General features: G+C 61.0%; 99 protein-coding genes, 4 tRNA genes and 2 pseudogenes (2 of these 105 running past the window's edge). 57 read left to right on the top strand and 48 right to left on the bottom strand.

Going from position 1 to position 114,585, the window contains the following annotated elements; genetic code table 11:
- Nucleotides 1-667, top strand: the 3' portion of a protein-coding gene (locus QRN46_RS07005; RefSeq protein WP_285354436.1) for a diaminopimelate epimerase. 326 nt of this gene lie to the left of the window's left edge; only the last 667 of its 993 coding nucleotides appear in the window; its start codon lies off the left edge, out of view; it ends in the stop codon at nt 665-667.
- Nucleotides 668-815: 148 nt separating this feature from the next.
- Here QRN46_RS07005 and QRN46_RS07000 read toward each other — a convergent pair whose 3' ends face one another.
- The 6 genes and pseudogenes from QRN46_RS07000 to QRN46_RS06975 all read right to left on the bottom strand — a co-directional run bounded on the left by QRN46_RS07000 (nt 816) and on the right by QRN46_RS06975 (nt 6,364).
- Nucleotides 816-1,472, bottom strand: coding sequence for a carboxymuconolactone decarboxylase family protein (locus QRN46_RS07000; RefSeq protein WP_221614339.1), 657 nt, complete (start codon nt 1,470-1,472; stop codon nt 816-818).
- Nucleotides 1,473-1,585: 113 nt separating this feature from the next.
- On the bottom strand, nt 1,586-2,821 hold the full coding sequence (gene codA / locus QRN46_RS06995; RefSeq protein ID WP_127798933.1) for a cytosine deaminase: 1,236 nt from the start codon (nt 2,819-2,821) through the stop codon (nt 1,586-1,588).
- Nucleotides 2,822-2,834: 13 nt separating this feature from the next.
- On the bottom strand, nt 2,835-4,106 hold the full coding sequence (gene codB / locus QRN46_RS06990; RefSeq protein WP_074689162.1) for a cytosine permease: 1,272 nt from the start codon (nt 4,104-4,106) through the stop codon (nt 2,835-2,837).
- A 175-nt stretch (nt 4,107-4,281) separates the two neighbouring features.
- Nucleotides 4,282-4,674 (bottom strand): annotated as a pseudogene (locus tag QRN46_RS06985) (alpha/beta fold hydrolase); the annotation flags it as partial.
- A 167-nt stretch (nt 4,675-4,841) separates the two neighbouring features.
- On the bottom strand, nt 4,842-5,198 hold the full coding sequence (gene queD / locus QRN46_RS06980) for a 6-carboxytetrahydropterin synthase QueD (protein WP_007955941.1): 357 nt from the start codon (nt 5,196-5,198) through the stop codon (nt 4,842-4,844).
- Between the two features lie 86 nt (nt 5,199-5,284).
- Nucleotides 5,285-6,364: a patatin-like phospholipase family protein gene (locus QRN46_RS06975; RefSeq protein ID WP_221614340.1), complete on the bottom strand. Its 1,080-nt coding sequence runs from the start codon at nt 6,362-6,364 to the stop codon at nt 5,285-5,287.
- A 146-nt stretch (nt 6,365-6,510) separates the two neighbouring features.
- Here QRN46_RS06975 and QRN46_RS06970 point away from each other — a divergent pair, with 146 nt between their 5' ends.
- From QRN46_RS06970 to QRN46_RS06955, 4 genes are read left to right on the top strand one after another with little or no spacing between them, the layout of a single operon-like run.
- The gene (locus QRN46_RS06970) at nt 6,511-6,819 is read left to right on the top strand and encodes a PepSY domain-containing protein (protein ID WP_201819980.1); all 309 of its coding nucleotides are present in this window, start codon (nt 6,511-6,513) and stop codon (nt 6,817-6,819) included.
- Nucleotides 6,819-7,130 carry a PepSY domain-containing protein gene (locus QRN46_RS06965; RefSeq protein WP_011335106.1) on the top strand — a complete coding sequence of 104 codons (312 nt, stop codon included), beginning with the start codon at nt 6,819-6,821 and terminating at the stop codon, nt 7,128-7,130. The genes QRN46_RS06970 and QRN46_RS06965 overlap by 1 nt, the downstream gene beginning before the upstream one ends.
- A gap of 3 nt (nt 7,131-7,133) precedes the next feature.
- Nucleotides 7,134-7,802: a response regulator transcription factor gene (locus QRN46_RS06960; protein ID WP_011335105.1), complete on the top strand. Its 669-nt coding sequence runs from the start codon at nt 7,134-7,136 to the stop codon at nt 7,800-7,802.
- Nucleotides 7,799-9,112: a sensor histidine kinase gene (locus QRN46_RS06955; protein WP_011335104.1), complete on the top strand. Its 1,314-nt coding sequence runs from the start codon at nt 7,799-7,801 to the stop codon at nt 9,110-9,112. Before QRN46_RS06960 ends, QRN46_RS06955 begins: the two co-directional genes overlap by 4 nt.
- A gap of 66 nt (nt 9,113-9,178) precedes the next feature.
- Here the strand turns inward: QRN46_RS06955 and QRN46_RS29100 are convergent, their stop codons facing one another.
- Both QRN46_RS29100 and QRN46_RS29095 read right to left on the bottom strand, forming a co-directional pair.
- The gene (locus QRN46_RS29100) at nt 9,179-9,934 is read right to left on the bottom strand and encodes a methyl-accepting chemotaxis protein (protein ID WP_443200799.1); all 756 of its coding nucleotides are present in this window, start codon (nt 9,932-9,934) and stop codon (nt 9,179-9,181) included.
- 102 nt (nt 9,935-10,036) lie between these two features.
- Nucleotides 10,037-10,183 (bottom strand): annotated as a pseudogene (locus tag QRN46_RS29095) (HAMP domain-containing protein); the annotation flags it as partial.
- 1,457 nt (nt 10,184-11,640) lie between these two features.
- On the opposite strand from QRN46_RS29095, the gene QRN46_RS06945 reads away from it, so the two are divergent.
- On the top strand, nt 11,641-12,957 hold the full coding sequence (locus QRN46_RS06945) for a Na+/H+ antiporter family protein (protein WP_011335102.1): 1,317 nt from the start codon (nt 11,641-11,643) through the stop codon (nt 12,955-12,957).
- A gap of 132 nt (nt 12,958-13,089) precedes the next feature.
- Nucleotides 13,090-14,772 carry a methyl-accepting chemotaxis protein CtpM gene (gene ctpM, locus QRN46_RS06940; protein WP_064380901.1) on the top strand — a complete coding sequence of 561 codons (1,683 nt, stop codon included), beginning with the start codon at nt 13,090-13,092 and terminating at the stop codon, nt 14,770-14,772.
- Nucleotides 14,773-14,972: 200 nt separating this feature from the next.
- Here the strand turns inward: ctpM and QRN46_RS06935 are convergent, their stop codons facing one another.
- On the bottom strand, nt 14,973-15,908 hold the full coding sequence (locus QRN46_RS06935; protein WP_285354434.1) for a LysR family transcriptional regulator: 936 nt from the start codon (nt 15,906-15,908) through the stop codon (nt 14,973-14,975).
- Nucleotides 15,909-16,019: 111 nt separating this feature from the next.
- Between QRN46_RS06935 and QRN46_RS06930 the strand changes: the two genes are divergently transcribed.
- The 3 genes from QRN46_RS06930 (at nt 16,020) to QRN46_RS06920 (ending at nt 17,585) form a co-directional block, all read left to right on the top strand.
- Nucleotides 16,020-16,508, top strand: a complete 489-nt coding sequence (locus tag QRN46_RS06930; protein WP_221614342.1) for a DMT family transporter — start codon at nt 16,020-16,022, stop codon at nt 16,506-16,508.
- Nucleotides 16,509-16,511: 3 nt separating this feature from the next.
- Entirely contained in the window at nt 16,512-16,967 is a 456-nt protein-coding gene (locus tag QRN46_RS06925; RefSeq protein ID WP_011335098.1) for a DMT family transporter, read from the top strand.
- Between the two features lie 450 nt (nt 16,968-17,417).
- Nucleotides 17,418-17,585: a metallothionein gene (locus tag QRN46_RS06920; RefSeq protein ID WP_011335097.1), complete on the top strand. Its 168-nt coding sequence runs from the start codon at nt 17,418-17,420 to the stop codon at nt 17,583-17,585.
- Between the two features lie 24 nt (nt 17,586-17,609).
- On the opposite strand, the gene QRN46_RS06915 is transcribed toward QRN46_RS06920, so the two are convergent.
- Together QRN46_RS06915 and QRN46_RS06910 are read right to left on the bottom strand one after the other, a co-directional pair.
- A complete protein-coding gene (locus tag QRN46_RS06915; protein ID WP_011335096.1) occupies nt 17,610-17,882 on the bottom strand; it encodes a hypothetical protein in 273 nt (90 codons plus the stop codon).
- A 37-nt stretch (nt 17,883-17,919) separates the two neighbouring features.
- Entirely contained in the window at nt 17,920-18,147 is a 228-nt protein-coding gene (locus QRN46_RS06910) for a DUF6555 family protein (protein WP_011335095.1), read from the bottom strand.
- A gap of 137 nt (nt 18,148-18,284) precedes the next feature.
- Here QRN46_RS06910 and QRN46_RS06905 point away from each other — a divergent pair, with 137 nt between their 5' ends.
- The 3 genes from QRN46_RS06905 to QRN46_RS06895 all read left to right on the top strand — a co-directional run bounded on the left by QRN46_RS06905 (nt 18,285) and on the right by QRN46_RS06895 (nt 20,324).
- Nucleotides 18,285-19,073 (top strand): AraC family transcriptional regulator, encoded by a 789-nt coding sequence (locus QRN46_RS06905; RefSeq protein ID WP_011335094.1) that lies wholly within the window; start codon nt 18,285-18,287, stop codon nt 19,071-19,073.
- 89 nt (nt 19,074-19,162) lie between these two features.
- On the top strand, nt 19,163-19,336 hold the full coding sequence (locus tag QRN46_RS06900; RefSeq protein WP_007958996.1) for a DUF1427 family protein: 174 nt from the start codon (nt 19,163-19,165) through the stop codon (nt 19,334-19,336).
- 31 nt (nt 19,337-19,367) lie between these two features.
- Nucleotides 19,368-20,324 carry a quinone oxidoreductase family protein gene (locus QRN46_RS06895; protein ID WP_285354433.1) on the top strand — a complete coding sequence of 319 codons (957 nt, stop codon included), beginning with the start codon at nt 19,368-19,370 and terminating at the stop codon, nt 20,322-20,324.
- A gap of 66 nt (nt 20,325-20,390) precedes the next feature.
- Here the strand turns inward: QRN46_RS06895 and QRN46_RS06890 are convergent, their stop codons facing one another.
- Nucleotides 20,391-21,413 (bottom strand): purine-nucleoside phosphorylase, encoded by a 1,023-nt coding sequence (locus QRN46_RS06890; protein ID WP_285354432.1) that lies wholly within the window; start codon nt 21,411-21,413, stop codon nt 20,391-20,393.
- A gap of 14 nt (nt 21,414-21,427) precedes the next feature.
- Nucleotides 21,428-22,387, bottom strand: coding sequence for a nucleoside-specific channel-forming protein Tsx (locus QRN46_RS06885; protein WP_285354431.1), 960 nt, complete (start codon nt 22,385-22,387; stop codon nt 21,428-21,430).
- A gap of 406 nt (nt 22,388-22,793) precedes the next feature.
- On the opposite strand from QRN46_RS06885, the gene QRN46_RS06880 reads away from it, so the two are divergent.
- The 3 genes from QRN46_RS06880 (at nt 22,794) to mnmH (ending at nt 35,551) form a co-directional block, all read left to right on the top strand.
- Complete coding sequence (locus tag QRN46_RS06880; protein WP_285354430.1) at nt 22,794-33,314, top strand: autotransporter-associated beta strand repeat-containing protein; 10,521 nt, start codon at nt 22,794-22,796, stop codon at nt 33,312-33,314.
- A 99-nt stretch (nt 33,315-33,413) separates the two neighbouring features.
- A complete protein-coding gene (selD, locus tag QRN46_RS06875; RefSeq protein WP_011335088.1) occupies nt 33,414-34,448 on the top strand; it encodes a selenide, water dikinase SelD in 1,035 nt (344 codons plus the stop codon).
- Nucleotides 34,448-35,551: a tRNA 2-selenouridine(34) synthase MnmH gene (mnmH, locus tag QRN46_RS06870; RefSeq protein WP_011335087.1), complete on the top strand. Its 1,104-nt coding sequence runs from the start codon at nt 34,448-34,450 to the stop codon at nt 35,549-35,551. The genes selD and mnmH overlap by 1 nt, the downstream gene beginning before the upstream one ends.
- Before the next feature lie 27 nt (nt 35,552-35,578).
- Here the strand turns inward: mnmH and QRN46_RS06865 are convergent, their stop codons facing one another.
- Nucleotides 35,579-36,253 carry a hypothetical protein gene (locus QRN46_RS06865; RefSeq protein ID WP_011335086.1) on the bottom strand — a complete coding sequence of 225 codons (675 nt, stop codon included), beginning with the start codon at nt 36,251-36,253 and terminating at the stop codon, nt 35,579-35,581.
- Between the two features lie 296 nt (nt 36,254-36,549).
- On the opposite strand from QRN46_RS06865, the gene QRN46_RS06860 reads away from it, so the two are divergent.
- Complete coding sequence (locus tag QRN46_RS06860) at nt 36,550-37,248, top strand: glutathione S-transferase family protein (protein ID WP_039770231.1); 699 nt, start codon at nt 36,550-36,552, stop codon at nt 37,246-37,248.
- A gap of 142 nt (nt 37,249-37,390) precedes the next feature.
- Entirely contained in the window at nt 37,391-38,365 is a 975-nt protein-coding gene (hemB, locus tag QRN46_RS06855) for a porphobilinogen synthase (protein WP_011335084.1), read from the top strand.
- 4 nt (nt 38,366-38,369) lie between these two features.
- Here the strand turns inward: hemB and QRN46_RS06850 are convergent, their stop codons facing one another.
- Nucleotides 38,370-39,905 (bottom strand): FAD-dependent oxidoreductase, encoded by a 1,536-nt coding sequence (locus tag QRN46_RS06850; protein ID WP_285354429.1) that lies wholly within the window; start codon nt 39,903-39,905, stop codon nt 38,370-38,372.
- A 192-nt stretch (nt 39,906-40,097) separates the two neighbouring features.
- On the opposite strand from QRN46_RS06850, the gene QRN46_RS06845 reads away from it, so the two are divergent.
- Complete coding sequence (locus QRN46_RS06845; RefSeq protein WP_285354428.1) at nt 40,098-41,186, top strand: DUF1615 domain-containing protein; 1,089 nt, start codon at nt 40,098-40,100, stop codon at nt 41,184-41,186.
- Nucleotides 41,187-41,264: 78 nt separating this feature from the next.
- Here the strand turns inward: QRN46_RS06845 and QRN46_RS06840 are convergent, their stop codons facing one another.
- From QRN46_RS06840 to QRN46_RS06785, 12 genes are all read right to left on the bottom strand, one after another.
- A complete protein-coding gene (locus QRN46_RS06840; protein WP_074689113.1) occupies nt 41,265-41,666 on the bottom strand; it encodes a phage infection protein in 402 nt (133 codons plus the stop codon).
- Between the two features lie 112 nt (nt 41,667-41,778).
- Complete coding sequence (locus tag QRN46_RS06835; protein WP_285354427.1) at nt 41,779-42,474, bottom strand: anti-sigma factor; 696 nt, start codon at nt 42,472-42,474, stop codon at nt 41,779-41,781.
- The gene (locus QRN46_RS06830) at nt 42,471-43,004 is read right to left on the bottom strand and encodes a sigma-70 family RNA polymerase sigma factor (protein WP_041475357.1); all 534 of its coding nucleotides are present in this window, start codon (nt 43,002-43,004) and stop codon (nt 42,471-42,473) included. The genes QRN46_RS06835 and QRN46_RS06830 overlap by 4 nt, the downstream gene beginning before the upstream one ends.
- A gap of 42 nt (nt 43,005-43,046) precedes the next feature.
- Nucleotides 43,047-43,568 carry a DUF3455 domain-containing protein gene (locus QRN46_RS06825; RefSeq protein WP_011335078.1) on the bottom strand — a complete coding sequence of 174 codons (522 nt, stop codon included), beginning with the start codon at nt 43,566-43,568 and terminating at the stop codon, nt 43,047-43,049.
- 148 nt (nt 43,569-43,716) lie between these two features.
- Nucleotides 43,717-45,330 carry an ABC transporter ATP-binding protein gene (locus tag QRN46_RS06820; protein ID WP_285354426.1) on the bottom strand — a complete coding sequence of 538 codons (1,614 nt, stop codon included), beginning with the start codon at nt 45,328-45,330 and terminating at the stop codon, nt 43,717-43,719.
- Nucleotides 45,331-45,344: 14 nt separating this feature from the next.
- Nucleotides 45,345-46,367, bottom strand: a complete 1,023-nt coding sequence (locus tag QRN46_RS06815) for an ABC transporter permease (RefSeq protein WP_011335076.1) — start codon at nt 46,365-46,367, stop codon at nt 45,345-45,347.
- Nucleotides 46,367-47,431, bottom strand: a complete 1,065-nt coding sequence (locus QRN46_RS06810; protein WP_011335075.1) for a microcin C ABC transporter permease YejB — start codon at nt 47,429-47,431, stop codon at nt 46,367-46,369. Before QRN46_RS06810 ends, QRN46_RS06815 begins: the two co-directional genes overlap by 1 nt.
- A gap of 1 nt (nt 47,432) precedes the next feature.
- Nucleotides 47,433-49,304: an extracellular solute-binding protein gene (locus QRN46_RS06805; RefSeq protein WP_285354425.1), complete on the bottom strand. Its 1,872-nt coding sequence runs from the start codon at nt 49,302-49,304 to the stop codon at nt 47,433-47,435.
- 110 nt (nt 49,305-49,414) lie between these two features.
- The gene (locus QRN46_RS06800) at nt 49,415-52,120 is read right to left on the bottom strand and encodes a TonB-dependent receptor (RefSeq protein WP_285354424.1); all 2,706 of its coding nucleotides are present in this window, start codon (nt 52,118-52,120) and stop codon (nt 49,415-49,417) included.
- 208 nt (nt 52,121-52,328) lie between these two features.
- Complete coding sequence (locus QRN46_RS06795) at nt 52,329-52,730, bottom strand: ExbD/TolR family protein (protein ID WP_011335072.1); 402 nt, start codon at nt 52,728-52,730, stop codon at nt 52,329-52,331.
- Nucleotides 52,730-53,434, bottom strand: a complete 705-nt coding sequence (locus QRN46_RS06790) for a MotA/TolQ/ExbB proton channel family protein (RefSeq protein ID WP_285354423.1) — start codon at nt 53,432-53,434, stop codon at nt 52,730-52,732. The genes QRN46_RS06795 and QRN46_RS06790 overlap by 1 nt, the downstream gene beginning before the upstream one ends.
- 49 nt (nt 53,435-53,483) lie before the next feature.
- On the bottom strand, nt 53,484-54,302 hold the full coding sequence (locus tag QRN46_RS06785; protein ID WP_011335070.1) for a TonB family protein: 819 nt from the start codon (nt 54,300-54,302) through the stop codon (nt 53,484-53,486).
- A gap of 1,066 nt (nt 54,303-55,368) precedes the next feature.
- Between QRN46_RS06785 and QRN46_RS06780 the strand changes: the two genes are divergently transcribed.
- Nucleotides 55,369-55,992: a glutathione S-transferase N-terminal domain-containing protein gene (locus QRN46_RS06780; protein WP_011335069.1), complete on the top strand. Its 624-nt coding sequence runs from the start codon at nt 55,369-55,371 to the stop codon at nt 55,990-55,992.
- Here QRN46_RS06780 and QRN46_RS06775 read toward each other — a convergent pair whose 3' ends face one another.
- Entirely contained in the window at nt 55,993-56,433 is a 441-nt protein-coding gene (locus QRN46_RS06775) for a CBS domain-containing protein (RefSeq protein ID WP_011335068.1), read from the bottom strand. It lies immediately after the preceding gene.
- Between the two features lie 189 nt (nt 56,434-56,622).
- Between QRN46_RS06775 and QRN46_RS06770 the strand changes: the two genes are divergently transcribed.
- Nucleotides 56,623-58,983, top strand: a complete 2,361-nt coding sequence (locus QRN46_RS06770; protein ID WP_181457895.1) for a DNA polymerase II — start codon at nt 56,623-56,625, stop codon at nt 58,981-58,983.
- On the opposite strand, the gene QRN46_RS06765 is transcribed toward QRN46_RS06770, so the two are convergent.
- Together QRN46_RS06765 and QRN46_RS06760 are read right to left on the bottom strand one after the other, a co-directional pair.
- A complete protein-coding gene (locus QRN46_RS06765; protein ID WP_011335066.1) occupies nt 58,948-59,418 on the bottom strand; it encodes a DUF1810 domain-containing protein in 471 nt (156 codons plus the stop codon). The two genes, QRN46_RS06770 and QRN46_RS06765, sit on opposite strands and share 36 nt — an antisense overlap.
- 29 nt (nt 59,419-59,447) lie before the next feature.
- A complete protein-coding gene (locus QRN46_RS06760) occupies nt 59,448-60,269 on the bottom strand; it encodes an aldo/keto reductase (protein ID WP_011335065.1) in 822 nt (273 codons plus the stop codon).
- Between the two features lie 381 nt (nt 60,270-60,650).
- Here QRN46_RS06760 and QRN46_RS06755 point away from each other — a divergent pair, with 381 nt between their 5' ends.
- The 7 genes from QRN46_RS06755 to QRN46_RS06725 all read left to right on the top strand — a co-directional run bounded on the left by QRN46_RS06755 (nt 60,651) and on the right by QRN46_RS06725 (nt 71,253).
- Nucleotides 60,651-63,557, top strand: coding sequence for a type VI secretion system Vgr family protein (locus tag QRN46_RS06755; RefSeq protein WP_285354422.1), 2,907 nt, complete (start codon nt 60,651-60,653; stop codon nt 63,555-63,557).
- A complete protein-coding gene (locus QRN46_RS06750; RefSeq protein WP_285354421.1) occupies nt 63,554-68,206 on the top strand; it encodes an RHS repeat-associated core domain-containing protein in 4,653 nt (1,550 codons plus the stop codon). Before QRN46_RS06755 ends, QRN46_RS06750 begins: the two co-directional genes overlap by 4 nt.
- A 1-nt stretch (nt 68,207) precedes the next feature.
- The gene (locus tag QRN46_RS06745; RefSeq protein WP_169431047.1) at nt 68,208-68,834 is read left to right on the top strand and encodes a hypothetical protein; all 627 of its coding nucleotides are present in this window, start codon (nt 68,208-68,210) and stop codon (nt 68,832-68,834) included.
- Between the two features lie 225 nt (nt 68,835-69,059).
- Nucleotides 69,060-69,461: a hypothetical protein gene (locus QRN46_RS06740; protein ID WP_285354420.1), complete on the top strand. Its 402-nt coding sequence runs from the start codon at nt 69,060-69,062 to the stop codon at nt 69,459-69,461.
- A 215-nt stretch (nt 69,462-69,676) separates the two neighbouring features.
- Complete coding sequence (locus QRN46_RS06735; protein WP_201820022.1) at nt 69,677-70,216, top strand: hypothetical protein; 540 nt, start codon at nt 69,677-69,679, stop codon at nt 70,214-70,216.
- A gap of 379 nt (nt 70,217-70,595) precedes the next feature.
- The gene (locus QRN46_RS06730) at nt 70,596-70,922 is read left to right on the top strand and encodes a hypothetical protein (protein ID WP_201820025.1); all 327 of its coding nucleotides are present in this window, start codon (nt 70,596-70,598) and stop codon (nt 70,920-70,922) included.
- A gap of 67 nt (nt 70,923-70,989) precedes the next feature.
- Nucleotides 70,990-71,253, top strand: a complete 264-nt coding sequence (locus tag QRN46_RS06725; protein ID WP_102900435.1) for a PAAR domain-containing protein — start codon at nt 70,990-70,992, stop codon at nt 71,251-71,253.
- 161 nt (nt 71,254-71,414) lie between these two features.
- Here the strand turns inward: QRN46_RS06725 and QRN46_RS06720 are convergent, their stop codons facing one another.
- Complete coding sequence (locus QRN46_RS06720) at nt 71,415-72,563, bottom strand: aldose epimerase family protein (RefSeq protein WP_201820028.1); 1,149 nt, start codon at nt 72,561-72,563, stop codon at nt 71,415-71,417.
- 247 nt (nt 72,564-72,810) lie between these two features.
- On the opposite strand from QRN46_RS06720, the gene QRN46_RS06715 reads away from it, so the two are divergent.
- Both QRN46_RS06715 and QRN46_RS06710 read left to right on the top strand, forming a co-directional pair.
- Entirely contained in the window at nt 72,811-73,560 is a 750-nt protein-coding gene (locus tag QRN46_RS06715; RefSeq protein ID WP_011335063.1) for a hypothetical protein, read from the top strand.
- Nucleotides 73,561-73,656: 96 nt separating this feature from the next.
- Nucleotides 73,657-74,442, top strand: coding sequence for a sulfite exporter TauE/SafE family protein (locus tag QRN46_RS06710; protein WP_011335062.1), 786 nt, complete (start codon nt 73,657-73,659; stop codon nt 74,440-74,442).
- Here the strand turns inward: QRN46_RS06710 and QRN46_RS06705 are convergent.
- Nucleotides 74,424-74,900 (bottom strand): GNAT family N-acetyltransferase, encoded by a 477-nt coding sequence (locus tag QRN46_RS06705; protein ID WP_011335061.1) that lies wholly within the window; start codon nt 74,898-74,900, stop codon nt 74,424-74,426. The genes QRN46_RS06710 and QRN46_RS06705 overlap by 19 nt on opposite strands.
- 210 nt (nt 74,901-75,110) lie before the next feature.
- Here QRN46_RS06705 and QRN46_RS06700 point away from each other — a divergent pair, with 210 nt between their 5' ends.
- Nucleotides 75,111-75,677, top strand: a complete 567-nt coding sequence (locus tag QRN46_RS06700) for a DUF4174 domain-containing protein (RefSeq protein WP_201820113.1) — start codon at nt 75,111-75,113, stop codon at nt 75,675-75,677.
- A 72-nt stretch (nt 75,678-75,749) separates the two neighbouring features.
- On the opposite strand, the gene ampC is transcribed toward QRN46_RS06700, so the two are convergent.
- Nucleotides 75,750-76,916: a class C beta-lactamase gene (gene ampC, locus QRN46_RS06695; RefSeq protein ID WP_285354419.1), complete on the bottom strand. Its 1,167-nt coding sequence runs from the start codon at nt 76,914-76,916 to the stop codon at nt 75,750-75,752.
- Nucleotides 76,917-77,076: 160 nt separating this feature from the next.
- Here ampC and QRN46_RS06690 point away from each other — a divergent pair, with 160 nt between their 5' ends.
- Entirely contained in the window at nt 77,077-77,952 is an 876-nt protein-coding gene (locus tag QRN46_RS06690; protein WP_011335055.1) for a LysR family transcriptional regulator, read from the top strand.
- On the opposite strand, the gene gudD is transcribed toward QRN46_RS06690, so the two are convergent.
- Entirely contained in the window at nt 77,949-79,292 is a 1,344-nt protein-coding gene (gene gudD / locus QRN46_RS06685; protein ID WP_011335054.1) for a glucarate dehydratase, read from the bottom strand. The genes QRN46_RS06690 and gudD overlap by 4 nt on opposite strands.
- Nucleotides 79,293-79,306: 14 nt before the next feature.
- Nucleotides 79,307-80,653, bottom strand: a complete 1,347-nt coding sequence (locus QRN46_RS06680) for an MFS transporter (protein ID WP_011335053.1) — start codon at nt 80,651-80,653, stop codon at nt 79,307-79,309.
- A 364-nt stretch (nt 80,654-81,017) separates the two neighbouring features.
- On the opposite strand from QRN46_RS06680, the gene QRN46_RS06675 reads away from it, so the two are divergent.
- On the top strand, nt 81,018-81,731 hold the full coding sequence (locus tag QRN46_RS06675) for a FadR/GntR family transcriptional regulator (RefSeq protein ID WP_285354418.1): 714 nt from the start codon (nt 81,018-81,020) through the stop codon (nt 81,729-81,731).
- 25 nt (nt 81,732-81,756) lie between these two features.
- On the opposite strand, the gene trhP is transcribed toward QRN46_RS06675, so the two are convergent.
- Nucleotides 81,757-83,085 (bottom strand): prephenate-dependent tRNA uridine(34) hydroxylase TrhP, encoded by a 1,329-nt coding sequence (trhP, locus tag QRN46_RS06670; protein ID WP_285354417.1) that lies wholly within the window; start codon nt 83,083-83,085, stop codon nt 81,757-81,759.
- 156 nt (nt 83,086-83,241) lie between these two features.
- On the opposite strand from trhP, the gene QRN46_RS06665 reads away from it, so the two are divergent.
- Complete coding sequence (locus QRN46_RS06665; protein WP_201820037.1) at nt 83,242-84,303, top strand: AI-2E family transporter; 1,062 nt, start codon at nt 83,242-83,244, stop codon at nt 84,301-84,303.
- Here the strand turns inward: QRN46_RS06665 and QRN46_RS06660 are convergent.
- The 3 genes from QRN46_RS06660 to QRN46_RS06650 all read right to left on the bottom strand — a co-directional run bounded on the left by QRN46_RS06660 (nt 84,300) and on the right by QRN46_RS06650 (nt 85,388).
- Entirely contained in the window at nt 84,300-84,482 is a 183-nt protein-coding gene (locus QRN46_RS06660) for a hypothetical protein (protein WP_064380832.1), read from the bottom strand. The two genes, QRN46_RS06665 and QRN46_RS06660, sit on opposite strands and share 4 nt — an antisense overlap.
- Before the next feature lie 102 nt (nt 84,483-84,584).
- Nucleotides 84,585-84,779: a hypothetical protein gene (locus QRN46_RS06655; protein ID WP_007951579.1), complete on the bottom strand. Its 195-nt coding sequence runs from the start codon at nt 84,777-84,779 to the stop codon at nt 84,585-84,587.
- Nucleotides 84,780-85,037: 258 nt separating this feature from the next.
- Nucleotides 85,038-85,388 (bottom strand): hypothetical protein, encoded by a 351-nt coding sequence (locus tag QRN46_RS06650; protein WP_007951578.1) that lies wholly within the window; start codon nt 85,386-85,388, stop codon nt 85,038-85,040.
- Nucleotides 85,389-85,642: 254 nt separating this feature from the next.
- Here QRN46_RS06650 and QRN46_RS06645 point away from each other — a divergent pair, with 254 nt between their 5' ends.
- Both QRN46_RS06645 and QRN46_RS06640 read left to right on the top strand, forming a co-directional pair.
- Nucleotides 85,643-86,461: a shikimate 5-dehydrogenase gene (locus QRN46_RS06645; RefSeq protein WP_201820039.1), complete on the top strand. Its 819-nt coding sequence runs from the start codon at nt 85,643-85,645 to the stop codon at nt 86,459-86,461.
- Between the two features lie 97 nt (nt 86,462-86,558).
- On the top strand, nt 86,559-87,077 hold the full coding sequence (locus QRN46_RS06640) for a cupin domain-containing protein (RefSeq protein ID WP_221614358.1): 519 nt from the start codon (nt 86,559-86,561) through the stop codon (nt 87,075-87,077).
- A gap of 17 nt (nt 87,078-87,094) precedes the next feature.
- On the opposite strand, the gene QRN46_RS06635 is transcribed toward QRN46_RS06640, so the two are convergent.
- A complete protein-coding gene (locus QRN46_RS06635; RefSeq protein ID WP_285354416.1) occupies nt 87,095-87,745 on the bottom strand; it encodes a YceH family protein in 651 nt (216 codons plus the stop codon).
- Nucleotides 87,746-87,871: 126 nt separating this feature from the next.
- Here QRN46_RS06635 and QRN46_RS06630 point away from each other — a divergent pair, with 126 nt between their 5' ends.
- Nucleotides 87,872-88,381 (top strand): DUF1993 domain-containing protein, encoded by a 510-nt coding sequence (locus QRN46_RS06630; protein WP_285354415.1) that lies wholly within the window; start codon nt 87,872-87,874, stop codon nt 88,379-88,381.
- Between the two features lie 65 nt (nt 88,382-88,446).
- Here QRN46_RS06630 and sstT read toward each other — a convergent pair whose 3' ends face one another.
- The gene (gene sstT / locus QRN46_RS06625) at nt 88,447-89,679 is read right to left on the bottom strand and encodes a serine/threonine transporter SstT (RefSeq protein WP_064384078.1); all 1,233 of its coding nucleotides are present in this window, start codon (nt 89,677-89,679) and stop codon (nt 88,447-88,449) included.
- Between the two features lie 338 nt (nt 89,680-90,017).
- On the opposite strand from sstT, the gene QRN46_RS06620 reads away from it, so the two are divergent.
- Nucleotides 90,018-91,178 carry an MFS transporter gene (locus QRN46_RS06620; RefSeq protein ID WP_007951570.1) on the top strand — a complete coding sequence of 387 codons (1,161 nt, stop codon included), beginning with the start codon at nt 90,018-90,020 and terminating at the stop codon, nt 91,176-91,178.
- Here the strand turns inward: QRN46_RS06620 and nhaR are convergent.
- On the bottom strand, nt 91,175-92,074 hold the full coding sequence (nhaR, locus tag QRN46_RS06615; protein ID WP_007951569.1) for a transcriptional activator NhaR: 900 nt from the start codon (nt 92,072-92,074) through the stop codon (nt 91,175-91,177). The two genes, QRN46_RS06620 and nhaR, sit on opposite strands and share 4 nt — an antisense overlap.
- Before the next feature lie 146 nt (nt 92,075-92,220).
- Here nhaR and QRN46_RS06610 point away from each other — a divergent pair, with 146 nt between their 5' ends.
- Both QRN46_RS06610 and QRN46_RS06605 read left to right on the top strand, forming a co-directional pair.
- A complete protein-coding gene (locus tag QRN46_RS06610; protein WP_039767627.1) occupies nt 92,221-92,460 on the top strand; it encodes a hypothetical protein in 240 nt (79 codons plus the stop codon).
- Nucleotides 92,461-92,489: 29 nt separating this feature from the next.
- Entirely contained in the window at nt 92,490-93,239 is a 750-nt protein-coding gene (locus tag QRN46_RS06605) for a TerC family protein (RefSeq protein WP_285354414.1), read from the top strand.
- Between the two features lie 74 nt (nt 93,240-93,313).
- Here the strand turns inward: QRN46_RS06605 and QRN46_RS06600 are convergent, their stop codons facing one another.
- A complete protein-coding gene (locus tag QRN46_RS06600) occupies nt 93,314-93,469 on the bottom strand; it encodes a hypothetical protein (RefSeq protein WP_285354462.1) in 156 nt (51 codons plus the stop codon).
- A 243-nt stretch (nt 93,470-93,712) separates the two neighbouring features.
- Between QRN46_RS06600 and QRN46_RS06595 the strand changes: the two genes are divergently transcribed.
- The 3 genes from QRN46_RS06595 to QRN46_RS06585 all read left to right on the top strand — a co-directional run bounded on the left by QRN46_RS06595 (nt 93,713) and on the right by QRN46_RS06585 (nt 94,904).
- Nucleotides 93,713-94,384, top strand: a complete 672-nt coding sequence (locus QRN46_RS06595; RefSeq protein WP_285354413.1) for a peptidase C39 family protein — start codon at nt 93,713-93,715, stop codon at nt 94,382-94,384.
- 94 nt (nt 94,385-94,478) lie between these two features.
- Nucleotides 94,479-94,685, top strand: coding sequence for a DUF6021 family protein (locus QRN46_RS06590; protein WP_041475356.1), 207 nt, complete (start codon nt 94,479-94,481; stop codon nt 94,683-94,685).
- Nucleotides 94,686-94,697: 12 nt separating this feature from the next.
- Nucleotides 94,698-94,904, top strand: a complete 207-nt coding sequence (locus QRN46_RS06585) for a hypothetical protein (protein ID WP_011335040.1) — start codon at nt 94,698-94,700, stop codon at nt 94,902-94,904.
- Between the two features lie 54 nt (nt 94,905-94,958).
- Here QRN46_RS06585 and pbpG read toward each other — a convergent pair whose 3' ends face one another.
- The gene (gene pbpG / locus QRN46_RS06580; protein WP_011335039.1) at nt 94,959-95,897 is read right to left on the bottom strand and encodes a D-alanyl-D-alanine endopeptidase; all 939 of its coding nucleotides are present in this window, start codon (nt 95,895-95,897) and stop codon (nt 94,959-94,961) included.
- A 229-nt stretch (nt 95,898-96,126) separates the two neighbouring features.
- On the bottom strand, nt 96,127-96,981 hold the full coding sequence (folD, locus tag QRN46_RS06575; protein ID WP_011335038.1) for a bifunctional methylenetetrahydrofolate dehydrogenase/methenyltetrahydrofolate cyclohydrolase FolD: 855 nt from the start codon (nt 96,979-96,981) through the stop codon (nt 96,127-96,129).
- A 274-nt stretch (nt 96,982-97,255) separates the two neighbouring features.
- Here folD and QRN46_RS06570 point away from each other — a divergent pair.
- From QRN46_RS06570 to QRN46_RS06525, 10 genes are all read left to right on the top strand, one after another.
- Nucleotides 97,256-97,332 (top strand) — tRNA-Arg (locus tag QRN46_RS06570).
- A 32-nt stretch (nt 97,333-97,364) separates the two neighbouring features.
- A tRNA-His gene (locus QRN46_RS06565) sits at nt 97,365-97,440 on the top strand.
- Nucleotides 97,441-97,498: 58 nt separating this feature from the next.
- Nucleotides 97,499-97,583 (top strand) — tRNA-Leu (locus tag QRN46_RS06560).
- A 76-nt stretch (nt 97,584-97,659) separates the two neighbouring features.
- A tRNA-His gene (locus QRN46_RS06555) sits at nt 97,660-97,735 on the top strand.
- A gap of 400 nt (nt 97,736-98,135) precedes the next feature.
- Complete coding sequence (gene tig / locus QRN46_RS06550) at nt 98,136-99,446, top strand: trigger factor (RefSeq protein WP_011335037.1); 1,311 nt, start codon at nt 98,136-98,138, stop codon at nt 99,444-99,446.
- A 92-nt stretch (nt 99,447-99,538) separates the two neighbouring features.
- Nucleotides 99,539-100,174: an ATP-dependent Clp endopeptidase proteolytic subunit ClpP gene (clpP, locus tag QRN46_RS06545; RefSeq protein ID WP_007951559.1), complete on the top strand. Its 636-nt coding sequence runs from the start codon at nt 99,539-99,541 to the stop codon at nt 100,172-100,174.
- 112 nt (nt 100,175-100,286) lie between these two features.
- Entirely contained in the window at nt 100,287-101,570 is a 1,284-nt protein-coding gene (gene clpX / locus QRN46_RS06540) for an ATP-dependent Clp protease ATP-binding subunit ClpX (protein ID WP_007951558.1), read from the top strand.
- 163 nt (nt 101,571-101,733) lie between these two features.
- Nucleotides 101,734-104,130 carry an endopeptidase La gene (lon, locus tag QRN46_RS06535; protein ID WP_108562775.1) on the top strand — a complete coding sequence of 799 codons (2,397 nt, stop codon included), beginning with the start codon at nt 101,734-101,736 and terminating at the stop codon, nt 104,128-104,130.
- 148 nt (nt 104,131-104,278) lie between these two features.
- The gene (locus tag QRN46_RS06530) at nt 104,279-104,551 is read left to right on the top strand and encodes an HU family DNA-binding protein (RefSeq protein WP_002552737.1); all 273 of its coding nucleotides are present in this window, start codon (nt 104,279-104,281) and stop codon (nt 104,549-104,551) included.
- A 231-nt stretch (nt 104,552-104,782) separates the two neighbouring features.
- The gene (locus tag QRN46_RS06525) at nt 104,783-106,654 is read left to right on the top strand and encodes a SurA N-terminal domain-containing protein (protein ID WP_201820045.1); all 1,872 of its coding nucleotides are present in this window, start codon (nt 104,783-104,785) and stop codon (nt 106,652-106,654) included.
- Between the two features lie 60 nt (nt 106,655-106,714).
- On the opposite strand, the gene QRN46_RS06520 is transcribed toward QRN46_RS06525, so the two are convergent.
- On the bottom strand, nt 106,715-107,920 hold the full coding sequence (locus QRN46_RS06520) for an MFS transporter (protein WP_285354412.1): 1,206 nt from the start codon (nt 107,918-107,920) through the stop codon (nt 106,715-106,717).
- A gap of 122 nt (nt 107,921-108,042) precedes the next feature.
- Here QRN46_RS06520 and QRN46_RS06515 point away from each other — a divergent pair, with 122 nt between their 5' ends.
- The 3 genes from QRN46_RS06515 to QRN46_RS06505 all read left to right on the top strand — a co-directional run bounded on the left by QRN46_RS06515 (nt 108,043) and on the right by QRN46_RS06505 (nt 110,209).
- Nucleotides 108,043-108,942, top strand: coding sequence for a LysR family transcriptional regulator (locus tag QRN46_RS06515; RefSeq protein WP_011335034.1), 900 nt, complete (start codon nt 108,043-108,045; stop codon nt 108,940-108,942).
- A 93-nt stretch (nt 108,943-109,035) separates the two neighbouring features.
- Nucleotides 109,036-109,893 (top strand): DUF2242 domain-containing protein, encoded by an 858-nt coding sequence (locus tag QRN46_RS06510; protein WP_285354411.1) that lies wholly within the window; start codon nt 109,036-109,038, stop codon nt 109,891-109,893.
- A 127-nt stretch (nt 109,894-110,020) separates the two neighbouring features.
- On the top strand, nt 110,021-110,209 hold the full coding sequence (locus QRN46_RS06505; protein WP_146615297.1) for a hypothetical protein: 189 nt from the start codon (nt 110,021-110,023) through the stop codon (nt 110,207-110,209).
- 4 nt (nt 110,210-110,213) lie between these two features.
- Here the strand turns inward: QRN46_RS06505 and QRN46_RS06500 are convergent, their stop codons facing one another.
- Both QRN46_RS06500 and QRN46_RS06495 read right to left on the bottom strand, forming a co-directional pair.
- Entirely contained in the window at nt 110,214-111,254 is a 1,041-nt protein-coding gene (locus QRN46_RS06500) for an AraC family transcriptional regulator (protein WP_041475354.1), read from the bottom strand.
- Between the two features lie 3 nt (nt 111,255-111,257).
- On the bottom strand, nt 111,258-112,385 hold the full coding sequence (locus QRN46_RS06495; RefSeq protein ID WP_064380801.1) for a nitrilase-related carbon-nitrogen hydrolase: 1,128 nt from the start codon (nt 112,383-112,385) through the stop codon (nt 111,258-111,260).
- 205 nt (nt 112,386-112,590) lie between these two features.
- Between QRN46_RS06495 and QRN46_RS06490 the strand changes: the two genes are divergently transcribed.
- On the top strand, nt 112,591-114,585 hold the 5' portion of the coding sequence (locus tag QRN46_RS06490; RefSeq protein WP_285354410.1) for an NADPH-dependent 2,4-dienoyl-CoA reductase. It continues 45 nt past the right edge of the window; 1,995 of the gene's 2,040 nt are visible here — the first part of the coding sequence; its start codon is at nt 112,591-112,593; the stop codon falls past the right edge of the window.

Genomic DNA, 114,585 nt, shown 5'->3' with positions numbered 1-114,585 from the left:
AGGGTTGATGCCGGAGGAAGGGGCGACGCTGCGGGTGCATCACGACAAACAGGACTCGCAATCGCCAGTGCCAACCTCGGTGAAACCGGCGCAAGTAGCGGGCGTGCACGGCTTTTGGCTGGACCTCGGCCAGCCCGGTTTCGGCCCGGTAGCCGTCGGTGCGCTCGGGGTTGAACCGGTGCCGTTCAACGGTGTGGAGGTCAACCGTGTTCGGCCGTTGGCGCAACTCGATCCCGCCTGGGCGCACAGCCAGTTCGTGCGGATCGGTAATCCACATTGCGTGACGCTGGTGCGGGATGAAGCCGCATTGCCGAGCAACGCGCAGATGCTTGAACCGCCGCTGACGGACAATCTGACGGCCATCGCCTACGCCATGCCCACCGGCGCCGGCCAGCCGTGCCCGGCCGGGGTCAACCTGCAATGGGCGACGCGCGCCGGGGATCAGCGCATTGTGGCGCGGGTGTTCGAACGGGGCGAGGGGCCGACGGCGTCTTCGGGCACCAGCGCCAGCGCGGTGGCCAGCGCTGCGTGGCGAGTGGGTTGGGTGTCGGCGGGAGAGGTGCAAGTGCTGATGCCGGGCGGTACGGCGCCGATTTTACTGGAAGAGCGCGATGGCGAGCTGCTCGGCGTGCGTCTGTTCGGCACCGCGCATCGGACAAAAAGGTGAAGTCCCTTTCATGATCGTCCCCCCGGGAACGATGGATCCCTTGGGGCTTACTGTGGGCCTGCGCGCAGCGCTTGTCGCCTGTCAGATCTGACAGGTCGACGCTATCGTTTTGCGATAAAACCGACCCGTTCCATAACCATGAAACCGCTCATTGGGCCTTGAACAGTTTTACGGCGACAACAGTGTCATCGACCACCGTCGCATACAGCAGGGCTCTGGGTTGCGTCTCGGGGCTTTGAAAACACTCGACGATTACAGCCTGCGCTGTGCAGGCTTGCAGCGCCAAACGGTCCGCCTGACGTAACTGGCGTTTCACTGCGGCACTCAGCGGAATCGGTGGATGGCCCGCGCGAACGTCTGCGCAAAATCTCGAAGTGACTTCTCTCGGGGTGGGGGGCGGTGGTGATTCAAGGCCCGCTTCTGCAAACAGATGATTGAGTTGCTCCGCCGCACTGACCGCTCGGGGGAAACCGGCGAAGGCCGAAGCCTGCAGCAGTATTTCAGTCAATTCACCCGGTGCGAGGCCCGATGCCAGGCCGGTTTTGAGGTGCACGCTCAGCGGAGGTCCGACCATGCCCGAGGCGACAATGGCGGCAAGGGACACCGCTTCGCGCAATCGCGGATCAAGACCAGGCCGCGAGTGTAAATGTCCGTACACCACGCCGACGGCCAGTTGGCCCAATGCGGGAACGGTATGGAACAAGGCGTCGAGCCTGGCCCCGCCATCGGGTACGAGTTCGACAAACGTGTGGCGGCCTTCCTGGTAAAGCGTGGCCATGGGATCGGAAGTGGTCTTTTGATTCATGTCGCGTCCTCACGGATCAATGAGGATGGCAGCGGAGCAACAGCGCGCGAACTACGGCATGACAGGCGTCCATCGGAAGCAGTCGGCGACGTTGCGACGCCGACTTCTACACCTTAGACGAATTCCACCACCGGCATCTGCCGCTTCATCAACACCTTGCCATTACGGATCGAGTACAGCGGCAGGCCTTGGCTGCGGATCACTTCGTAATCGCTGTCCGCCGACAGGATCAGCAGGTTCGCCGGGCGGCCCTGTTCCAGACCGTAGCGTTCGCCAAGATGCATGGCTTTGGCGCTGTTGTCGGTGACCAGATCCAGCGCGCTTTGCAGGTTGCGGTAGCCGAGCATGTGGCAGATGTGCAGGCCGGCTTCGAGTACTCGCAGGATGTTGCCGTTGCCCAGCGGATACCACGGATCGACGATCGAGTCCTGACCGAAGCACACGTTCATGCCGGCTTCGAGCAACTCGTTGACGCGGGTCACGCCGCGGCGTTTCGGGAAGTTGTCGAAGCGACCTTGCAGGTGAATGCTTTCGGTCGGGCAGGAGACAAAACTGATCCCCGAATGCCCGAGCAGGCGGAACAGTTTGGCGCAGTAGGCGTTGTCGTAAGAGCCCATCGCGGTGGTGTGGCTGGCGGTCACGAGGGCGCCCATGTCGCGGCTGCGTGCCTCTTCGGCCAGCACTTCGAGGAAGCGCGAATGCGGGTCGTCGGTTTCGTCGCAGTGCACGTCCACCAGGCAGCCGGTGCGCTCGGCCAGGTCCATCAGGAACTTCACCGAGCTGACGCCCTGATCGCGGGTGTATTCGAAATGCGGAATCCCGCCGACCACGTCGGCGCCCATGCGGATCGCTTCTTCCATCAGCTCGCGCCCGTTGCGGAACGACTCGATGCCTTCCTGGGGGAACGCGACGATCTGCAGGTCGATCAGGTGACGGCTTTCCTCGCGTACTTCAAGCATCGCTTTGAGTGCGGTGAGTTGCGGATCGGTGACGTCGACGTGGGTGCGCACGTGCTGGATGCCATGGGCGGCGAGGGTCTGAATGGTTTTCTTGGCCCGGGTCTTGGTGTCTTCCTGGGTGATGGTGACCTTGCGCTCGCCCCAGCATTCGATGCCTTCGAACAGCGTGCCACTCATGTTCCAGCGCGGCTCGCCGGCGGTCAGGGTGGCGTCGAGGTGAATGTGAGGCTCGACGAAGGGCGGCACCACCAGATTGCCGCCGGCATCAAGGTCGTCGGGGCCCAGGGTCGGCGCTTCGGTCTGGCGCGCGATGCTGCGGATCAGGCCGTCTTCAAGGTGCAATTCGTGCAGACCTTCCTGGTTGCGCAGTCGGGCGTTGATGATGTGCATCGGGCGAATCCTTTTATAGATCTTGTAGAGGGGCGGCCGCGTTGCGGGCGCCGAGCAGGCCGGTCACTGCGATATACGTTAACGCGGCAACGGCGATGCCGACCAGCGGCGCGACCCACGGCGAGCCGAACGCGGCGACGGTTCCGGCCGCGTAGGCCGCGAGCCCCGGCCAGTTGAACGCCGGTAACCGTGCGTCGGCCAGACGCGGATAGCGTCCGCGCCAGCGGAAGAAAAAGTCCGCCATGATCACCCCGCCAATCGGCGGGATCACCGTGCCGAGCAGGATCAGATAAGGCACCAGCATGTCGTACATGCCCAGCAACGCGAGCGCCGTGCCGATCACGGCGCCGGCCAGGGTCACGGTCTTGCGGCGACCGGTGCGCAGCAGGTTGCAGCCGGCGACGGCGAAGTTGTAGATGGTGTTGTCCTGGGTGCTCCAGATGTTCAGCAACAGCATCGCCATCGCCGCCATGGCGAAACCTTGCAACAGCAGCACTTCGACCACGTCGGGCTGTTGGTAGACGATTGCGCCATAAGCGCCGATCAGCACCATCAGGCCGTTGCCGATGAAAAAACCGATCAGGCTGGCCAGCACCGCGACCCGCGCCGAACGGGAAAAACGCGTCCAGTTGGTGGCCTGGGTCGCGCCGCTGACGAAGGTGCCGAACACCAGCGTGATGGCGGTCGACCAGTCCAGCGAACCGCTGGGTACGACGCTGAGCAATCCGTCGAGGCCGCCGACTTTCACGGTCGCAACCCACATCGACAGCATCAGCAGCAACATCATTGCCGGCACCGCGATGTACGACAGAATTTCCAGCCCTCGATAACCGACATACGCCGTGGCGCAGAACACCAGGCCGAACAGCACCATCAGCCCCAGCACCGTGGCTTCATTCAGATCGAAATACTTGCCAAGTACCACCGCCGCCGTCGCGGTGCCCCAGGCGTACCAGCCGATCTGGGTGAAGCCGAGGATCAGGTCGCTGAGCTTGCTGCCGACTTCGCCAAAACAGAAGCGCCCCATCAGCACCGAATTCAGCCCGCTTTTGAAGGCGATGTAACCCAGGCCTGCGGCGTACACACCAAGCAGCAGGTTGCCGATGACGATGACGGCGAGCATTTCGCCGAAGTTGAACGCCACGCCGAGCTTGCCGCCGGCAAACATGGTCGCGGTGAAGAAGGTGAAGCCCAGCAGCACCATCGCCGTGGAGGCCAGGCCTTTGCGCGCGTGCATCGGCACTTCACTGAGGGGGTAATCGTTGCCGGGATCGTTTTGCGTCATGGGGGCGTTCCTTGCTGGAAAGAGGAGGACGCGAAGAGGTTGCAGCGGTCGTGCCAGTCACGGATTGACGGGGTTATGTATAGACGAGGCACGGATGATCGGCGCGAAAGCAGTGCATCGGGCGCCGCACCGAACCATGTGGGAGCAGCTGTTCCCACAGGGTCATGGGATTGGATCAGAGGAACCGCAGCAGCGCGGCGACTATGGCTTCAGGCGCATCTTCCTGCACCAGATGCCCGGCATTCGGGACCGGATGAAACTGCGATCCCGGAATCATCTTGTGCAACTCGCGTCCGCGTTCGATGGGAATCCACTGATCGTCCTCGCCCCAGAGAATCTGTACCGGGCAACGGATCGTAGGGTACAGCGGCTGCACTTCCAGCGTGTAGCGCTGATCCATCTGCGCGATCTGCCGGTAGAACGCCGCTTGCCCCGGATCGCCCAGCCATGGCTGCACGTAGGGCGCCAGTTCGTCATCGGGAATTTCCCGGTGAATCGCCCCGCGAATGTAGGTCGGCACGATGGCGCGCTGGATGTAATCGGGCAGGCCGCTGAACGCCGCTTCATGAGCGGCGGGCCGTCGCCGCGCACCCCGTGGCGAATCTGTCGCCCGTTGAAATCAAAGACCTGATCCAGCAGCCAGTCCGTCATGGGCCTGTCCTCTTGGCGGGTTCGAGCCAAAAAGCATAGGCGTAAAAAAACCACCGGTCTCGGTGGTTTTTTGTGTCGCGGGAATTACTCGCCGCGATAGATGCAACCGCTGGTGCAGGTCTCGTGGATGCGGATCGCACTGAGTTCCGGCAGCAGGGGCTTCAATTCATTCCAGATGAATTTGGCCAGCACTTCGCTGGTCGGGTTCTCGAGGCCCGGAATGTCGTTGAGGTAGTTGTGGTCCAGACGCTCGTACAGCGGCTTGAAAATCGCCTTGATCTCGGAGAAATCACGGATCCAGCCGGTGTGCGGATCGAGGTCGCCGCTCAGATGAATCGCCACTTTGAACGAGTGACCGTGCAGGCGTCCGCACTTGTGGCCGTCCGGTACGTGGGGCAGGCGGTGGGCGGATTCGAACGTAAATTCCTTGAAGATTTCCACAGTGATTTCAGCTCTGTTCAGATGGCGTTCGCCGCAGCGAATTCGGGCAGGCGGCGAGTTTATCAGCTTGTTCCCGGCTGTGCTGACTAAAGGGTCAGCAAGCGCTCGGCGAGGCGACCATTGGCAGTCAGTTCGAGGAATTCGTCGCCCAGCCGTCGGCTCTCGTCCATCGCCGCGCGCCAGTATTTCTGCCGGCTCGGCGCATCGCCCATGAAGCGCTTGAAGTCGTTACGGTCGGGGAGTTTGCCGTAGGGCAGGCGCGCCAGGTATTCCTTTGACGGCGCCAGCAACAGCACGTCCTGCAAACGCTCGACCGAAGCTTTGCGCCACGGCAGGGTCTTGTCGAACCAGCCCGGAATCACCCGGTCGGTGAAGTGCGGATAGAGCACGATGCCGTCGCCGCTGTAGGGCAGGTCGAGGTGATAGTCCAGCAGGCCGCCGTCGCGGAACGTGCCGGCACCGGCGCCCGGCAGGTCGCGCACGCCTTCCATGACCATCGGGATCGAGCCGGACGCCAGCAGCGCCTGACGCAGGTTGCCGGCATCGAGGGCGACGAAGCGCGACGGGAAGTCGTGCAGCGCATGTACCGGCGGCGCCAGGCGCGGGTCGTGGATGATCAGCCGTTCGAAGTGCCGCGACAGCCGCGCGCGGCCCCGCAGGTTGTCGGCGATCACCGAACCCAGCGCCAGCCCGAGCCGGCCGCGATGGTCGTCCGCCAGCCCGCCGTGGCTTTTGACCACCATGATGTTCAAGCGGTAATGGGCGTTGGTCAAAAGGCTGGCATCGCGTCCGTCGAGCAGGTCATCAAGCATGCGCTGCGAGCTGCGGCTGACCTCGCCGATGGTCACGCCTTTGTTGAAGTTCTGCTCGTTGTACAGATGACCGAGGCGGCGGATGCCTTCGGCGGCGTCCGGCAGACAAGCGCTGGCGAAGCGCCAGGAGCCTACCGACGCACCGATCAGCGAACGCTCGCGCGGCGCCGTCGGCAACCACTCGCCGAACAGCGCCAGATCCAGGCCCTGAATCCCCAGCGCCTTTGGCCCGCCGGCAGCACCGGGCAGGGTGCCGACGTCGGCGGCGCTCAGGCCTTGGGCACGAATGCGCGCCATGGCCCTGGGGCCGGCCTTGAGGGTGAGGGCAGGGAACTTGATGTGAATGGCGGTCATACAGGTCTCGATCGTTAGCAAGCGAAAGATTATAAGCACATGTTGCCGTGGCTGCAGGAGCAGGCCCAATGATGGCCATTCAGTTTCAGTTAAGTTCGCACCGTTAAGGTGCCGCCCGTAGCGACACATAAAAATACGGAGACACCATGAAAACCCTGACTGCCCTGACCCTTGCCTCGATCATCGGCCTCACCGCCGGCACCGTTCACGCCCGCGATCTCGGCCCGGATGAAGCCCTGCGCCTGCGCGACGCTGGTACTATCGTCTCCTTCGAGAAGCTCAACGCCACCGCGTTGGCCAAACACCCGGGCTCGACGATCACCGACACCGAGCTGGAAGAACAGTACGGCAAGTACATCTACCAGATCGAACTGCGTGATCCGCAGGGCCTGGAATGGGATCTGGAACTGGACGCGGTGAGCGGGCAAGTGCTCAAGGATCATCAGGATACGTAATGAAGGTGAATGTTCGCGCCACCCGCTGTACAGCATTGGCGCTGGTGATGTTTTGCTCGACGGCCATGGCCCGCGACCTGGGGCCCGACGAAGCCCTCAATCTGCGCAAGCAGGGTGTGATCCTGCCGCTGGAGCAGGTATTGCAGCAGGCGATGGACCGTTATCCCGGCGCGAAACTGCTGGAAGTCGAGCTGGAAGAAAAACACGACGTCTACATTTATGAAGTCGAGTTGCTGACCGTCGAAGGTGTGGCCCGCGAGCTGCATCTGAAGGCCGACACCGGCGAACTCGTGAAAGACAAGGAAGATTGACCGATGCGCTTGCTTCTGGTGGAAGACCACGTACCGCTGGCCGACGAACTGCTCGCCGGCCTGCAACGTCAGGGCTACGCGGTGGACTGGCTGGCGGACGGGCGCGACGCGGTCTATCAGGGCAGCAGCGAGCCCTACGACCTGATCGTCCTCGACCTCGGTCTGCCCGGCGTGCCGGGGCTGGAGGTGCTGGCGCAGTGGCGTGCCGGCGGTCTGACGATTCCGGTGCTGATCCTCACTGCCCGCGACTCCTGGGCCGAGCGTATCGAAGGCCTCAAGGCCGGCGCCGACGATTACCTGACCAAACCTTTCCACCCGGAAGAACTGTACTTGCGCATCCAGTCGCTGCTGCGCCGCTCCAAGGGCCAGGCCAACCAGCCGACGCTCAAGGCTGCCGGGCTGCACCTGGATGAGGGCCGCCAGTGTGTCGTGCGCGACGGTGCCGACATTCAGCTGACCGCCGCCGAATTCCGTCTGCTGCGCTACTTCATGCTGCACCCGGAGCAGATCCTTTCCAAGAGCCACCTCGCCGAACACCTCTACGACGGTGAGACCGAACGCGATTCCAACGTGCTGGAAGTCCACGTCAATCACTTGCGGCGCAAGCTCGGCAAGAGCGTGATCGAAACCCGTCGCGGTCAGGGTTATCTGTTTGGCGGACAGGCTTCGTGAGATCGATCCAGCGCCGCTTGAGTCTGGGGTTGATCAGCGTGCTGGTGGTCGTCGGCGTACTGCTGGCGCAAACCAGTCTGTGGTTGTTCGAGGTGGGATTGCAGCGCTATCTCGAAGCCGGCTTGCGTAACGACAGCGAGAGCCTGTTGGTGGCGCTGGTTCGCGGGCCACAGGGTTTGCAGCTGGATGAGCGTCACTTGTCGCCGGCCTATCAGCGACCGTTTTCCGGGCATTACTTCCGCATCGATTTCGCCGACAGCCATTGGCGCTCCCGCTCGTTGTGGGATCAGGATCTGCCGTTGCTCGAACGCTCCGGTCTGCACAGCAACCTGCAACTGGGGCCGGACGGTCAGCAACTGCTGGTGCTGCGTTCGGACTACCGACGGCTCGGCCAGTCGATTTCCATCAGCGTGGCTCAGGATTACACCCCGGTGCGCGAGAGCTTCCAGCGCATGCGGCAGATCGGTCTCGGCCTCGGGCTCGCCGGGTTGCTGCTGATTCTATTGCTGCAACGCCTGACCGTGCGCCGCGCGTTGCGTCCGCTGGAAAAGGCTCGCGAACAGATCGCCCAGTTGCAGCAGGGCCAGCGTTCACAACTCGATGAACAAGTGCCGGCGGAACTGGAGCCGCTGGTGGCGCAGATCAACCACTTGCTGGCGCACACCGAAGACAGCCTCAAGCGCTCGCGCAATGCGCTGGGCAATCTCGGGCATGCGCTGAAAACCCCGTTGGCAGTGCTGCTCAGTCTGGCGTCGAGTGAAAGGCTCGACGCACACCCGGAGCTGCGCAAGATTCTCAAGGAACAACTGGAGCAGGTTCAGCAGCGACTGAATCGCGAACTCAATCGTGCGCGCCTGTCCGGCGATGCGTTGCCGGGAGCACTGTTTGATTGCGACGCAGAACTGCCGGGGCTGCTGTCGACGTTGAACATGATCCACGGCGAGCATCTGGAGCTGAGTTATGTGGCGCCGCCGGGCCTGCAATTGCCGTGGGATCGTGAAGATTTGCTGGAACTGCTCGGCAATCTGTTGGACAACGCCTGCAAGTGGGCGGATGCCGAGGTGCGACTGAGCGTGCTTGAGCGGACGGATGGCTTCGCCCTGAGCGTTGAAGATGACGGGCCGGGAATTCCCGAATTGCAGCGTGCTCAGGTGTTCAGTCGTGGTACGCGACTGGACGAGCAGACCGACGGGCATGGCTTGGGCCTGGGGATTGTGCGCGACATCGTCGACACCTGGGGTGGGTTGCTGGTGTTGGGTGAGAGTGAGTGGGGCGGTTTGAAGGTGGTGATCGAATTGCCTAAACGCTGATTTCCGTCATTCCACAAACCTGTGGGAGCAGCCAGGCGGGCTCCCACAGGGACTTTGCGATGAACCCTAGACCCGAAACTGATCCATCAGACTCTGCTGCTGATTCGCCAGACTATTGAGCGACTGACTCACCCGCGCCGATTCATTCGCCTGCCCCGACAGCGATTCCGTCACATCACGAATCGTCGCCACGTTGTTGTTGATCTCTTCGGCCACCGCGCTTTGCTCTTCGGCAGCGCTGGCGATCTGCAGGTTCATGTCGCTGATCACCGTCACCGCATCGCCGATCTGGCGCAGCGCGGTAACCGCTTGACCCACCTGTTCGACACTGCCCTGGGCCTGGCGATGGCTGTTGCCCATCGAGCCGACCACGTCCTGGGTGCCATTCTGCAATTGCTCGATCACCTGGCGGGTTTCTTCCACCGACTCTTGAGTGCGGCGGGCGAGGTTGCGGACTTCGTCGGCGACCACCGCAAAACCTCGACCTGCTTCACCGGCACGGGCGGCTTCAATGGCAGCGTTGAGGGCCAGCAGGTTGGTCTGTTCGGCGATGGCGCGGATGGTTTCCAGCACGGCGCCGATCTTCTCGCTGTTGGCGGCCAGGCCTTCGACTTGCACCATCGCCGCGCTCATGTCGGCGGCGAGGGTGTCGATGCTGGCAGTGGTGCGGTCGATCACGGTCAGGCCCTGACGGGTGGCGCGGTCGGCGTCCTTGGCGGCTTCGGCGGCTTGTGCCGCGCTGCGGGCCACGTCCTGGGCGGTGGCGCTCATTTCGTGGGACGCGGTGGCGACCTGATCGACCTGACGGTATTGCTGTTCCATGCCGGCACTGGTCTGGGTGGCAATCGCCGAAGACTGATCGGCAGTGTTGCGCGCATCCTGCACCGAGCGTTTCACCTCGGCGATGATCGGTTGCAGCTTGTCGAGGAAGCGGTTGAACCAGCCGGCCAGTTGACCGAGTTCGTCCTTCTTGTCGTAGGCCAGACGTCGGGTCAGGTCGCCTTCGCCGCTGGCGATGTCTTCGAGCATGTGCGCTACGCCTAGGATCGGCTTGGTCACGCTGCGGGCCATCAGCCACACCAGCAACAGGCCGATCAGCGCGGCAAGCACGCCGAGGCTCAGTTCGATCAGGGTGCCCGAAGTATTGCTGGCATCCAGTTGTTGCTTGAGCGCTTCGGCGCGCTCCACCAGGACTTTCTCCGGCACATCAAGCAGCACGCCCCACGACGGGCCGCCGGGAATCGGCTGGAACGGCGACAGCACTTTCAGTTGCGCGTTGCTGTGCAGGCTGCTGACGGCGTTGCTCGAGGCGAGCAGACGCAGCAATTCGGCGCCGCTGGTGGTGTCCACGGCATCCAGGCGCTGGCTGAGTTTGTTGGCGTCCGGGCTGTAACCGGCGAGCAGGCCGGCGGGGCTGATGATGCTCACGGCGGTCTGGCCGTCGTAGAGCTTTTTGCTGGCGCTCTGGCTGATCGCTTGCAGGCTGTTGAGGTTGATGTCCACCGACAGCGAGGCGATGACTTTGCCGTTGACCATCAGCGGGAACACGATGCTGGTCATCAGCACCTTTTGCCCGTCGATCACATAGAAATAGGGTTCGATCACGCATGGCTTGAGCGTGGTGCGCGGGCAGGTGAACCAGGCGTTGGCGGCCTGACCGCTGGGGCCGGTGCTGGTGTCGGCCATGTCGCTTTCCGGCAGCGCCATCGAGGTCACTTTGCCCGGCGTCGGCTGCGACCAGTACAGGGCGAAGCGGCCCTTGTCGTTGCTGCCCAGTTCAGCCTGACCGGCAAACAGTTCGTCCTTGCCGTCCAGCGCATTGGCTTCGAACACCAGCGACAGGCCGAGCAGATCCGGGTTGGCCTGCAGTGCCGATTTCACCTGACGGGTCATGTCCTCGCGCAGGTCGAAGGCATCGAGGAAGCGCTTCTCGGCCTGCTCACGCAGAAACAGCACCTGACGCGAGAAACCGTGGCCATATTGATAGGCGTCCATGAACTGTTGGCGAATACCCGCCGCCTGAACTTCGCCCTGGGATTCGATGCGAGCCTGGGCCGACTCGGTGAGCATTTCCATGCTCGAAGCTTTCACCAGTTCGGAACTGTGCTCCATGCGATACAGCGAAAGACCCACCAACAGGGTCACGATACCGGCCAGGCAGAGCCCGGCGAGCAGGGTGATTTTCCATTGGATGGAAAGTTGTCTGAGTGACATGGAAACGTCCTTATTCGATAAATATCTGAGACTTTGCACTGTAACGGCCGCGTTTCGGCTTTCTTTATGGCGTCAATGCAATAGGGCGAATTGACGCATGTTGTGGCGGATATGCCTTGTTCAGCGGATTGATCATGGAAAGTTACACAGTGTTGCGACCAGTCGCTTTGACACTGCGCCCGCGCTGCGGCACAGTGCGCGCCCTTCTAATAAGACCCTCTATGCAAATCCGCTGGCGACCTTCGTGGCTTGTCTGCCGGACTCATTCTGTCTGGCGGTGAATGGCTTTACCGTCGTGTTTTCGAGGTAGTGAAATGAATGCAGTGATTGCTGCGGTCGGCGTCATGCTGATCCTCAGCCTGTCCCGGGTGCATGTGGTGATCGCGTTGATCGTCGGTGCGCTGGTCGGTGGCCTGACCGGTGGTCTGGGCATCGACGCCACGCTCAAGGCTTTCAACAGTGGCCTGGGTGGCGGGGCGACGGTGGCGTTGTCCTACGCGTTGCTCGGCGCTTTCGCCGTGGCGATTGCCAAGTCCGGCCTGGCCCACGCGCTGGCCGACAAGGCCCTGGCGATGGTCGACCGCCAGCATGCGACCGGTGGCGGCAGCGTCAAATGGCTGCTGATCGGCCTGCTGTGGGTGGTGGCGATCGCGTCGCAGAACATCCTGCCGATTCACATCGCGTTCATTCCGCTGCTGGTGCCGCCGCTTCTCTATGTATTGACCAAGCTGCAACTGGACCGACGCCTGATCGCCTGCGTCATGACCTTCGGCCTGATCACGCCGTACATGTTCCTGCCGGTGGGCTTCGGCAACATTTTCCTCAACGAGATCCTGCTGGCCAACGTTGCCCGCAGTGGCGTGGACATCAGCGGTATCAACGTCACCCATGCCATGGGGATTCCGGCGCTGGGCATGCTGGTGGGGCTGGGCATCGCTTTTATCAGCTATCGCAAGAAGCGCGTCTACGACTTGGGCAAAATCGAGCAGGTCGAGCAGGTGGCGGTGCAGTACAACCCGCGAAGCCTGTTGATCGCCGGTGTCGCCATTGCCGCAGCCTTCATTATTCAGTTGCTGCTGGATTCGATGATTATCGGGGCGCTGACCGGTTTCCTGATCTTTTCAGCGTCGGGCATCGTCAAATGGCGCGAGACGGATGACCTGTTTACCGAAGGCATGAAGATGATGGCGATGATCGGCTTCATCATGATCGCCGCTTCCGGATTCGCCGAAGTGATGAAGGCCACCGGCGAGGTGCAGACTTTGGTCGAGTCTTCGGCGTCGTGGATCAATCACAGCAAGGGCATCGGTGCCTTGCTGATGCTGCTGGTCGGGCTGCTGGTGACCATGGGCATCGGCTCGTCGTTTTCCACGGTGCCGATTCTGGCGGCGATTTTCGTGCCGCTGTGCGTGCAACTGGGCTTCAGCCCGATTGCCATTGTCTGCATCGTCGGCACGGCCGGGGCCTTGGGCGATGCCGGTTCGCCCGCGTCCGACTCGACCCTTGGCCCGACCTCCGGTCTGAACATCGACGGCCAGCACCATCACATCTGGGACACCGTGGTCCCGACTTTCCTGCATTACAACCTGCCGCTGCTGGCGTTTGGCTGGGTGGCTGCGATGGTCCTCTAACACCCGTGATCGTTCCCACGCTCTGCGTCGAGCCGTCCGCGTGGGAGCGATCTCAAGCCGCAGCTCAACTTTTGGTTTCGCGTGCCGTTAAAGCCTTTAACCACGCCAATAAAACCAAAAGAGTGAGCCCCCATGCGCCTGAGTCTCAAGGCTAAAGTCCTGTCCCTTGCCGTCCTTCCGGTTTTGCTCTTTGCGCTGGTGATCAGCCTGACCACGCTGTTCATCCTCCAGGAACAGGCGCGCAATGAAGTCCAACAGACCCGCGAACGCCTGCTCGGTGACGCCAAAGCCACGCTGGCCAGTTACGTCGCCGTGGCCATGACCACCATCAAACCGCTGTACGACGCCGCCGCCCCCGGTGACGCCGAGGCGCGGGCGCAGGTGATCAAGCTGCTGTCGAGCATCAAGTACGGCAAGGACGGCTACTTCTTCGGCTACGACTCCGAGACCGTGCGCCTGTTCAAGGCCAACGACCCCGAAGGCGTGGGCAAAAGCTTCAAGGACAACCGCGACCCGAACGGCGTCTACGTCAACCGCGACCTGGTGAAAGTCGCGAAGGACGGCACTCACTACCTGCAATACAGCTCGCCGCTGCCGGGCAACGCGCAAGTGCTGGTGCCGAAACTCGGTTACACCGAATACCTGGCGAAGTGGGACATGGCGGTCGGTACGTCGGTCAACCTCGATGGCATCGAAGCGCAAGTGGCGGTGGTCGAGGCCAAGGTGCAGGAACGCATGCAGGGCGTGGTGCTGAGCATCGTCGGCGTGGCGGTGGTGGTGCTGCTGGTGATCGCGGCAGCGGGGATGCTGCTGGCCAACACCATCCTGCGACCGCTGACCCTGATGAAAGCCAACCTCGATGACATCGCGGCGGGCGAGGGCGACCTGACCCGGCGCCTGACCATCACCAGCCAGGACGAACTCGGCGAACTGGCCGGCTCATTCAACCGTTTCGTCGACAAGATCCACGGCCTGGTGCGGCAGATCACCGAGATGACGTCGCAACTGACCGGTTTGGTGACGCAGGTGTCGGATCAGGCCCAGCGCTCCGATCAGGCCATGGAGCGTCAGCGCCACGAAACCGATCAGGTCGCCACGGCGATCAACGAAATGTCCGCGGCCGCGCAAGAAGTCGCCAAGAGCGCACAGAACGCCGCCGTCGCCGCGCAGCAGACCGACGAAGAAGGCCAGACCGCCAAGCGTGTGGTGGCCGGCAGCATCAAGCAGATTCATGCGCTGGTGGACGACATCCGCAGCAGCGGCGTGTCCCTCGACAGCCTGCAGCAGGACGTGTCGTCGATTGTCGGTGTGCTCGGGGTCATCCGCTCGATCGCCGAACAGACCAACCTGCTGGCACTCAACGCCGCCATCGAAGCCGCCCGGGCCGGCGAGGCCGGGCGCGGGTTTGCGGTGGTAGCGGACGAGGTGCGGGCGCTGGCTTCGCGCACGCAGATCAGCACTCAGGAAATTCAGGGGATGATCGATCGCTTGCAGGCGGGTACGCAATCTGCGGTTGAGGCGATGCGCCGTTCCAGCGAGGCGGGTGACGGCACGTCGGCCCAGGCCAATCAGGCGGGGGCTTCGCTGGATGCGATGGCGGATCTGATTGCGACCATCAACTCGATGAACGCGCAGATCGCCAGTGCGGCGGAAGAGCAGACGGCGGTGGCCGAAGAGATCAACCGCAGCGTGCATCAGATTGCGGTGGCGGTGGATAACGTGGCGGATGAGACCCAGTTGGGGGCGCAGACTTCGCGTAGTCTGGCGGAGTTGGGGCAGCGGTTGGGCAAACTGGTCGGCCAGTTCCGTATCTGACCCCCAAAGGCCCCCTCACCCTAACCCTCTCCCGGAGGGAGAGGGGACTGACCGCAGTGTCTTGCGTCATACATCGACCTGAAAAATCGTGTCGATTATGGATTCACAGCCGATCGCTCATGTCGGCGTATCTCTCGAATATCCCCCGTTCGGTTCCCTCTCCCTCCGGGAGAGGGCTAGGGTGAGGGGGCTTTTGATCTTCAGGGACGATCCCAATAAGGAACCTCCCCAAAACACTCAATGAAGAAATCAATCACCGTCCGCACCTTCACCGACAACCGCCGGCTCCCCGGCCACAGCACCGCAATCTGCTGCGGCTCCACGCTGTTCGACACCTGATACTCCCCCAGCACCGGCACCAGCGTGCCCTCACGCACCGCCTCACCGATCAGCCATGACGGAAACATCACCAGCCCCAGCCCTTGCACAGCGGCTTGAGTCAACGTGTCCGCGTGGTTGCCGGTGATCGGGCCCTTGACTGCATACGCCGTCCACTCGCCCTGATCCTGACGGAAGAACCAGCGTTGCTGGCCGGTCGCACCCTTGTAGGCCAGACACTGGTGGCGGGCGAGATCGTCGGGATGCTGTGGCGTGCCATAGCGCTTGAGATACTCCGGGCTGGCCGCGACCTGAAAGCGGTGCGGCGCGAGGATCCGCGCCTGCATGCTCGAGTCGTGCAGCGGGCCGATGCGAAACAGCAGGTCGGCGCCTTCCTGCAGCGGATCGATGTAGTGGTCGGTCTGCTGGATATCCAGTTGCAGCTTCGGATAGCGCTCGCACAAACGGCCCAGCCATGGCGTCAGGTGGCGCTGGCCGAACACCACCGGGGCGTTTATCCGCACCAGACCGGTCGGTTCGCTTTGCTGTTCCTGCAACGCCTGTTCGGCTTCTTCCAGTTGCACCAGCACCAGCCGCGCGTGGTGGCCGAGCATGCGCCCGGCCTCGGTCGGTGTGACCGCGCGGGTGTGGCGGTAGAGCAATTGCTGATTCAGCGCTTGCTCCATCAACTGGATCTGCCGGGAAATCGAGGAGGGCGCCACGCCCTCGCGGCGGGCGACTTCGGAAAAACTGCCGTGGTCGAGCACCGCCACAAACAGCCTTAGCGCCTTGAATCCCAGTTCGTTGAGCCCGTGCATCGTTTGTCCTGCTGTGCGAGTTGCGCAAAAGTGTTGTCAGGATGCTCCCATTTATCGCACAGCTGCGCCAGCCGATAATCCGCGCCATCGTTTCCTTCAGAGGTTTTTTGGATGCAGTCGTTTGATGAAGTGAGTGCCGCGCCGGCCCCGGTCGCCCGGCCGGGTTTGCGTTTGTTGCTGTTGCCGCTGGTGATTCTGGCCGGCATGGGGTTGTCGGTGGAGGCCGGGTTGCTGGGGCCGTTGGGTGAGCAGGTCGGGCATTTGTGGGCGACCTTGAGCATTTTCGGGGTGGGCTCGGCGATTCTGTTTTTGCTGTTGCTGTTTGCGGGGCCACAGAAGGGGCCGGAGCTGACGGATCTGCCGCGCTGGCAGTTGATCGGCGGGTTTCTGGGGCCGATGTATGTGGTGGTGTTGACGCTGGCGACGCCGCATATCGGGATTGCGATGACTATGATTGCGATTCTGTCGGGGCAGGTTGGCAAGAGTGTGCTGATTGACCATTTCGGGTGGTTTGGGGCCACGCGCAAGAAGGTCAATGCTGAGCGGTGGCTGGCGTTGGGGTTGATTGTGGCGGCTTTGGTTTTGATTGCGCGGGGGTGAGTGATGAGTCTGGTTATTTTGTTGGCAGTGGTGGTTTTGGCCGGTGCGGTGTTGAGTGTTCAGGCGGCGATCAATGGGCGTCTTGGGGAAACCGTTGGTGTGTTGCGCAGTAGCCTCCTGACTTTCGTGGTTGGCGCGGTGAGTACAGGGCTGCTGATTCTGTTTTTCGAACCGGCCCATGCGGTCAGCCTGCTGGATGTGCCGAAGTGGCAGTTGAGTGGGGCGCTGTTTGGGGTTGTTTATATGATGGTGATGGTGGGGGCGGTGCCTCGGGTGGGGACGGCTGTGGCGACGGTGGCGGTGATTGTCGGGCAGTTGGGAATGGGGATGTTGATTGATAATTTTGGCTGGTTGGGGAATCCCGCTATTGAGTTGTCTTCGAGTCGGGTTTTGGCGATGGTTTGTTTGGGGCTGGCGTTGGTGTTCATGTATCGCAGTAGCGTGCGTCAGGCCGTTTGAACTTGGCGGCCTTTGGGCCGACCAGGCTTTTGTTCGTTTTGCGTGTATATCCGTTTCTTCGGGGGTTGCGGCTGGCGGTTTCGCCCTTACGGCGAGTCACCTTTTCCAAACGCCGAAAAGGTAACCCAAAAGGCTTTACCCTGACGTACGGCCCTCGCTGTGGCTCGGGTTCCTTCGCTCCGGGATTGATCCGGGGGCATCGCCTACGGCTTGCTTCGCTGCACCTCCTCTCGATGCATGCGGCTGCGCCGCACGGTCGCTGCGCTCCCACCCCCGGATCAATCCCTCCACTCAGCCTGCCGACGGGCCTTGCGATCAAAAGCTTTACTCGAGCTAACGCTCATCGTGGTGGGTGGTGTGGGTTGGGAGGTTAGGTGGTTTTCACGTTCTACACTGGTAGCACGGCTGTTCTTTCGGCCTCAGACAACCACCACCAGAGGAGTCTGTTTCATGGCAGATAGAAAATGCGATTGTCCGGGATGTCGTTGCACGATCAAGGAGGGTGAGCATTCTTATGTGGCGCACGGTAAGCATTATTGCTGTGAGGCCTGTGCGCATCATCACAAGAGTGGTGAGGAGTGTTCGGGCAAGGGGTGTCAGTGTGCGCATCCCGAGTAATCTCGGGTATTGAAAAGGTGGAGCCTAATCAGGCTCCACTTCCAGTTTCAGGCTGTCGTCGTCCAGGCGTTCGGTGTGGCGGACGTTGCCATGCAGGCGGCGGCCTTCGACGTTGACGACGATGGTCTTGGCCTTTTCAAGGTCTTCCGGCAAGGGGGCCGGTACGCGCAGGGCGAAGCGGTAGGGGTCGTTTTCGACCGGTTCCAGGCCAACCGGGCAGTCAACGCTTTTGGTGATGCGGCCGAACAGGGTGTCCAGGCCGTAGTCCAGGTGCGCCGGGCTGTTGATGGTTGTCATGTGTGTTCCCCCGAAAGTGTCCCCACCGCGCGCAAGCTTAGCTTGCCGGTCGCCATGTGACGTTTTCCACGCCGAATTTTTCGGCCATCGGCTTGCTGGTCTTTTGCACTTTCTCCCGGCCGAAACGCGGGATGCGGCCGACCCCGGCGTCGCAGCTTGCCCAGTGCCACGCCTCGGTGTTGTCCATTTTGTCCGAGCGGATAATGAACGACTTTGGCGCGCCGTGAAGGGTGTAATCGATGACGTACAGTTTTGCGTTGTTCATAAAGCCCATCTTCCTCCCTGTGGTAATAGAAGGATCGCTGGGCTGCGGGAAAATTCACTCGGATTGTCAGACGGTATCTATCAATGGCGAGGTTCCGGTCGGACTGGTTACCATGGCGCTTTCGCCCACCCCGATGAATGTTCGCCATGGCCCTCGCTGCGCCCCCTGATCTGACTGATACCGATGTGCCCGTGCAGCCGCTGGCGCGCACCTATCCGCGTGGGTTGTTTATCGAGCCGCACGAGCATGTGTGGGGGCAGTTGCTGTATGCGATGAGCGGGGTGATGTGGGTCGAGACGCCGCACGAGGCGCTGGTGGTGCCGCCGCAGCGGGCGGTGTGGTTGCCGCCGGGGGTTCCGCACGGGATTCGGGTGGTGTCGGATTTGCAGATGCGCAATATCTACCTGCGCCCGGCGCTGGCGGCGACGCTGGATGAGACGGTGCAGGTGATCGAGGTCGGCGGGCTGCTGCGCGAGTTGATTGTCGGTCTGGTGGCGCAGGGCGACAGCGGTGATGCCGAGTATTACGAGGCGCTGGTCGGGCTGGCGCTGCTGGAGCTGAAACGTGCAAGGCGTTCACAGCTGAAGATCCCGTTGCCGGATGATGCCGACCGGCGGTTGATGAGTCTGTGTCAGGCGGTGATGGCCGCGCCTTCGCTGGACGTTCCCTTTGAGCAGCACGCCGAAAACGCCGGGGCCAGCGTGCGCACCCTGGCGCGGTTGTTCAAGGAGGGGCTGGGCATGGGCTTCGCCGAGTGGCGGCGTCAGGTGCAACTGGCGACGGCGGTGGCGGAGTTGATCCAGGGCGTGCCGGTCAGCGCGATTGCCCGTGAGCTGGGTTATTCGCCGAGCAGTTTCAGCGACATGTTCCGCCGCGAGCTGGGTGTCGCCCCTTCGCAATTCGATGGCGGGCCGCTTGCCGGTTGATTTGGCAGAAATTCAGAAGTCCTTGGCCGATGCCGGTCGCCGCCTTTCCCTAGACTTTGCCCATTCCCTTTGTGTGGCGGAGTGATCCCATGAATTACCTGATTTCACTGGGCGTCGGTCTGGGTGTCGGCCTGCTGTATGGCGCGCTGGATGTCCGTTCTCCGGCGCCGCCGACCATCGCGCTGGTGGGCCTGCTGGGCATGCTGGCGGGCGAGCAGTTGTGGCCGATGGGCCGGCAACTGGTCAGTGGCTGGCTGTCCTGAATCCTGTCTTTTTCCTTTGGTGGAGATTTCCATGAAAGCACTGCAATTCGATAAAACCGGCGACCTGTCGTCCCTGCGCTTCGTCGAGGTGCCGACGCCGGTGCCGGGCGCTGACGAGGTGCTGGTGCAGATCAAGGCTGCAGGCCTCAATCCCAGCGACGTGAAGAACGTACTCGGGCGTTTTCCGTACACCACGCTGCCGCGTATTCCCGGTCGTGACTTTGCCGGTGTGGTGGTCGAAGGGCCGCAGGCGTTGATCGGTCAGGAAGTCTGGGGCACCGGGCGTGAGCTGGGTTTTTTCGCCGATGGCTCCCACGCGCAGTTCGTCAAACTGCCGGCCAAGGGCGTGGCGCATAAACCTTCGCATTTGAGTTTCACTCAGGCCGCCAGCCTCGGGGTGCCTTACACCACGGCGTGGGATGCGCTGGAGCGCAGCCTGGTGAGTGCCGAAACCCGTCTGCTGGTCATCGGCGGCGGGGCGGTGGCGACGGCGGCGCTGGCGCTGGCCAAAGTGCGCGGCGCGCAGTTGCTGGCGGCGGCGCGGCGGCCGGAGCAGGTCAAGGATCTGCAGGCGCAGGGTTATCAGACGATTCAGCTGGACAAGCCCGAGGAGCTGGGGGCGCAGGTCGATGCGGTGTATCGCGGCGGTGCCGATGTGATCTTCGACACCACCGGTTTCTGGCTGCCGGCCTCGGTCGCGGCATTGGCGACCTTCGGACGGATCGCGATCATCGCTGCACCGGTGGACGGGCATGTGCAACTGCCGGCGCTGGCCCTGTATCGCAAGGGCGGTTCGGTGGTCGGCATCAACTCGTTGCTGTATGGCGTTGAAGCCTGCGCGGCGATGCTGGATCAGTTTGGCCGGTTCTTCGACGAAGACCTGCTGCCACTGCCGCAAGGGTTGGTGGAAGCGCCGCTGGCCGAAGGGCTGGCGCGGTATGCCGATGTGAATCAGGGCAGTGGCGACAAAGTGATTCTTGTCCCCTGACAGTCTCTGTTTTTCATGACATCACAAAACGGTGGGAGCGAATTCGCTCCCACGGTTTTTTGGGTCTCAGGATTGCGGGACGCCGTTCTCCCACGCCGACCAGTTCTTCAGGATGTCCTGCACCAACGGATTGCCCGCGCGGTAGAGGTTTTCCAGTGCCGGCACAAATCCGCCCTGATCGGCATACTTGAGCAGGTTGTTCACTTCGCTGCCGCCGGGCGCCGGACGGTCGAAGTCGGAGCCGGCGCGCACCACGGCCAGGCGCTGCACGTCCACCAGGCCCTCGCGGCTGGCGCGCAGCAAGGCTTCGTAGGTGGAGTTGTCTTCCTGTTGGGTGGTGCAGTATTCACCCTGGTTGTCGGTCAGCAGTTTGGTCCAGACCTCGGCGCGTTCGCTCAGACGCGTGCCGGAGAACCAGGTATTGCCCGCCAGCGTGTCGCAACGGGTGACCACCGGCGGCTGATTGGCCGGCGCTGCCGGGTATTTCAGGCGCCACACCGCCGATTCCTTGCTCTCGCTCAGTTCGACCTTGTGGCTCAGGGCGTAGGCCTTGGCCTGCAGTTTCGGGTTGAGTTCGAAGACTTCGGTCTTGTAGTCCAGCGGTGGTTTTTCGTTCGGGCCCTTGGTGTTGATGCCCAGGTATCCGGTCGGCCAACTCGATGGCGCGTCGCGGGAATCCAGTTCCCACTGGGTGCCGAACTCGACCAGGTAATGCGCCCAGGCGGCAGTGCCGATGGTCCCGTGTTTCGGGCTGATACCGGCAATCCCGGCGATCAGGAAGTAGCTTTTGCGCAGGTCGAATTTCGGTGACAGCGCCAGTGCCAGGGTCGAGGCGGCGGCGTTGGTCTGGCCCATGCCGGTGGTCAGCAGGCACACTTGCTGCGTGTTGCAGCGGATGGTCGGGTATTCGGCCGACAGGCCCGGCACGCGGATTTCCTGTGTGAGCTCGAGGCGATCGATCCAGTGCTGTGCCTCCGGGGCGAACATGGTGATCAGCACCACTTTCGGCTGAATCGGCGCCTCGGCCGCCCATGCGCTGGAAGAGAACAGGGCGGCAGCGGCCAGTGATACACGCGTCATTGCTTTCATGATTGCTCCTGGATTCAGAACTGATAACCGATGCCGGCGTAGTAACCCCAGCCATTTGAGCGCGCCCGGAAGTTGCCGTCGCCGAAGTTCAGCTCGCTGCCATCCTCCCAGTTGCCGCCGTTGTGGAAATATCGGCCGACCAGGGTGAAACGCAGGTGTGTGAACGAGTACAGCAAGACGTTGGTCGCCACCGTGGCATTGGCAGTGCGCGCCGGGTTGTCCTTGTGCAGGTCCGAGCCGAAATCGAAGTTGGTGAAGCCGATGTAGGTCAGCGAGGCGCCATTGCTGAATTTGTCGATCGGCACGATGTACTTGAGCTGCGCGCGGTAGCCGTCCCACGAATACTCGTTGCTGGCCCCGTAGTTTTCCCACTGGTAGCGTCCGTACAGGTTGGCCGACAGATTGACCCTTGAATGGGTGTCGATGTCGGTGCCGAAACCGCTGTACAGCGTGTTGGCGCGGTTCTCTTTGCGGCTGCCGTGATCGTAGATCCAGTCGAACGCCACGTACCATTCCTTGAACGGCCCGATGGCCAGGCTGCGGCCGGCGAGGTAGTCGATGGAGATGCGCGGTTCGTGCTCCATGAACACCGGCGAGCCATGGTCCCACACGCCTTTGTCGTGGCTGTTGCCGATGTTGAAGATCTTCGGAATGTCGATGTAGCCGTACAGCTCGAACGGACCCTTGCGCCCGAAGTACTCGTATTCGAGGTAGATGTCGTCGGCCGGTTGCGGACCGAAACTGATGTCCTTGCTGCCGATCAGCATCAGATCCTGGTTGTACCAGTCCGACAGGTACGCGCCTTTTTTCGGCGGGCTGGCTTCGGGGCTGAGGGCTTCACCCTGGGCGGATTCCTCGGGCAGGGCAGGTTGCGCCAATGCGGTGTGACTGAGAACTCCAGTAACGCCGGCCAGTAGCAGGGAAACAGCAAAGGTGCGTGCACCGCGACGGCGGTGGCAGGAAGAAACGTACATTCAAAGTCCTTTTTGCAGATCAAGGCCCGAAATGATGGGCCCTGTACGGTTTTGTAACGAAAACGCAGTCAATAGCGACTAGCAAACGTTTGCACAAGCCGTACCAGTTTCTCAAGTCGCTGAAAAAACGATCGATTCGCGGGTTTACCTGGCGACTCGGTCAGCTCCTGAAAAGGGCCTGCGAAAACCCTCATCACCTTGCTCAGAACGGCCGGAAGTATCGACGCAGGGCCTTATCGCACAAAAGTATTAACACTATTTAACCGGTGCCCCATCGAAGGGCATCAACTAGCGTGTGTCTGGAAAGCGACGGTTTATCTGATGACCGTCATACGCTTGATGCGTGCTGGGTCTTGCTGCATTTGCACGCCTTCAAGGACGAAATTGGCCACGCAAGGAGTAGCCCGTGGAAGCAAGGTTTGGTGTTGCCCTCGTCTCGCGTTTTTCCCCTCTGTCCCTTGCTGTGCATCTGAGCGTCGCCGGGCTGCTGTTCGGTGGTGTCAGCGAGCAGGCGTTCGCCACCTGTTCGGCGGCGGGTTCCACGATTACCTGTTCGGGCGTCCCGACCCTGCCGCTGTTTCTCAATGATTACAGCAGCGCCACCAGCGGCCTGACGGTCAACGTCACCAACGGCGCGCAGATGAACGCGACGCTGGGCGGCAAGGTGATCAACCTGACCGGGGCCAACATCAACCTCAACAACTCCGGCACCCTCGACCCGGCCTTGCTCGGCCTGGTGTCGATCCTCAGTGGCGGTGCGTTCATCGGCACCGGTGCAACCAGTACGGTGAGCATCGTCAACAACACCACCGGGCTCATTCGCGGCACCGGCATGTTGCTCGGCCTTAACCTGACCAGCATCGACGGTCTGGGGATTGGTGTGAACAACTCGGTGTCGGGCACCACGACCATCACCAACGACGGCACGATTACCTCCACCGGGCTGTCGGTCGGCGGCATCACCCTGGCCGATACCCCGGTGGTCGGGGTGTATGGCGGTTCGCAAGTCAACATGACCAACAGTGCCAGCGGCACGATCAACGGCCGGATTGCTTTCGAGACGTCGGCAGCAGGCAACACCTTCACCAACGCCGGTAACATCACCGGCGGTGTGTCGATGGGGGCGGGCAGCACCAACACCTTCTACGCGATCACCGGTTCCAGCGTTAACGTCGGTGACGGCGTGCAAGTGTCCGTCGGCCTCGGTGGCCTGATCGGCATCAACCTGACTTTCGCCCCGACCGGCACCATCGATGGCGGCGCGGGGGGCACCAACACGCTGATCCTGCAAAACCCGATCGGCGTCGGTGGTGGCGTCACCGGGACCGGCACTGCGTCCAGCGCGACCTACGTCAACTTCAACAACCTGACCCTCAACAGCGGCACCTGGACCTTGCAGGGGCCGTTGGTCAGCGGGGCGACCACACTCAATGGCGGTGTCGCGCAGTTCAACGACAACGCCGCGTTCGGCAGCGGTGTGCTGACGTCCAACGGCGGGATTCTTCAGGCCAGCAATGCCGGTTTGTCGCTGGCCAACCAGATCAGTCTGGGCGCCGGTGGCCTGACCCTGCAGGGCATCAACGGCACCACCCTGAACGGCGTGATTTCCGGTACTGGCGGCTTGACCAAGATCGGCAGCGGTCAGCTCAACCTCAACGGCATCAACACTTACACCGGCAACACCGTGCTCAACGGCGGCACAGTGCTAGTGGGTAATAACTCGGCATTCAGCACTGGCGGCATTACGGTCGGCGGCGCTTCGAGCATCTCGGCAACGACGCCGATTTCGCTGGCCAACGCGATCACGCTCAACAGCACCCTGACCGCAACCGGCACTGGAGCGCTGACCCTGGGCGGGGTGATCAGCGGCGCCAGCAATCTGACCAAAACCGGCAGCGGCAGCCTGACCCTCAACGGCATCAACACCTACACCGGGATCACCAGCCTCAGCGCCGGGACTTTGCGCGTCGGCAACAACAACGCATTGGGCACCGGGGTCCTCAACACCAGCAACGGCACCAGTCTCGACAGCACCGGCAACGTGACCTTGGCCAACAACGTCGGCATCACCGGTACGTTGAATGTGCTCGGCAGCAATGCCCTGACCCTGGCCGGCATCGTGTCCGGCACCGGCTCGATCACCAAGAGCGGCAGCGCCAGTCTGACCCTGACCGGCAACAACACCAACAGCGGCAGCACCGCTCTCAACGGCGGCAGCTTGCTCGTCGGCAGCAACACCGCCCTCGGCACGGGCGCGTTGAACGCGGCGGCCGGCACCACGCTGGATGCGACCACCGCCGTGACCCTGGCCAACGCGGTGGCGCTGGCGGCGGATCTGACCATCGGCGGTACTCAGGCACTGGGCTTGAGCGGGGTCATCAGCGGCGCCGGCAATCTGATCAAGGGCGGCACCGCGAATCTGACCCTCAGCGGCAACAACACCTTCTCCGGCGGTACAGCGCTGAACAACGGGACGCTGATCATCGGTTCCAACACCGCGCTCGGCACCGGCGCACTGACCACGGCGGCGGGCACCACCCTCGACGCCAGTACCAGCGTGGCGTTGAGCAACGCGGTCGCCCTCGGCGGCAACCTGAATATCGCCGGCAATGCCAATCTGACCCTCGATGGCGTCGTCAGCGGCAGCGGCGGGCTGACCAAGAACGGCGCGGCGAACCTGATTCTCAACGGCACCAACACGTTTCTCGGTGCTATTGCATTGAACGCGGGCACCATCACAGCGGGTGCCAACGCTGCGCTGGGCAGTGGCAATATCACTGTCGGCGGCGCGGCGACCCTCGACAGCAATACCGCGGTGACGCTGAACAACAACGTCATTCTCAACAGCAATCTGGGGATCGGCGGCAGCAATGCACTGACCCTTGGCGGGGTGATCAGCGGCGCCAGTCAATTGATCAAGAACGGCACGGCCAACCTGACCCTCAACGGCGCCAACACCTTCACCGGCGGCACCGCACTCAACGCCGGAAGCTTGACCGTCGGCAACGGCGCGGCGCTCGGCACCGGCACGCTGACCGTGGGCGGGTCGGGCGGCACGCTCAACAGCAGCGCCAACGTGACGCTGAACAACGCCATTGCGCTGAACGCCAACCTCACTACCGGCGGCGCCAACCCGCTGACCCTCGGCGGTGTGATCAGCGGCGCCAGCAACCTGATCAAGACCGGTGCTTCAACCCTGACCCTGACCGGCAACAACACCTACACCGGTGCTACGTCGCTGAACGCCGGGACTCTGCTCGTCGGCTCCAACACCGCCCTCGGCACTGGCGTACTCAACGCCGCCAATGGCACCACGCTGGATGCCAGCACCGCGACGAGTCTGGCGAATAACGTAAACCTCGGCGGTAACGTGACCCTCGGCGGTAGCAACGCGCTGACCCTCGCGGGCGTGGTCTCGGGTGTCGGTGGTCTGACCAAAAGCGGCCCCGCCGATCTGATCCTCAACGGCGCCAATACCTATTTCGGCAACACCGCACTCAACGTCGGCAAGCTGATTGTCGGCAGCAATACCGCAATCGGCAGCGGCGCATTGAACGCGGCGGCCGGCACCACGCTGGATACCAATACCGCCGTCACTCTGGGCAATCAGATCAACCTCGCAGGCGCGCTCAATGTCGGCGGCAGCGCGGACCTGACCCTCACCGGCACCGTCGCCGGTGCCGGCAGCCTGGTGAAAGACGGTGCGGCCAATCTGAACCTCAATGGCACCAACACCTACGTCGGCGGCACCACCCTGAACGCCGGTACCCTGACCGTTGGCAACAGTTCGGCGCTCGGCACCGGCGCCTTGACCGTCGGCGGGGCAGCAACCCTCGACAGCAGTTCGCCGCTGGTCAGCCTGGCCAACGCGGTCGTGCTCAATGCGGCGCTGAGCGTCGGCGGCTCGCAGAACCTGACCCTCGGCGGCGTGCTCAGTGGCACCGGCCAACTGGTCAAGAACGGCAGCGCCAACCTGACCGTCAATGGCACCAACACCTTCAGCGGCGGCACCACCCTCAACGCCGGCACCCTGACCCTCGGCGCGCCCGGCGCATTGGGCAGCGGCACGCTCACCGTCGGTGGCGCCGCGACGCTGGACAACAGCACCGCTTTCACCCTCGGCAACAACATCACCCTCGATGCCGGGCTGACCCTGGCCGGCAACAACGGCCTGACCCTCAGCGGCGTGATCGACGGCGCCGGCAGCCTGACCAAGACCGGCCTGGACGACCTGACCCTCAGCGGCAACAACACCTTCACCGGTGCGCTGAACATTGCCGCGGGCAGCGTCACCACCGTGAGCAGCGGGGCGCTGGGCAATACCTCCGGCGCCGACATCAGCGCCGGTGCCAGTCTCAATCTGGGCAGCAACGCCAGCCTCAATGGCCTGAGCGGTAGCGGCAGCGTGCAGATCGGCGGCGGCAACACATTGACCGTGGGCGGAGTCAGCAGCACCAGCACCTTCGACGGCGACCTCAGCGGCAACGGCGGCCTGACCAAGGTCGGCACCGGCACCCTGAACCTGACCGGGATCAACGGCATCATCGGCAACACCGCGGTCAACGGCGGCACCTTGAATCTCAGCGGTTCGCTGGCGAGTGCCCAGGTCAACGTCAATACCGGCGCGACCGTGACCGGCAGCGGTTCGATTCTCGGAGCCCTCAACGTCAACGACGGCGGCCACCTGGCGTTGTCGTCGGGCACCACCCTGTCTGCAGCGTCACTGGTTCTGGCCGCCAACAGCAATATCGATGCGAACCTCGCGACGCCATCGACCACGTCGCTGATGGACATCGGCGGCAACCTGACCCTCGACGGTAACCTCAACGTCACCGATGCCGGCGGTTTCGGCGTCGGTGTCTACCGCTTGTTCAACTACATCGGCGCGCTGACCGACAACGGCCTGACCGTGGCCGGAGTGCCGGTGGGTTATGGCCTCGGCGACATCCTCGTGCAGACCCTTGGCACTCAGATCAACCTGGTGGTGTCGGCGCCGAACACCAACCTGCGTTTCTGGGACGGCAGCCAGACGATCGCCAACGGCACCGTGGATGGCGGCACCGGCACATGGACTGCAGGCGGCACCAACTGGACCAATTCCAGCGGCACGGTGAACCAGACCTGGGCCGGCGACTTCGCGGTATTCCAGGGCACGGCCGGCACGGTAGCGGTCAACGGCACGCAACTGTTCACTGGCATGCAGTTCCTCACCGATGGCTACAACGTGGTCAACGGCACTTCGGGACTGCTGACCGCCGTCAACGGCACCGGCGGCACCACGGCGATGCGCGTTGACCCGGGCGTGACCGCCACGGTCGGCGTGAACATCGACGGCAGCGGCATCCTCAACAAACTCGACGCGGGCACCCTGGTGCTCAACGGTGCCAACAGCTACAGCGGCGGCACGCAACTGGACGGCGGCACCCTGGTGGTCGGCAGCAACACCGCCTTGGGCACTGGCGCGCTGATCGCCAATGCCGGCACGCAACTGGACAGCAACACCGCCGTGACCCTGGCCAACGCGGCCACGCTGAACGGCAACCTGACGATACTCGGCAGCAATGCGCTGACCCTCAACGGTGTCATTTCCGGCACCGGCGGCTTGATCAAGAACGGTTCGGCCAGCCTGACCCTTGGCGGCAACAACGCCTTCCTCGGGCCGGTGGCATTGAACGCGGGCGGTCTGATTCTGGCGTCGAACAGCGCACTGGGTTCGGCCACCCTGAACGCGGCCAACGGCACCACTCTGGATGTCAGCGGCGCTTTCACGGCGGGTAATGCGATCAACCTGGCGGGCAACCTCGGCATCGTCGGCAGCAACGATCTGACCCTCAGCGGCGCGATCAACGGCGCCGGCAGCCTGACCAAGAACGGCGCGGCCAACCTGATCCTGAGCGGGGCCAACAACTTCCTCGGCGGCATCACCCTCAACGCCGGCACCCTGACCGCCGGCAGCAACGGCGCTCTCGGTCTGGGCAACCTGACCGTGGCCGGCGCCTCAGCGCTGGACAGCAACACTTCGGTGTCGCTGGGCAACAACGTGGTGCTCAACGCCAACCTGACCAACACCGGCAACAGCGATGTGGCACTCAGCGGCGTGGTCAGCGGCACCGGCGGTCTGATCAAGAACGGCGCCTCCAACCTGACCCTCAACGGCATCAACACCTACAGCGGCGGTACCACGCTGAACGCCGGCACCGTGACCCTCGGCACCTCGGCGGGTCTGGGCTCCGGCGCGGTAACCGTGGCGGGCGCTTCTACCCTCGATACCACTGCGCCGCTGGTGCTGGCCAACGACGTCAACGTCAATGCCAACCTGAGCGTGGCCGGTAACAACAACCTGACGCTCGGCGGCGTGATCGCCGGGGCCGGCACCCTGACCAAGAACGGTCTGGCCGACCTGACGCTGTCCGGCAACAATACCTTCAGCGGCACCTTCGACGTGCAATCCGGCAGCCTGACCACCCTGGGCAACTCGGCACTGGGCAGCAATGCCGGAATCAATCTCGGCGCTGCGGCGACCCTCAACCTCGGCGGTTCCGGCAGCCTCGCCAGCCTGACCGGCAGCGGCACTGCACTGATCGGCGGCGGCAACACGCTGAGCATCGGCGGCAACAACGCCAGCAGCATTTTCGGCGGTGTGCTCACCGGCACCGGCGAGTTGAGCAAACTCGGCACCGGTACGCTGACTCTGACCGGCCTCAACAGCCTGACCGGCAACACCACGGTCAACGCCGGCACCTTGAACGTCAGCGGCTCGCTGGACAGCGCCAGTGTGCTGGTCAACAGCGGCGGCACCCTGACCGGCGGCGGCTCGCTCGGCGGGGCCGTGACCGTGGCGGACGGCGGTCATCTGACCGGCGCCACCGGTAGCACGCTTTCGGTGAATTCGCTGGTGTTCAACGGCAACTCCAACTTCGATGTCGGCCTCGGTACACCGGTCTCCGGTGGCGGCAACGCACTGGTCAACGTCGGCGGCAACCTGACCCTCGACGGCACCCTCAACGTCAGCGACATCGGCGGTTTCGGCAGCGGCGTGTACCGGTTGATCAACTACACCGGTGGCCTGACCGACAACGGCATGCTGATCGGCACCGTGCCGGGCAGCGTCAACCCGGGCGACCTGACCCTGCAAACCGCGCTGGCCAACCAGATCAACCTGCTGGTCACCGCACCGGGCGTCACCGTGCAGTTCTGGGACGGCAACCAGCTCGTCGCCAACGGTTCGGTGGATGGCGGCAGCGGCACCTGGGGCACCGGCACCACCAACTGGACCGACGTCAACGGCACCACCAATCAGGCCTGGACCAACAACTTCGCGGTATTCCAGGGCACGGCGGGTACCGTGACCGTGAACGGCGCGCAAACCATCACCGGCATGCAGTTCGTCACCGATGGCTACAGCCTGCAGAACGGCACGGCCGGTTCGTTGAATCTGGTCAACGGTTCGTTGGGCAACGCGACCGTACGGGTCGATCCGAACGTCACCGCCACTGTGGGCGTGGCGCTCAATGGAGCCGGCACGCTGGGCAAATACGACACCGGCACCGTGGTGCTGAACGCCGCCAACGGCTACACCGGCGGCACCGCGCTCAATGGCGGCAAAATCGTGGTCGGCAACAACGCGGCCCTCGGCACCGGCGTATTGACCGCCGCCAACGGCACGGCGCTGGACAGCAACGCAGCGGTCAGTCTGGCCAACGCCGTGGTGCTCAACGGCGGACTCACCGTCGCCGGCGCCAACGCATTGACCCTCGACGGTGTGGTCAGCGGCAGCGGCAGTCTGATCAAGACCGGCGCATCGAGCCTGACTCTCAACGGCAGCAACACTTACAGCGGCGGTACTCAACTGTCCGGCGGTTCGCTGATCCTCGGCAACAACAGCGCGATCAGCAGCGGCGCCCTCAGCGTGCTGGGTAACGGCACCCTGGATAGCACCAGCGCGCTGCAACTGGCCAACGCCATCAACCTGGGTGCGCAACTGACCCTGGCCGGCAACCAGAACGCCACCCTGATTGGTGCAATCACCGGCAGCGGCAGTCTGGTGAAAAACGGCGGTGGCGACCTCGTGCTCAGCGGCGCCAACACCTACAGCGGCGGTACGACGCTGAGCGGCGGCAGCACCCGTGGCGACACCAGCAGCCTGCAAGGCGCCATCGTCAACAACGCGACGCTGACCTTCGAGCAGAACAGCGACGGCAGCTATACCGGCAATCTGACCGGCGCCGGCAACTTGAACAAAACCGGCATCGGTGCCTTGCTGCTGACCGGCAACAACACCTTCACCGGCAACACTGCGGTGCAGGCCGGTGCGCTGAACGTCAACGGTGTGCTCAACAGTGCCAACGTCAACGTCGCCAGTGGGGCGAAAATCGGCGGCAGCGGCGTGTTCGCCGGCGCCGTGCAACTGGCCAACGGTGCGACGCTGACTGGTGGCGGCAGTGCAACGCCGTTGTCGGTCGGTTCGCTGGCGTTGTCTTCGGGCACCAACCTGGACTTCACTCTCGGCTCGGCCGCCAGCTCTACAACGGTGGTCAACGTCGCCGGCAACCTGACCCTCGACGGCACACTGAACATCAGCAACGCCGGCGGCTTCGGCACCGGGGTCTATCAACTGTTCACCTACGGTGGCAGCCTGACCGACAACGGTCTGGTCTACGGCAGCCTGCCGGTGTCGGCGGCCAACCTGACCCTGCAGACCGCGCTGGCCAATCAGGTCAACCTGCTGGTGCAGAACGCGCCGAATGAAGTGCAGTTCTGGAACGGCGGCAAGACCAATCCGGACGGCAGCATCGGTGGTGGCAGCGGCGTGTGGGGGCCGGGCACCAACTGGACCGATCCGACCGGGACTCAGGCGCAGGCCTCCAGCGGTCAGTTCGCAGTGTTCGGAGGACAGGCTGGCACGGTCACCGTACAAGGCAACCAGAACTTCACCGGGTTGCAGTTCCTCACCAACGGTTACAGCCTGATTCCGGGCGCCGGCGGCACGCTGACGCCGGTCAACGGGCCTGGCGGCAGTCTTGCTCCGGTGCGGGTCAATGCCGGGGCGAGCGCGGAAATTTCCGTACCGCTGATTGGCAGCGGCGGGATCGAGAAGCTCGATTCCGGCACCCTGATCCTCAGTGGCGCCAATACTTACAGCGGGGGAACCACGGTCAGCGGCGGTACGTTGATCGGCAACACCACCAGCCTGCAGGGCAACATCCTCAACAACGCATCGCTGGTGTTCCAGCAAAACGCCAATGGCCAGTTCAACGGGACACTCAGCGGCCTAGGGGCATTGGCCAAACGTGGCAGCGGGACGTTGTTGTTGACCGGTAATCATCCGTTCAGCGGCACGGTGTCAGTGGATCAGGGCGTGCTGCAGGTCGGCAGTCCTGCGGCGAGGGCTTCCCTGGGCGGGCAGGTTACGGTGGCCAATGGCGCGGGCTTGAGCGGTAATGGCAGCGTCGGTTCAGTGGTCAACCACGGGGTGGTTTCTTCCGGTGCCGAGGCCGGTACGCTGAGCGTAACCGGTAACCTGACCAACGCCGCCGACGGTCTGCTGGCCCTGACCGTCAGTTCGCCAACGGCGACGCCGCTGGCCGTCGGTGGCACGGCGACTCTTGGTGGTGGCCTGCTGGTCAACAGCCTTGCGCCGTTTACCGGTAACGCCGTGTATTCGTTGATTACCGCTGGCGGCGGGGTAACTGGCACCTTCAGCGCCGCTGATCTGCCGCAATACGCGTTCCTGAATACGACGCTGGCCTACGATGCCAACGCGGTGAATCTGGTCGTCAGCCGCAACGGCAATTCGTTCGTCGACGTCGCCGCCACTGGCAACCAGGGCAACACCGCTTCGGCGTTGATGCGCAATGGCGCAGCCGGTGCGGTGTTGCAAAATGAAATCGTCAACCTCAGCGTGGCCGATGCACGGAACGCCTTCGACAGCCTGTCGGGGGAAATCCATGCCAGCACCGCCAGCGCGATCCTAGAGGATTCGCGGTACGTGCGGGACGCGGTCAACGACCGCATGCGCCAGCCGTCGTGCAGCGCACCGGACGATCCACGCCGCGCCCTGGCCCCGAGCGACAACCAGCTGACCAGTAACGGTTGCCACGGCGAAATGGTCGGCTGGGCCCGCGCACTCGGCGCCTGGGGCGAGTCGGACGGCGACAGCAACAGCGCGAAACTGGATCGCAACCTGAGTGGCTTCATGCTCGGCACCGACAAGCAGCTCGACGACCAATGGCGCGTCGGCATGGCCGCCGGCTACACCCGCAGCGATCTGGATGCCCATGATCGTCGTTCGAATGCCACGGTCGAGAGCTACCACCTGGCGGCGTACCTCAACTCGCAATTCGATGCGTTGGCAGTGCGCCTCGGTGCGGCGTACAGCTGGCACGACATCGAGACCAAACGCGACGTCAGCGTCGGCGCCTACAACGACCGATTGAAGGCCAATTACGACGCCCGCAGCGCCCAGGTGTTCGGTGAAGTCGGCTATGCCATCGAAGCGGCCGGGATCGCTCTGGAACCGTTCGCCGATTTGGCGTACGTCAACTACGACAGCGACAAGGCCAAGGAGAAAGGTGGGGTGGGGCGCCTGCGCGCCGAGTCCGATCAGGACATCACCTTCTCGACCCTGGGCGTGCGCGCCGGCAAGGTCATCACCCTGGCCAACGGCGGGCAATTCACCCCGCGCGCAGCCCTCGGCTGGCGGCATGCCTTCGGTGACACCAAACCCGACGCCGACCTGACCTTCATCGACGGCGGCGCCTCGTTCAACACCCAGGGCGTACCGATTGCCAAGGACAGCGCGGTGGTCGAAGCAGGCGTGGACTTCCAGATCAGCCCGACCGGCAAACTCGGTATCGGTTACTCGGGGCAGCTGTCGAACGAGAGCAACGATCATGCGATGACCATCAGCTTCAGCCTCGGGTTCTGATTCAGGAGCGAAGCACTTCAGCCGCCCGCAAGGGCGGCTTTTTTTTGCCTGCCGACCCCTCTGCTAAAATCCCTTCCACTGCCTCCCGGAGACTGCCCCATGACCGAGCCCATCCGTCTGACCCAATACAGCCACGGCGCCGGCTGTGGCTGCAAGATTTCGCCCAAGGTGCTGGAGGTGATTCTGGCCGGCAGCGGGGCGCAGAATCTTGATCCGAAACTGTGGGTCGGCAACGCGTCGCGCGATGACGCGGCGGTGTATGAAATCGATGCCGAGCGCGGGGTGGTCTCGACCACGGATTTTTTCATGCCGATCGTTGATGACCCGTTCGACTTCGGCCGGATTGCCGCCACCAATGCCATCAGCGACATCTACGCCATGGGCGGCGATCCGTTGATGGCGATTGCGATCCTCGGCTGGCCGGTCAATGTGCTGGCGCCGGAAGTGGCGCGGGACGTGATACGGGGGGGGCGAGCGGTGTGCGATGCGGCGGGGATTCCACTGGCCGGCGGGCATTCGATCGATGCACCGGAGCCGATCTTCGGTCTGGCTGTCACCGGGCTTGTGGAAAAGCGCTTCATGAAACGCAACGACACGGCCACCGCCGGTTGCCTGCTGTACCTGACCAAACCATTGGGCATCGGCATCCTCACCACCGCCGAAAAGAAGGGCAAGCTGCGCCCCGACGACATCGGCGTGGCCCGGGACTGGATGTGTACGCTGAACAAGCCCGGCAGCCGTTTCGGCAAACTGGCCGGGGTCACCGCCATGACCGACGTCACCGGTTTCGGCCTGCTCGGGCATCTGGTAGAAATGGCCGACGGCAGTCACCTGACGGCGCGGGTTTTCTATGACCGGGTGCCGCGTCTTTCGAGCATCGAGTATTACCTCGAACAGGGCTGCGTGCCCGGTGGCACCTTGCGCAATTTCGACAGCTATTCGAGCCGCGTCGGGCGGGTCCAGGAATTGCACAAGCGAGTGTTGTGCGACCCGCAGACCAGCGGCGGTCTGCTGGTGGCCGTGACGCCTGAAGGCAATGCCGAATTCCTCGCCGTCGCTGCCGAACTCGGCCTCGCGCTTGAGCCGATCGGTGAGTTGATCGGGCGACAGAGCCACGCGGTCGAGGTGAATTGATGTCCATCGACGTCACCGACTACCGCGACATCTTCCTCAACGACCGGCCGCTGATGGACGCCCGTGCGCCGGTCGAGTTTCACAAGGGCGCGTTTCCAGGGGCGGTCAATCTGCCGCTGATGAATGACATCGAGCGCCAGCGGGTCGGCACTTGCTACAAGCATCACGGTCAGCAGGCAGCCATTGAGCTGGGTCATCAACTGGTGTCCGGCCCGGTGAAGGAAGAGCGTATCCAGGCCTGGGCGGAGTTTGCCCGGACGCATCCCGAGGGTTATCTGTATTGCTTTCGTGGCGGCCTGCGTTCGCAAATCGTGCAGCAGTGGCTGAAGTCGGAAGCCGGCGTCGATTACCCGCGTATCGGCGGTGGCTACAAGGCACTGCGGGGTTTTCTGATCGACACTCTTGAATCAGCCTTGACCGACTGTGATTTCGTGCTGCTGGGCGGCATGACCGGCACCGGCAAGACCGAAGTGCTGGCGCAACTGCGCAACAGCGTGGATCTGGAAGGCCATGCCAATCACCGGGGCTCAAGTTTCGGCAAGCGCGCCACCGGTCAGCCGTCGAACATCGATTTCGAGAATCGGCTGGCCATCGACTTGCTGAAAAAACGCGCTGCCGGCATCGATCAATTTGTGCTGGAGGATGAGAGCCGGGTGGTCGGCAGCTGCGCGTTGCCCTTGCCGTTGTATCAGGGCATGCAGCAGTACCCGATGGTCTGGCTCGAAGATCGTTTCGAGCAGCGCGTCGAGCGGATCCTGCGCGATTACGTGGTGGATTTGTCTGCCGAGTTTCAGGCTGTGCATGGGGAGGAAGGCTTCGGGCGGTTTTGCGAGCGTTTGCTGGAGAGCCTCGACAACGTGCACAAGCGCCTGGGCGGCGAGCGGCATCGACGGATGCGGGTGTTGATGGAGGAGGCGCTGGCGGAGCAGGGCCGCAGCGGGGCGGTGGAGTTGCATCGCGCGTGGATCGAGGGCTTGCTGCGCGAGTATTACGACCCCATGTATGTGTTTCAGCGCGAGAAGAAGGGCGGGCGGATCGAGTTTGCCGGGGAGCGGCAGGCCGTTATCGAGTACCTGCGTCAACGGGGCAAATCCCAGGCCTGACGGGGCCCGAACGGGCCCCGGGCACTCTCAGGTCGGACAGCTTTCCTGGCCGTTATCCAGCCCCTGTTTGTAGCTGTGGCTCTGCAGGCTGGCCTTGCCGTTGTGCCAGGTCAGGGTCAGCACATACAGCGAATCGTAGTCGCTGGATTCCCAGTCATCGGTGATTTTCTGTTTTCCGCCTACCGCATTGCCGGCAACCTTGTTGATCAATTCAGGAAGGTAACCATGGGACCACGCGGTGTAGATGGTCGAGTTGTGGTACTTGTCGTCGGTCAGTTCCCGGGCCAGGTCACTGGTGTCGTTGGCCGAGAACTCGATGTTCACCGGCAGGCCGAGTTTGATCGCGGCCGGGCTGATGGTCATCAGCGGGCGGATGTAGCTGTAGGAATTGTCCAGTTCGCCTTCTTCGACATTGCGCGTCGGGTTGGCGGCGAACACATAGTCGGCCTTGCCGAATTTTTCCGGCAGCAGGGTCGACAGGTCGATGGCCCGGTTCAGGCCCTGGCAGTTGAGCTGGCCGAGACCGCCGGCCGGTTTCTCTGCGTGACGCAGGAACACCAGGGTCTGGGTGCCGTCCACCGGTTGCGCACGGCTTTCGCTGGATTCCAGCGACAGGAACAGCGCGCTGACCGCCAGCAGGGTGGGCAGGGCCACATACGCGCGATGTTTGAAGCGGTTGGCGACTTTCATCAAGTTCGTCATGGGATAAGGCGTCTTCAGTCTGTTCGGTTAAGGCTGACAAACCTCTGCACCGGTGCATGCGCGCCGGGTGTTTTCCCTGTCATCACTGGCTTGCTTGGAGCCCCCTGAGGCCCGTTTGGTTCGATCCGCTTGAGTGCGCCGCACTTTACCGTTGAGGCTGTGCGGTTGGAGGGAAGGTTAACCACAGGATGTTGCGGATTTAAGTAAGCCTGCGGGGCAGGTGTGTAAAGAACCCGAGCCAGAGCGCTGATCGTGGATTATGCTCAGGCCTTTCATTTTGTGACTGGATGCTACACATGACTGATCTGTCCGCGTTCCCGATCACCCAGAAATGGCCGGCGCAGTACCCTGACTGGATTCAGCTCTATTCCCTGCCGACCCCCAACGGCGTCAAGGTCTCGATCATGCTCGAAGAAATCGGCCTGCCGTACGAGCCGCACCGCGTGGGCTTCGACACCAATGACCAGATGTCCCCGGAATTCCTGTCGCTGAACCCGAACAACAAGATCCCGGCGATCCTCGACCCCCACGGTCCCGAGGACAAACCGCTGCCGTTGTTCGAGTCCGGCGCGATCCTGATCTACCTCGCCGACAAGAGCGGTCAGTTGCTGGCCCAGGAAGGCGCGCTGCGCTACGAGACCATTCAATGGCTGATGTTCCAGATGGGCGGTATCGGCCCGATGTTCGGCCAGCTCGGTTTCTTCAACAAATTCGCCGGCAAGGACTACGAAGACAAGCGTCCCCGTGACCGCTACGTCGAAGAAAGCCGCCGCCTGCTCAGCGTCCTGAACACCCGTCTGGAAGGGCGCGACTGGATCATGGGCGAGCGCTACACCATCGCCGACATCGCCACGTTCCCGTGGGTGCGCAACCTGATCGGCTTCTACGAGGCCGGCGATCTGGTCGGCATCAACAACTTCCCGAACGTCACCCGGGTGCTGGAGCGCTTCCTGGCACGGCCGGCGGTTGTGCGCGGCTTGACCATTCCTTCCTGATCCTGTGGCAGCCGGGTGCGCAGATTGTTGCGTGCCCGGTAACGCACTGTTGATTGATCCAGGTTTGTACCCCGTCCCCCGCAAGGCATAAGCTTCGCCCCCTACGACTTTCGTCTCATCCGCTGTTTTCAGGAAAGGCCCCATGTCCAGTCAGTTCCCCGAAGCACGTCCACGCCGTCTGCGCCGCAATGCGAGCCTGCGCAGCCTGTTCCAGGAAACCGAGTTTTCCCTCAACGATCTGGTGCTGCCGATCTTCGTCGAAGAAGAGATCGACGATTTCGTGCCGATCAAGAGCATGCCCGGCGTGATGCGTATTCCCGAGCGCAAACTGGCCGGCGAGATCGAGCGTTACGCCCGGGCCGGGATCAAGTCGGTGATGACGTTTGGCGTGTCTCATCACCTGGACGCCAACGGCAGCGACACCTGGCGTGAGAACGGTCTGGTGTCTCGCATGTCGCGGATCGCCAAGGACGCCGTGCCGGACATGATCGTGATGTCAGACACCTGCTTCTGCGAGTACACCGACCACGGCCATTGCGGCGTGATGCACAACCATGAAGTCGACAACGACCAGACCCTGATCAACCTCGGCAAGCAAGCGGTGGCGGCGGCGCGTGCCGGTGCCGACGTGATCGCGCCATCGGCAGCGATGGACGGCCAGGTGCGGGCGATTCGCCGGGCGCTGGACGATGCCGGCTTCTCGCAGATTCCGATCATGGCCTACTCGACCAAATTCGCCTCGGCGCTCTACGGCCCGTTCCGCGAGGCTGGTGGCAGCGCGCTGAAGGGCGATCGCAAAAGCTATCAGATGAACCCGATGAACCGCCGCGAAGCCCTGCGCGAATCGTTGCTCGACGAGCAGGAAGGCGCCGACGCACTGATGGTCAAACCGGCCGGCGCGTACCTGGACATCATCCGCGACATCCGCGAAGCCTCGACCCTGCCGCTGGCGGCGTATCAGGTCAGCGGCGAGTACGCGATGATCAAGTTCGGCGCCCAGGCCGGGGCTATCGACGAAGATCGCGTGGTGCGCGAAAGCCTCGGTGCGATCAAACGCGCGGGTGCGGATCTGATCTTCACCTACTTTGCGATGGACCTGGCCCTGGCCGGGATCTGATCCTTCAGGGGCAATTGAAAAACGGCCGGATCCCGTGATCACGGAAATACCGTTCGATCACCTTCGGATCCGCGCTGTTGTCGGCAATCGCCACGTAGGTATCCGGGCGCAGCAGGTAAAAGCCGTTGCGCCCCAGTCCCGCCGTTTCAAACGCCGGGCGCCAGTCGAACACGTGCAGCGGCAAGTGATGTTCATTGCACCAGGCGATCATCTCGTCGCTGGTGTCGCCGTACACATGCACCTGCCAGCACGGATGGCGCAACGGTTCGTAATTGTCCCCCTCGCCATCATGAGCCCACGGCAAGCGGTCACCGCCGTGGACGTGCCCGGCCACGCCTTCACTCAACGCCATGCCCCGATAGTTGAGGGTGATCTGCGACACCGTGCGAAACAGGAATTCGCGGCTGGTTTCGAACGAGGCCATTTTCGGAATCAGGAACGGTGCCAGCCGCGTGCGCAACAGGTCGGCCATTCGGCCTTCGGCGGTGACGAAGCTGAAGACCTTGTCGGTGGTCGACACCAGTCGCCGGGCGAAGGCGATGCGTTCGGTTTCGTAGCTGTCGAGCAGTTGGGGCGTGGCTGCGCCGCCGAGCACTGCCGCGAGTTTCCACGCCAGATTGATCGCATCGCCGATGCCGGTGTTCATGCCCTGACCGCCGGCCGGACTGTGCACATGCGCCGCATCGCCGAGCAGAAACGCCCGGCCCTGGCGAAAGTGATCCGCCACCCGATGATGCACGCGGTAGGTGGAGAACCAGTTGACGTCCTCGATGTGCACGTTCAGATGTTCGATGGCGCGATTGCTGACATTGGAAAACTCGAGGGTTTCGGCACGATCCGCACGTTCGTCACGCACCGTGCCGATCAACCGCGCACGGCCTTCGCCGGCCAGCGGAAACACCGCGAGAAAGTCCGCTTCATCCAGATCCAGATGCAACTCGCCATTGAGCGCGGGGCCGCTGGCCCGCACATCGGCGACGTAGAAAATCTGCTGATAAGTGCCGCCGGGAAAACCGGTGTCGAGGGTTTTGCGCACGACCGAACGGGCGCCGTCACACCCGGCCAGATAGCAGGCCTGGCAGATTTCCTGCTCGCCATCCGGCAGGCGCAAATGCGCGGTGAGGCCGTCGCCGTTTTCGGTGAAACTCTCCAGCGTCGTGTTGCGCTCGACGGTCACGTCGTAGTCTTCGAGGCGGTCGATCAACAGTCGCTCGTGTTCGTCCTGCGGGTACATTTCCAGAAAGGCATAGGGCGTCAGGCCTTCGCCGATCCGGTTCAGCGGCAGTTGTGCCACAGGTTTGCCCTTGACCCAGAAATTGGCCGCCGCCACCCGGTGACCGTTACGCACTATCGCGTCGGCCAGATCCAGTTGCCGGTACAGCTCAAGGGTGCGCGCCTGCACCGCCAGCGCCCTTGAAGTGGTGCCCGGCGCGGAAGCCTTGTCTATGATGCGCACCCGCACGCCCAGTTTGCTCAGCCACAGGGCCAGCACCAGCCCGGTGGGGCCCGCGCCGATGATCAGAACATCACTGCGGTTCATGGTCTGTCCTCCTCGCGTGTCCTGACCTGCGGCATGCACTGAGTGTGCAGCAGCAAGTATGGATCAGACGGCGAGGGCGGCCAGTCGGCCTGCCAAACGGGGCGATGGAACAGCGCCGCTGGCCCGCAGTCCTATCCTGCACCCTGCGATTGAGCGTAGGGTTAACCCGGCTCAACGGACTGGATGAAGTGTATGCACACCCCTCGATTAATCGTCAGCCTAGCCGCGCTGCTGGTACTGGCCGGTTGCGCCGGTCAACGCAGCGAAGAAGCGGCGCCGCGCCCGCCCGCCGAGGTCAAGGCGCAGATCGTGCGCCTGCTGCCGGCCAAAACCGTCGACCGCCAGGGCTGGGCCACTGACATCTACGCTGCTTTCGCCGCTCAGGGCATCAGCCCGACCACGCAGAATCTGTGTTCGGTGCTGGCCGTCACCGAGCAGGAATCCACCTTTCAGGTCGATCCGCCAGTGCCGGGCCTGGGCAAGATCGCCCGTGACGAAATCGACCGCCGCGCCGCCAAGGTGCATATCCCGAGCCTGTTGGTCAGCGGCGCCTTGCAGGTGCGCTCGCCGAACGGCAAGACCTACAGCGAACGCCTGAGTGCCGCCCGCAGCGAAAAGGAATTGAGCGCAATTTTCGATGATTTCATCGGCTCGGTGCCGATGGGTCGCACGCTGTTCAGCGGTTTCAACCCGGTGCACACCGGCGGGCCGATGCAGGTCAGCATCGAATTCGCCGAGCAGCACGCCAAGGACTACCCGTACCCGGTGGACGGGACGATTCGTCGCGAGGTGTTCAGCCGTCGCGGCGGGATGTATTTCGGCATCGCCCATCTGCTGGGTTATCCGGTGAGTTACCGCGAGCCGTTGTACCGCTTCGCCGATTTCAACGCCGGCTGGTACGCCAGTCGCAACGCGGCGTTTCAGAACGCGGTCAGCCGGGCGTCGGGCATTCCGCTGGCGCTGGATGGCGACCTGATCCGCCCGGGCGCGATCATGCCGGGCAGCACTGAACTGGCGGTGCGCGCCCTCGGCAAATCCCTGGGCATGCGCAATCCGGTGATCCGCGATCAACTGGAGAAGGGCGATAGCCTGGCCTTCGAGGAGACCAAACTGTATCAACGGGTCTTCGAGCTGGCGGAGCGTGCGGAAGGCAAGTCACTGCCCCGTGCGGTGTTGCCGGGCATCGTGCTGCAGAGCCCGAAGATCACCCGCAAACTGACCACGGCGTGGTTTGCCAAACGGGTCGACGAGCGTTATCGGCGCTGCATGGCCAAGGGCTGAGGTCGATCAAAAAGGTATAAAAAAACCCGGCTGACGGGAGCCGGGTTTTTTCTGGGTTGTTGCGATCAAGCCATTCATTCAGGCAACGCGGCGTTCGATCAGACGATCCGATCCACCTTCGGCAACGCGGCGTTCAATCAGACGATCCGAGCCACCTTCGGCAACGCGACGTTCAATCAGACGATCCGAACCACCTTCGGCAACGCGACGTTCGATCAGACGATCCGAGCCACCTTCGGCAACGCGGCGTTCGATCAGACGATCCGAACCACCTTCGGCAACGCGACGTTCGATCAGACGATCCGAGCCACCTTCGGCAACGCGGCGCTCGATCAGACGATCCGAACCACCTTCGGCAACGCGGCGTTCGATCAGACGATCCGAACCGCCTTCGGCGATCATGGTGTGGGCAGGTTTGGCGGCAAATGCGTTGAAGGCCAGAACCGAAAGGGCAATGCTGAGGATGACTTGGCGTTTCATGATTGTGTGCTCCGGGGTGTTGTTTGTTTGGTATGGAGCCGATGTTACGCCCGGGATTTTTTAAGAGAACTTCATTGACGTGATGGTGAACATCGACGCCGATGATGGTTTGTCACAGCACCTTCACTGCGCGGCCAATTGCCTGGATCGGCCCGGTGGGTTTGCCGATCGGCGAGCCGTTGGCGCCTTCCAGCGTCAGCTCGAACAATTGGTTAGGTTGCAGCGGCGGCAGTTTGTCCAGCGGGATCGACAGCGCTTGCCCTGGCTTGACCAGCCCCAGCGACACCGGACCCTGCCAGCCGTCGGCCTTGGTCCAGAATTCCAGCGCCTTGTCCGTCGGCACCTCGACCACGCCCAGCGGAATCAACTGAATCTCCCGTGGGTTGCTGGCCTGGATCACCCAGCCCGGCGCCTTGTCCTGCGGGGCGACCAGCACCACCAGAAAGCTCGGTTTCGGGGTGGTTTGAGTTAGCAGGATCGAACCCAGCAACAAGGTCGCGGCCAGCCCGGCAGCGCTCAAGCCGCGCCACAGCGACAGGCGGTTCCACCAGGAAATCTCTGGCGCCCTCTTGTGGGTGAGTTGCCCGACACTGCGTTCGATGCGTTGCCACAACTGCGACGAGGGCTGATGCGCCGGCGCGAGGTCGGTCAGTTCCAGCAGACGCCGCTCCCAGGCGTCCACGGCTGCTTGCAGTTCGGGTTCGTTGGGCAAGCGTCGTTGCACTTCGGCGCGCGCTTCGGCCGAGAGGGTGCCGAGCACGTATTCGCTGGCCAGTTCATCGCGTTCCTGCGCCGATTCGGTGGTCATCCCATGCACTCCCGCAACGCATTGAGGCTGCGCTTGATCCAGGCTTTGACGGTGCCCAGCGGCGTGTCGAGGCGTTGGGCGATCTGTGCGTGGCTGTAACCGTCGACGTAGGCGTGAAGGATGCAGCGGCGGCGTTGCGGTTCCAGTTGATGCAGGCAGCGATGGATGCGGGTCGATTGCGCCAGCGCATCGAAGTCGTCATCAATCGCCGGAGATTCGTTGCTGTCGTTCAACGGCGTTTCCCGGTCGTGATTGCGCAGCACATTCAGCGCCAGATGGCGGGTCACGCTGAACATCCAGCCCCGGGCCGAACCGCGCGCCGGATCGAACCCCGACGCGCCAGCCCAGATCTTGATGAATGCGTCGTGAACGATGTCTTCGGCCAGCGCCGTGTCTCGCACCAGACGCCGGGCCACACCGAGCAGCCGCGGGCTTTCCTGCACATACAATTCGCGCAGGGCCCCGCGCTCGCCGCGGGCACAGGCGGCGAGGCGGGCTTCGTAATCGAACGCGGTTTCGGGTAATGGCATGTCTTGCAATCTAGCAAGCATCGGCCAAACGTCCAGTCAGGCTCAGTTCGCCGCCCAGAAAATGTAGTCGGCCTGGTACTTCACCACTTCCTGTTTGCCCTTGTTGGCTGCCGTGCATTCGCTGCCTGGCGCCACGCCGCCCTTGAGCGCGACGCGCTGGATGTAGCTCACGCCGCTCATGGCGCCTTTGCCCTCGGCGGGGTTGGCCTTGACCAGCTGATAGGGCAGGTTGCCCGGGCTCGACGGCGCTACGGCCAGTTGCGTGCCGGTGACTTTCGAGCCGTCCTTTGCCTGCCAGGTGGCGGGCGGGCCGAAGTAGGTGCCGACCTGTTTGCCGCTGCGATCGTTGAGCACCGCTTTCGGGCCGACGAACACCCACTCGGTCTGGCCGGCGACATTGGCCTTGTCCCGGCATTCGTAGGTGATCTCGCCGACCCCGGTGGTTTCCATCGCGATCTTGTGGCCGTCCGGCACTTTGATCGCGTCGGGATAACTGCTTTGGGCAAAGCTTGTCGAGGCGACGGCGAGCAAACCGGTGAAGCCGATCAGTTGGGTGATGTTCATCAGTGTTTCTCCGAAAAAGGGTAAACCGCTGACAGCCGAAAGAGGGCTGTTACAGGGACTACCCGTGACGGAGGCGTTTGGATGCAGGGCCCGACAAATAATTTTGAAAACACTGCAAGCCCGCTCCCACAGGGATCTTCAGCATTGGTCAGATTGTTGTAACCAGCTCTTTCCCGGTTTTTGCCAATGCCAGGCCGGAGGCCTTCAGGAGTTCCTGGGTGTAGGCATGCTGCGGCGCCGCAAAAATCTCCCGGGACGACCCCTGTTCCACCACCTTGCCGTCCTTGATCACCATCAAGTCGTGCGCCAGCGCATGCACCACCGCCAGGTCATGGCTGATGAACAGGTACGTCAAGCCATGGCGGATCTGCAACTGCCGCAACAACTCCACCACCTGTTTCTGCACCGTGCGATCCAGCGCCGAGGTCGGTTCGTCGAGCAGAATCAACGCCGGTTCCAGCACCAATGCGCGGGCGATGGAAATGCGCTGGCGCTGGCCACCGGAGAACTCATGGGGATAGCGATGCCGGCTCTGCGGATCGAGGCCGACTTCCTTCAAGACGCGGATCACCGCAGCCTCACGTTCTTCGGGCGTGCCGATGCCGTGGGTCAGCAGGCCTTCGGCGATGATCTGCTGCACCGACATCCGTGGGCTGAGGCTGCCGAACGGGTCCTGGAACACCACCTGAATCTGCCGGCGCAACGGGCGCATCAAGCGCTGATTGAGCAGGCTCAAATGCTTGTTGCCGAAGCGAATATCGCCCTCGGATTCCACCAGCCGCAGAATCGCCTGGCCCAGCGTCGACTTGCCCGAGCCGGACTCGCCGACAATCCCCAGGGTCTTGCCCCGTTGCAGCCGGAAACTCACGCCGTCCACGGCCTTGATGTATTGCTGGGTGCAGCTGAACAACGCCTTGGGCAGCGGGAACCAGACTTTCAGATCGTCCACCTCCAGCAGGTTGTGATCGTAGCGACTCTGCACCGGCGCGCCGGACGGTTCCGCCTCGATCAGCAGGCGACTGTAAGGATGCTGCGGGGCGCGGAACAGTGTTTCGCAGTCGGCCTGTTCGACGATCTCCCCGTGGCGCATCACGCACACCCGTTGGGCGATGCGTCGCACCAGATTGAGGTCGTGAGTGATCAGCAGCAGCGACATGCCCAGGCGTTGCTGCAACTCGATCAGCAGCTCGAGAATCTTCTGCTGTACGGTCACGTCCAGCGCCGTGGTCGGCTCATCGGCGATCAGCAATTCCGGTTCGTTGGCCAGCGCCATGGCGATCATCACCCGTTGCCGCTGGCCGCCGGAGAGCTGGTGCGGATAGGCCTTCAAACGCTGCAACGGCTGGCGAATGCCGACCAGTTCCAGCAGCTCCAGCGTGCGCTGGCGCGCGGCGCGGCCCTTGAGTCCCTTGTGGATCTCCAGCACTTCGCTGATCTGTTTTTCCACCGTGTGCAACGGGTTCAGCGAGGTCATCGGCTCCTGGAAAATCATCGCGATGCGATTGCCGCGCAAGCCGCGCAGTTGTTGTTCGCTGGCGTGCAGCAAGTCCACGCCGTTGTAGCGGATGCTGCCCGTGCTACTGACGGTCTTGCCTGGCAGCAAACGCAGGATCGAGTGCGCCGTCACCGACTTGCCCGAGCCGGATTCACCGACCAGTGCCAGGCATTCGCCACGGCGGATGTCGAGGTTCACGCCGTGCACCACTTCGTGCCCGGCGAAGGCGACGCGCAGGTCGCGGATTTCAATCAGGTTGTCGGTCATTTCAGCTCCGGGGATCAGGATCGCGGATCGAACGCGTCACGGCAGGCTTCGCCGATGAACACCAGCAAGGACAGAATCAGCGCCAGGGCAAAAAACGCCGTCAGCCCCAGCCACGGCGCTTGCAGATTGCGCTTGGCCTGGCCGATCAGTTCACCCAGCGACGCGGTGCCGGCGGGCATGCCGAAACCGAGAAAATCCAGCGCGGTGAGGGTGGCGATGGCGCCGGTCAGAATGAACGGCAGGTAGGTGAGGGTGGAGGTCATGGCGTTGGGCAGAATGTGCCGGCGCATCAGCTCGCTGTCCGTCAGGCCCAGGGCCCGCGCGGCCTTGACGTATTCCAGGCTGCGCCCGCGCAGGAACTCGGCGCGCACCACATCCACCAGTGCCAGCCAGGAAAACAGCGCCATGATCCCCAGCAGCCACCAGAAACTCGGCGAGACGAACCCCGACAAAATGATCAGCAGGTACAGCACCGGCAGCCCCGACCAGATCTCCAGCACCCGCTGCCCGAGCAAGTCGACCCAGCCGCCGTAATAACCCTGCAACGCCCCGGCCACGATGCCGACCAGCGCACTGACGGCGGTGAGGATCAGCGCAAACAGAATCGAAATCCGCGTGCCGAAAATCACCCGCGCCAACACGTCCCGCGCCTGATCGTCGGTGCCCAGCCAGTTGCTCGAGGACGGCGGGCTCGGCGCCGGTTCGGTGAGGTCGTAATTGACCGTGTCGTAGCTGAACGGGATCGGTGGGAACAGCATCCAGCCGCCCTGATCCTCGATCAGTTTGTGTACGTAATTGCTGGCGTAATCCGGCTGGAACGGCAGTTCGCCGCCGAAATCGGTTTCCAGATAATCGCTGAGGATCGGGAAGTAAAAGGCGTTGTGGTAGCGGATCACCAGCGGTTTGTCGTTGGCGATCAGTTCGCCGCCGAGGCAGATCAGGCACAGCCCGATGAACAGCCACAGCGACCAGCGCCCGCGACGGTTGGCCTTGAATTGGGCGATGCGCCGCCGGCCCAGAGGGGAGAGTGTGAACATCAGGCAGTCCTCGCCGAGAAGTCGATGCGCGGGTCGAGCAGGGTGTAGCAGAGGTCGCCGATCAGCTTGATCAACAGGCCGAACAGGGTGAACAGAAACAGCGTGCCGAACACCACCGGGTAGTCCCGCGACACCGCCGCTTCGTAGCTCATGCGCCCGAGGCCGTCGAGGTTGAAGATGGTTTCGATCAGCAGCGAGCCGGCGAAAAACACCTCGATCAATGCCGATGGCACTCCGGCCACCACCAGCAGCATTGCGTTGCGAAACACATGGCCGTAGAGCACGCGCCTTTCGGTCAGGCCCTTGGCGCGCGCGGTGATCACGTACTGGCGGCTGATCTCGTTGAGGAAGCTGTTTTTGGTCAGGATCGTCAGCGTCGCAAAACCGCCGATCACCAGCGCCGTCACCGGCAACACCAGGTGCCAGAGGTAGTCGCCGACCTTGCCCCACAGGCTCAGGCTGTCGAAATTGTCCGAAACCAGGCCCTGCACCGGAAACCAGTTGACGTAGCTGCCCCCGGCGAACACCACGATCAACAGAATCGCGAACAGAAACGCCGGCATCGCGTAACCGACGATGATCGCCGTACTGCTCCAGACATCGAACGCGCTACCGTTTTTGATTGCCTTGCGAATGCCCAGCGGGATCGAGATCAGGTAGGTGATCAAGGTCGCCCACAGGCCGAGGGACAGCGACACCGGCAGTTTCTGCACAATCAGATCGGTCACCTTCGCACCGCGAAAGAAGCTGCTGCCCAAATCCAGTTGCGCGTAGTTCTTGAGCATCAGCCACAGGCGTTCGTGCATCGGCTTGTCGAAGCCGTAGTGGTGTTTGATCTCTTCGATCAGCGCCGGGTCCAGGCCACGGCTGCTGCGCCCGGCACCGCCGATCGCGGTGACCTCGCTGGCGCCGCCCATGCTGTGCCCGCCGAAGCCTTGCAGGCGGGCGATGGCTTGTTCCACCGGGCCGCCGGGCGCGGCCTGCACGATGACGAAGTTGACCACCAGAATGCACAGCAGCGTCGGGATGATCAGCAACAGACGTCGACTCAGATATCGCCACATGTCACTGGCCCCCCGCGAGCTGGCGCAAGGCACTCATCTGCTGATTGGTCAGCGGCTTGGCCGAGACCTCCCACCAGGTGTCGAGGCCTTCGCTGTAAATCGGCTGCACAGGTGGCCTGCCAAAGCGGTTCTGATACACCGTCGGCGTGCCTTTGGAGTAGTAGTTGGGAATCATGTAGTCACCCCATTGCAGCACCCGGTCGAGGGCGCGGGCGTAACGCACCATGGCGTCGCGGGTATTGGCCTGGACCAGGCCGTCGATCAGCCGGTCCACCGCAGGATCCGCCAGCACCATCGAATTGGAACTGCCGACCTGCGTGGCGCTCTGTGAGGCGTACAGGCTGTACAACTCGCGGCCCGGCGAGACGATCGGATCGCCGCTGCGCGGGAAACTGGTGACGATCATGTCGTAGTCCCGGGCGTTGAGCCGGTTGATGTATTGCGCCGAATCGATACGTCGCAAGTTGAGGGTGATGCCGATCTGCGCCAGGGTGCGTTTGTACGGCAGCAGCATGCGGTCGAAGCCGCCCTGGCCGTCGAGGAAGGTGAATTCGAAGGGCTCGCCGGCGGCGTTCACCAGTCGGTTGTTTTTCGGCGTCCATCCGGCCTCGGCCAACAGCTTCAGGGCCTGCAACTGCTTGTCGCGGATGTAGCCGCTGCCATCGGTTTTCGGCGCCTGATAGACCCGGCTGAAAACCTCGTCCGGAATCTGTCCGCGCAGCGGTTCGAGGATCGCCAGCTCCCCGGCGTCGGGCAGCGCGGTGGCGGCCATTTCACTCTTCGGCCAGTAGCTGTTCTGGCGCACGTAGAAGCCGCGCATCATCTGCTTGTTGGTCCACTCGAAATCCCACAGCAGGCTCAGCGCCTGACGCACGCGGCGATCCTTGAACAGCGGATTCTGCAGGTTGAACACGAAACCCTGGGCGCAGGTCGGTTTGTCCGGAGCGAGAATTGCCTGTTGCAGGCGACCGTCGCGCAGGGCCGGGCTGTCGTAGCCGACCACGTAGCCGGACGAGGAAAACTCGCGGTTGTAGTCGAACGCGCCGGCCTGCAGCAATTGTCGGGCGACATCGGTGTCGCCGTAGAAATTCACGGTCAGGCTGTCGAAGTTGTACATCCCGCGACTGACCGGCAGGTCTTTGCCCCACCAGTGCGGATCTCTCTGAAAACTGATGCTGCGTCCTGCGTCGACCTTGCTCACCCGGTACGGGCCGCTGCCCAGCGGAGGCTCGAAGCCGCCGCCGTTGGCGAAGTCGCGGGTTTTCCACCAGTGCTCGGGCACCGGTCGCAGCGACGCCAGATCCAGCGCCAGGGTGCGGTTGAGGTTGTTCTTGAAGGTGAAGCGAATCTGCCGCGGGCCTTCGATCAGCACGTCCTGCACGTCGGCGTATTGCTGGCGATAACTCAGGCTGCCCTTGGTCATCAACAGTTCGAAGGTGTAGCGCACGTCCTCGGCGGTGATCGGCGTGCCATCGGCGAAACGCGCCTCGGGATTCAGGTTGAAACGCACCCACAGGCCGCCGGGATCGCGCTCCATGGATTGCGCCACCAGACCGTAGACGGTGTAAGGCTCGTCCAGCGAGCGGAACGCCAGCGGCGAATACACCCAGTCGTTGACCTGCACCACGGAAATGCCCTGATCGGCATACGGGGTGATGTAGTTGTACTGACCGATCTCCATCGAAGCGCGGCTGAGCGAGCCACCCTTGGGGGCGTCGGGATTGACGAAATCGAAGTGCTGGAAACCGGCGGGGTATTTCGGCGCCTCGCCGTACACCGTCATCGCGTAGCTGCCGCCGGCCAGCGCAGCTGCCGCGTTGCACAGCAGCGCGCTGCCGAGCAGCAGGCCGGCCATGTTGCGCATGAATGTCATGAAGTCGTTCCTCTGAGCGGGAAAAGCCCGGAGCGGCGGCTGGCCGCTGCGGGATGCGAATTCGCAAGGGGAAGGGGCCGGCCGGAGTCTTGCGCGGCCCCGACCGGGACTCAGAAGTGGTACGTCATGCGCGCAAACAGCGTACGGCCCAGCGGATCGGTGTAGCGCGGGTCATAACCGCTCTGGAAGTTGTAAGCCTGGTTGGAGAACGGCGGATCGCGGTCGAACAGGTTCTTCACCCCGGCGTCCACGTCCAGCACCTTGTCGAAGGTGTAGCCGGCCGAAAGGTCCCACACCGAGTACGACGCGACCCGTGCGTTGGTCTCGCGGTCGTAGTCGTTGTAGCCGGTGGTGAAGCGGTTGGTCAGTGCCGCGCGGGCGGCGCCGAAGGTCCAGGAACCGGTCAGGTTGTGTTTCCAGCGGGCGATCACACCGTCACCCCGGAAGTCGCCGACCTTGTCGGTGAACGGGCCCTTGATGGTGCTCTGGAAGTCGTACTCGTCGACATAAGTGCCTTGCAGGCCCAGGCCGAATTGACCGTACGGCGTGTTCGGGAAGCGATAGTCCAGCGACACATCGACGCCGTTGGTTTCGACGATGCCGAGGTTGGCGTTGCCGGTGACGATGTAATTGAGCGTGCCGTCGGCGTTGCGCACGAAGCGGTCAGGGTAGCTGCCGGCCTGATCGAACACGGTGGATTCCGGGAACGGCTGGATCTGGTTGGAGATGTGAATCCACCAGAAATCCAGGCCCACGGACAGATTGCTGACCGGCTGATAGACAAAGCCCAGCGTCACGTTGCGCGCCTTCTCCGGGGCCAGGTCTTCGTTGCCGCCGATCTGGTTGAGGAACTGCTGACCGCAATCGCGCCCGCCGTTGCCGCCCGGTTGCACCACGCCGCCAGTACACAGCACCGGGTCGTTGTAGTAGCCCTGGGTGTAGGTGATGCTGCGCGGCGAATACAGCTCATACAGCGACGGCGCACGGAAGCCTTCGCTGTAGGCGCCGCGGACCACCAGCTCCTTGAGCGGCTGATAACGGAACGAATATTTCGGGTTGGTGGTGCTGCCGAAGTCGCTGTATTTGTCGTGACGCACAGCGGCGGACAGTTCCAGGCTGTCGAGCACCGGTACGTTGATTTCCGCGTAGGCGGCTTTCACGCTGCGGTCGCCCTCGACGCTGCCGGCCGGGTCGATGCCCAGGCTCTGGATGTCGCCGGCAAAGGCTTCGTAGTCTTGGTGGAATTTCTCTTTGCGGTACTCGCCGCCCAGGGCCAGGCCGGACGGACCGGCACCGAACCAGTCACCGATCTCGCGGCTGATCCGCCCGTCGAAACTGGCGACCCGACCGACCGCCGTGGAATAGGCGCCGTGGTACGCGGCCTGGTCGATGTATTGCTGACCGGCGCTGGTCTGTGGGCCGAACGGGTTGAGCAGGCCGCTGGCCAGACCGTCGATCATCGCCTGATCGCTGACGTAGCCGCTGGTAACGCTGGAGACGATCTTGTTCTGGTTGTACGAGGCGCCAACGTTGTAGTCCCAGCCGCCCACCAGACCGTCGAAGCTCAGCAAAAAGCGCTGGCTGGTGTTCTGGTCTTTCGATTCACGCGGGCCGGCGGCGGTTTCGCGCCAGTTCACGTCCACCGGTTGCGTCGGGTCGAGGGCGAAACCGGTGGGCGCCGGGGTGATGCCGTTGCCGGGATAGTAGGGCGAGGACGAATCCAGGCTCAGGCCGGTCAATGGCGCCGGGCCGACAGCGGTGGCGTTGTTGTTGCGCGACCAGAAGTATTCAAGGTTGACGTTGTGGTCGTCGGCCAGTTTGCCGGTGGTCTTGCCGAAGAACGACGTCTTCTCGGTCTGCGGCACCAGGTCGATGAATTCCCGGGTGCTGAAGCGGCAGAGGCCGTCGCGGGCCACCAGGTTGGGGCCGTTGCAATTGCTGTTGGCCAGCGGGTTGGTGGCGTTGCCGTTCTGGCTGTAGTTGCCGGGGAACGCGGTGCCGGAGGTCTGGTCGAGGCCTCGGCCGGGCACGTAGTCGCGGGCGAAGGAGCGGTCGTTGGCGTCGAGGTTCTGTTGCTTGTTGTAGTTGAACACGCCGAGCACGTTGAAGCGGTCCTGTTCGAGGTCGCCGTAGCCCCAGCTGGCGCTCATGTCCTTGGTCGCACCGCCGCCGCTGTGGGTCGGGGTTTCGCCGCCGAGGGTGAGTTGGCCGTCGGTCATGGATTTCTTGGTGATGAAGTTGATCACGCCGCCGATGGCGTCGGTACCGTACAGGGCCGAGGCGCCGTCGCGCAGCACTTCCACGCGCTCGATCGCGGCAAACGGGATCATGTTCAGATCCACCGCGCCGCCGGCCGAGTTGGTGCCCGACAGGGCGTTGTTGGCCAGCCGGCGACCGTTGAGCAGCACCAGCGTCTTGTTCGCGCCGATGCCGCGCATGTCGGCGAACGATGCGCCGCCGGTGGCCGCTCCGACCGAGCCTGCGCTGTTGTTGATCGACTGGCTGCCGGTGATGCGCTGCACCAGTTCGGCGGTGGTAGTCACGCCCTGTTTGCGCAGCTCTTCAGCCTTGAGCACGGTGATCGGCACCGCCGTTTCCGCGTCGACCCGACGGATCGCCGAACCGGTCACTTCGACCCGTTGCAGTTGCGTGGTCGGCGCGACCACCGCAGCGGCGGCCGGGACGCTGTTGTCGTCCTCGGCGGCTTGAACCCCGGCGCCCATCCCCATGGCCACCAGGTACAACGGAACGAAACGGTGGCGGGAAATCGTCGCCACCAAGGGTTTGAGCGTGAAGCGTGGAGTGTTCATCAGCATGGTTGTTTCCGACTTTGTTAGACGTTTATCGAAATGGCCTTGTGAGCCCTCTTTGCACGGAGCACGGTGGTGCCGCGCCGCGAAAACCACTTTCTTCAAGCAAGCCGATCCCCTCCGAAGACGCGCTGCGTTTTTTCGGTCGGCCGATTGCGACGGGATTCAACGAGCGGTGCCGGGCGCGTCCCTCACTGCGCGCCCGGCACCGCCGTCAGCGGGTGGTCATCACCGATATCTTGGTGATGCCCGAGCGCTCGATGGACGCCATGGCTTTGGCGACCTGGCCGTAATTCACGGCGGAGTCGGCCTGCAGCTGCACGCGCACGTCAGCATCTTTGGCCTTGACTTCCTTGAGGCTGGCCTCCAGTGATTCCGGCGCCAGCTCGGTCTTGGCCAGGAAGAACTTGCCGTCCTGATCGACGCTGACCACCACCGGATCCTTCTTTTCGGCGGGGGCGACGGCGTCGGTTTTTGGCAGGTTGACCTTGATCGCGTTGGTCATCAGCGGTGCGGTGACGATGAACACCACCAGCAGCACGAGCATCACGTCCACCAGCGGCGTGACGTTCATTTCGCTGAGCACTTCATCGCTGTCTTGAGTGGAAAAGGACATCAGCTGGCCTCCCGCACGGCGGCCGTGGATTTGGCGATGGCCTGGCGGCTGATGGAGAAAGCGCTGCGCGAGGCGAGGGCGTCGAAGTCGTGGGCGAAGTCATCCATGTCCGCCGAGGCCAGCTTCAGGCGCCGCAGGAAGAAGTTGTAAATCAGCACCGCCGGCACCGCGACGGCAATCCCCACACCGGTTGCAATCAGCGCGTGGCCGATCGGCCCGGCCACGGTTTCCAGGCTGGCCGAGCCGCTGGCGCCGATGCTTTGCAGGGCTTCCATGATTCCCCACACGGTGCCGAACAGGCCAATGAACGGCGCGGTGCTGCCGATGCTGGCGAGGATCGCCTGGCCGTTTTCCAGCGAGCGACGCTCCTTCTGGATCTGCTGGCGCAGGTTGCGTTCCAGTCGATCGGAACGGTTGATGGTGTGCGCCAGTTGCTGGGTGGTGCGCGGGGATTCTTCCACCAGCAGGGCTTCGAAACCCCTGCTGGCGATCCGCGCCAGCGAGCCCGGATACTGGCTGGCGTGTTCGGCGGCGGTCAGCAGATCCGGCGCGCCCCAGAAGGCTTTGCTGAACTGCTTGTTCTGGGTTTTCTGGCGCAGGTATTGCGCCGACTTGACCAGCAGGATCGCCCAGCTGACCACGGAAAACAGCACCAGCCCCCAGAGCACGCCGGGGACAATCATCGAAGACAGAGAATCGTTCATGGCTACACCTCGCTTGCGTTAATCGGTTGTGAGTTCGGTTGTCGTGCCGTCATTGCGGCAATTTGAAATCGATGGTCTGGGTGGCGAAGCCGTCGATCGGTGTGTCGCCGCGTTTGGCCGGAATGAACTTCCAGGCCTTCACCGCTGCGACCGCCGCGTCATCCAGTTGCGGCTTGCCGCTGGATTTGGTCACCGTCACCGAGCCGGCGCGACCGTTGGCCAGCACCTGAATCCGCAGCACCACGCTGCCTTCCCAGTTGCGCCGCAGGGCCAGCGATGGGTATTCCGGCGGCGGGTTGCCGAGGCTGGCGAGACCGGAAATCGCCGCTGACTCTTTCACCGGGCCCGGTGCCGCCGCAGGTGCCGGAGGCGCGCTCGGGGTGGCCGGAGCGGCAGGCGCGGCCGGTTGCGCAGGGGCGGGCGGCGCTTTCGGCGGCTCGGCCTTTTTCACCGGTTTGGGTTTCTCGACCGGTTTCGGTTTTTCGATCGGCTTGGGTTTCTCCACCGGTTTGGGCGGCGGCTTGACCGCGTCCTCGTCTTCCACCGGTTGTTCTGGTTCGGGCGGTGGCGGTGGCGGGGGCGGCGGTTCCGGTGTCGGCGGGGCCGGCGGTGTCGGGCTGGTCAGCTCGACGGTCATTTCCGGAATTTCCGGCGGCGTGGGCAGCGGCTCGGCCCGCGCTTGCTGGAAAAACCACCAGGCGCCGCCGTGTATCAGCGCCGACACCGCCACCAGCAACAGCATCTGCTGTTTGTTCAGGCCGCCGGGCTGCGACGTGTTGGCCTTGTAGACGGGCCGACCCGCCACCGACGCAAGCGCTGCGTTCGGTACTGACCCCGGCGGCGTTCTGTGCTTTACCGCATCGTTCATTAAAGCTCCCTCGGGTGGATGAAGGGCAATAAGGTGCCGTTCGAACAACACAGCGTTGTTCGAGTGAGTGGTCGCAACTTTCATACGGGTGTGCAGAAGCCGATAGTTGAACTATCTATTGAACAGGGCTTGTGCAGCTTATTGCTTCAGTAACGTCGACTTCGATAGTTCATTGATCCGGTCCGTGGCTGTTCTTTTATGACTGAGTGGCGAATGTCATTCTTGCCCTCATGGTTGATGCAATAGCAACCGCTGTGCCAAACAGTAAACAAATGTGTAGCGGTTATTTCACGGATGATACGTATGTCGCATTTATATAAGTTTCATCAGGCACGCCGGTTTTCATGGGCGCATAACCTCCCGACAGCCCTGTTTTCAGGGCTTTTTTCAGGGCGAGACAGGCTTGGCGCGGTATCGCGCCGTTCAGCGAGATAGAGCGGCTGTTCTCGTGTCGGCCAGGACGCGTGATGGTGCGTGGCGGACTGATTTGGTGCGGGTCTGTGTTTTAGCGGGTCACAGGCGATGTTCCTTGTTTTTGTCTAAATAAAATCGGCTCTGGGTAATGATTGATAGTGCAGTTTTGGTGCGCTTTGGACATTAACGCCGAACAGCAAAAGTTGTATCGGTGTGCTGTCTGAAAGTTATTGTCGAACAATGTGTTCTTGCATTCATTAATGCAGCGCGCACGCAATGGCTTCTTGCGTGCTATTTAAAAAATAAATAGTGCAGGCGTTCAGGTAATAAAAGGAATGCACGGACTGTTCGGCGGGCGAACGCGGCGCAGGTAAATGGGCATCGAGAGAAGAGGGTGGCGCAGCAGATGAAGATTCACGCGGTGAACTCCTTGTTGCCAGCTCGGATACGCGAACTTTTGGTTCGGTATCGCACCTTACAAGAACGCGGATAGCGTTCGCTGATTGCTCTTGGTGCGGGATGGGCACCGCCAGCGCTGTTTTGCGAGATCAGGGATTCGCAAGCTGCCGATGAATGCGCAATCCGTGCCAAATTCGATACAACAGCTATAAATAGGGCCAGGCAGGATGCCTTTCGCAGTGGAGGAGGGGATATGTATCAGCTCTACGGACATCGCAATTCAGGGGCGGCGGCCATCGAGGCGGCGCTCGAGCTGTGCCAGGTGGCTTACCGCTTCATCGATATCGAGGCCAGTGCGGAAGCGGCCCAGGAGCTGGCGCGGCTCAATCCGCTCAAACAGATCCCGACCCTGCAACTGCCGGACGGCAGTGTCATCACCGAAAGTGCGGCGATTTTGATTCATCTGGGGCAAAGCTTTGCGCAATCCGGCCTGCTGCCGGCCAACGGCGCTGACCGCGATCAGGCGATTCGGGGCCTGGTGTACATCGTCAGCAATTGTTATGCGGCCATCGGGATCATTGATTACCCGGAACGCTGGCTGGTGATGCCGGACGAGGCCTCGCGACAGAATCTGATGGCGGGTGCGCGGGAACGACTGCACTGGAGCTGGGAGGTGTTTGCCGACCAGTTCTCCGCCGAGCTGTACCTGGACGATGAAACACCGGGCGCACTGGACGTGCTGGCGGCGGTGGTCACGCGCTGGGCCGGTGCCCGCGAACACCTGCGTCAGGCCCGACCCGGTTTCCATGCGTGGCTGCAGCGCATTGACCGACACCCGGTGCTGGCGCCGGTCTTTGCGCGACATTGGCCCGGCTGATCACTCTCCGCGAATGTACTGCTCCAGCTGTTTGATCAGCTCGGCCTGCTCGGCAATCGCTTCCTTGACCAGGTCGCCGATCGACAGCAGGCCGATCAGCTTGCCGTTCTCCACCACCGGCAAGTGACGCAGGCGTTTGTCGGACATGATGCCAAGGCAAGTGTCGACGGTCTGGTGGGTGTCCACCGTGATCACGTTAGCCACCATGATGTCGCGCACCGGCGTGCCCACCGAGGAGCGCCCGTGCAGCACCAGTTTGCGCGCGTAATCACGCTCGCTGATGATGCCCACCACGTTGTCGTCTTCCACCACGAGCAGGGCGCCGACGTTCTTCTCGGCCATTTTCATCAGCGCTTCGAGCACCATGTGATCGGGTTTGATCTGGTGCACTTCCTGATTTTTCGGATCTTTGAGCTTGAGCAGCTGGGCGACGGTTTTCATGGCGGTTACTCAGGTGTTGTCGTTGTTCTCCAAGCATCGTAGACGCAGGCGCGCAGGGCAAGGCCGCAAAACGGCAGATAACACGCAAAAAACGTCATTTGACCGGGTTTTTCATGGCGAGGCCTTTGTCACGGGTTACGGCAATGCCGCGTAGAATGCCCGTCTGAATCAATTCCTGAGGTTGCAGTGGTGGATTTACAGCAGGGCTTCGTCCTGACCCGGCATTGGCGCGACACCCCGGCCGGCACCGAAGTCGAGTTCTGGCTGGCGACCGACGCCGGGCCGCGCCGTGTGCGCCTGCCGCATCAGCCGTCGGTGGCATTCATCCCTGCGGCGCAGCGCGAGCAGGCCGAGCGGGTGCTGGCGGACGAAAAGAACGTCGAACTGCGTCCCCTGGCTTTGCAGGATTTCGAGCATCGCCCGGTGCTCGGTCTGTACTGCCAGCAACACGGTCAGTTGATGCGCCTCGAAACCGCGCTCAACCGCCACAGTGTCGATGTCTTCGAAGCCGATGTGCGACCACCCGAGCGCTACCTGATGGAGCGTTTCATCACCGCGCCTGTCTGGTTCAGCGGCACGCCCGATGCCGATGGCGTGTTGCTCGACGCCCACCTCAAGCCTGCCCCCGACTATCGTCCGCAACTGCGGCTGGTCTCGCTGGACATCGAAACCACCGAGCAGGGCGAGTTGTATTCCATCGCGCTGGAGGGCTGCGGCGAGCGGCAGGTGTACATGCTCGGCGCACCGAATGGCGATGCCAGCATCGTCGATTTCGATCTCGAGTACTGCGAATCGCGCACCTTGATCCTCAAGAAGCTCAACGACTGGTTCGCCCGTCACGACCCCGACGCGATCATCGGCTGGAACCTCGTGCAGTTCGATCTGCGCATCCTCCACGAACACGCCCGACGCCTCGGCGTGCCGCTCAAGCTCGGGCGAGGCGGCGAGGAAATGCAGTGGCGCGAACACGGCAGCCGCAATCACTACTTCGCTGCAGCGGCGGGACGGTTGATCATCGACGGCATCGAATCCCTGCGTTCGGCGACCTGGAGCTTTCCGTCGTTCAGCCTGGAAAACGTCGCCCAGACCCTGCTCGGCGAGGGCAAGTCGATCGACAACCCGTACCAGCGCATGGACGAGATCAACCGCATGTTCGCCGAGGACAAACCGGCGCTGGCCAAGTACAACCTCAAGGACTGCGAACTGGTCACGCGGATCTTCGCCAAGACCGAGCTGCTGAAATTTTTACTGGAGCGCGCCAGCGTCACCGGCCTGCCGGCGGATCGCAGCGGCGGCTCGGTGGCGGCATTCACGCATTTGTATATGCCGCTGATGCACCGCCAGGGTTTTGTGGCGCCGAACCTTGGCACCAATCCGCCGCAGGCCAGCCCCGGCGGGTTTGTCATGGACTCGCGACCGGGGCTTTACGAATCGGTGCTGGTGCTCGACTACAAGAGTCTTTACCCGTCGATCATTCGTACCTTTCTGATTGATCCGGTGGGGTTGATCGAAGGCTTGCAGCATCCGGATGACAGCGACTCGGTGCCGGGCTTTCGCGGTGCGCGTTTTTCCCGAACCCGGCATTGCCTGCCGTCCATCGTCGCCCGGGTCGCCGAGGGCCGCGAGACCGCCAAGCGCGAGCACAACGCGCCGCTGTCCCAGGCGCTGAAGATCATCATGAACGCCTTCTACGGCGTGCTCGGTTCCAGTGGTTGCCGGTTTTTCGATACGCGACTGGCGTCTTCGATCACCCTGCGCGGCCACGAAATCATGCTGCGCACTCGACAGCTGATCGAGGCTCAGGGGCATGCGGTGATTTATGGCGATACCGACTCGACCTTCGTCTGGCTGCGTCGCCCCCACGGTCAGGAAGAAGCGGCGCAAATCGGTCGGGCCTTGGTGCAGCACGTCAACGATTGGTGGCGCGAGCATGTGCGTGAGCAATACGGTCTGGAAAGCGCCCTCGAATTGCAGTTCGAAACTCACTACAAGCGCTTTTTGATGCCGACGATTCGCGGCGCCGAGGAGGGCAGCAAAAAGCGCTACGCCGGCCTGGTGACCCGCGCCGACGGCAGCGAAGAAATGGTCTACAAAGGCCTGGAAACCGTGCGCACCGACTGGTCGCTGCTGGCCCGGCAATTTCAGCAGGAGTTGTACGAGCGGATCTTCCAGCGCAAGCCGTATCAGGATTACGTGCGCGAGTATGTGCGCAAGACCCTGGCCGGCGAGTTCGACGAGCGACTGGTCTATCGCAAGCGCCTGCGCCGGACTCTCGATGACTACGAACGCAACGTGCCGCCTCATGTTCGTGCCGCACGGTTGGCCGACGATTACAACGCGCAACACGGTCGCCCGCGGCAATACCAGAACGGTGGCTGGATCAGCTACGTCATCACCCTGGCCGGGCCCGAGCCGCTGGAAGTGCGTCGCGCCGCCATCGACTACGACCACTACATCACCCGCCAGCTGCAACCGGTGGCGGATGCGATCCTGCCGTTTGTCGACGACGATTTTTCAACCCTGATCGGGGGGCAACTGGGCCTGTTTTGAGTCCAGCAGTTGCAGGGTCCATTCGTCCTGAATACCGTGGAAATAACGCTCCAGCGCCTGATGCCAGAGGCTGTCGTCGTCAGCGAACTGGGCGAACAGGGTCATCGATGAGTGGAATTTCAGGTCGTCCGGGTGGCCGAAAATTTCGGCAATCGAGCGTTGCTGTACGTTCAGCACCAGCTGCGTGCAGGTCCGCAGCCGGGCGCCGAGCAACGGGTGGTCGAGATAGGCGCGGGTTTCCGGCGCCGAGTTGATCGCGAAGCGCCGCGACATCTCGCTGCCGCCGAGCCCGGCGAACTGCGGGAACACGAACCACATCCAGTGGCTGCGCTTGCGGCCCTCGTCGAGCTCGCGCTGAACCCGTTCGAACACCGGGTCCTGGGCGAGCACGAAGCGTTGCAGGTTGAATGGATCGTCCTGATCAGTGCTTCTCATGGCGAAGCCCTCTGTCAGTCGGCGGTGGCTCAGACCATGGCCAGCCGCTGCTTGCGTTGTGGCGCATGAAACACCTGGTCCAGCGCCGCCAGATCCCCGCCATCGAGTGGCAGCTGCGCCGCTTGTGCATTGAGCTGCACGTGTTCCGGGCGCACGGCCTTGGGAATCGCAATCAGCCCATCCTGACGCAGAATCCACGCCAGCGAAACCTGCGCCGGGGTCACGCCGTGACGAGCGGCAATCTGTTTCAGCACCGGCTCGGCCAGCATCGCGCCGCCCTGGCCGATCGGGCAGTACGCCATCAACGGCATGCGCTGCTGTTGGCACCACGGCAGCAGGTCGAATTCGATACCGCGCTCTTCCAGGTTGTACAGCACCTGATTGGTGGCGCAGGCCGAATGCGACAGTTCTTCGAGATCGTCGACGTCGAAGTTCGAGACGCCCCAGCGACCGATCTTGCCGTCCTCGCGCAGACGTTCGAACGCCTCGACGGTTTCTTCCAGCGGATACTGGCCGCGCCAATGCAGCAGATAGAGGTCGATGTAATCGGTGTCGAGCCGGCGCAGGCTACGCTCGCAGGCCTGGGGAATGCCTTGGCGGCTGGCGTTGTGCGGGTAGACCTTGCTCACCAGAAACACTTGATCGCGCAGGCCGGCAATGGCTTCGCCGACGACGGTTTCGGCACCGCCTTCACCGTACATTTCCGCAGTGTCGATCAAGGTCATCCCCAGTTCGATGCCACTGCGCAGGGCCGCCACTTCACGCTTGTGCGCCGAACGGTCTTCGCCCATGCGCCAGGTGCCCTGGCCAATCACCGGCACCTGCACACCAGCCAGTTCAAGGGTACGCATTCAAACCTCCTATCTGAAAACGGTCGATACCTTTAAGTGGGCAGCAGGATAGCCCATGGGTTCCCATTGAGGCGTATCGGTCAGTTGAGGTTTTTATGGCGAGGTACTGTTGTTCCGATGTATTGAACTGGAATTTCGGAAGTGCGCAAGAAGTTGCGCACTTTTCGGCGAGCTCAGTGGGAATTTTCGCCGTATCTGCGAAGAAAACCTACCAAGCCCCCCGGCTTATAAGGGTCTGAAAAAGTTGGCATGCTAATTGATGGCCATTGGCCGCCTCTTGGGTGATATCACCGGTCGAGGCACTTTCACTACTCAAAGAATTTTTGCCGCCAGATCCTTAGCGATCTGGCGGCGTCGCAGCATTGCGTAAGGGACAAGGGAATGTTCTCACCGGCCAACCAGCCCCATTTCAATCTGACCATCGATGGCGCGGACAGCGATTTCCAGGTGCTGTCGTTTACCGGTCGGGAAGCCCTCAACACGCCTTTCGAATTCGAGCTGGAACTGGTCAGCGAAAAGGCCTCGATCAACCTCGAAAGCCTGCTGCACAAACTGGCGTTTCTTCAGCTCTCGCCGAGCGGAACCGGGATCCACGGGCTGATTTACAGCATCGCCCAGGGCGAGGCGGGCAAGCGCCTGACCCGCTACAAAATCTCCCTGCGCCCGCAGCTTGCGTACCTTGCGCACCGCTTCAACCAGCGCATCTTCCAGCAGATGACCGTGCAGCAGATCATCAGTCAGGTGCTGGAAGAGCACGGCATTCTGGCCAGCGATTACCACTTCCAGTTGAGTGCGGTGTATCCCGAGCGGATCTACTGCACGCAGTACGACGAATCGGACCTGCATTTCGTCCAGCGCCTGTGTGAAGAAGAGGGCATTCACTACCACTTCCAGCACACGTCCAGCGGCCACAAACTGACCTTCGGCGATGACCAGACGGTGTTCCCGAAACTCGCGCCCGTGGCCTATCAGCAGGACTCCGGGCTGGTGGCGGACAAACCGGTGGTCAAGCGTTTCGGCCTGCGCCTGGCCACCCGCACCAGCCGCACCAAGCGACGCGATTATGACTTCGTCAAACCGAAGATCGAGCTGGAGAGCGACGCCAAAAGCAGCGCCCAGCCGGATCTGGAGGATTACGACTACCCGGGCCGTTTCGTGGACCGCGAGCGCGGCAAGCACCTGGCCAACCGCAACCTCGAACGCCATCGCAGCGACTATCGCCTGGCCGAGGGCAACAGCGACCAGCCGATCCTGGTTACCGGACATTTTCTGGCCCTGACCGACCACGCCAACCCGACGTGGAACGACCTGTGGCTGCTCACCGAAATCTTCCACGAAGGCAAGCAGCCGCAAGTACTGGAAGAGTCGGTGACCAGCGACACCACCGACCACAAGGACGATTTCCATCAGGGCTATCGCAACCGTTTCAACGCGATCCCGTGGGACGTGCCGTACCGTCCGCCGCTGGACCACCCGAAACCCAAAGTCCTCGGTTCGCAAAGCGCCGTGGTCACCGGCCCCGAAGGCGAAGAAATCTTCTGCGACCAATACGGCCGGGTGAAGGTGCAGTTCTTCTGGGACCGCGAAGGCCAGCACGACGACAAGACCACCTGCTGGATGCGCGTGGCCTCCAGCTGGGCGGCTGAAACCTTTGGCTCGATCAACATTCCGCGGGTCGGCATGGAGGTGCTGATCACCTTCCTCGAAGGCGATCCCGATCAGCCGCTGATCACCGGTTGCCTGTACCACGGCGCCAACCTGCCGCCGTACAAATTGCCGGACTTCAAGACCCTGGCCACGGTCAAGAGCAAGGAATACAAGGGCAGCCGCGCCAACGAACTGCGCATCGACGACACCACCAGCGAGATCAGCATCGCGCTGCGCAGCGATCACGGCGCGAGTGCGATCAACCTTGGTTACCTGACTCATCCGCGTCCTTCAGGTGGGCAGCCACGCGGCGAAGGTTTTGAGTTAAGAACCGACCGCCACGGCGCCGTGCGTGCCGGAGCCGGTTTGTTGATCACCACCGAACCGCGTCCGAACGAATCCAAGCACCACAAGGACTTGCCGGAGACCGCCGAGCGCCTGGCCACCGCCAGCGATCAACAGGACGGTTTCGCCACGCAGGCCAAGGAACTTCAAGCCCAGGAAGCGGGCGATCAGGACGACGTGGCCAAGGCCTTGCACGCGCAGCATCAGGGCGTGCTCGGCAGCGGCCCGGCAAACCTCACCGCCAACGAATTCCCCGAATTCACCGAGCCGCATCTGGTACTCGCCAGTCCCGCCGGCATCGCCCTGACCACACCGCGCTCCAGCCACATCGCCACCGGCGAACACCTGGCGCTGAGCAGCACCGGCCACACCAGTTTTTCCATCGGCAAACGCCTGCTGGCCAGTGCCAGCCGTGGCATGCGCCTGTTCGTGCAGAGCATGGGCTGGCGCCTGGTGGCGGCCTCCGGCGACATCGACGTCAAGGCACTCAAGGACAGCATCAACCTGCTGGCCAAACTCAACATAACCGCCAACGCCGACCGCATCACCATCACCGCCAAGACCGAACTGGTGATCCAGGGCGGCGGCAGCGCCACCACCTACAACGCCGGCGGCATCACCCACGCCACCAGCGGCCCGTACACCGCCCACGCGGCGAACTTCGCTTATACCGGGGCGAAATCCCTGGCGGGCGTTTTCCCGGAACCGCCGAAACCGGGCAAGGGCAACCTTGAATTGTTCAACCAGTACGCCGGGCGTCAGGGCATCAAGGACGGCGATTACGAAGTCATCGATGCCTTGGGCAAAAGCATCAAGGGCAAGCTCGACGCGAAGGGCTTCGCCAGCGTCGCCGGCGCCGCACCGGGGCCGGCGCGGGTGCTGTTCGGCAAGGATCCTGCGGACACCTGGAGTGAAGGCAGCTACATCGGCAAACCGGAATGGCCGTTGAATCCGCCGGGTGCGGAAGACATTCCGAGTCAGGTGCAGGCGATGGTGGCGCAGGCGCTGCCGAGCAAGAACTGGGACATGTTGGAGAAGGGCAAGGACATGGCGAAAACAGGGATGGGCGCCGTGCAGACCGCGCAAGGTGCGATGCAAACGGCGCAGCAGGTGAAAGGTGTGGTGCAGGGCGGGGTGGCCGGGCTGCCGAAACTGGCGAGTGCGGCGATGCCGAGTGCGTCCGGGATTCTCGGGGCGGCGAGCAAGGCGGGCAAGTTGCCGAGCCTGCCGGCGCCGACGCTTCCAAAACCTTCCTTGAAAACCCCGGGCCTGCTGGCGGGTGAGATGCTGTCATGACCACTGAAAATGCTGTTGTAAAACGTGAACCTCAGGTTGCCATTGTTCCCCTGAATGCCATCGATATTCAGGATGTCGCCAGCGGTGCGGCGACTTTCGATGCCTGGCTTCAATCCGCCAGCGGCGGGGTGGTCACCCTCGACCGGATCAAGAACGTTGCCGGCTCCTTGCCGGTGGTCGGCAACATCATGGCGCTGGTCGATGCGCTGGGTGACATCGTCACCCTGTCGAGCGCCAAGCAGCGCGACTTGCTCGCGTGGGCCAGCCTTGGCATCAACCTGATCGGCGTATTGCCTTTACCACCGGCGATGGCGGCTGCACGCATGACCCTTCGTCCGACCCTGTTTCTGGTGCGTCAGGAGATGAGGGCCAGCAGCAAGTTGTTGCTCAGCACCTCCGTGATCGAGGTGCTGGTCGGTCACCTGAACGCCTCGATTATCGGCACGCTGGATGATTTTGTTGAACAGGCCAAAGGCAAGTTGCCCGGTATTTTGGCGGACGCTGGCAAGCTCGGCGAAGAAGTCGTTAACGAAATTGCCAAAGGCATCGAAGCGGTGGCGTTTGGCAATCTGGATGCCAAAGGTGATCTGAATGCAGCCAGCGCCCAGGCAAGCGCTGCGGCCGACCAATTCAAGAATGATCCGCTGGCGTCTTTCAGCAATATTTTTGGGGCTGCCAACAGCGCGCTGAAGTCAGCAGGCAAAGGCCTGGCCAACAGCGTGGCGCAAAATCTCGTCCCTGATGACCTCAAAAAAACCGTTTCCGACGAAACCAAAAAACTGCGGGCGATGGGCCCGGAACTACGCACCCAATTGAGCAAGCTGGACGACGAGTCCGTTCAGAACTCCATCGGTTGGTTGCTGCTGATCCTTTCCAGCGCCGTGACGTTGTGGCGCAAGCGCAATGCCCATGGCCAGAACGCCGCCGTCCACCCGGAGAAGACCGGACAGGCGAAGCGTACGGCATCTGAGGGGCAGTTGGCCGCCCACGGCCAACAGGCACCGGCGAAAGGCGCGCCCAATCCAAAGAAAGGCCCCTGTGAATGTGCCACGGACTTCAGCATCAATTTCGCCTTGGGTTCGGAAAGCCTCAGCCATACCGATTTCAGCCTGCCCGGCCCATTCCCGATCGAGTGGACCCGCACTTACAACTCTCGCCTCGACGCCTACGATCAGAGTGAACTCGGCGCCCGCTGGATCAGCGAATTCACCACGCGTTTCGACTGCGTGGATGAAGGCCTGACCTTCTACGGCGCCGATGGCCGCGACCACAGCTATCCACTGCCAAAGGTCGGCCTGTTCCACTACGACCCCATCGAAAACACTACCCTCGTTCGTGCCAGCGAAGATCAGCTATTGCTGTGCCGTGGTTTCGAGCGCAAGGAAACCTACGTCCGCCGTGGTCAGTGTTATGTACTGACCAACATCTCGCTGCGCAACGGCGCCGGGATCATGCTGCATCACGAGCATCGGCAAGGCGAACAATCGGTGCTTTCGGACCTGATCACCTATCAGGAAAACGACTTCACCAAAGTCCACCTGCACCTCGGCACGCTGATCGACGATCACGGCCGGTTTATCGGTCTCTGGCAAATCGTTGATGGCGAGCCGCAGCGACAGCTCTGCGCCTACCAGTACGACACCTATGGCGATCTGATTCGAGCTCAGGACGAGAACGGCGCAATCTGGTCGTATCAGTTCGAGCATCACCTGATCACCCGCTACACCGATCGCACCGGACGCGGCATGAACCTGCAGTGGGACGGTCCGGGGTCCAAGGCCAAAGCCATCCGCGAATGGGCCGATGACGGCAGCTTCGACACGCGCCTGGAGTGGGACGAAAACATCCGTCTGACCTACGTCACCGATGCCCTTGGCAACGAGACCTGGCACTACTACGACATCCTTGGCTACACCTACCGCATTCGCTACGCGGACGAGCGTTCGGAATGGTTCTTCCGCGACGAGGCCAAGAACATCGTGCGCCGCGTCAATGCCGACGGCAGCACCGATCGCTACAGCTACGATGAACGCAGTAACCTGCTCGAACACATCCGTGCCGATCACACGGTGATGCATTACGCCTACGACGATCAGGATTTGCTGATCAAGATCAGCGACGCCGAGGGTGGTCAGTGGCAACGCGTCTATGACGACCAAGGCAACCTGGTCGAATCGCTCGATCCGCTGGGCAACAAAACCGAATACGCTTACAACAAATCCGGTCAGCCCACCGCGATCAAGGATGCCAACGGCAACGAAAAAACCCTCGACTACAACGACGCCGGGCAACTGGTCGAGTACGTCGATTGCTCGGGCAAAACCAGCGCCTGGGAATACAACGAACTGGGGCAGATGATCTGCTTCACTGACGCCGCCGGTAACGCCACCGAATACGAATACAAGGCTGGCCAACTGGTGCTGATCAAGCACCCGGACAAGACTGAAGAGCGCTTCGAACGCGACGCCGAAGGCCGGCTGTTGACGCATGTCGACGGTCTTGATCGCTGCACCACCTGGAGCTATGGCGCGGCCGGTTTGATCGCCGAACGTGTCGATGCCGCCGAGCAAACCCTGCGCTACCGCTGGGACCGCCTCGGACGGTTAACCGCCCTGGAAAACGAAAACGAACAACGCGCACACTTCCACTACGACCCGGTTGGACGCCTGTTGGAAGAACGTGGCTTCGACGGTCGCACCACGCGCCATCAATACGATGCACAGACAGGTCGCCTTGCCCAATCGATCAATGGCAAACGCGTCATCTCGGTGAGCTTCGACCCGATGGGCCGCTTGACCGAGCGTCGCGCCACTCTGGGTGACCAATCGCAAAGCGAAACCTTTGCCTATGACGGCAACGGCAATATGGTGCTGGCCGACAACGCCGACAGCCGTCTGCAATGGTTCCACGACCCGGCCGGAAATCTGCTGCGCGAACACCAACATTACCTCGGACTGGAAAAGCCCACCGTCGCGATCTGGCAGCACGAGTACGACGTGCTCAATCAACGTGTTGCCACCGTTCGCCCGGACGGTCACCGCGTCAGTTGGCTCACCTACGGCAGTGGTCACTTGCTCGGTATGCGCCTGGACGAGCATGACCTGATCGGCTACGAACGCGACGACCTGCACCGCGAAATCGCCCGCCACCAAGGCAATCGCCTGCTGCAAACTCAAAGCTGGGACCCGGCCGGACGCTTGCAGGAACAACTGCTGGGGCGCAGCGATGACAAAAGCATCCTGCTCAAGCGCGAATACAAATACGACGCTGCCGGCCAACTGACCGACATCAACGACAGTCGTCGCGGCCCGCTCGCCTATCGTTACGATCCCGTCGGTCGACTGCTCAGCGCCGTGACGCGTCAAGGCGTTGAAACGTTCGCCTTCGACCCGGCCGGTAACCTGCTGGATGACAAGACTGCTGAAATCCGCCGCCCACTGGATCTGACGCCACCGCGCAGCAAACTGGTCGACAACCTGCTGCGCGAATACGCCGGCACCCACTACGACTACGACGAACGCGGTAATCAGATCCAGCGCTGGCACAACGGCCAACGCAGTGATCTGCGTTGGGACCTGTTTGATCGACTGGTGCATTTCGAAGACTCGCGCCTGAGCGTGGATTTCGCCTACGACGCGTTGGGACGCCGTCTGCACAAAAACTCCCGCGCGCACTACAAACAGCGCCCGGAAGCCGGTTCCCTCTGGAACAGAAACGAGCACGCCCGCAAACAGCGTGAACTGGGCTGCGGTTTTACGCTTTACGGTTGGGATGGCGACAATCTTGCGTGGGAAAGCAGTCTGGCGCAGGGTGATGGCGAGCCGGGTCGCACGGTGCATTACATCTTTGAACCGGGCACTTTCATACCCGTCGCTCAAGCTGTGCGCCACGCGCCGATCAACCTCATGGGGCAGCCTGATTACAGCGGTGAGTACAGCCTTGATGAGGATCCGTTGTGGAATCACAAAGCCACGGTATTACCTTTTGATGCGCTGGCCTGGTACCAGTGCGATCACCTGGGAACACCGCAGGAACTGACGGATTCCCAAGGCAACATGGCCTGGACCGCGCAGTACAAGGCGTGGGGGCAGGTGACGGAACAGCGTTCAGAATGGGCGCGGCAGCATGGCGTGACGAACCCGATACGGTTTCAGGGGCAGTATCACGATCATGAGACGGGGCTGCATTACAACCGGTATCGGTACTATGATCCGGGGGTTGGGCGGTTCATTTCTCAGGATCCTATACGCTACGAGGGAGGCTTAAACCTTTACAAGTATGCGCCAAACCCGGTTGAGTGGATTGACCCATTGGGGTTGGAGACTGTTGTTGCTACCAAAAGCCGCGCAAGCGCAATGAGGAAGGCACAACAACACGCACAGGTTCCAAGAGTAGGAAGAGGTGGAAAAGATATCCCCACACAAGAGTTGAACGGTGAAAGTGACGGGCGATTTTGTGCATGTTTGAAAAAGCGTGGAGTTACAACGCTGGGAAGGCGTGGACACGATAATTCTGAGGTCTTTGATCACCCGGATGGTCACCCTCATATGGTCGGAGAGGGGCACCCGGAGCATCACAGCTCCCCACATGTTCATGCAATGAACAAAAAAGGCGAGTCAAAAATATTCACTTATCCGGGAGAGATGTAGCGTGAACGACTACAAAATTATATGTTATCGGGCTAAATTTGATGATTTCAAAAAAACCTCAAGTGCTCGCATTAAAAATATTCCTGCGGAAGTTAATGATGATTTTGCACTGTTGGCTTCTGTTGATCAAAAAGGCACTATCGGTTTCAATAAAACCATCCAGGGCTCCGCTGCGATCAAAGCTTTGATTGCTAGTTGCTACTACATTGATATCGATGGAAGGCTTCAGTCGCCTTCAAATAATGAACTTTGCTATATGCCGTTCTTTATGTTTAGGGATAAAGATGGGGAGTTTGAGCTCGCAGTTCGCGCGCACAGGCAATACGAAATAGATATCAAAAAATATGAAGTGCTCTCACGGCATCGAAGCGTAGATAAACCCATTGCCCCTATGCTGACTACTTTTTTGCAAAATGATGAGTTATCCATAAGTCATGATGTATATGAACTTCTCAAAAGGTCCTGCCACTATGTCGCTATTGCGAAAATTTCTGGCGAATATGGGCATGGTGCGTTCGATGTGTTTTCTAACGATTTGACTTATTTTTTTGAAGAGTTTGGCAGTATTACCGCGGGAACAGCTGAATGGGTGATGGTTGATGCTTCGTCGCAACTTCCAATAAATTAGTTGGCGAGTGTTCTTAACCTCATGGAGGCAGGTCGCGTTTTTAATAGTGTTTAAATGTGGTCTGTCTCTGGTAAAACCCCACAAGGCCGAACGCAATGGTGGGGGCGGGTTTGTTTTTTAATTAGGGGGGGCGTCCGTGATGTGAATGGCACTAACAAGCCGCCTGGTTCAGTTTGTAGTCCCTTAGTAAAGAAGTTTGACTTTAGGGTGCGGAGGAAATTCTTGATGTTAGAGTTTTCGAACAGGCTTTTAAAACTTTCTCCGATAGATTTGCAACTCTATGCATCGAAATCTTTAAATGCTTATTGCGCAGCAAAGTCTATTCAGCACGTGACGGTCGATGAGTTGATAGCCCACCTTAATAGTCGTCCTGAAGGCCGTGACTTGGCTGAGTGGGAGAGAAGGGGGGCGCTATTGGCGCTCAATGGAAGGGGGGATGATATGCCTCAAGAACTTAGGCAATCGATTCCATCTCAAGATATTGACGATTTTTGTCATATTGTGGATAGCGCGGTCGAGGTCGGAATAGTAGATGTCTATGGAACTGCAAGCGAGCTGCCGGCCATGTTCTTAGAGAAAATAACTTCAATTCTTCGCAAAAATAACATTGATATTCCTCAGTTGTAATTTGTGGAGTAATGGGGGATTTATTTTTGTATGATTTTTGCATTATATAAATCTGTCACCTTTGTTCAGGTCGGTACCTTTCTGAGTGGGCACTATGCCGCAGGAAAGAACCCGATGGCGCGTAAATAAGGAGATATAAGATTTCTACTGATTTTTATAAGCTGATTGCGCTGTTTTTAGAAGGAGCGGGTAATCTTCAACCAAATATTTTTGAATTGAAGGGTTTCTCTGAGTCTGAGTTTTTAAATGCCGATTTTGAGTTGGTCGGGGATCTGGATGATTTTCATTTTTTCGAGAAGGAATACAGCGTTTCTTATTTGTGTCGAAAAATATCGATTGTATTTAAGCAATATTTTTTTGTAAGTGAGGCGTTAGGGGGCGGCCTTGGTGTTGCATGTGGGGTGAGGCTGACTTCTCTTTTGAAAAAGCAGCCATTTGCTGCAGCGTTGAGGCAGATAGGCGATAATCGGATTTCGTTCTATTTTTCCGAAGATGAAAGTGAAGGGGCACTGATTTTTGATGAAAGCATTGTAATAAGATTTGGTCGGCGATCCAAAAGAAGCTCATACATGATTTCAACTGTTGAATGCGATTTTGATAATGAGCGTTTTGGTGACATAGCAAGGAAAGCAGTGCATGAAACGTTCGAGTGCCTTACTCCCGAATCGATGATAAGCGAAGCCAGTTCAAAAGGCTGCTCAAATGCTTTCAAACGGCTGGTTCGACAGATTTATTTGGGCAGTACTATGCAATGAATAGTGCCATCCGCTCACAACTAAAAGAGTTATAGCATGACTTTTGCTTTTTATAAATTTGTCACCTTTAAAGGTTGTAATTTTTAAAGCTTTCGGGATAAAGGTCTCAATCTATGAAAAGGCTGACTGAGTTCACTGTGCACGGGACCGCTGTCGGTAGTGATGCGAGTATTCAGCTGGATGAGGTTTCGATTCTTGCTGATCCACAAACGATTAGAGAGCTTGGTGTTTTTTCTTATTAATGCATCGTATGAGATGTCAACGAATGGTCTTGAGCATATGCACCTTCAAGATATAGTTGAAGACTTCGACTATGACGCGAATGTGGACTTCATCGCGTTGAATAACAGCTTTGTGAAGCCTGTTTAAGTATCGGATCATGAGTCATGAATACAAGCTGGTGTTCGGCGACACAACCTCTACCAGCAAAGTAATGAAGAAAATAAAGGGCAGCGATGCATGTGTTCGCGCACAACAACTTGGCGACTTCTACCTGAAAGATCAGTCGCTCAACAGTAGCGCCGATTATGACGCTCGATTGATCTATGAAAGTGGGAGCGTTTTGTGGCTTCAGGTCAATTTCAAGTCATTGAACCTATACCAAACCTTGCTCTCGGCGTTGGGTGACAGCGACTATAGATGTCTTGAGGAAGGTGATGATGAGGTGCCGCTTAAGGATGCATTTCGCATCAAGGGCAATGTTTGAAGAACGCTTGAATGTCTGCATCGTGCATTAGTGCGAATAAACAGGCCTTGGTCAAAGGAGTGACAACATGAAAGACGCAATCCGCCTCGGCGACTCCACGACTCACGGTGGCAAGGTCCTCGAAGCATTCTCCCGGACAGATCTCAATGGCAAACCGATTGCCGGAGTCGGTCACAAGGTCAGTTGCCCATTGTGCAAAGGGGTTTTCCCGATTGCCGAGGGCAGCAGCACTTACACCGTGGACGGCACACCCATCGCACTGGACGGTATGAAAACCGCCTGTGGTGCAGCGCTGATTGCCAGTGGCCCGAAAGGCGCCGTAATCAGCTGAGTTTCTGAGTTTCTTTTACCCCTGTTTGCCCCGGTCGATATCCAGAGTGGGCAGCCGCTAGTCCAGGGATTCAAAAAGCAAAAAGATCGCAGCCTGCAGCAGCCCTACATCAGGATTAATTTTCCCCTGTAGGCGGTGCCGCAGGCTGCGATCTTTTGCTTTTACTTCGCGGAGAACTTCAACACCACGCTCTGCGTGTAGGTCTGTCCCGGATCCAGTCGGGTACTCGGGAAGTTCGGCTGGTTCGGCGAGTCCGGATAATGCTGGGTTTCCAGAGTGAACGCGCCCCAGTGCGGATAGACCTTGCCACCCTTGCCCTTGACCGTGCCGTCGAGGAAGTTGCTGGTGTAGAACTGCACGCCCGGTTCGTTGGTGTACAGCTGCAAGTGGCGACCGGATTGCGGGTCGCTGACTTCGGCGGCGAGTTTGCTGACGTCACCCTTGGTGTCCAGCGCCCAGTTGAAATCGAAGCCGCCTTGTTTCTCCTCAGCGAATTTCAACTGCGGATGGTCGGCCTTGATGTGCTGGCCGATGGCGGTCGGTTTGGTGAAGTCCATCGGTGTGCCGGCCACGGGCGCCAGTTCGCCGGTCGGGATCAGCTTGGCGGTGACCGGGGTGTAATGGCTGGCGTGCAGGGTGGCGACTTGCTTGAGGATGTCGCCATTGCCGGCGCCGGCAAGGTTGAAGTAGCTGTGGTTGGTCAGGTTGAGTACCGTCGGTTTGTCGGTGCTGGCCTTGTAGTCGATGCGCAGTTCGTTGCTGTCGGTGAGGCGGTAGGTCACTTCGGTGGTGAGGTTGCCGGGGAAGCCCATTTCGCCGTCTGTCGACAGGTAGGTCAGGGTCACGCCGACCGAATCCTTGTCCTTGGTTTCTTTCGCCTTCCAGACCTTTTTGTCGAAGCCCTGAGTGCCGCCGTGCAAGGCGTTGGTCTTGTCGTTCTGCGGCACTTGGTAGCGCTTGCCGTCGAGTTCGAAAGCGCCGTCGGCCAGGCGATTGCCGAAGCGGCCGATGGTTGCGCCGAAGTACGCGGTGCCTTTCTGGTAACCCTGCACATCGTCGAAGCCGAGGACGATGTCGTCGAGCTTGCCGTGTTTGTCCGGCACCTGCAGCGCCTGCAAGGTCGCGCCGTAGGTGATGACCGTGGCCTGCATGCCGTGGCTGTTGCGCAGGATGTATTGCTCGACGGGCGTGCCGTCATTGGTTTTGCCGAAGGCTTTGTGTTCGCTGGTCAGGCCGGCGGCCTGGGCGGAGAGGGTGGCGATCATCAGGGACAGTCCGAGGCCGCAGAGTGAGTGTCGGGATTGAAGCATGGGTTGACCTTCCTTTTTGTTGTTGTTTTGAAAATCGATAAATAGTCATGCTAATTATGGTGTTAATGAAGGTTTATAGCGGATTTAGCATTTATTGCAAAAATAAAGTCCGACTAAATGAAAAAGGCAACCAGCACCGAAGGTCGGGAATCCACCCTGGCACCGCACTTTTGCGAAATCCCCGGCTCTATCCATGGCCAGGTTGCGGTGACTTCCGCTGCACAGGAACGTGTCCGTCAAAGAATTCATGCCGAGAGTTTTGCACCCAATCGCTGCATTCATTCATCGCCCGTGCCTGCTGCTGGCCTGCCTGTCGACGCTGCTGTTCGGCGGTTGCAGCCATCAGGACGGCAACAATTTCATCAGCCAGATGCGCGAGGGCAGGCCTCAGGAATTTCTCCAGACCAGCGTCGACCGCATGGCTACGCTGGCGATGCGCGACAACCTCGACAGCCTCTATCGCTTGATGGGCAAGTTGTATTTGCGTAACCCGGAAGAACTGCGCAAATCCGGTTTTCTCGACATTCGCACGGCGGTCAAGCAGGTGCGACTGGCCATCGAGCAACAGCAACCCTTGCCGACCCTCGGCGGCAAAAAGGATCTGGCAGCGCTGAGCTATGCCATGAGCCCGGAATTCCTCGGCGACCGGGTCGGCGCGTTCATCTATGCGATCGGCAGCATGCTGGTCACCGCCCACGGCAACCGCACCGAGTTCTACATGACCGATGCGATCAACCCGACCTTCGTCAACAACGCCGCGCGCAACATCGAGAAAGCCACTTGGATCCTCGCCCAGCGGCAGAACAAGGATGGCCAGCCGCTGCTGTTTTCCAATGAGATTTCCGAGGAGGGCAGCAACCTGAGTTTCGCCACGGAGTTCGGCAAAGTCGTGGCGCGTCTGGATCTGCTGACCCAGATGCTCGACGAGCGCTACCGGCGCATCGGACTGAATTACGCCCAGAGCCTGCTGTTTTTGAATTTTTTGCCCGTGCAGTGAAATGGCATAACGATAGATCCGATCGATATAGGGCGTTATAAGAAAACTGGTTATGCTGCGGGCCGGATTTTTCCTGTGGTTTGTCTGGACGTCTTAATGGAATTGGCAAATTTCGGCCTGGTGATTGCCGGGCTGGTGGTGGGGTTCATCGTCGGCATGACCGGTGTCGGCGGCGGTTCGTTGATGACGCCGATCCTGCTGTGGTTCGGCATCAATCCGGCCACGGCGGTGGGCACGGATCTGCTGTACGCGGCCATCACCAAATCCAGTGGCGTGCTGGTGCACAGGAAGAACAAGAACATCGACTGGGCCATCACCGGCTGGCTGACCCTGGGCAGTGTTCCGGCGGTGGCGATGACCTTGTGGTTCCTCAGCACCTTGCACACCGCCCCGGACGCGATGAACGCCATCATCAAGCAAGCGCTGGGCTTCGTGCTGTTCGCCACGGCGCTGGCGATTCTGTTCAAGAAGCGCCTGCTGGAATTCGCCCATAAACGCGCCGGCGGCAACTACAACCCCAGCGGTGCGCGCCTGAATGTCATGACCGTGATCACCGGTCTGATCCTCGGCACCATGGTCGCCCTGACCTCCATCGGCGCCGGCGCCCTCGGCACCGTCGCACTGTTCATCCTCTATCCGCTGCTGCCGACCCGCCGCCTGGTCGGCACCGAAATCGCCCACGCCGTACCGCTGACCCTGGTCGCCGGCCTCGGCCACGCGAGCATGGGCAACATGGATTGGGGCGTGCTGGGCTTTCTGTTGGTCGGCTCGCTGCCGGGCATCTGGCTCGGCAGCCACCTGACCGGCCGCGTCTCCGATGAACTGCTGCGCCCGTGCCTGGCGACGATGCTGGTGTTGATCGGTTACAAGCTGGCGTTCTGATCAAGCGCCCGTTTCATCACCGTCACCGGCAATCCGTCGTACTCCGTTTCTTCCAGCACCTCCCAACCCAGCCGCGCATACAGCGACTGCGCGGCATCGGTGTACAGGTACAACTGCGGCACGCCCAGTGCGGCAGCTTCCTCGACGATGCGGTTGACCAGTTGCGAGGCGATGCCGCGACCACGCTGTTCGGCCTTCACGTAGACCCCGGCCAGCCACGGCGTCAATTGCGGACGGGCATCCATATCGCTGTCGATCAGCAGCGCACCGCCGAGCAGTTTTCCGTCTTCGATCGCCACCACCACGCTGGGAATCGCACCTTTGCCGCAGGCGGCGCGCATACGTTCGGTGCGGCTGGCGAGGGTGTCTTCGGGTTTGTATTGGCCCCATTCCTTGAAGTTGAGTTCAGCCAGTTCCTCGATCAGTTGCGGGTGATGGCAGAGGTAGTCGATGTGCATGCGCGTTGAACTCCATTTCACAGGTTGAACAGCCACCCTAATGCGGTCATAAAAGGTAATCAAATGCGCGACATGATCGCGCCCGACCGGTTGCGCAAAATCGGTGCTGACCTAAGCTTTGGGCAAGGCGAAACACTTTTGCCGGGCAGCCCCCGGAACAATCGCCGCGATGCGCAATCATTAGAGCGTGGATATCAAAAGGAGATGCGCATGCTCATCAGGTCACTGACCCTGACACTCTTGCTGGCGATTGCCGGCCCCCTGTTCGCCGCCGACGGCGATTCCCCTCTGGACGTCGACAAGGGCATCAACCGCCCGGTGATCGTGATCGCTTCCAGTACGGTCGATTCTTATTGGGTCAGCCTGAAAAAAGCGCTGGACGACCCGGCCAACAAACAAGGCATCGCCGACCGCAAGATCAAGGTTTACACCATCCTGAGCATGAGCGGTCAGGTCGATGGCAAAAGCCTCGAGCAGCAGCAAACCATGGCGCTGCTGCGCTCGCTGAAGCTGGGCGCCGGGGCGTATCCGAAAGTCTTCCTGGTGGGCAAGGATGGCGAGACCAAACTGACGGCTTCGGGGGATGAAGCGGCGGCGGTCGATCTGAAGAAAATCTTCGACACGATTGATGCGTTGCCTGCCGCCGAGAAAGAAACCACTTCCACCGTGGTCACGGCCCCGGCTGCTGCAGAACCGGCACCGGCCAAGGGTGCGAAAGGGACTAAGCCGGTAAAGCCGACGAAACCGGCCAAGCCGCCGGAAATGCCGGATGATTGATGTTCTGATTCAGGGGTGATCAGAAAAGAAAAACGGGCGACCTTCTCAGGTCGCCCGTTTTTTATGGCGTGGTTACCGGGTCAATTCACCCAGAATCTTGTGCGCAATCTTCACCCGCTCTCCATTCGGGTAATTGCGGTTCGCCAGAATCACGATCCCGACTTTCTTCGACGGCACGAATGCGACGTAGGCGCCGTAACCCCCGGTGGAACCGGTCTTGTTCAGCAGCACGTTCGCCGGTTCAGGCTGTGGCGGATTCAGCCATTTGACCTTGTGCGCATCCATGGCCATTGGCGTCGAGTTGCCGTCCAGCAGGCGGTCGAGGCTGATCGGGTAGGCGTAGCGTTCCCAGCCCAGCCCCTGGGTCATGTCGCCGACGGTGTAGTATCCGGTGTGGGTGAGGGCGATGGCTTTTTGCAGAGGCGTTTCGAGTTTGGCGGTGTCGAGGTTGGCCTGGACGTATTGCAGCAGGTCGGCGGCGCTGGTTTTCACGCCGTAGGCTTCGGAATCGAGGGCGCCGGGGCTGACTCGAATCGGTTTGTTGTTCTTGTCATAGCCTTGGGCGTAGAGCTTTTGTTCAGACGCGGGCACCGACAGGAAGGTGTGCTTGAGCCCGAGTTTCGGCAGCAGGGTTTCGGTCATGGCCTGATTGAACGGCTGGCCGAGGCTTTTCGCCGCCAGATAACCGAACAGGCCGATGCTCGGGTTGGAATACAGGCGATGGCTGCCGGCCGGATACGTCGGTTTCCACTGTTGGTAATAGCCTAGCATCTTGTCGGCAGAATCCGCAGCATCCGGGAATTGCAGCGGCAGCCCCCCGGCGCTGTACGTGCCCAGTTGCAGCAGGCTGATGTGGTCGAAGGCGCTGCCTTTCAGTTCGGGCCAGTGCTGGCTGGCCTTGTCGGAGAGTTGCAGTTTGCCGCTGGCCTGGGCGTAGGCGGCGAGGATCGCGGTGAAGGTTTTGCTTACCGAGCCGATTTCGAACAGGGTGTTTTCACTCACTGCCTGCCCGGTGCTTTTGTCGGCGACACCGTAGTTAAAGTAATGCGCCTTGCCATTGACGGTCACGGCTACGGCCAGTCCCGCGATGTCCTGTTGCTGCATGACCGGGGTCACGGTGGCCTTGACCAGCGCCTGTAACTGATCGTCGGTTTGTGGGGCTGCCAGACAGGTGGCGGCGCTGAAGAAAAGTCCGAAAGCGCTGTAGGACTTGAGTTTTCTCAGGTTGGTCGAAGACATGTTTGAACCACTCTCCATGAGTGTTGATGGTGTTATCCCGCTACACTGCGAGCGTTTTTTCATTGGGCTGCTGATCGGCGCCGCCAAATCTAGGCAGTCCGCTGTCTTTCGACAAACGATGAAAATTCGGACGAGCCATTAGAAAAATTTGGGACTTGGCATGATTCGACCTCAATTGCCCTTGAATGCGTTACGTGCCTTCGAAGCCTCTGCGCGTCATTTGAGCTTTACTCGCGCCGCCGTGGAGTTGTGCGTGACCCAGGCGGCCGTCAGCCATCAGGTCAAAAGTCTGGAAGCGCAACTCGGCGTGATCCTGTTCAAACGCCTGCCCCGTGGGTTGATGCTGACCGGCGAAGGCGAAACCCTGCTGCCGGTGCTGACCACGTCATTCGATCATATCGCGCAGATGCTCGAGCGTCTGGCGGGCGGGCAATATCGGGAAATGCTCACGGTCGGCGCGGTGGGCACTTTCGCGGTGGGCTGGTTGTTGCCGAGGCTGGCGGATTTTCAGGCGAAACATCCGCTCATAGATTTGCGGCTGTCGACCAACAACAATCGGGTGGACGTGGCCGCCGAAGGGCTGGATTACGCGATCCGGTTTGGCGCCGGGGCGTGGCACGGTATCGAGGCGACCCGTTTGCTGGAGGCGCCGTTGTCGGTGCTTTGCGTGCCGGAAATCGCCCGGCAACTGCACACGCCGGGGGATCTTTTGCAGCAGCGTTTGCTGCGTTCCTATCGCACCGATGAGTGGCCGGAGTGGTTTCATGCGGCCGGTCTTGCGACCCATGCCGCGCCGCCCCAGAGCATCGTGTTCGACTCGTCGCTGGCGATGATGGAGGCGGCGTTGCAGGGCGGCGGGGTGGCACTGGCGCCGCCGTTGATGTTTGCCCGGCAACTGGCGGCGGATCTGATCCGCCAACCCTTTGCCATTGAAATCACCACCGGCAGCTATTGGCTGACGCGCTTGCAGTCACGGCCGGAGACGTCGGCGATGGCGGCGTTCAGGCACTGGTTGCTGGAGGTTGCGCAGGCCTAGCGCACCAGACATGGCTTCTTGTTATCGAACGTCCAGCCCGGAATCAGAAACTGCATCGCCACACTGTCATCCCGCGCGCCGAGCCCCATGCCTTTATAGAGTTCGTGGGCCTTGGCCACCTGATCCATGTCCAGTTCCACGCCCAGCCCCGGCTTCTTCGGCATCTGCACACAACCGTTGACGATTTGCAGCGGTGCCTTGGTCAGGCGCTGGCCGTCCTGCCAGATCCAGTGGGTGTCGATGGCGGTGATGTCGCCCGGCGCGGCGGCCGCGACGTGGGTGAACATCGCCAGGGAAATGTCGAAGTGGTTGTTGGAGTGCGAGCCCCAGGTCAGGCCCCATTCGTGGCACATCTGCGCCACGCGCACCGAACCCTGCATGGTCCAGAAATGCGGGTCGGCGAGCGGGATGTCCACCGACTGCAACTGGATTGCGTGACCCATTTCGCGCCAGTCGGTGGCGATCATGTTGGTGGCGGTTTTCAGCCCGGTGGCGCGACGGAACTCGGCCATCACTTCACGTCCCGAATAACCGTTTTCTGCACCGCACGGGTCTTCGGCGTAAGCGAGTACATGATGCTGATCGCGGCACAGACGGATCGCTTCTTTCAGTGACCACGCGCCGTTCGGATCAAGGGTGATGCGGGCGTCGGGGAAGCGTTCGGCCAGTGCGGTCACTGCTTCGATTTCCGCATCGCCGCTAAGTACGCCGCCCTTGAGCTTGAAGTCCTTGAACCCATAACGCGCGTGCGCAGCCTCGGCCAGACGGACCACGGCGTCGGCGGTCATGGCTTTCTCGTGACGCACGCGGAACCAGTCGTTGTCGGCATCCGGTTCGCTGCGGTATGCGAGGTCGGTCTCCCGGCGATCGCCCACGTAGAACAGATAACCGAGCATCTTCACTTCATCGCGTTGCTGACCTTCGCCGAGCAATGCGGCCACCGGCACGTCGAGGTGCTGGCCGAGCAGGTCGAGCAGGGCGGCTTCCAGGCCGGTGACCGCGTGAATGGTGATGCGCAGGTCGAAGGTTTGCAGGCCACGGCCTCCGGCGTCGCGGTCGGCGAAAGTCTGGCGTACCTGGTTGAGGATCTTCTGGTAGGTGCCGATCGGGCTGCCGACCACTAGGCTGCGGGCGTCTTCTAGGGTCTGACGGATACGTTCGCCGCCGGGCACTTCACCGACCCCGGTGTGGCCGGCGTTGTCCTTGAGGATGACGATGTTGCGGGTGAAAAACGGCCCGTGGGCGCCGCTCAGGTTGAGCAGCATGCCGTCGTGGCCGGCGACCGGGATGACTTGCATCTCGGTGATGATCGGGGCTTTGGCGATGTCGTGTGCGGTCATTTGGGATTGTCCTTTCAAGCGTGTTTCGGCGCGGCATCGGCCACGGCGACGTCAGGGGCGGATTTGGGTGTCATGCGGGCGGCGAACACGATGATCGCGGCAATGATCGAGGTCGCGGCCAGGCCATAGAGGCCGCCCTGGATCGAACCGGTGTGTTGTTCCAGCAAGCCGAATGTGGTCGGAGCGACGAAACCGCCGAGGTTGCCCACCGAGTTGATCAACGCGATGACGGCAGCGGCGATCCGTGCATCGAGATAGGCCTGCGGGATCGGCCAGAACAGCGAGGATGCGGATTTGAAACCCAGTGCGGCAAAGCAGATCGCGACGAAGGCAAAGATCGGCCCGCCGGTGGTGGACATGAACATCCCCGCAGCGGCGATCAGCAATGCAGTGGCGACCCACGCCTGCTGGTGTTTCCACTTCGCCGAGAACGAGGCGAACGCGTACATGCCGATGATCGACAGCAGCCACGGAATCGAGTTGAACAGGCCGACCTGGAAGTCACTCATTTCGCCCATCTTCTTGATGATGCTCGGCAGCCAGAACGTCGCAGCGTAGATCGTCAATTGAATGAAGAAGTAGATCAGGCAGAACAGGATGATCTGGCGATCCTTGAGCAGTTTGCCCAGCGACGGCCGGATCGGGGTCGCAGCTTCGCGGGCCTTCTGCTCATCGTCGATGGCTTTGACCAGTGCATCCTGCTCGGCGCGGGTCAGCCATTTCGCATCGTGAGGTTTGGCGTCGAGCCAGAACCAGACGAATACGCACAGGCCGACCGAGAACATCCCTTCAATGAAATACATCCACTGCCAGCCGTGCATGCCGAGACCTTCGATCTGCAGCAACAGACCAGACAACGGGCCGGAAATCAGCGAGGCCACGGCCGAACCGCTCAAGAAAATCGCAATCGCCTTGCCGCGTTCGGCCCCCGGCAACCAGCGGGTGAAGTAGTAGATCACCCCGGGAAAGAACCCGGCCTCGGCCACGCCGAGCAGAAAACGCAGGATGTAGAAGTGGGTTTCGTTCTGGATGAACGCCATGCCGGCGGCGACCAGGCCCCAGGTGAGCATGATGCGGGTCAGCCAGATTCGCGCGCCGACCTTTTGCAGCAGCATGTTGGAGGGGACTTCGAACAGCGCGTAACCGATGAAGAACAGCCCGGCACCGAAACCGTAGGCCGCGGCACCGATGCCGAGGTCGTGTTCCATGTGGGTGCGGACGAAACCGATGTTCACCCGGTCAATGTAATTGACGATGAACATGATGACGAACAGCGGCAGGACGTGGCGTTTGACTTTGGCAATGGCGGAGGACAGCACGGAATCGGCGCCCTCGTTCATCCCGGCAATGGATGATTTCACTTGGTTTTCTCCCACTCGTTATTTTTATGCGGGGTGAATCTGGGTGTTGCGTGTTGATAGACATCATACAACTAGATTTTTTTGTCCTACAAGCGGGAGTGCTCAATCAAATTTGTCTACGGGGAGTGGTTTTTATGCTTTTTCAGATTTCAGGTACCGTATTTATTGGATTTTAGAAAGGCTTGGTTAGGCGCCGTGCAGAATTCTTTGTCAGTGATCGTGGGGTGATCGCCCACAGTTGTGAAAGGTTTTCTAGCTGAAAATGAGTGTTGTCATACAAGTTGAGCTTCGGAATTCATAGGAGCTCATACAAGTCATCGCCTCCAGTGCTACGATCGGCTGGCCCCGATCACCGGAACCGACCATGCAAGAAGACCTCGACGCCCCCTCCCGTAAACGCGCGCACAACCTGGCCCATGACCTGGTGGAGAAACTGACCCAGAGCATCTTGCTCGGTCAGATGCTGCCCGGTGACAAGCTGCCGTCGGAAAACTCGATCGTTCAGGAACACGGCGTCAGTCGCACCGTCGTGCGCGAGGCGATTTCCAAGTTGCAGGCGTCGGGGCTGGTGGAGACGCGTCACGGCATCGGCACGTTCGTGATCGAGCGCGCACCGGAGCAGGGATTGCGGCTGAATGTCGACACCGCGCTGGGGGTGCGCAGCATTCTCGAATTGCGCATGGGACTGGAGACGCAAGCGGCGGCGCTGGCCGCGCAGCGCCGCACCGAGCAGCAAGTGGGGCAGATGCGTCAGGCACTCGATGACTATCAGCGTCTATTGGCCAACAACGACAGCTGCGTTGAAGCCGACCGGCGCTTTCACCTGCTGATTGCCGAAGCCACCGGCAATGTCTGCTTCACCGAAATTATGCAGCACTTGGGCAGCGCAATGATTCCGCGCACTCGGGTCAACGCGGCCGAGCGCGGGGCGGTGGATTTGAGCAAGCTCGGGCAACTGGCGAACCTGGAACATGAGGCGATTTTCAACGCAATCAAACGCCAGGATTCGGAAGCGGCGCGTGCGGCGATGTGGCTGCACCTGAGCAATAGTCGCGACCGGTTTTCGGCTCAGGGGTAAACCAAAGGAATAAAGCGGAGCTTTCTCAGTCCTTATCCACATCGCGCATCAATAACCCGAACCGCAAATCCACCGCATCCGGAATCGGCAGATACACCGTGTGCCCATCCCCCGGCGCCACGTCGATGGCTTCGCCTTTAAGGTTCTGCAGTTCATGCAGATCAAAATGGAAATTGCCCTTGGGCGTCATCAGTTCCAGATGATCGCCCACGGCAAAGCGGTTCTTCACCTTGACCTCGGCCAGACGATCCCGCCGCTCGCCGGTCAGTTCGCCCACAAACTGCTGACGCTCCGAAACCGAGCTGCCGTTCTGATAGTTCTGGTATTCGTCATGGACGTGCCGACGCAGGAAACCTTCGGTGTAGCCGCGCTGGGCCAGGGATTCCAGATCGGTCATCAGGCTGCGGTCGAATTCGCGACCGGCCACCGCATCGTCGATGGCCCGGCGATAGACCTGGGTGGTACGCGCGCAATAGAAGTGCGATTTGGTCCGGCCTTCGATCTTCAGTGAGTGCACGCCCATGCGGGTCAGGCGCTCGACGTGCTGCACCGCGCGCAGGTCCTTGGCGTTCATGATGTAGGTGCCGTGCTCGTCTTCGAATGCCGGCATCAGCTCGCCGGGACGGTTGGCTTCCTGCAACAGGAACACCTGATCGGTGGGGGCGCCGAGGCCGAGGGTCGGTTGCGGTTCGAAGGTCTGCACGATTTCGCCGAGATGGTTTTCGCTGGCTTCCTGCGCCGAGTATTTCCAGCGGCAGGCATTGGTGCAGGTGCCCTGATTGGCGTCGCGCTTGTTCATGTAACCCGAGAGCAGGCAGCGGCCGGAGTAGGCCATGCACAGCGCGCCGTGGACGAACACTTCCAGTTCCATGCCCGGCACTTGCTCGCGGATTTCGCCGATCTCTTCCAGCGACAGTTCACGGGACAGGATGATCCGGCTCAGCCCCTGTTGCTGCCAGAACTCGACGCTCGCCCAGTTCACCGTGTTGGCCTGCACCGAGAGGTGGATCGGCATCTGTGGAAAGTGCCGGCGTACGAGCATGATCAGGCCCGGGTCGGACATGATCAGCGCGTCCGGCGCCATCTCGATCACCGGCGCCAGATCCTTGAGGAAGGTTTTCAGCTTGGCGTTGTGCGGCGCGATGTTGACCACCACGTAGAAGCGCTTGCCCTGGGCCTGGGCTTCACGAATGCCGAGCGCCAGGTTGGCGTGATCGAACTCGTTGTTGCGCACCCGCAGGCTGTAGCGCGGCTGGCCGGCATACACCGCATCGGCCCCGTAGGCGAAGGCGTAGCGCATGTTTTTCAGGGTGCCGGCGGGGGCGAGCAGTTCGGGGGTGAAGGAGGTCGTCATGGCGGCGTCGGTCGCAAAAGCGCGGCAGGGTAGAGCAGTTGCGCCGAGGGTTTATTGATCTGGATCTATGCTCCATGAAGAAACAGGGCACTCGCGCTGACGCTGGCTGACTAAACGGGACGGGCGCGGGTGGCGCCTGACTGACCTGGACCGGACATGAACCAAAAGAGTCTGCAATTCAAATCCCTCACCGTGCTGTTGTTTCTGGTGACGGTCGCCTTTATCTGGATCCTGCTGCCGTTCTACGGCGCGGTTTTCTGGGCGGTGATCCTCGGCATCCTGTTCGCACCGATGCAGCGCCAGTTGCAACTGAAATTCGGCTGGCAACGCAATCTCACATCCCTTTGTACCTTGAGCATCTGCCTGGTGATCGCGATCTTGCCGGTGATCGTCCTCAGTGTGCTGCTGGTGCAGGAAGGGGCGACGCTCTACGACAATATCGAAAGCGGCAAGCTCGATATCGGCGCCTATCTGGCGCAGTTCAAGCACAGCCTGCCGCCTTACTTTCAGCACCTGCTCGACCGCTTCGGCATGGGCGAGCTCAATGCCTTGCGCGAGAAGATCGTCAAGGCCGCCATGCAGGGCAGTCAGGTGCTGGCAAGCCAGGCGTTCAGTTTCGGCCAGGGCACGTTCGAATTCGTGGTGAGTTTTTTCATCATGTTGTACCTGTTGTTTTTCTTCCTGCGCGACGGCGCCGAACTGGCGCGCAAGGTGCGCACAGCGATACCGCTGGAGGAGCATCACAAGCGTCGCTTGCAGTTGAAATTCAATCGCGTGGTACGCGCCACGGTGAAGGGCAATCTGCTGGTGGCGATCACTCAAGGTGCGCTGGGCGGGGCGATTTTCTGGTTTCTCGACATTCCCAGCGCGTTGCTCTGGGCGGTTCTGATGGCGTTTCTGTCGTTGCTACCGGCGGTGGGCGCCGGGATTGTCTGGGTGCCGGTCGCCATTTACTTCCTGCTCAGCGGGATGATCTGGCAGGGCGTGGTGCTGGGATTGTTCGGGGTATTCGTCATCGGTCTGGTGGACAACCTGCTGCGCCCGATCCTGGTGGGCAAAGACACCCGGATGCCGGACTACATGATCCTGATCTCGACCCTGGGCGGGCTGGCGGTGTTCGGCCTCAACGGTTTCGTGATCGGGCCGCTGATCGCGGCGCTGTTCATGTCGAGTTGGGCGCTGTTCATCGAAAGCAAGCCGAAAGTGCAGCTGCCTTAAGCCTTGAACGGGCCGTTGAGCAGTTGCTGCGACAGCGCCTGCGCCGCTGGCAGGGATGTGAGCGGGCCGCTGACCGGCTCGCCGTCGCGCACCAGATACCAGCAGGCGAGCAGGCCCAGTTCTCTGAGCGAGGCGGGTACGGCGCTGCCGATAACGGACATGATTTGAACCTGAGCCATGAAAAGTACCTCCATCAATCGATGGGGCTACCTTAGGCAATTGGCCGTTTCAGGGACAATCAACGCTTTCGATAGTGGTCATTGACGCCAGTGAGGACTGGCTCAATCCACCACTTGATCGAGCATGTGCACGATTTCGTGTTCGTTGAGAAAACCCTTGCGCACCAGGTTTTCCGCCAGCAGCGAGAGAAATTTCGCGGTGCGGTGGCCTTCCAGGTGCTTGAGTTCGGTCAGGGCGTTGTAGACCTTGCTCGAGGTGCATAAGCCGACGATGCGGTGCGGATTCTGTGTTGGCATTCAAGTCGTCCTTGTTGTTATCAACCTGTTGTATGCGGACGGATTCAGAGTGCGGTTCCGTCATGACAAATAGATGACCGTTTGTGTTTTGCCCCCGACGGTCGAGTCCATCATGCCGACTTTAACGGTTCAAACTGTCCCCACAGCGACCTTGGCGAGATTTTTTCAGACCTTGGCCGACGGACGGTTGGCTTTTCCGCCGGCAGTAATATGCGCGCAAGAAAAAGCCCCGCTATCAAGCGGGGCTTCGTGTACCGGTTACCAGCGCGGGCCACCGTAGTAGTGTGGCCGACCGTAATAACCGCGCGGCGGGCCGTAATACACCGGGGCCGGTTGGACGTAGACCGGTTGCTGCACATAGACCGGGGCCGGCTGATAGTAGACCGGTGGCGGCGGTTGCTGCACATAGACCGGAGCCGGTTGAGCGTAAACAGGCTGTTGGACGTACACCGGCCGATCCTGGTTGATGAGCGCCGAGCCGATGATGGCCGAGCCGACGATCGCACCAAATACCGCCGGGCCCTGCCAGCCACCGCCGTGGGCTTCTGCCTGACCCGTGATCGCGAATGCACCAATCAACAAGGCCACGATGGGGAGTTTACGAATCATGATAATTCCTCGGTTCTTCGACCCGGCGTCCGGACCTGCAACAGGCCCGGAATGGCGCGGGGATACTTCTAAGACAGCAACATTTTGAAAAACAGCACGGCCGCTGGGTAAATTTTGTGTAAGGTCTGTACCGGTTTGTTTACCGGACTTCTGCCATCGGCTGTGATGCCCGGAACAGACCGCCTTATGATCGTTCAGAACCCGATGGCCTGGCTAATCCCGTCCATCCGAAAGTGCATTCGAAGGAGCCTCCCATGCAGATGAACCCCAACAAAGACACCCAATTGTGCATGTCCCTGTCTGGGCGTCCCGGGAATTTCGGTCTGCGTTTTCATAACCATTTGTATGAACAACTGGGCCTGAATTTCTACTACAAGGCATTCAGCAGCCAGGACCTGCCCGGTGCGGTCGGCGGGATCCGCGCACTGGGGATTCGCGGTTGCGGCGTGTCGATGCCGTTCAAGGAAGCCAGCATTGCGCTGGTCGATGAGCTGGATGCGTCGGCGGCAGCGATTCAGTCGATCAACACCATCGTCAACACCAACGGCCATCTCAAGGCCTACAACACCGATTACATTGCCATCGCCCAGTTGCTGGAAACCCACGCGGTGCCCAAGGACACGACTTTCGCCCTGCGCGGCAGCGGCGGTATGGCCAAGGCGGTGGCGAGTGCCTTGCGCGATGGCGGTTACAAAAACGGTTTGATCGTCGCCCGCAACGAGCGCGCCGGCCGTGCGCTGGCGGATTCTTTGGGTTATCGCTGGCAGGCAGAACTGGGTGACGAGCGCCCGCGGATGCTGATCAACGTCACGCCGGTGGGGATGGACGGTGGCCCGGAAGCAGGGCAGCTTTCCTTTGACGTGGATGTGATCAAGTCTGCCGACACCGTGTTCGATGTGGTGGCGATCCCCTCGGAAACCCCGCTGATCGTGCGCGGTCGTGCCGAAGGCAAAAAAGTGATCACCGGGCTGGAAGTGATCGCGATCCAGGCGCTGGAGCAGTTCGTGCTGTACACCGGCGTGCGGCCGACGGTCGAGCAGTTCGATGCGGCGGTGGCGTTCGCCCGCAGTTGATAGCGCCTGAACAACGGTGAATCCGCCCGGATTTGCCGTTGCCTATACTGCCGGATCAGCAAGCACAGACTTGCCCTTCACAAAAGCCGAGGTTTGCATGCATCCGCCCATTCTCAACCTGAATGACGTCGAACTCGAACCGCTTCCCGAATCATTGGCCCCCGAGGGTGAAACCGCCGGGCGCTATCGGCAGCGCCTGGCCCGGGTCGGCCAGCAATTGGGCGCGCAGAAGCTCGGTTATCGGCTGTATGCGCTGCCACCGGGCATGCGCGGCAGCCCGTTTCACAGTCATCGGGTCAATGAGGAAATGTTCTACGTGGTGGCCGGGGAAGGGGAAGTGCGCCTGGGTGCCGAACGTTTCCCGATCCGCGCCGGCGACGTGATCGCCTGCCCACCGGGCGGCCCGGAAGCAGCGCATCAGATCATCAACACCAGTGCTGCGGAACTGCGCTATCTGGCGGTCAGCACCCAGCAGCAACCGGAAATCTGCGAGTACCCGGACTCGAACAAATACGCGGTGATGGACAACTTCAATGTCGATGCCGAAGGCATTGCCTCGGGATTCGTCGCGGTGGCGCGGCAGTCGGACGGGGTGGATTACTGGGACGGCGAATAACGCCGCCCCCGGTGTGCTTATTCCTCGAGGCGGGCCAGACGCTCTTCCAGTGCCGCAATCCGCGCTTCCAGCTCTTCGATACGCTCCACTGACACGCCGCTGGCCGTGCCGCGATCGCTCGGGTTCTGCCGCGCCGCGATAATCGCCTCGATGTCCGCCGGATCGCCCAGCGCGTGGGTGTAGCGATCTTCGCGCTGGCCGGCCTGACGCGGAATCAACACCGCCAGCTCCCGTGCGATCAGGCGCTCCAGCTGATGCACCACTTGTTCGGCGTCTTCGAATTCATGCATGCGACCGCTGCGGGTCAGCAGTTCGTTGGCGGTCTGCGGGCCGCGCAAGAACATCAACCCGGTCAGAATCAATTGCGCCGGTACCAGTTCCAGCGCCTTGTCGACCTTGTGCTCCCAGCGGTCGGCGCGACTGCCCATCACCAGTTTGGCGAAACCACGGCTTTCGAGGGCGCGCAGGCTCTGGCCGACCTGGCCCTGAGTCAGGTTCATCACTGGCTCCCGGCTGGTTTTCTGGTTGCAGGCCAGCACCAGTGCGTTGAGGGTCAACGGGTAGGTTTCCGGGCTGGTAGCCTGCTTCTCGATCAATGAGCCCAGAATGCGGATTTCCGTGGCGTTGAGCCGTGGTTCGTCGGGGCGGGTTTCAAATTCTGTGGTCATCGCGCGTTCCCTCTGCAGTCGAAGGCGCCTAGCCTAATCCTTGCTGGATAAAAGACAAGCCGCGCCGCCATGCGAGCATGGCTATAATCGCCCCCACGATTCACCCAGCCACCACGTGAGACTGCCATGACCATTTCCCTGTACGCCGCATCCGTCCCGGTTTTCCAACAAATGCTCAACGCCGTGAGCGATGTGCTGAAAAAGGCTGAAGCCCACGCCACCGAGAAAAACATCGACCCGAACGCCTTCCTGCAAGCGCGTCTGTACCCGGACATGTTTCCGCTGGTGCGTCAAGTGCAGATCGCCGTGGACTTCGCCAAGGGCGTGTCCTCGCGTCTGGCCGAAATCGAAATCCCGAAATATGACGACACCGAAACCACCTTCGCCGAGCTGCAAGCGCTGATCGCCAAGGTTCTGGCCTTCATCGGCGAGATCAAGCCAGAGCAGATCAATGGCAAGGAAGGCATCGAGATCGTGACTCGCCCGGGCACCCCGAAAGAGAAGCGCTTCAGCGGCCAGGCTTACCTGTTGAGCTACGGCTTGCCGCAGTTCTTCTTCCACGTCACCACCACCTACGCCCTGCTGCGTCACAACGGTGTGGAAGTGGGCAAGCGCGATTACATGGGCACGTTTTAAAACGTTCTGCAACAAAAAGCCCGCCAAGGTTTGCGCCTTGGCGGGCTTTTTGTTGCGCCGGGTTTTTACGCCGGACGCTGGGCTTTCTGCTCTTCGCCCAGGCACGCGGCGGCGGTGAACAGCACGTCGGTGGAGGAGTTCAGCGCCGTCTCGGCCGAATCCTGCAGCACGCCGATGATGAAGCCGACTGCCACCACCTGCATGGCGATTTCGCTCGGGATGCCAAACAGGCTGCAGGCCAGCGGAATCAGCAGCAGCGAGCCACCGGCCACGCCCGAGGCGCCGCAGGCACAGATCGCGGCGACGACGCTGAGCAGGATTGCGGTCGGGATGTCCACCGCAATGCCCAGGGTGTGCACGGCGGCGAGGGTCAGCACGGTGATGGTGATTGCCGCACCCGCCATGTTGATGGTGGCGCCGAGCGGGATCGATACCGAGTAGGTGTCTTCATGCAGGCCCAGACGCTTGCTCAATTCCAGGTTGACCGGAATGTTCGCCGCCGAGCTGCGGGTGAAGAACGCGGTGATGCCGCTTTCGCGCAGGCACTGAAGTGTCAGTGGATAAGGGTTGCGACGCAGCTTCCAGAACACGATCAGCGGATTCATCACCAGCGCCACGAACAGCATGCAGCCGAGCAGCACTGCCAGCAGATGCGCATAACCGATCAATGCACCAAATCCGGAGGTGGCCAGGGTCGATGCCACCAGGCCGAAAATACCCAGCGGCGCAAAACGGATCACGACCCGGACAATCACTGTCACGCCGTTGGACAGATCACCCAGCACTTCGCGGGTAGTGTCACCGGCGTGCCTAATCGCCACGCCCATGCCGATGGCCCAGGCCAGAATGCCGATGAAGTTGGCGTTCATCAGCGCGCTCACCGGGTTGTCGACCACGCTCAGCAACAGGCTCTGCAGCACTTCACTGATGCCGCCCGGCGCGCTTACGGCGATGTTGTCGGTGGACAGCACCAGATGCGACGGGAACATCATGCTGGCAATCACCGCGACCACGGCGGCGGCGAAGGTGCCCAGCAGATACAGGAACAGAATCGGCCGGATGTGGGTTTCCTGGCCGTGCTTGTGGTTGGCGATCGAGGCCATGACCAGTACGAACACCAGGATCGGCGCCACGGCTTTCAGGGCCGAGACGAACACCTTGCCGATGAAGGCCGTGCCTTTGGCCGCTTCCGGCGCGAACAGCGCGAGGGCGATGCCGGCAATCAGGCCGATAAGGATCTGGGTGACCAGGCTGAGGCTTTTGAGGCGTTGCAATAGAGAAGGGGATGAAGCGGTCATGAACGGCATCTCTGTTTTTTTATAGGGTGCAAGGTTGCGCAATCCGGGCGTTGAATCGGGGGCAGGCCACAGACACGAACCGAAAGGACTGACGCGCCAACCACGCCGTTAAACGGGTGGCTGAACAGGGTGTACTTTTTGCAGGGCGCGGACTTTATCACAGGGTCATCCGATTCCTTCAGGCCTGTGACGATCTGCCACCGGATCCATCTACAAGTTAGACAGGTTTGTGCAAGTCACTCGGGAAACACTCTGTTAAGATTGCGCATCCTTATTTTCAAGTTCTGCCAGCGGGCCCTCGGGTCAACGCTGGTGTCGTCGTTTTGCTGGAGTTCCTCATGCTGTTGCCCATCCTTCTGTTGTCTGCCGCCGGGTTCACGGTGCTGACCACGGAGTTCGTCATTGTCGGCCTGCTGCCGGCGATTGCTCGCGACCTGGCTGTCACCATCCCGCAGGCCGGGTTGCTGGTGACTCTATTCGCTTTCACCGTGGCGATGTTCGGTCCTTTCTTGACCGCGTATTTCGCCCGCTTCGAGCGCCGCAAGCTGTTCATCACCATCCTGATCATGTTCGGCCTGGCCAATACCGTGGCCGCGTTGGCGCCTAACATCTGGGTCATGGCCATCGCCCGGCTGATCCCGGCGCTGGGTTTGCCGGTGTTCTGGGCGCTGGCCAGCGAAACGGCGGTGGACATTGTCGGCCCGGACTTCGCCGGTCGCGCGATCGCCAAGATCGGCTTCGGCATTGTCTGCGCCACCGTGTTCGGAATTCCGGTTGGTACGCTGATTTCCGATGCGTTCGGCTGGCGCAGCGCGTTCGCCATTCTGGCGGTGATCGCGTTCGCCAAGGCGCTGCTGCTGTTTGTCTACCTGCCGAAAACCAGCCTGCACCAGCATCAGGTCAGTTTCGCTTCGCAGTTCAAGATCCTGCGCAGCCCGCTGATGCTCGGTCATGTGCTGCTGTCGATCCTGGTGTTCAGCGGTATGTTCACTGCCTACACCTATCTGGCGGACATCCTTGAACGTCTGGCCGGCTTCAATGGCACCGTGGTCGGCTGGTGTCTGATGGGCTTTGGCGCGGTCGGTCTGATCGGCAACTCGCTGGGTGGTCGCGCGGTGGATCGTCATCCGCTGATGGCGTCGGTGATGTTCTGCGCGTTCATGATCCCGGGGATGGTGGCGCTGGTGCCGAACATCAATTCGTCGCTGGGTCTGGCGGCGGCGATGGGCATCTGGGGCGTGACCCAGGCGGCGCTGTTTCTGGTCAGTCACGTGCGCTTGATGAAAGCCGCACCGGAAGCGCCAGCCTTTGCCGCGTCGCTGAACATTGCCGGGGCCAACCTCGGGATTGGTTTGGGCGCGATCATTGGCGGTCGAGTGATCGACAGCGCCGGTCTGGGCTTTGTGGGCTTCGCCGCCGCCGGGTTCATTCTGCTGTCGATTTTCCTCGCCATGGTGCTGATGGTGCTCAAGCCGCGCGACGTCTGCGCGCCGGCTTAAAAGGCTGTAAACAGCTCGCGTCGGGCACCTTCGGTAATCGCTTTGATGCCGGGGTGCTTGACCTTGCGTTCCACCGAGATCGCGTAGAACGACTCGCTCACCGCATCGGTCTGGCCGATCAACTCGACGCCGTACTGGCGTTTCACCTCATCGGCAATCACGCTCGGGCCGATGAAAATCCCGCTGCCGGACTGGCCGAACGCCTGCATCAGGGCACTGTCATCGAACTCCCCGACAATCCTCGGCTGAATCTGCTGCTCGGCGAACCAGCGCTGTAAACGACTGCGCACCACGGTTTCCGCGCCGGGGATCAACAGCGGCGCACCGTGGAGGCTGCGCGGGAAATCCTGACCGTATTGCGCCGCCAGTTCTGCGGTGGCGAAAAAGCTGATCCCGCATTCCCCGAGTTTCTGGCTGTAGCCCTTGATGTCCAGGTGCGAGGGCATCGGGCTGTCGGAGATCACCAGGTCCAGGCGCTGGATTGCCAGGTCCGCCAGTAACCGCTCGAGTTTGTCTTCGCGGCAGGTGATACGCAGTGGCTCGCTCAATTCCATGGTCGGCGCGATCAGGCGATAGACGATGGATTTGGGCACCACGTCCGCCACGCCGACCCGGAACAGGATCTGCTGTTCATTGGGCTGGGCGCGCAGCATCAACTCCAGTTCGCCGCCGAGCTGGAACATCTGCTCGGCGTAGGGCAGGGCCTGGCGCCCGGCCTCGGTGAGCTCTAATTGCCGGCCGACTCGCTGAAACAGCTCGATGCCGTAGGTCTGTTCGAGCAGGGAAATCTGCCCGCTGATGGTCTGCGGCGTCAGGTTCAGTTGCTCGCAGGCGCGCACGATGCTGCCGGTCTTGGCCACCACCCAGAAATAGTGCAGTTGTCGGTAATTGAGCATGGGGTTCGGTCCGTCAAATACAGTTCGTATAAATCGAAGTATAGCCGCTAAAAATACGAATTTTCCTGAAGTGTTTGTCTCCCTAGAATGCCCAGCCATCGACGGCCGGTCTGTACGGCGCTGTCTGTTCTATCGAGGGAAGCATCATGAAACTAAAAACTACGGCGTTATTGATCGCGTCTTTACTGGTACTGGCCGGTTGCGATCAGGCCGAAAAGAGCGCCCAGCAACTGATGGGGCAGGCGGCTGAAGCGGCCAAGCAAGCCATCGATGACACGCACAAAGCCGCCGAGCAGGCGCTCAGCGATGCCACCGGCAATCTGATCAGCAAGAAAGAACCGAAAGACGACGAAGAAAAATCCGAATCGTCCTCCCAGGAAATCTAAACCGTCTTACACAGAGTCAGGACTGACCCATGGAATATCTGTTAGAACTCGCTTCCAGCCCGACCGCCTGGATTGCCTTGGCCACATTGGTGGTGATGGAGATCGTACTCGGTATCGATAACCTGATCTTCATCTCGATCCTGACCAACAAGCTGCCCGAGCAGTACCGGCAGAAAGCCCGTCGTCTGGGGATCGGCATGGCGCTGATCATGCGTCTGGCCTTGTTGAGCACCATCGCGTTCATCGTTCAGTTGACCGCGCCGGTCATCGAAATCCTCGGCCAGGCGTTTTCCTGGAAGGACATGATCCTGATTGCCGGTGGCCTGTTCCTGGTGTGGAAAGCGACGACCGAAATCCATCACAGCATGGATCCGGCGCCGGAAGATCCGAAGACCGCCACGTCGACGGTGACCCTGGGCTTCGCTGCCGCCATCGGGCAGATCCTGATGCTGGACATGGTGTTCTCGATCGACAGCATCATTACCGCGGTCGGCATGACCGAACACTTGCCGATCATGGTGATTGCAGTGGTTGTCTCGGTGCTGGTGATGCTGTTTGCAGCTGATCCGCTGGCCAAGTTCATCAATGACAACCCGACGGTGGTGATGCTGGCTCTGGGCTTCCTGATCATGATCGGCATGACGCTGATCGCCGAAGGCTTCGGCGCCCACGTACCGAAAGGTTATGTGTATGCCGCCATGGCGTTCTCGGCTTCTATTGAGGTGCTGAACATGATGTCGCGCCGCGCCAAACAGAAGAAACTGACTGCCGAAGCGTAATCGCTGGAAAACCAAAGGCCGCCTGAACTCGCGAGAGTCCAGGCGGCCTTTTTGTTTGTGTCGGTTACAGAACGTCAGTGCGCGGTGGCGTGGCGGGCGTCGTGTTTCTCGATCTTTCTGGTCAGTGCAGGTTGTACCGGGTGGTGATGGCGGCGGGAAATACGCAGCACGCCCCACAGCATGGCGGCGGCAACGGCCAGCCAGCCGGCAATCAGCATTACGATGGTCATGGTCAGGCTCATCTGTGCCTCCTCTTTGCCCTGCGTCGGGCTAACGCTCTTTGGCTCTTCTCTGAGTGACAGTCTAGTCGCTGGTGTGTTTCAGGCTATTGACCAAAGGTCGGTGGTGATCAATCAGTTCGCTCTATGCAGCTCTGGCATCTGCCGCTTTGGGCTATACCGCAACGTTGCGCCGTCCTATGATCCTCGACCAAGCCGGAACACGATGACCGGCAACTGATCAAGAGAGTGACGATGGTGCAGCTATTTTCCTGGATTCGCGCGGCGCTGCTGGTGGCCGGTTGCGTGACAGCATTGGTGGGGTGTGCGGGCAGTGTGGCGCCGGAGGTCAAGCGCCTGCCGGAGCGGGTCGAGCTCAGCGGCACGTTCTATCGCGGTGAGGCCTATCAAAGCGGGCCACAGGTACTGGCCAGCCTGCTGTCGCAGCAGGGCATTGTGATTACGCCGGGTTTGCTGGAAAAGCCGCTGCATTTGCCGGGCGCCGAGGACAAGTTGCAACAGAATCTGCAGAGCCTGGCGCGTGAATATGGCATGGTCGTGTATCCGCTGGACAGCAATCTGCCGGCGCTGCTGACTCAGGTGGCGGCCGGGTATCCGGTGATGGTGCGTTTCAGTGAGGGCTCGGCGTTTTGGGCGGAGCCGCGTTACGCGATCCTGTCCGGCTATGATCGCTTGAAGCAGAAGGTGCTGCTGCGAGCCGGGATGAATCGCCGTGAATTGATGAGCTTCAGCTCGTTTGAGTCGGCCCTGGAAAAATCCGGCGGCTGGGCGGTGTTGATTCAGAAGCCGACGCAGATTCCGGTGGCGGTCGATCAACAGCGCTGGCTCAAGGCTGCCGACGCACTGGCGCAAGCCGGGCAGGAGCGGGAAGCGGCGCAGGCGAGGAAGGCGCTGGCGGCGCATTGAGGTTCCGTTCGTCGCTTGTCGGGCACCCTGGCGGGGGACGCGCTTCTGAACTGTAGCGTCCCGTGTTTTACGGGCCTGGTATCAGGAGATGAACATGGCAATTCCAACTTCACCCAGTGGGCCGCATTCTTCAGAACATGGCAGTGGCGACGACCTGGGTTTCGATCCGGACTCGCCTGATCTGGACGATCCGCAAGTCGATCCCATTGGCCCGGCAAAGGCGCCGAAGGATGTGCAGCCAGGCGATGATCCCAAGCGTCCGGCCAAGCCTTATGATCCCTTGGCTGATCTCAAGCCTTGAAGCGAGGTGCGTATGAGTACCGATTCGAGTTTCGACGACCACAAGCCTGACAGTGTGCCCACTACCCCCGAGCCGGATGTCGATCCGGTGCTGGATCCGGACAGCCCCCTGCGCGATCCGCTTGCGCGTCCAGCGGTGGTAACGCCAGAACATGCGCGCGACCCGAGTGCCGGTGACGGTATTCCCGATGACGACAAGATGCCGTTGCCCAACGACTGAGTGCATAAAACGAAAAAGCCCCGATGAGTCGGGGCTTTTTCATGGGTGGGCGATTTACTTGGAGGCTTCGATTACGCCGCTCTGGCGACTCTTGAGGTTCTTGTCGGCTTTGTATTGCTGAGCCACCGCTGGAACGTTGGCGCTCTTGCCGGTTTCCACCCAGCTGCGGATGCGGCTGGCATCGGCGAAATGGGTGTATTTGCCGAACGCATCGAGAATCACCAGGGCGACCGGACGGTTGGCCATGCGGGTCACCAGCACCAGGCAATGACCGGCAGGGTTGGTGAAACCGGTCTTGGTGATGCGGATATCCCAGTCAGCCTTGTTGACCAGGTGATCGGTGTTACGGAAACCCAGGGTGTAATTGGGTTTGCGGAACGAGACGGTCTTTTCCTTGGTGGTGGTCAGCTCAATAAGCAATGGTTGTTTGTGCGCGGCCACCAGCAACTTGCTCAGGTCGCGGGCGGTGGAGACGTTGCGCTCGGACAGGCCGGTGGGTTCCACAAAGTGCGTGCTGGTCATGCCCAGCGCCTTGGCCTTGGCATTCATCGCTGCGATGAATGCCGCGTAACCGCCGGGATAGTGGTGGGCCAGGCTGGCGGCGGCGCGGTTTTCCGAGGACATCAGGGCAATCAGCAGCATCTCCCGGCGGGGCAGTTCGCTTCGCAGTTTGACGCGGGAAAACACGCCTTTCATTTCCGGGGTGTGACTGATGTCGACGTCAATCCATTCGTCCATGTTCTGATGCGCTTCGACCACTACCAACCCGGTCATCAATTTGCTCACGGAGGCGATGGGCACCACCACGTCCGGGTTGCTGGAATAGATGACTTTGTTGGTCTGCAGATCCATCAGCAGGGCGCTGCCGGAGGCAATCTTCAGTTGCGAAGCATCTCGAGGGGCAGCGGTAGTTTCGGCGGCGTTGACCGTTGGCGTGAGGAGCGTGCCTGAAAATGCAAAAACCAGGCTCAGGATGGACAGACGAATATTCACGCGGGCGAACTCATGAAGGTTGGAAATGCCGTTCGTTGTAACGGGCTGTGTCGTAAAAACGACGCATTGTAGGAGTATGGTTGAAGAACTGTCGATGGTTGTCCGCAAGGCATGAAAAAGTCGTGAAAAGCCCTGTAAAAATAGGGGTTTCCGGCGAACGGTAAAGGTTTTTTCGAGGTCATGAAAAACCCCGCACAAGGCGGGGTTCTCGGCGTACGGAAAACGCGACTCAGGCGTGCAGGGTTTCTGCCGCGTAGAGGGTGTTTTCCAGCAGGCAGGCACGGGTCATCGGACCGACGCCACCCGGCACCGGAGTGATCCAGCCGGCGCGGGGCAGGGCGGTTTCGTACACGACGTCACCGACCAGTTTGCCGTCTTCCTGTCGGTTGATGCCGACGTCGATCACGATCGCGCCTTCCTTGATCCATTCGCCCTTGACCAGGCCCGGCTTGCCGGCGGCCACGACCACCAGGTCGGCACGACCGACATGGCCGGCCAGATCCTTGGTGAAGCGGTGGGTGACGGTCACGGTGCAACCGGCCAGCAACAGTTCCATCGCCATCGGGCGACCGACGATGTTGGACGCGCCGACGACCACGGCGTCCATCCCGTACAGATCGGCACCCGTGCTTTCCAGCAGGGTCATGATGCCCTTCGGGGTGCACGGGCGCAGCAATGGAATGCGCTGGGCCAGACGGCCTACGTTATAAGGATGGAAACCGTCGACGTCCTTGTCCGGGCGGATGCGTTCCAGCAGTTTGGAAGCGTCCAGGTGCTCTGGCAGAGGAAGTTGAAGCAGAACGCCGTCGATTGCCGGGTCGTCGTTCAGTCGATCGATCAGATCGGTCAGCGCTTCTTGAGTGGTTTCGGAAGGCAGGTCGTACGCTTGAGAGAGGAAGCCGACCTCTTCACAGTCTTTACGCTTGTGCGAGACATAAACCTGAGAGGCAGGATCGCTGCCGACCAGGATCACCGCGAGGCCTGGCGTGCGCAGACCTTGCTGGCGACGTTCGGCAACCCGTTGGGCGATCTGCTGGCGCAGGCTGGCGGCGATCGATTTGCCGTCGATTAGTTGTGCAGTCATTGCGCGTGATTAACCATCGAGAGGGGAAAAAAAGAGAACGCATTCTCGCATGTCAAACGGTGAGGGCAAAGGCGCTTGGTCAGCAAATTCCCCTAAGCCCTTTAATTAAATGAATTTTTTTTAAAAAGGATTTGACGACCCTCGGGTCGCTCTATACTATTCGTCGCACTTGTCGGGCACAGCCTAGCACTGGTTAAGAAGGTCGAGCGAAATCAACGTTTTGCGAGACTGGAAAGCACTTAGTTTGTAGTCCTCCAAGGGTACAGCTAACAAGGCGCCCGTAGCTCAGCTGGATAGAGCATCCGCCTTCTAAGCGGATGGTCGCAGGTTCGAGTCCTGCCGGGTGCGCCATTAGGCAGCATTGGCACAAGTAACGCGATATGGTGGGCGTAGCTCAGTTGGTAGAGCACGGGATTGTGACTCCCGTTGTCGTGGGTTCGATCCCCATCGTCCACCCCATATTTCGAAAGGCGCCAGATGTAACAGTCTGGCGCCTTTGCTTTAAAAAGCTTCATCCGCGGATGTGGTGGAATTGGTAGACACACTGGATTTAGGTTCCAGCGCCGCGAGGCGTAAGAGTTCGAGTCTCTTCATCCGCACCAATCAAAGCTTCATTCATGCCGTTGGCCGGGTGAGGTTCTACAAAGAAGTTGTTTAGCTTCTTTGGCACGCAATATGGTGGGCGTAGCTCAGTTGGTAGAGCACGGGATTGTGACTCCCGTTGTCGTGGGTTCGATCCCCATCGTCCACCCCATATTCCGAAAGGCGCCAGATTTAACAGTCTGGCGCCTTTTTTGTTTTACGGTTTCGGATTTTGGCGGCTGCAGGTTTCGGGTCGCAGGGCAGGGCGCTTCGTCGTATTAATGTTTCTCGATGATGCTGCGCTGCCCGTCGGCCTTGCTTGCGAGGTCGGCTGTCAGGGAGATGATTCAACCGCCTCTATATATAGAAGAGGTTGGCGCAGAGCCCTGGCTTGAATTGGCTTTATTTGCTAACAGGGCGAGGCGCAACTGTTTGTCCCCGCCTTCAAATGGCCTGCTGTTTTTTTACCCGTTTTCAGTAGGGTGACTTCTTGAGTTTGACCTACTAGAATGCTTGCCCTTGATTCTTGGGTCGGAAACGGCCGGCTAACGTCTGTGCAACGAGGAATATCCATGCAAGTTTCTGTTGAAAATACTACTGCTCTTGAGCGCCGCATGAGCATCACCGTGCCGGCTGAGCGCATCGAGACTCAGGTCAACAAGCGTCTGCAGCAGACTGCCCAAAAGGCCAAGATTGCTGGCTTCCGTCCAGGCAAAGTGCCAATGAGCGAAATCAAGCGCCGTTTCGGTGCTGATGCGCGCCAGGAAGCGATCGGCGACGTGATCCAGTCCTCCTTCTACGAAGCTGTGGTTGAGCAGAAGCTGAACCCGGCCGGTTCGCCATCGATCGAGCCTAAGTCGCTCGAAGCTGGCAAGGACCTGGAATACGTAGCCGTATTCGAAGTGTTCCCTGAGTTCACCGTTGCCGGCTTCGAAGGCATCACCGTCGAGCGTCTGAGCGCTGACGTGGCTGACGCCGATCTGGACAAGATGCTGGACATCCTGCGCAAGCAGAACACCCGTTTCGAAGTGGCCGATCGCGCTGCCCAGAACGAAGACCAGCTGAATATCGATTTCGTTGGCAAGGTTGATGGCGAAGTATTCGCTGGCGGTTCCGCCAAGGGCACTCAGCTGGTGCTGGGTTCCGGCCGCATGATCCCAGGCTTCGAAGAAGGCCTGGTCGGCGCTAAAGCCGGCGAAGAGCGCGTTCTGAACCTGACCTTCCCAGAGGACTATCAGAACCTGGACCTGGCTGGCAAAACCGCCGAGTTCACCGTGACTGTAAACACCGTTTCCGAGCCAAAACTGCCTGAGCTGAACGAAGAGTTCTTCGCTCAATTCGGCATCAAGGAAAGCGGCATCGACGGTTTCCGCACCGAAGTTCGCAAGAACATGGAGCGTGAACTGCGTCAGGCGATCAAATCCAAGGTCAAGAATCAGGTAATGGACGGTCTGCTGGCCACCAACCCGATCGAAGTGCCGAAGGCTCTGCTGTCCAACGAAGTTGACCGTCTGCGCGTGCAGGCTGTTCAGCAGTTCGGTGGCAACATCAAGCCTGACCAACTGCCGGCCGAGCTGTTCGAAGAGCAAGCCAAGCGTCGCGTTGTCCTGGGTCTGATCGTGGCTGAAGTGGTCAAGCAGTTCGACCTGAAGCCAGACGAAGCCCGCGTTCGCGAAATGATTCAGGAAATGGCTTCGGCTTACCAAGAGCCTGAGCAGGTCGTGTCCTGGTACTACAAGAACGAGCAGCAACTGAACGAAGTTCGTTCGGTTGTGCTGGAAGAACAAGTTGTGGATACTGTTCTGCAGAAAGCTAGCGTGACCGACAAATCGGTCTCTTACGAAGAAGCGGTCAAGCCGGTAGAAGCTCCAAAAGCCGACTGATTGTTTTTGCGTTAGAAGCACACACCATAAGCCAGCCTTCGAGCTGGCTTATGCGTATTCAAGACATGACTATTTGGGAGTGACTGCAGAGCATGTTCCGTAATTCCTATATTCAGCAGAACTCTGATATCCAGGCCGCCGGCGGCCTGGTCCCGATGGTTGTCGAGCAATCTGCTCGTGGCGAGCGCGCCTATGACATCTACTCGCGTCTTCTTAAGGAACGAGTGATCTTTCTGGTGGGTCCTGTAGAGGACTACATGGCCAACCTGATTTGCGCGCAATTGCTGTTCCTTGAAGCGGAAAACCCGGACAAGGACATCCATCTTTATATCAACTCCCCGGGCGGTTCGGTGACAGCGGGCATGTCGATCTACGACACCATGCAGTTCATCAAGCCAAACGTATCAACTACCTGTATCGGTCAGGCGTGCAGCATGGGCGCGTTCCTGCTGACGGCCGGTGCACCTGGCAAGCGTTTCTGCCTGCCGAACTCGCGCGTGATGATTCACCAGCCGCTGGGCGGTTTCCAGGGGCAGGCGTCGGACATCGAAATCCATGCCAAGGAAATCCTCTTCATCCGCGAGCGTCTCAACACGCTGATGGCCAAGCACAGCGGCCGTACGCTTGAAGAAATCGAGCGCGACACCAACCGCGACAACTTCATGAGTGCAGAAGCTGCGAAGGAATACGGTCTGATCGACGAAGTGATCAACCAGCGCCCAGCTTAAAATAAGCAACTCAAAATAGGCTTGGTCGGCGCGTCTGATCAGCGGCGGGCTTGAAAAAGCCCGCAATAGCCTTCATCTTGTGTTGCAAGCCTATCGGATTTGGATCGAACGAATGACTGACACCCGCAACGGCGAGGACAACGGCAAGCTGCTCTATTGCTCCTTCTGTGGCAAAAGCCAGCATGAAGTGCGCAAATTGATTGCCGGCCCCTCGGTCTTTATCTGCGACGAGTGCGTCGACCTGTGCAATGACATCATCCGCGAGGAGGTGCAGGAAGCACAGGCCGAAAGCAGCGCGCATAAATTGCCTTCGCCTAAAGAAATCAGCGGCATCCTTGATCAGTATGTAATTGGTCAGGAACGTGCCAAGAAGGTTCTGGCAGTAGCGGTGTACAACCACTACAAGCGTCTGAACCAGCGTGACAAAAAGGCTGACGACGTCGAACTCGGCAAGAGCAACATCCTGCTGATCGGCCCGACAGGCTCTGGTAAAACCCTGCTGGCCGAAACCCTGGCCCGTTTGCTGAACGTTCCGTTCACCATCGCCGACGCAACCACCCTCACCGAGGCGGGTTATGTGGGTGAAGACGTCGAGAACATCATTCAGAAGCTGCTGCAGAAGTGCGATTACGATGTAGAGAAAGCCCAGATGGGGATTGTCTATATCGACGAAATCGACAAGATTTCCCGCAAGTCCGACAACCCGTCGATCACCCGAGACGTTTCCGGTGAAGGCGTGCAGCAGGCCTTGCTCAAGCTGATCGAAGGCACGGTCGCTTCCGTTCCGCCGCAAGGTGGCCGCAAGCATCCGCAGCAGGAATTCCTTCAGGTTGATACCCGTAACATTCTGTTCATCTGCGGTGGCGCATTCTCCGGTTTGGAGAAGGTCATTCAGAACCGTTCCACCAAGGGTGGCATCGGTTTCAACGCAGAAGTGCGCAGCAAGGAAGAGGGCAAGAAAGTCGGTGAATCCCTGCGTGAAGTCGAGCCTGACGATCTGGTCAAGTTCGGTCTGATCCCGGAGTTCGTCGGTCGTCTGCCGGTTCTTGCGACGCTGGACGAGCTGGATGAGGCTGCTTTGATGCAGATTCTCACCGAGCCGAAAAATGCCCTGACCAAACAGTATGCCAAGCTGTTCGAGATGGAAGGCGTAGATCTGGAGTTCCGTTCCGACGCGCTGAAGTCGGTCGCCAAGCGTGCCCTGGAGCGTAAAACCGGTGCCCGTGGCCTGCGTTCGATTCTCGAAGGTGTACTGCTCGACACGATGTATGAAATCCCCTCGCAGTCCGAGGTGAGCAAAGTCGTGATCGATGAAAGTGTGATCGAAGGCAAGTCCAAGCCACTGTATATCTATGAAAACAGTGAGCCGGCTGCCAAGGCTGCGCCGGACGCGTAAGCGCCCGGGCTGCCGGAACAAGGAAGGGGCCTTCGGGCCTCTTTTTTTTTATGTCGTTTTTTACATCCGCTTTGCGCTTGTTTTTTTTCAAGTCAGCCCCCATCTTGGTTTCAAGTTTAATTCCATCTGATTACGGCCGTATGGCCGCCGTAGAGGCGAAATCATGAAGACCACCATCGAATTGCCTCTCCTGCCATTGCGTGATGTCGTTGTGTATCCGCACATGGTTATCCCGCTGTTCGTGGGGCGCGAGAAATCCATCGAAGCCCTCGAGGCTGCGATGACGGGCGACAAGCAGATCCTGCTGCTGGCCCAGAGAAACCCGGCTGACGACGATCCCGGTGAAGAAGCTCTCTATCGCGTAGGTACTATCGCCACTGTTCTGCAGTTGCTGAAGCTGCCGGACGGCACCGTCAAGGTTCTGGTCGAGGGCGAGCAGCGTGGTGCTGTCGAGCGCTTCAGCGAAGTTGATGGCCACTGCCGTGCTGAAGTGTCGCTGATCGACGAAGTCGACGCCGCCGAGCGCGAATCCGAAGTGTTCGTGCGCAGCCTGCTGTCGCAGTTCGAACAATATGTGCAGCTGGGCAAGAAAGTCCCGGCTGAAGTCCTGTCGTCGCTCAACAGCATCGACGAGCCTGGCCGCCTGGTAGACACCATGGCCGCGCACATGGCGCTGAAGATCGAGCAGAAGCAGGAAATCCTCGAGATCATCGATTTGTCGGCCCGGGTCGAGCACGTTCTGGCCCTGCTGGACGCCGAGATTGACCTGCTGCAAGTCGAAAAACGCATTCGTGGCCGCGTCAAAAAGCAAATGGAGCGCAGTCAGCGCGAGTACTACCTGAACGAGCAGATGAAGGCCATTCAGAAAGAACTCGGCGACAGCGACGAAGGCCACAACGAAATCGAAGACCTGAAAAAGCGCATCGACGCTGCCGGTCTGCCGAAAGATGCCCTGGCCAAGGCCACTGCCGAGCTGAACAAGCTCAAGCAAATGTCGCCGATGTCCGCCGAAGCCACCGTGGTGCGCTCGTACATCGACTGGCTGGTTCAAGTGCCGTGGAAGGCTCAGAGCAAGGTACGTCTGGACCTGGCCCGTGCCGAAGACATTCTCGACGCCGATCACTACGGCCTGGAAGAGGTCAAGGAACGCATCCTTGAATACCTCGCCGTGCAGAAACGCGTGAAAAAGATCCGTGGCCCGGTGTTGTGCCTGGTCGGTCCTCCAGGCGTGGGTAAAACCTCGCTGGCCGAGTCGATCGCCCATGCCACCAACCGCAAATTCGTGCGCATGGCCCTCGGTGGCGTGCGTGATGAAGCTGAAATCCGTGGTCACCGTCGGACTTACATCGGTTCGATGCCAGGAAGATTGATTCAAAAGATGACAAAAGTGGGTGTGCGCAACCCGCTGTTCCTGCTTGATGAAATCGACAAAATGGGCAGCGACATGCGTGGCGACCCGGCGTCGGCGTTGCTGGAAGTGCTCGATCCTGAGCAGAACCACAACTTCAACGACCACTATCTGGAAGTCGATTACGACCTTTCGGATGTGATGTTCCTGTGCACCTCGAACTCGATGAACATTCCGCCGGCGCTGCTGGACCGGATGGAAGTCATCCGTCTGCCGGGCTACACCGAAGACGAGAAGATCAACATTGCGGTCAAGTACCTGTCGCCGAAGCAGATTGCAGCCAACGGCCTGAAGAAGGGCGAGCTGGAATTCGACGAAGAAGCGATCCGCGACATCATCCGTTACTACACCCGCGAAGCCGGTGTGCGTGGCCTCGAGCGGCAGATTGCCAAGGTCTGCCGCAAGGCGGTCAAAGAGCACGCGCTGGAAAAACGCTTCTCGGTAAAAGTGACAGCTGATCTGCTGGAGCATTTCCTCGGTGTTCGCAAGTTCCGCTACGGTCTGGCCGAGCAACAGGATCAGATCGGTCAAGTGACCGGCCTGGCCTGGACTCAGGTGGGCGGCGAACTGCTGACCATCGAAGCCGCCGTGGTGCCGGGTAAAGGTCAACTGATCAAGACCGGTTCGCTGGGTGACGTAATGGTCGAATCGATCACTGCGGCCCTGACCGTGGTGCGTAGCCGTGCCAAGAGCCTGGGCATTCCCCTGGACTTTCACGAGAAGCGTGACACCCACATTCACATGCCGGAAGGCGCGACGCCAAAAGACGGCCCGAGCGCTGGTGTAGGCATGTGTACTGCGCTGGTGTCGGCGTTGACCGGTATTCCTGTGCGTGCCGATGTCGCCATGACCGGCGAGATCACCCTGCGTGGTCAAGTTCTCGCCATTGGTGGTCTGAAGGAAAAACTGCTGGCCGCTCACCGTGGCGGAATCAAGATCGTGATTATTCCGGAAGAGAACGTGCGTGATCTGAAGGAGATTCCTGACAATATCAAGCAGGATCTGCAGATCAAACCGGTTAAATGGATTGACGAGGTCCTGCAAATTGCGCTGCAATACGCGCCGGAGCCCTTGCCGGATGTGGCTCCGGAGATAGTTGCCAAGGACGAAAAACGTGAGTCTGACTCTAAGGAAAGAATTAGCACGCATTAATACGCTTTTGCCTGGGGGGCTTCCTTGACAGCTTTTTAGAGCCCTTGTTATAAAGCGGCTCTTAAGTGTCTGTAGGCCATTCAGCACTCGTTTTTGCTTTCACCAAAAAACTTAGAATCATACTCAAATAGATATAAGGGGACTTAGAGTGAACAAGTCGGAACTGATTGATGCTATCGCTGCATCCGCTGATATCCCGAAAGCTGCTGCTGGCCGTGCGCTGGACGCTGTAATCGAATCCGTCACTGGCGCTCTCAAGGCCGGCGACTCCGTTGTTCTGGTTGGTTTCGGTACTTTCTCCGTGACTGATCGTCCAGCTCGCATCGGTCGTAACCCACAGACCGGCAAGACTCTGGAAATCGCGGCAGCCAAAAAGCCAGGTTTCAAAGCCGGTAAAGCCCTGAAAGAAGCCGTCAACTAAGTTTGATTCAGGATTTTACCCATCCGGGTCGGGGTCATGCCTGACTTGGCAGCGGAGCGGTAGAGCAGGTAGTTGAAACAGTTGCCTGTCACACCGGGATCGAGGGTTCGAGCCCTGTCCGCTCCGCCAGTTACGAGAAGGCGCATCCTCGGATGCGCCTTTCTTCTATCCGGATTCTACCCACGCTCCACGGTTGCCAAATTTTGAAGTTCAACCGTTTCTGGGGGACGCATGCTGCAGAATATCAGGGACAATTCACAAGGCTGGATTGCCAAGACCATTATCGGAGTCATCGTTGCACTGATGGCTCTGACCGGTTTCGACGCCATTTTCCAGGCCACGACTCACAAGAATGAGGCGGCCAAGGTCAACGGTGAAGAAATCAGCCAGAACGAGCTGAGCCAGGCGGTGGATATGCAACGCCGTCAGCTGATGCAACAACTGGGCAAGGACTTCGACGCTTCCTTGCTGGACGAAAAAATGCTGCGCGAATCGGCCCTCAAGGGTCTGATCGATCGCAAGCTGCTGCTGCAAGGCGCAGAACAATCGAAATTCGCTTTCTCCGAAGCGGCCCTGGACCAAGTGATCCTGCAGACGCCTGAATTCCAGGTCGACGGCAAGTTCAGCTCCGACCGTTTCGATCAGGTGATCCGTCAACTGGGCTACAGCCGCATGCAGTTCCGCCAGATGCTGGCTCAGGAAATGCTGATCGGCCAACTGCGCGCCGGTGTGGCGGGCAGCGGTTTCGTGACCGACGCTCAGGTGCTGGCCTTCGCCCGTCTGGAAAAACAGACCCGCGACTTCGCCACGCTGAACATCAAGGCTGACCCTTCGGCCGTGAAGCTGACCGATGACGAGGTCAAGGCTTACTACGACGAGCACGCCAAGGAGTTCATGACCCCGGATCAAGTGGTCATCGATTACCTGGAATTGAAGAAGTCTTCGTTCTTCGATCAGGTCGCCGTCAAGGACGAAGACCTGCAGGCGGCGTATCAGAAAGAGATCGCCAACCTGTCGGAACAGCGTCGTGCGGCGCACATTCTGATCGAAGTCAACGACAAGACCACCGAGGCCCAGGCCAAGGCGAAGATCGAAGAAGTCCAGGCGCGTCTGGCCAAGGGCGAGAAATTCGAAGCGCTGGCCAAGGAGTTCTCGCAGGATCCGGGTTCGGCCAACAACGGCGGTGACCTCGGTTATGCCGGTCCTGGCGTTTACGATCCAGCCTTTGAGAAAGCCCTGTATTCGCTGAACAAGGATCAGGTTTCCGAGCCGGTTCGCACCGACTTCGGTTTCCATCTGATCAAGCTGCTGGGTGTCGAGGCGCCTGAAGTGCCGACGCTGGCCAGCCTGAAAGACAAGCTGACCCGCGAGCTGAAAACCCAGCAAGTCGAGCAGCGTTTCGTCGAGGCGACCAAGCAACTGGAAGACTCTTCGTTCGAAGCATCCGACCTGGCCCAGCCAGCGCAAGACCTGAAACTGACCGTACACACCTCCAAGCCGTTCGGCCGTGAAGGTGGCGAAGGCGTTGCAGCCAACCGTGCTGTAGTGACTGCCGCGTTCAGCACCGAAGTGCTGGAAGAGGGGGCCAACAGCACCGCCATCGAGCTGGATCCGGAAACCGTGATCGTGCTGCGCGCCAAGGAGCACCTCAAGCCTGCTCAATTGCCGCTGGAAAGCGTGGCTGCTGCCATTCGCACCCAGTTGACCAAAGAGCACGCCAGCGCGGCGGCCAAGACCCACGCCGAACAACTGATCGCCAGTCTGCGTGATGGCAAGACGCCGCTGGACAAGGCGGTGGACGGTCAGAGCTGGAAAGTCACCGAAGCGGCGAACCGCGCTCAGGAAGGCGTTGATCCGGCGGTGCTGCAAGCGTTGTTCCGCATGCCGAAACCGGCCGCCAAGGACAAGCCGACCTTCACCAGCGTGACGCTGGCGGATGGCAGCCTGACCGTCGTGCGCCTGAACGGCGTGAACGAAGCGGCGGCTCCGACCGATGAAGAGAAAGCGCAATACCGTCGCTTCCTCGCATCGCGTGTGGGCCAGCAAGACTTCGCGGCGTACCGCAAGCAGCTGGAAGCCGAAGCCGACATCAAGCGTTTCTGATGCCTGGCTGAGCCGTATGGCCCGAGCCCCGGATGAAAATCCGGGGCTTTTTTATGCGCGCTATCCGGCGTTCGGGAAGCCGTGGCTCCGGGCATTGACGGTCGTATACAGGGTCAACAGCAACAGACCCGCGACAATCCACGGGTAACTCCCGACGCCCGGGTTGTTCAGTAGCAGGCCTCCCGCAAGCCCGCCGCCGGCAATGCCGACATTCCACAGGGTCACCAGCATCGATTGCGCGGTATCGGCAGCCTCGCTGGCAGTTTTCGCCAGGGCCGTCTGCAACAGCGAGGGCATCGCGCCGAATGCCAAGCCCCAGACGGCGGTAGCGGTGTAGACCACGCCCGGCGATTCGCGCCATAGCCCCAGTGCGATCGCCGACAGCAGGAACAACAGGGCGCTGGCCAGTACCAGCTGACGCAGACAGCGATCAATCAGGCTGCCGACGATCCACAGGTTCAGTACCGACGCCAGGCCAAACACTAACAACACCCGGTCGATTTCAGCGCCAAGTCCCGATGGCTCCAGAAATGGCGCGATGTAGGTGTACAGAAGGTTGTGCGCGACGACGTAGGAAAGGGTCACGAACAGCACGGAACGCACACCCGGCAAGGTAAACACCTGACGCAGTGGCAGGCGTTTTCCCGCGCGTTCCCCGGGGAAATCCGGCACTTGCCAGCGCACCCAGATCACCAGCAGCACGGTCAGCCCGGTCATGATCGCGAAGCTCAGACGCCAGCCGGCTGCCGTGCCCAGCAACGTCCCGGCGGGAATGCCCAGCGACAGCGCAAGCGGCGCGCCGAGCATGGCCACCGTAATGGCCCGGCCTTGCAAGTGGGGTGCGACCATCCGGCTCGCGTACCCCGCCAGCAAAGCCCAGAGCAGCCCGGCGAATACGCCTGCGATCAAGCGTGCAATCAGGGTCAGCCAGTACAGTTCCGACAGTGCAGTGATGCTGTTGGCAATGGCAAACCCACCAATGGCCGACAGCAGCAGCGGGCGTCGGCGCCAGCCTCGGGTGGCAATGGTGAGAGGAATCGCTGCCAGCATCGAACCGATGGCGTATAGCGTGACCAGTTGCCCGATCAGCGCCTGAGAGACATCAAGCCCCGCGCTCATCTGTGGCAGCAGGCCGGCGGGCATTGCCTCGGTCAGCACGGTGATGAACCCGGCGGTGGCCAGTGCAAGCAATGCACCCAGCGGTAATCGTTCCGCGGGCTCGACTGTGCCAGCGAGCGTGGGGGAAGTGAGTGACGCATCGTTCATGGGCGGATTTCCATTTTGCCAAAGGAGACGAAGGCCATAGGGTAGGGCGCTGCACATTCGGGAAAAACAGGTTAGGGTTCCGAACATCTCGGACAAGAATGTCGTGAATCAGGGAGGGATGAATGGACAGCCTGGGCAGTATTTCGGTGTTCGTGCAGGTGGCGGAAACCCGCAGTTTTACTGAGACCGGCCGCTTGCAGGGCGTGTCCTCGTCGGCGGTTGGCAAAAGCATCGCCCGCCTGGAAGCACGACTCAATGTGCGCTTGTTTCACCGCACCACCCGCAGCATCACGCTGACCAGCGAAGGCACGCTGTTTCTGGAGCGTTGCCGCAAGATTCTTGCTGAGGTCGAAGCAGCCGAATTCGAGTTGTGCGATGCGGCAGCGGCGCCTCACGGCAATTTGCGGGTCAGCCTGCCGCAGGTACATGACCTGGTGATGCCGGTCATGAACGAGTTCATGGCGTTGTACCCGCAGATCGAACTGGATCTGGACCTGACCGACCGCATGGTCGATGTGGTTGAAGAAGGTTTCGATGCGGTGATTCGGACGGGTAAACCGCGAGATTCGCGACTGATGGCACGACCGTTGGGCGAGTTTCATATGGTGTTGGTGGCCAGCCCCGCGTACCTGCGCGAGCGCGGCGAACCGCTGACCCCGGCCGATCTGGCGGAGCACGCCTGCCTGCGCCATACGTTTCACGCCACCGGCAAACTGGAGTCCTGGCCGTTCAATCGCGAAGAGGGCGCTCCCGAGCCGACCTTGCCGACACGCCTGGTCAGTACGTCGATCGAAGCCGTGCGGCATGCAGCGCTGGCGGGCATGGGCATCGCTTGTCTGCCGGACTTCATGATCTTCGAGGCGCAGCAGCAGGGTCGCCTGCAGCGCGTGCTCGATGAGCATCTGGAGCACGTCGGGCAGTTCTGGGTCCTGTGGCCATCAAGCCGGCATGCAACCGCCAAATTGCGCGTGTTCATCGATCATTTATCGGCGCGACTTTTTCCTGTCGCCCATGACCGGTAGAGTTGTAACTGTTTTAAGACACTAATCCATACGCCGCGGGGCAGCGATCTGTTGCACAATACGCCCCGGATCGTTTTCCCCTCAGGATGTTTAATGTTGAATTCTATTCCCGTGCGTTTCATCGGGTTGGCGTTGTTGCTGACCGCCGCTGCCGGCTGCTCCAAGGACAAGCCTATCTACGAGCATGAGAATTTCGACGACTCCGGCACCTTTTCGCGCAATTACCCGGTGACCGACACCGCCAGTTGCGAAGCGGCCCGCCGAGCGTTACTCAGCCAGGGCTACATCATTACCAGCAATGACCCGAAACTGGTCAGCGGGCACAAGAGCTTCCAGCAGACCGGCGAAACCCACCTGGAGATCAGCTTCAACGTGGTGTGCGCCGATGATGGCAGCGCCGGCCATCACGCCACCGTGTTCGCCAACGCCTTGCAGGACCGCTACGCGCTGAAGAAGACCAACAACTCGGCCAGTCTGGGTGTCGGCGTATTGGGTTCGGTGTCGATGCCGATCGGCTCGTCTGACGATTCGATGGTGAAAGTGGCCAGTGAAACCGTGTCGTCGCAGAAGTTCTACGAGCGTTTCTTCACCCTGGTCGAGTTGTTCCTGCCGGCCGACGCGAAGAAAGCCGCGCATATCACCGAAAAGCCCAAGACTGACCTGGGTGTGCCGGAAGCCAAGGCAACGCCGGCTCCTCTGGCTCCAGCCCCAGTGGCTGAACCGACCCCAGCGCCGGCCGCCGAGCCCGCTGCGGTACCGGCGCCAGCGCCTGCAGAAGCGGCCCCGGTCAGTTCCGAGCCGGTAGCACCGCCTGCCGAAGCCGCGCCGATCACCCCGGCACCGGTTGCCGAGCCTGCGCCCGCGACGGAAACCATCACGCCGCCGGCCAACCCGACGGACATGCCGCCACCCTCCGAGCCGATTCCGGCCATGCCTGCCTCCGGGCAGTAAACTTCACGCCACGCCTCCGGCTCCTGTCGGACGCGTGGCGTTTTGTTGTCTCCCTTGAGCTTCTTCCTGCCAGCCCCGTCGAAAAATATCCCGCGATAAATCCCTGACCGCCTGCTACGTTTATTTCATGAAGGACGCGTTTCATTTTTCCTTCACACGGGCACTTTATGCTCGAGGCGCTGGTCATTTGTTCCAGGCCATTTCAAGCAAGCGTCAGGGGGATTACGCAATGGATGACTATCAAGAAGAACTGCTGGAATTCCAGGCCTTTGAGCTGGATTCACCAGAGCCTGCGGAAGACGCCACCGAGCTGTGAGGCGTCAGCCTGTCTTGCGGTGACTGCGGCGAAACTCGCCCGGTGTCTGGCCGTTCCAGCGCTTGAAGGCGCGCTGGAAAGCTTCTGCCGAGGCAAAGCCCAGCAGGTAGGCGATCTCACCGAATGCCAGTTCGGTGTCGCGGATGTAGGTCATCGCCAGATCACGGCGCGTGTCATTGAGGATCGCGCGAAACTGCGTGCCTTCCTCGGCCAGCTTTCGCCGTAACGTCCAGGTTGGCAGCTTCAGGCGTGCCGCCACTTCCTCCAGGTCGGGTTCCCGGCCACCATTGAGCAACGGCCCGAGCAATTGCGTGATGCGTTCGCGCAGGCTGCGGGTGCGGGTCAATTGCTCGAGTTCCCGTTCACACAGACCGAGCAAATGTTTCCAGGTGCTGGGGCAATGCTCCGGATTGCGTTGGCCCAGGCTGGTGAGGCTCAGGCGCAGTTGATTGTGTTCGGCGCCGAACTGGATCGGGCATTCGCCAAGCACCGCATAAGCGTCGCGATAATCCGGGTTGTCGAACTCGATCTCGATCCGCTCGGCGCGCAAGGGTTCGGGGCTGACGCTGGACAACTGATGCAGCCACCCGGCAATGATCGAATCCACCACAAACCGGTTGTAAGCGTTGTACGGGCTGATCGAATAGAAGCGCAGCCACGCACCGCTGGCGTCTTCGTGGAAACTCGACTGGCCGCGATAGTTGGAACCGTACAACGGTTCGAAACGAGTCAGGCAGCGAGCGGCTTCGCGCACGGTCGGGGCCTGCGCGGCGGTCACACCGGCCAGCCCGGCCTGACTCAATCGGCTGAGTCCGCCCATGCGCAAACCCAATGCCGGATCGCCGGTCAGCTGGATCGCGCCATGCCCCAGGCGCATGTAGCGCGGGATCGACAGACGCGCCCCGGCTTCGGCCAGCCGTGCGGCATCCAGGCCGTACTGTTCGAGCAATGGCAGCGGATCGACGTCATGGCTGCGTACGGCATCGGCCAGGCTGTGAACAAAGCCCACCGACAGATCCCCGAGACGCATCGGCTGCGGCTTCACGGGTTACAACCAGAGGTTCAGCAGGCGCGCGCCACGGGCTTCGCTGTCGGCGAATTGCTGGCCGTTGCTGCTGAGGAAGCTTTGCCCGGCGCTCGGCTTGTCCCAGAACTGCCCGCGCAGAAACACACTCATACCGGCCTGCGCCTTGCTGGCCGGCGGTTGCGCGGTCAGGGTCAGTTGGTGCCAGGCCTGGCCTACACTGACTGCTCCTGGTTTCAGGCTGACCGAGTCCGGCACGCTCGAGCCTTTGTAACCCTTCCAGGGTTGATCCCACACCCCATGACCGACGACAAACGCGGGCACCGCGATCAGCTGCGCGCCTTGCTCGTCGAGTTTGCGGTAGTTGTCCGGGTACCAGCTGTCGTTGCCGATCAACACGCCGAGGCGTCCGGCCGGGGTGTCGATCACATTGATCCGCGACGCTTCGCGGGTGCCGGAGTCATCCTGATCGAAGACCGGACGCATCTGCCGCTGCGGCTGGCCGAGCGGGGCACCGTCGCGACCGAACACCACCGTGCTGTTGTACAGCGCGCCACTGCCGGCCTTGAGCCGGCCGTCGGTGATGTTCGGTTCGGGTAACACGATCGTGCCGGCCACCAGAGTGACGTGAAACTCCTTGGCCAAACCACCGAACAGCGCCTGATAATCCTTGGCCATGTCCCGGGACTTCATGCGCAGGTGTGCGTCATCCAGACGGCTGCTGCCCTTGGCGGTGAGCCAGGCGCGAGCAAACTGCACCGGGTTGCTCGCTGCCAGCCAGTTCATCGCTTCGGCGAGGGTGGCGGCCTGGTACAGCTCGTCTTTTTCGCCGCTGATCATCAGCCAGGTGCCGACATGCTCCGGCAGGATGACCACGGTTTTTTCATTCAATAGCCCCTGATCCTGCGCCTGCTGCAAATAGGCGGCGAGCTTGCGGTGCAGGCGTTCGGGGCTTTGGTAGTCGGTGGGGAACAGCTCGGGCTGGATGCCCAGCAGGTTGCCACGGTCGGCGGGCGTGCCCTGATCGACCGCGAGTTTGATCCGCAGGTCCGACAGGTAATGACCGGCCGGACGGTCAGCCGCCCACATGGCGTAGAAGGTGAGTGCGGCGATGAGCGCCATGGAAAAAGTCAGGTACAGAAGTTTGCGCATGAAATCCAACAACAACCGGGTGCAGGGTGTGTGGACAGGGTAGGGCGCCAGCCCCGGCTTGCCAAGGGGTGCTGCGCATTTGGATCAATAACTTGTCAGTTACGGTCATTGAGTGACAGCGAGGCGACTCCTAATCTGTCGAGCATGACTGACGGGGGACGCAGAGCTCCCGCATTTTCCGTGATCGCTCGCTGTGGAGTTAACGATGACCGCCACTCAATACCCGCACCTGTTGGCCCCGCTGGACCTGGGATTCACCACGTTGCGCAACCGCACCCTCATGGGCTCGATGCACACTGGCCTTGAAGAGAAACCGGGCGGTTTCGAACGCATGGCGGCGTATTTCGCCGAGCGTGCCCGTGGCGGCGTTGGCCTGATGGTCACCGGCGGTATCGGTCCGAATGACGAGGGCGGTGTGTATTCCGGCGCGGCCAAGCTGACCACCGAGGAAGAAGCGCTCCAACACCGCATCGTCACGCGCGCCGTGCACGAGGCGGGCGGCAAGATCTGCATGCAGATCCTCCACGCCGGCCGTTATGCCTACAGTCCGAAACAGGTCGCGCCGAGCGCCATTCAGGCGCCGATCAACCCGTTCAAGCCCAAAGAGCTGGACGAGGAAGGCATCGAGAAGCAGATCCGCGATTTCGTCACCTGCTCGGTACTGGCCCAGACCGCCGAGTACGACGGCGTGGAAATCATGGGCTCGGAAGGTTATTTCATTAACCAGTTCCTCGCCGCTCACACCAACCACCGCACCGACCGTTGGGGCGGCAGCTACGAAAACCGCATGCGCCTGCCGGTGGAGATCGTTCGCCGGGTGCGTGAAGCGGTGGGCCCGAACTTCATCATCATCTTCCGTCTGTCGATGCTCGATCTGGTGGAAGGTGGCAGCACCTGGGAAGAAATCGTCACCCTGGCCAAAGCCATCGAGCAGGCCGGCGCGACCCTCATCAACACCGGCATCGGCTGGCACGAAGCGCGGATCCCGACCATCGCCACCAAAGTGCCGCGTGCGGCGTTCAGCAAGGTCACGGCCAAGCTGCGCGGTTCGGTGAATATTCCGCTGATCACCACCAACCGCATCAACACCCCGGAAATCGCCGAGCAGATCCTCGCTGAAGGCGATGCCGACATGGTCTCGATGGCGCGGCCATTCCTCGCCGACCCGGACTTCGTCAACAAGGCTGCTGAAGGTCGCGCCGACGAAATCAATACCTGCATCGGCTGCAACCAGGCCTGCCTCGATCACACCTTTGGCGGCAAGCTCACCAGCTGCCTGGTCAACCCGCGTGCCTGCCACGAGACGGAACTTAATTACCTGCCGGTCAAGCAGATCAAGAAAATCGCCGTGGTCGGTGCCGGTCCTGCCGGTCTGTCCGCCGCCACCGTGGCCGCCGAGCGCGGGCATCAGGTGACCTTGTTCGATTCGGCCAGCGAGATCGGTGGCCAGTTCAATGTCGCCAAACGTGTGCCGGGCAAGGAAGAGTTCTACGAAACCCTGCGTTACTTCAAACGCAAGTTGCAGACCACCAACGTTGAGGTGTGCCTGAACACCCGCGTCGATGTGGCAAAACTGGTCGAGGGCGGTTACGACGAAGTCATCCTCGCGACCGGCATTGCGCCGCGTCTGCCGGCGATTCCGGGTGTCGAGAACGCCAAAGTGCTGAGCTATCTGGATGTGCTGCTCGAGCGCAAACCAGTGGGCAAGCGTGTGGCGGTGATCGGCGCCGGCGGTATCGGTTTCGACGTGTCGGAATTCCTCGTCCATGAAGGCGTGGCCACCAGTCAGGATCGCGCTGCGTTCTGGAAAGAGTGGGGGATCGACACGAATCTGGAAGCCCGTGGTGGCGTGGCCGGGATCAAAGCTGCACCGCACGCACCAGCGCGCGACGTGTTCCTGCTGCAACGCAAGAAATCCAAGGTCGGCGACGGCTTGGGCAAGACCACCGGCTGGATTCACCGCACCGGTTTGAAGAACAAGCAGGTGCAGATGCTCAACAGCGTCGAATACCTGAAGATCGACGACGAAGGCCTGCACATCCGCATCGGCGAAACCGGCGAACCGCAAGTGCTGCCGGTGGACAACATCGTCATTTGCGCCGGCCAGGATCCGCTGCGCGAGCTGCACGACGGTCTGGTCGAAGCCGGGCAGAACGTGCACCTGATCGGCGGCGCCGATGTGGCGGCCGAGCTGGATGCC

Source organism: Pseudomonas sp. lyk4-R2A-10 (assembly GCF_030209075.1).
GTDB lineage: Bacteria > Pseudomonadota > Gammaproteobacteria > Pseudomonadales > Pseudomonadaceae > Aquipseudomonas > Aquipseudomonas glycinae.
Note: the sequence above shows the minus strand (reverse complement) of the source record. Positions and strands in the feature narration are given on the sequence as shown.

Excerpts from the sequence above, each read along its gene's own strand:
- QRN46_RS06590 (WP_041475356.1), top strand. The coding sequence starts at position 94,479 with ATGGCAATTCCAACTTCACCCAGTGGGCCGCATTCTTCAGAACATGGC.
- QRN46_RS06840 (WP_074689113.1), bottom strand. The coding sequence starts at position 41,666 with ATGAAACGCCAAGTCATCCTCAGCATTGCCCTTTCGGTTCTGGCCTTC.
- gudD (WP_011335054.1), bottom strand. The coding sequence starts at position 79,292 with ATGACCGCACACGACATCGCCAAAGCCCCGATCATCACCGAGATGCAA.
- QRN46_RS06905 (WP_011335094.1), top strand. The coding sequence starts at position 18,285 with ATGTTCGCCATGGCCCTCGCTGCGCCCCCTGATCTGACTGATACCGAT.
- QRN46_RS06640 (WP_221614358.1), top strand. The coding sequence starts at position 86,559 with ATGCATCCGCCCATTCTCAACCTGAATGACGTCGAACTCGAACCGCTT.
- QRN46_RS06725 (WP_102900435.1), top strand. The coding sequence starts at position 70,990 with ATGAAAGACGCAATCCGCCTCGGCGACTCCACGACTCACGGTGGCAAG.
- QRN46_RS07000 (WP_221614339.1), bottom strand. The coding sequence starts at position 1,472 with ATGAATCAAAAGACCACTTCCGATCCCATGGCCACGCTTTACCAGGAA.
- QRN46_RS06585 (WP_011335040.1), top strand. The coding sequence starts at position 94,698 with ATGAGTACCGATTCGAGTTTCGACGACCACAAGCCTGACAGTGTGCCC.
- QRN46_RS06975 (WP_221614340.1), bottom strand. The coding sequence starts at position 6,364 with ATGACCGCCATTCACATCAAGTTCCCTGCCCTCACCCTCAAGGCCGGC.
- clpX (WP_007951558.1), top strand. The coding sequence starts at position 100,287 with ATGACTGACACCCGCAACGGCGAGGACAACGGCAAGCTGCTCTATTGC.
- clpP (WP_007951559.1), top strand. The coding sequence starts at position 99,539 with ATGTTCCGTAATTCCTATATTCAGCAGAACTCTGATATCCAGGCCGCC.
- codA (WP_127798933.1), bottom strand. The coding sequence starts at position 2,821 with ATGCACATCATCAACGCCCGACTGCGCAACCAGGAAGGTCTGCACGAA.
- QRN46_RS06740 (WP_285354420.1), top strand. The coding sequence starts at position 69,060 with ATGTTAGAGTTTTCGAACAGGCTTTTAAAACTTTCTCCGATAGATTTG.
- QRN46_RS06915 (WP_011335096.1), bottom strand. The coding sequence starts at position 17,882 with ATGACAACCATCAACAGCCCGGCGCACCTGGACTACGGCCTGGACACC.
- QRN46_RS06655 (WP_007951579.1), bottom strand. The coding sequence starts at position 84,779 with ATGCCAACACAGAATCCGCACCGCATCGTCGGCTTATGCACCTCGAGC.
- QRN46_RS06845 (WP_285354428.1), top strand. The coding sequence starts at position 40,098 with ATGCACACCCCTCGATTAATCGTCAGCCTAGCCGCGCTGCTGGTACTG.
- QRN46_RS06525 (WP_201820045.1), top strand. The coding sequence starts at position 104,783 with ATGCTGCAGAATATCAGGGACAATTCACAAGGCTGGATTGCCAAGACC.
- QRN46_RS06825 (WP_011335078.1), bottom strand. The coding sequence starts at position 43,568 with ATGAACATCACCCAACTGATCGGCTTCACCGGTTTGCTCGCCGTCGCC.
- QRN46_RS06720 (WP_201820028.1), bottom strand. The coding sequence starts at position 72,563 with ATGCTTCAATCCCGACACTCACTCTGCGGCCTCGGACTGTCCCTGATG.
- trhP (WP_285354417.1), bottom strand. The coding sequence starts at position 83,085 with ATGACGACCTCCTTCACCCCCGAACTGCTCGCCCCCGCCGGCACCCTG.
- QRN46_RS06820 (WP_285354426.1), bottom strand. The coding sequence starts at position 45,330 with ATGACCGACAACCTGATTGAAATCCGCGACCTGCGCGTCGCCTTCGCC.
- QRN46_RS06970 (WP_201819980.1), top strand. The coding sequence starts at position 6,511 with ATGAAAACCCTGACTGCCCTGACCCTTGCCTCGATCATCGGCCTCACC.
- QRN46_RS06775 (WP_011335068.1), bottom strand. The coding sequence starts at position 56,433 with ATGAAAACCGTCGCCCAGCTGCTCAAGCTCAAAGATCCGAAAAATCAG.
- QRN46_RS06690 (WP_011335055.1), top strand. The coding sequence starts at position 77,077 with ATGATTCGACCTCAATTGCCCTTGAATGCGTTACGTGCCTTCGAAGCC.
- QRN46_RS06730 (WP_201820025.1), top strand. The coding sequence starts at position 70,596 with ATGAGTCATGAATACAAGCTGGTGTTCGGCGACACAACCTCTACCAGC.
- QRN46_RS06510 (WP_285354411.1), top strand. The coding sequence starts at position 109,036 with ATGTTGAATTCTATTCCCGTGCGTTTCATCGGGTTGGCGTTGTTGCTG.
- QRN46_RS06835 (WP_285354427.1), bottom strand. The coding sequence starts at position 42,474 with ATGACCACCGAATCGGCGCAGGAACGCGATGAACTGGCCAGCGAATAC.
- QRN46_RS06750 (WP_285354421.1), top strand. The coding sequence starts at position 63,554 with ATGACCACTGAAAATGCTGTTGTAAAACGTGAACCTCAGGTTGCCATT.
- QRN46_RS06960 (WP_011335105.1), top strand. The coding sequence starts at position 7,134 with ATGCGCTTGCTTCTGGTGGAAGACCACGTACCGCTGGCCGACGAACTG.
- hemB (WP_011335084.1), top strand. The coding sequence starts at position 37,391 with ATGTCCAGTCAGTTCCCCGAAGCACGTCCACGCCGTCTGCGCCGCAAT.
- QRN46_RS06900 (WP_007958996.1), top strand. The coding sequence starts at position 19,163 with ATGAATTACCTGATTTCACTGGGCGTCGGTCTGGGTGTCGGCCTGCTG.
- ampC (WP_285354419.1), bottom strand. The coding sequence starts at position 76,916 with ATGTCTTCGACCAACCTGAGAAAACTCAAGTCCTACAGCGCTTTCGGA.
- QRN46_RS29100 (WP_443200799.1), bottom strand. The coding sequence starts at position 9,934 with ATGGAACAGCAATACCGTCAGGTCGATCAGGTCGCCACCGCGTCCCAC.
- QRN46_RS06495 (WP_064380801.1), bottom strand. The coding sequence starts at position 112,385 with ATGCGCAAACTTCTGTACCTGACTTTTTCCATGGCGCTCATCGCCGCA.
- QRN46_RS06830 (WP_041475357.1), bottom strand. The coding sequence starts at position 43,004 with ATGCCATTACCCGAAACCGCGTTCGATTACGAAGCCCGCCTCGCCGCC.
- QRN46_RS06660 (WP_064380832.1), bottom strand. The coding sequence starts at position 84,482 with ATGGCTCAGGTTCAAATCATGTCCGTTATCGGCAGCGCCGTACCCGCC.
- QRN46_RS06890 (WP_285354432.1), bottom strand. The coding sequence starts at position 21,413 with ATGAAAGCAATGACGCGTGTATCACTGGCCGCTGCCGCCCTGTTCTCT.
- selD (WP_011335088.1), top strand. The coding sequence starts at position 33,414 with ATGACCGAGCCCATCCGTCTGACCCAATACAGCCACGGCGCCGGCTGT.
- QRN46_RS06710 (WP_011335062.1), top strand. The coding sequence starts at position 73,657 with ATGGAATTGGCAAATTTCGGCCTGGTGATTGCCGGGCTGGTGGTGGGG.
- QRN46_RS06605 (WP_285354414.1), top strand. The coding sequence starts at position 92,490 with ATGGAATATCTGTTAGAACTCGCTTCCAGCCCGACCGCCTGGATTGCC.
- tig (WP_011335037.1), top strand. The coding sequence starts at position 98,136 with ATGCAAGTTTCTGTTGAAAATACTACTGCTCTTGAGCGCCGCATGAGC.
- mnmH (WP_011335087.1), top strand. The coding sequence starts at position 34,448 with ATGTCCATCGACGTCACCGACTACCGCGACATCTTCCTCAACGACCGG.
- folD (WP_011335038.1), bottom strand. The coding sequence starts at position 96,981 with ATGACTGCACAACTAATCGACGGCAAATCGATCGCCGCCAGCCTGCGC.
- nhaR (WP_007951569.1), bottom strand. The coding sequence starts at position 92,074 with ATGCTCAATTACCGACAACTGCACTATTTCTGGGTGGTGGCCAAGACC.
- QRN46_RS06785 (WP_011335070.1), bottom strand. The coding sequence starts at position 54,302 with ATGAACGATGCGGTAAAGCACAGAACGCCGCCGGGGTCAGTACCGAAC.
- codB (WP_074689162.1), bottom strand. The coding sequence starts at position 4,106 with ATGACGCAAAACGATCCCGGCAACGATTACCCCCTCAGTGAAGTGCCG.
- QRN46_RS06885 (WP_285354431.1), bottom strand. The coding sequence starts at position 22,387 with ATGTACGTTTCTTCCTGCCACCGCCGTCGCGGTGCACGCACCTTTGCT.
- QRN46_RS06760 (WP_011335065.1), bottom strand. The coding sequence starts at position 60,269 with ATGCGTACCCTTGAACTGGCTGGTGTGCAGGTGCCGGTGATTGGCCAG.
- ctpM (WP_064380901.1), top strand. The coding sequence starts at position 13,090 with ATGCGCCTGAGTCTCAAGGCTAAAGTCCTGTCCCTTGCCGTCCTTCCG.
- QRN46_RS06705 (WP_011335061.1), bottom strand. The coding sequence starts at position 74,900 with ATGCACATCGACTACCTCTGCCATCACCCGCAACTGATCGAGGAACTG.
- QRN46_RS06515 (WP_011335034.1), top strand. The coding sequence starts at position 108,043 with ATGGACAGCCTGGGCAGTATTTCGGTGTTCGTGCAGGTGGCGGAAACC.
- QRN46_RS06925 (WP_011335098.1), top strand. The coding sequence starts at position 16,512 with ATGAGTCTGGTTATTTTGTTGGCAGTGGTGGTTTTGGCCGGTGCGGTG.
- QRN46_RS06635 (WP_285354416.1), bottom strand. The coding sequence starts at position 87,745 with ATGACCACAGAATTTGAAACCCGCCCCGACGAACCACGGCTCAACGCC.
- lon (WP_108562775.1), top strand. The coding sequence starts at position 101,734 with ATGAAGACCACCATCGAATTGCCTCTCCTGCCATTGCGTGATGTCGTT.
- QRN46_RS06930 (WP_221614342.1), top strand. The coding sequence starts at position 16,020 with ATGCAGTCGTTTGATGAAGTGAGTGCCGCGCCGGCCCCGGTCGCCCGG.
- QRN46_RS06850 (WP_285354429.1), bottom strand. The coding sequence starts at position 39,905 with ATGAACCGCAGTGATGTTCTGATCATCGGCGCGGGCCCCACCGGGCTG.
- QRN46_RS06700 (WP_201820113.1), top strand. The coding sequence starts at position 75,111 with ATGCTCATCAGGTCACTGACCCTGACACTCTTGCTGGCGATTGCCGGC.
- QRN46_RS06795 (WP_011335072.1), bottom strand. The coding sequence starts at position 52,730 with ATGTCCTTTTCCACTCAAGACAGCGATGAAGTGCTCAGCGAAATGAAC.
- QRN46_RS06805 (WP_285354425.1), bottom strand. The coding sequence starts at position 49,304 with ATGACATTCATGCGCAACATGGCCGGCCTGCTGCTCGGCAGCGCGCTG.
- QRN46_RS06860 (WP_039770231.1), top strand. The coding sequence starts at position 36,550 with ATGACTGATCTGTCCGCGTTCCCGATCACCCAGAAATGGCCGGCGCAG.
- QRN46_RS06755 (WP_285354422.1), top strand. The coding sequence starts at position 60,651 with ATGTTCTCACCGGCCAACCAGCCCCATTTCAATCTGACCATCGATGGC.
- QRN46_RS06620 (WP_007951570.1), top strand. The coding sequence starts at position 90,018 with ATGCTGTTGCCCATCCTTCTGTTGTCTGCCGCCGGGTTCACGGTGCTG.
- QRN46_RS06945 (WP_011335102.1), top strand. The coding sequence starts at position 11,641 with ATGAATGCAGTGATTGCTGCGGTCGGCGTCATGCTGATCCTCAGCCTG.
- QRN46_RS06505 (WP_146615297.1), top strand. The coding sequence starts at position 110,021 with ATGAAGGACGCGTTTCATTTTTCCTTCACACGGGCACTTTATGCTCGA.
- QRN46_RS06790 (WP_285354423.1), bottom strand. The coding sequence starts at position 53,434 with ATGAACGATTCTCTGTCTTCGATGATTGTCCCCGGCGTGCTCTGGGGG.
- sstT (WP_064384078.1), bottom strand. The coding sequence starts at position 89,679 with ATGACCGCTTCATCCCCTTCTCTATTGCAACGCCTCAAAAGCCTCAGC.
- QRN46_RS06520 (WP_285354412.1), bottom strand. The coding sequence starts at position 107,920 with ATGAACGATGCGTCACTCACTTCCCCCACGCTCGCTGGCACAGTCGAG.
- QRN46_RS06610 (WP_039767627.1), top strand. The coding sequence starts at position 92,221 with ATGAAACTAAAAACTACGGCGTTATTGATCGCGTCTTTACTGGTACTG.
- QRN46_RS06600 (WP_285354462.1), bottom strand. The coding sequence starts at position 93,469 with ATGACCATCGTAATGCTGATTGCCGGCTGGCTGGCCGTTGCCGCCGCC.
- QRN46_RS06965 (WP_011335106.1), top strand. The coding sequence starts at position 6,819 with ATGAAGGTGAATGTTCGCGCCACCCGCTGTACAGCATTGGCGCTGGTG.
- QRN46_RS06865 (WP_011335086.1), bottom strand. The coding sequence starts at position 36,253 with ATGACGAACTTGATGAAAGTCGCCAACCGCTTCAAACATCGCGCGTAT.
- QRN46_RS06810 (WP_011335075.1), bottom strand. The coding sequence starts at position 47,431 with ATGTGGCGATATCTGAGTCGACGTCTGTTGCTGATCATCCCGACGCTG.
- QRN46_RS06675 (WP_285354418.1), top strand. The coding sequence starts at position 81,018 with ATGCAAGAAGACCTCGACGCCCCCTCCCGTAAACGCGCGCACAACCTG.
- QRN46_RS06595 (WP_285354413.1), top strand. The coding sequence starts at position 93,713 with ATGGTGCAGCTATTTTCCTGGATTCGCGCGGCGCTGCTGGTGGCCGGT.
- QRN46_RS06665 (WP_201820037.1), top strand. The coding sequence starts at position 83,242 with ATGAACCAAAAGAGTCTGCAATTCAAATCCCTCACCGTGCTGTTGTTT.
- QRN46_RS06910 (WP_011335095.1), bottom strand. The coding sequence starts at position 18,147 with ATGAACAACGCAAAACTGTACGTCATCGATTACACCCTTCACGGCGCG.
- QRN46_RS06920 (WP_011335097.1), top strand. The coding sequence starts at position 17,418 with ATGGCAGATAGAAAATGCGATTGTCCGGGATGTCGTTGCACGATCAAG.
- QRN46_RS06780 (WP_011335069.1), top strand. The coding sequence starts at position 55,369 with ATGTATCAGCTCTACGGACATCGCAATTCAGGGGCGGCGGCCATCGAG.
- QRN46_RS06935 (WP_285354434.1), bottom strand. The coding sequence starts at position 15,908 with ATGCACGGGCTCAACGAACTGGGATTCAAGGCGCTAAGGCTGTTTGTG.
- QRN46_RS06650 (WP_007951578.1), bottom strand. The coding sequence starts at position 85,388 with ATGATTCGTAAACTCCCCATCGTGGCCTTGTTGATTGGTGCATTCGCG.
- QRN46_RS06815 (WP_011335076.1), bottom strand. The coding sequence starts at position 46,367 with ATGTTCACACTCTCCCCTCTGGGCCGGCGGCGCATCGCCCAATTCAAG.
- QRN46_RS06765 (WP_011335066.1), bottom strand. The coding sequence starts at position 59,418 with ATGAGAAGCACTGATCAGGACGATCCATTCAACCTGCAACGCTTCGTG.
- QRN46_RS06645 (WP_201820039.1), top strand. The coding sequence starts at position 85,643 with ATGCAGATGAACCCCAACAAAGACACCCAATTGTGCATGTCCCTGTCT.
- QRN46_RS06895 (WP_285354433.1), top strand. The coding sequence starts at position 19,368 with ATGAAAGCACTGCAATTCGATAAAACCGGCGACCTGTCGTCCCTGCGC.
- QRN46_RS06715 (WP_011335063.1), top strand. The coding sequence starts at position 72,811 with ATGCCGAGAGTTTTGCACCCAATCGCTGCATTCATTCATCGCCCGTGC.
- QRN46_RS06800 (WP_285354424.1), bottom strand. The coding sequence starts at position 52,120 with ATGCTGATGAACACTCCACGCTTCACGCTCAAACCCTTGGTGGCGACG.
- QRN46_RS06630 (WP_285354415.1), top strand. The coding sequence starts at position 87,872 with ATGACCATTTCCCTGTACGCCGCATCCGTCCCGGTTTTCCAACAAATG.